The 98816-nt window shown below is 64.3% G+C and carries 98 protein-coding genes and 1 tRNA gene (1 of these 99 cut by a window edge); 33 read left to right on the forward strand and 66 right to left on the reverse strand.

Annotated features, from left to right (window positions below; genetic code table 11):
* A protein-coding gene (gene trmB / locus BGP02_RS15625) for a tRNA (guanine(46)-N(7))-methyltransferase TrmB (RefSeq protein WP_286798816.1) crosses the window boundary here: on the reverse strand, window positions 1–557 show its 5' portion. Its footprint begins 163 nt before the window's first position; 557 of the gene's 720 nt are visible here — the first part of the coding sequence; its start codon is at window positions 555–557; the stop codon falls past the left edge of the window.
* Between the two features lie 314 nt (window positions 558–871).
* Here trmB and BGP02_RS15630 point away from each other — a divergent pair, with 314 nt between their 5' ends.
* Window positions 872–1534, forward strand: a complete 663-nt coding sequence (locus tag BGP02_RS15630) for a BspC domain-containing protein (protein ID WP_017233043.1) — start codon at window positions 872–874, stop codon at window positions 1532–1534.
* A gap of 44 nt (window positions 1535–1578) precedes the next feature.
* Here the strand turns inward: BGP02_RS15630 and BGP02_RS15635 are convergent, their stop codons facing one another.
* A complete protein-coding gene (locus BGP02_RS15635) occupies window positions 1579–2727 on the reverse strand; it encodes a M14 family metallopeptidase (RefSeq protein WP_286798817.1) in 1149 nt (382 codons plus the stop codon).
* A gap of 65 nt (window positions 2728–2792) precedes the next feature.
* A complete protein-coding gene (gene yaaA / locus BGP02_RS15640) occupies window positions 2793–3572 on the reverse strand; it encodes a peroxide stress protein YaaA (RefSeq protein ID WP_261938765.1) in 780 nt (259 codons plus the stop codon).
* Between the two features lie 47 nt (window positions 3573–3619).
* On the opposite strand from yaaA, the gene BGP02_RS15645 reads away from it, so the two are divergent.
* Together BGP02_RS15645 and BGP02_RS15650 are read left to right on the forward strand one after the other, a co-directional pair.
* Window positions 3620–4132 (forward strand): putative toxin-antitoxin system toxin component, PIN family, encoded by a 513-nt coding sequence (locus BGP02_RS15645; protein WP_017233040.1) that lies wholly within the window; start codon window positions 3620–3622, stop codon window positions 4130–4132.
* A gap of 139 nt (window positions 4133–4271) precedes the next feature.
* On the forward strand, window positions 4272–5468 hold the full coding sequence (locus tag BGP02_RS15650; protein ID WP_017233039.1) for a pyridoxal phosphate-dependent aminotransferase: 1197 nt from the start codon (window positions 4272–4274) through the stop codon (window positions 5466–5468).
* 108 nt (window positions 5469–5576) lie between these two features.
* On the opposite strand, the gene BGP02_RS15655 is transcribed toward BGP02_RS15650, so the two are convergent.
* On the reverse strand, window positions 5577–6233 hold the full coding sequence (locus BGP02_RS15655) for a glutathione S-transferase family protein (RefSeq protein WP_130025602.1): 657 nt from the start codon (window positions 6231–6233) through the stop codon (window positions 5577–5579).
* 600 nt (window positions 6234–6833) lie between these two features.
* On the opposite strand from BGP02_RS15655, the gene BGP02_RS15660 reads away from it, so the two are divergent.
* The 7 genes from BGP02_RS15660 (at window position 6834) to BGP02_RS15690 (ending at window position 13870) form a co-directional block, all read left to right on the forward strand.
* A complete protein-coding gene (locus tag BGP02_RS15660) occupies window positions 6834–8390 on the forward strand; it encodes a 3-hydroxyacyl-CoA dehydrogenase (RefSeq protein WP_286798818.1) in 1557 nt (518 codons plus the stop codon).
* 16 nt (window positions 8391–8406) lie between these two features.
* A complete protein-coding gene (locus BGP02_RS15665) occupies window positions 8407–9186 on the forward strand; it encodes an oxepin-CoA hydrolase, alternative type (protein WP_017233036.1) in 780 nt (259 codons plus the stop codon).
* A gap of 103 nt (window positions 9187–9289) precedes the next feature.
* A complete protein-coding gene (locus BGP02_RS15670) occupies window positions 9290–10048 on the forward strand; it encodes a histidine phosphatase family protein (protein WP_150563043.1) in 759 nt (252 codons plus the stop codon).
* A 124-nt stretch (window positions 10049–10172) separates the two neighbouring features.
* On the forward strand, window positions 10173–11321 hold the full coding sequence (locus BGP02_RS15675; protein WP_017233034.1) for a phosphotransferase: 1149 nt from the start codon (window positions 10173–10175) through the stop codon (window positions 11319–11321).
* Window positions 11318–12592 (forward strand): acyl-CoA dehydrogenase family protein, encoded by a 1275-nt coding sequence (locus BGP02_RS15680; protein ID WP_017233033.1) that lies wholly within the window; start codon window positions 11318–11320, stop codon window positions 12590–12592. The genes BGP02_RS15675 and BGP02_RS15680 overlap by 4 nt, the downstream gene beginning before the upstream one ends.
* Window positions 12589–13281 (forward strand): glutathione S-transferase C-terminal domain-containing protein, encoded by a 693-nt coding sequence (locus tag BGP02_RS15685; protein WP_017233032.1) that lies wholly within the window; start codon window positions 12589–12591, stop codon window positions 13279–13281. The genes BGP02_RS15680 and BGP02_RS15685 overlap by 4 nt, the downstream gene beginning before the upstream one ends.
* Window positions 13282–13534: 253 nt before the next feature.
* Window positions 13535–13870 (forward strand): YegP family protein, encoded by a 336-nt coding sequence (locus BGP02_RS15690; protein WP_017233030.1) that lies wholly within the window; start codon window positions 13535–13537, stop codon window positions 13868–13870.
* Between the two features lie 52 nt (window positions 13871–13922).
* On the opposite strand, the gene BGP02_RS15695 is transcribed toward BGP02_RS15690, so the two are convergent.
* The 22 genes from BGP02_RS15695 to BGP02_RS15800 all read right to left on the reverse strand — a co-directional run bounded on the left by BGP02_RS15695 (window position 13923) and on the right by BGP02_RS15800 (window position 33561).
* Window positions 13923–14378: a MaoC family dehydratase gene (locus BGP02_RS15695; protein WP_017233029.1), complete on the reverse strand. Its 456-nt coding sequence runs from the start codon at window positions 14376–14378 to the stop codon at window positions 13923–13925.
* A 52-nt stretch (window positions 14379–14430) separates the two neighbouring features.
* Window positions 14431–14904 (reverse strand): DUF1178 family protein, encoded by a 474-nt coding sequence (locus BGP02_RS15700; RefSeq protein WP_261938768.1) that lies wholly within the window; start codon window positions 14902–14904, stop codon window positions 14431–14433.
* Between the two features lie 65 nt (window positions 14905–14969).
* Window positions 14970–15563 carry an NUDIX domain-containing protein gene (locus BGP02_RS15705; protein WP_017233027.1) on the reverse strand — a complete coding sequence of 198 codons (594 nt, stop codon included), beginning with the start codon at window positions 15561–15563 and terminating at the stop codon, window positions 14970–14972.
* 76 nt (window positions 15564–15639) lie between these two features.
* Entirely contained in the window at window positions 15640–15954 is a 315-nt protein-coding gene (locus BGP02_RS15710) for a DUF2818 family protein (protein WP_017233026.1), read from the reverse strand.
* A gap of 90 nt (window positions 15955–16044) precedes the next feature.
* Window positions 16045–17514: an NADH-quinone oxidoreductase subunit NuoN gene (nuoN, locus tag BGP02_RS15715; protein ID WP_017233025.1), complete on the reverse strand. Its 1470-nt coding sequence runs from the start codon at window positions 17512–17514 to the stop codon at window positions 16045–16047.
* Between the two features lie 20 nt (window positions 17515–17534).
* Window positions 17535–19016 (reverse strand): NADH-quinone oxidoreductase subunit M, encoded by a 1482-nt coding sequence (locus BGP02_RS15720; protein WP_017233024.1) that lies wholly within the window; start codon window positions 19014–19016, stop codon window positions 17535–17537.
* 18 nt (window positions 19017–19034) lie between these two features.
* Window positions 19035–21080, reverse strand: a complete 2046-nt coding sequence (gene nuoL, locus BGP02_RS15725) for an NADH-quinone oxidoreductase subunit L (protein ID WP_017233023.1) — start codon at window positions 21078–21080, stop codon at window positions 19035–19037.
* A gap of 17 nt (window positions 21081–21097) precedes the next feature.
* Window positions 21098–21409, reverse strand: coding sequence for an NADH-quinone oxidoreductase subunit NuoK (gene nuoK / locus BGP02_RS15730; protein ID WP_017233022.1), 312 nt, complete (start codon window positions 21407–21409; stop codon window positions 21098–21100).
* 9 nt (window positions 21410–21418) lie between these two features.
* A complete protein-coding gene (locus BGP02_RS15735; RefSeq protein ID WP_017233021.1) occupies window positions 21419–22054 on the reverse strand; it encodes an NADH-quinone oxidoreductase subunit J in 636 nt (211 codons plus the stop codon).
* Window positions 22055–22133: 79 nt separating this feature from the next.
* On the reverse strand, window positions 22134–22625 hold the full coding sequence (nuoI, locus tag BGP02_RS15740; RefSeq protein WP_017233020.1) for an NADH-quinone oxidoreductase subunit NuoI: 492 nt from the start codon (window positions 22623–22625) through the stop codon (window positions 22134–22136).
* A 23-nt stretch (window positions 22626–22648) separates the two neighbouring features.
* The gene (gene nuoH / locus BGP02_RS15745) at window positions 22649–23713 is read right to left on the reverse strand and encodes an NADH-quinone oxidoreductase subunit NuoH (protein ID WP_017233019.1); all 1065 of its coding nucleotides are present in this window, start codon (window positions 23711–23713) and stop codon (window positions 22649–22651) included.
* On the reverse strand, window positions 23714–26026 hold the full coding sequence (gene nuoG, locus BGP02_RS15750; RefSeq protein ID WP_286798819.1) for an NADH-quinone oxidoreductase subunit NuoG: 2313 nt from the start codon (window positions 26024–26026) through the stop codon (window positions 23714–23716). It abuts the gene before it with no gap.
* A gap of 29 nt (window positions 26027–26055) precedes the next feature.
* Window positions 26056–27348 carry an NADH-quinone oxidoreductase subunit NuoF gene (gene nuoF / locus BGP02_RS15755; protein ID WP_017233017.1) on the reverse strand — a complete coding sequence of 431 codons (1293 nt, stop codon included), beginning with the start codon at window positions 27346–27348 and terminating at the stop codon, window positions 26056–26058.
* Window positions 27345–27845 (reverse strand): NADH-quinone oxidoreductase subunit NuoE, encoded by a 501-nt coding sequence (gene nuoE / locus BGP02_RS15760; RefSeq protein ID WP_017233016.1) that lies wholly within the window; start codon window positions 27843–27845, stop codon window positions 27345–27347. Before nuoE ends, nuoF begins: the two co-directional genes overlap by 4 nt.
* A 171-nt stretch (window positions 27846–28016) precedes the next feature.
* Complete coding sequence (locus tag BGP02_RS15765) at window positions 28017–29270, reverse strand: NADH-quinone oxidoreductase subunit D (protein ID WP_017233015.1); 1254 nt, start codon at window positions 29268–29270, stop codon at window positions 28017–28019.
* 9 nt (window positions 29271–29279) lie between these two features.
* Complete coding sequence (locus BGP02_RS15770; protein WP_017233014.1) at window positions 29280–29879, reverse strand: NADH-quinone oxidoreductase subunit C; 600 nt, start codon at window positions 29877–29879, stop codon at window positions 29280–29282.
* A 12-nt stretch (window positions 29880–29891) separates the two neighbouring features.
* Entirely contained in the window at window positions 29892–30371 is a 480-nt protein-coding gene (locus BGP02_RS15775; RefSeq protein ID WP_010807413.1) for a NuoB/complex I 20 kDa subunit family protein, read from the reverse strand.
* A 47-nt stretch (window positions 30372–30418) separates the two neighbouring features.
* A complete protein-coding gene (locus tag BGP02_RS15780; protein ID WP_017233013.1) occupies window positions 30419–30778 on the reverse strand; it encodes an NADH-quinone oxidoreductase subunit A in 360 nt (119 codons plus the stop codon).
* A gap of 130 nt (window positions 30779–30908) precedes the next feature.
* A tRNA-Leu gene (locus BGP02_RS15785) sits at window positions 30909–30993 on the reverse strand.
* A 143-nt stretch (window positions 30994–31136) separates the two neighbouring features.
* Window positions 31137–31505, reverse strand: coding sequence for a preprotein translocase subunit SecG (gene secG / locus BGP02_RS15790; RefSeq protein WP_026131777.1), 369 nt, complete (start codon window positions 31503–31505; stop codon window positions 31137–31139).
* A gap of 93 nt (window positions 31506–31598) precedes the next feature.
* Window positions 31599–32408: a triose-phosphate isomerase gene (tpiA, locus tag BGP02_RS15795; RefSeq protein WP_017233011.1), complete on the reverse strand. Its 810-nt coding sequence runs from the start codon at window positions 32406–32408 to the stop codon at window positions 31599–31601.
* A 148-nt stretch (window positions 32409–32556) separates the two neighbouring features.
* Window positions 32557–33561, reverse strand: a complete 1005-nt coding sequence (locus BGP02_RS15800) for an NAD(P)H-quinone oxidoreductase (protein ID WP_017233010.1) — start codon at window positions 33559–33561, stop codon at window positions 32557–32559.
* A 128-nt stretch (window positions 33562–33689) separates the two neighbouring features.
* Between BGP02_RS15800 and BGP02_RS15805 the strand changes: the two genes are divergently transcribed.
* Complete coding sequence (locus tag BGP02_RS15805) at window positions 33690–33920, forward strand: hypothetical protein (protein ID WP_026131775.1); 231 nt, start codon at window positions 33690–33692, stop codon at window positions 33918–33920.
* Between the two features lie 63 nt (window positions 33921–33983).
* Here BGP02_RS15805 and BGP02_RS15810 read toward each other — a convergent pair whose 3' ends face one another.
* Together BGP02_RS15810 and BGP02_RS15815 are read right to left on the reverse strand one after the other, a co-directional pair.
* Entirely contained in the window at window positions 33984–34355 is a 372-nt protein-coding gene (locus tag BGP02_RS15810; protein WP_150563050.1) for a response regulator transcription factor, read from the reverse strand.
* Window positions 34356–34501: 146 nt separating this feature from the next.
* Window positions 34502–36472: a sensor domain-containing diguanylate cyclase gene (locus tag BGP02_RS15815; protein WP_261938772.1), complete on the reverse strand. Its 1971-nt coding sequence runs from the start codon at window positions 36470–36472 to the stop codon at window positions 34502–34504.
* Window positions 36473–36780: 308 nt separating this feature from the next.
* Here BGP02_RS15815 and mutS point away from each other — a divergent pair, with 308 nt between their 5' ends.
* Window positions 36781–39504, forward strand: coding sequence for a DNA mismatch repair protein MutS (gene mutS, locus BGP02_RS15820; RefSeq protein ID WP_286798820.1), 2724 nt, complete (start codon window positions 36781–36783; stop codon window positions 39502–39504).
* 11 nt (window positions 39505–39515) lie between these two features.
* On the forward strand, window positions 39516–40892 hold the full coding sequence (locus BGP02_RS15825) for a hypothetical protein (RefSeq protein WP_261938774.1): 1377 nt from the start codon (window positions 39516–39518) through the stop codon (window positions 40890–40892).
* Window positions 40893–41043: 151 nt separating this feature from the next.
* Here the strand turns inward: BGP02_RS15825 and BGP02_RS15830 are convergent, their stop codons facing one another.
* Window positions 41044–41577, reverse strand: coding sequence for an FKBP-type peptidyl-prolyl cis-trans isomerase (locus tag BGP02_RS15830; protein ID WP_017233004.1), 534 nt, complete (start codon window positions 41575–41577; stop codon window positions 41044–41046).
* A gap of 130 nt (window positions 41578–41707) precedes the next feature.
* Between BGP02_RS15830 and BGP02_RS15835 the strand changes: the two genes are divergently transcribed.
* Both BGP02_RS15835 and BGP02_RS15840 read left to right on the forward strand, forming a co-directional pair.
* Window positions 41708–42931 carry a ribosomal protein uL16 3-hydroxylase gene (locus BGP02_RS15835; RefSeq protein WP_353744112.1) on the forward strand — a complete coding sequence of 408 codons (1224 nt, stop codon included), beginning with the start codon at window positions 41708–41710 and terminating at the stop codon, window positions 42929–42931.
* Between the two features lie 175 nt (window positions 42932–43106).
* Window positions 43107–43343: a hypothetical protein gene (locus BGP02_RS15840; RefSeq protein WP_083902237.1), complete on the forward strand. Its 237-nt coding sequence runs from the start codon at window positions 43107–43109 to the stop codon at window positions 43341–43343.
* A 120-nt stretch (window positions 43344–43463) separates the two neighbouring features.
* Here BGP02_RS15840 and BGP02_RS15845 read toward each other — a convergent pair whose 3' ends face one another.
* The 10 genes from BGP02_RS15845 to BGP02_RS15890 form a co-directional block, all read right to left on the reverse strand.
* Window positions 43464–44255, reverse strand: coding sequence for an MBL fold metallo-hydrolase (locus BGP02_RS15845; RefSeq protein ID WP_017233001.1), 792 nt, complete (start codon window positions 44253–44255; stop codon window positions 43464–43466).
* 8 nt (window positions 44256–44263) lie between these two features.
* Entirely contained in the window at window positions 44264–45406 is a 1143-nt protein-coding gene (gene bamC / locus BGP02_RS15850) for an NlpB/DapX family lipoprotein (protein ID WP_026131774.1), read from the reverse strand.
* A gap of 51 nt (window positions 45407–45457) precedes the next feature.
* Complete coding sequence (gene dapA, locus BGP02_RS15855; RefSeq protein ID WP_051060107.1) at window positions 45458–46375, reverse strand: 4-hydroxy-tetrahydrodipicolinate synthase; 918 nt, start codon at window positions 46373–46375, stop codon at window positions 45458–45460.
* Window positions 46376–46390: 15 nt separating this feature from the next.
* Window positions 46391–47029: a class I SAM-dependent methyltransferase gene (locus BGP02_RS15860; protein WP_017232998.1), complete on the reverse strand. Its 639-nt coding sequence runs from the start codon at window positions 47027–47029 to the stop codon at window positions 46391–46393.
* Window positions 47026–48228 carry a tryptophan--tRNA ligase gene (locus tag BGP02_RS15865; protein ID WP_017232997.1) on the reverse strand — a complete coding sequence of 401 codons (1203 nt, stop codon included), beginning with the start codon at window positions 48226–48228 and terminating at the stop codon, window positions 47026–47028. The genes BGP02_RS15860 and BGP02_RS15865 overlap by 4 nt, the downstream gene beginning before the upstream one ends.
* A 25-nt stretch (window positions 48229–48253) precedes the next feature.
* Window positions 48254–48919 (reverse strand): site-2 protease family protein, encoded by a 666-nt coding sequence (locus BGP02_RS15870; RefSeq protein WP_017232996.1) that lies wholly within the window; start codon window positions 48917–48919, stop codon window positions 48254–48256.
* A 73-nt stretch (window positions 48920–48992) separates the two neighbouring features.
* Entirely contained in the window at window positions 48993–49619 is a 627-nt protein-coding gene (locus BGP02_RS15875) for an L-threonylcarbamoyladenylate synthase (protein WP_286798824.1), read from the reverse strand.
* A gap of 12 nt (window positions 49620–49631) precedes the next feature.
* Window positions 49632–50465 carry a 3',5'-nucleoside bisphosphate phosphatase gene (locus tag BGP02_RS15880; protein WP_026131773.1) on the reverse strand — a complete coding sequence of 278 codons (834 nt, stop codon included), beginning with the start codon at window positions 50463–50465 and terminating at the stop codon, window positions 49632–49634.
* Window positions 50466–50577: 112 nt separating this feature from the next.
* A complete protein-coding gene (locus BGP02_RS15885) occupies window positions 50578–51468 on the reverse strand; it encodes an alpha/beta fold hydrolase (RefSeq protein WP_017232993.1) in 891 nt (296 codons plus the stop codon).
* An 81-nt stretch (window positions 51469–51549) separates the two neighbouring features.
* Window positions 51550–52494 (reverse strand): ferritin-like domain-containing protein, encoded by a 945-nt coding sequence (locus tag BGP02_RS15890; protein WP_261938776.1) that lies wholly within the window; start codon window positions 52492–52494, stop codon window positions 51550–51552.
* Window positions 52495–52543: 49 nt separating this feature from the next.
* Here BGP02_RS15890 and BGP02_RS15895 point away from each other — a divergent pair, with 49 nt between their 5' ends.
* From BGP02_RS15895 to BGP02_RS15905, 3 genes are all read left to right on the forward strand, one after another.
* On the forward strand, window positions 52544–53068 hold the full coding sequence (locus BGP02_RS15895; protein WP_017233773.1) for a gamma carbonic anhydrase family protein: 525 nt from the start codon (window positions 52544–52546) through the stop codon (window positions 53066–53068).
* Window positions 53069–53236: 168 nt separating this feature from the next.
* On the forward strand, window positions 53237–54172 hold the full coding sequence (hslO, locus tag BGP02_RS15900; protein ID WP_017233774.1) for an Hsp33 family molecular chaperone HslO: 936 nt from the start codon (window positions 53237–53239) through the stop codon (window positions 54170–54172).
* A gap of 20 nt (window positions 54173–54192) precedes the next feature.
* Window positions 54193–54729: a hypothetical protein gene (locus BGP02_RS15905; RefSeq protein ID WP_286798826.1), complete on the forward strand. Its 537-nt coding sequence runs from the start codon at window positions 54193–54195 to the stop codon at window positions 54727–54729.
* 88 nt (window positions 54730–54817) lie between these two features.
* Here the strand turns inward: BGP02_RS15905 and ftsB are convergent, their stop codons facing one another.
* From ftsB to BGP02_RS15950, 9 genes are all read right to left on the reverse strand, one after another.
* Window positions 54818–55249: a cell division protein FtsB gene (gene ftsB / locus BGP02_RS15910; protein ID WP_039830300.1), complete on the reverse strand. Its 432-nt coding sequence runs from the start codon at window positions 55247–55249 to the stop codon at window positions 54818–54820.
* A gap of 72 nt (window positions 55250–55321) precedes the next feature.
* Window positions 55322–56605 (reverse strand): phosphopyruvate hydratase, encoded by a 1284-nt coding sequence (gene eno, locus BGP02_RS15915; RefSeq protein ID WP_017233777.1) that lies wholly within the window; start codon window positions 56603–56605, stop codon window positions 55322–55324.
* 390 nt (window positions 56606–56995) lie between these two features.
* The gene (gene kdsA / locus BGP02_RS15920) at window positions 56996–57850 is read right to left on the reverse strand and encodes a 3-deoxy-8-phosphooctulonate synthase (RefSeq protein WP_261938778.1); all 855 of its coding nucleotides are present in this window, start codon (window positions 57848–57850) and stop codon (window positions 56996–56998) included.
* Between the two features lie 37 nt (window positions 57851–57887).
* Complete coding sequence (gene pyrG / locus BGP02_RS15925) at window positions 57888–59546, reverse strand: CTP synthase (RefSeq protein ID WP_261938779.1); 1659 nt, start codon at window positions 59544–59546, stop codon at window positions 57888–57890.
* A gap of 186 nt (window positions 59547–59732) precedes the next feature.
* Window positions 59733–60563 (reverse strand): alpha/beta fold hydrolase, encoded by an 831-nt coding sequence (locus BGP02_RS15930; RefSeq protein WP_150563060.1) that lies wholly within the window; start codon window positions 60561–60563, stop codon window positions 59733–59735.
* Window positions 60564–60867: 304 nt separating this feature from the next.
* A complete protein-coding gene (locus BGP02_RS15935; RefSeq protein WP_286798827.1) occupies window positions 60868–63804 on the reverse strand; it encodes a DNA internalization-related competence protein ComEC/Rec2 in 2937 nt (978 codons plus the stop codon).
* Window positions 63805–63848: 44 nt separating this feature from the next.
* Entirely contained in the window at window positions 63849–64715 is an 867-nt protein-coding gene (locus BGP02_RS15940) for a TatD family hydrolase (protein WP_286798828.1), read from the reverse strand.
* A 209-nt stretch (window positions 64716–64924) separates the two neighbouring features.
* The gene (lolD, locus tag BGP02_RS15945; protein WP_017233785.1) at window positions 64925–65662 is read right to left on the reverse strand and encodes a lipoprotein-releasing ABC transporter ATP-binding protein LolD; all 738 of its coding nucleotides are present in this window, start codon (window positions 65660–65662) and stop codon (window positions 64925–64927) included.
* Window positions 65655–66908 (reverse strand): lipoprotein-releasing ABC transporter permease subunit, encoded by a 1254-nt coding sequence (locus BGP02_RS15950; protein WP_130025562.1) that lies wholly within the window; start codon window positions 66906–66908, stop codon window positions 65655–65657. Before BGP02_RS15950 ends, lolD begins: the two co-directional genes overlap by 8 nt.
* 216 nt (window positions 66909–67124) lie before the next feature.
* Here BGP02_RS15950 and BGP02_RS15955 point away from each other — a divergent pair, with 216 nt between their 5' ends.
* The 5 genes from BGP02_RS15955 (at window position 67125) to lysS (ending at window position 73195) form a co-directional block, all read left to right on the forward strand.
* Window positions 67125–68204 (forward strand): regulator, encoded by a 1080-nt coding sequence (locus BGP02_RS15955; RefSeq protein WP_286798829.1) that lies wholly within the window; start codon window positions 67125–67127, stop codon window positions 68202–68204.
* Entirely contained in the window at window positions 68201–69898 is a 1698-nt protein-coding gene (gene recJ / locus BGP02_RS15960; RefSeq protein ID WP_286798830.1) for a single-stranded-DNA-specific exonuclease RecJ, read from the forward strand. Before BGP02_RS15955 ends, recJ begins: the two co-directional genes overlap by 4 nt.
* 148 nt (window positions 69899–70046) lie before the next feature.
* Window positions 70047–71151, forward strand: a protein-coding gene (gene prfB, locus BGP02_RS15965) for a peptide chain release factor 2 (protein WP_174975058.1) whose coding sequence is annotated in 2 segments (ribosomal slippage) — window positions 70047–70118 and window positions 70120–71151 — 1104 coding nt in all. Because the reading frame shifts where the segments join, the coding sequence is not laid out codon by codon here.
* A 3-nt stretch (window positions 71152–71154) separates the two neighbouring features.
* Entirely contained in the window at window positions 71155–71634 is a 480-nt protein-coding gene (locus tag BGP02_RS15970; protein ID WP_017234973.1) for an Ivy family c-type lysozyme inhibitor, read from the forward strand.
* Between the two features lie 16 nt (window positions 71635–71650).
* Window positions 71651–73195, forward strand: coding sequence for a lysine--tRNA ligase (gene lysS, locus BGP02_RS15975; protein WP_286798831.1), 1545 nt, complete (start codon window positions 71651–71653; stop codon window positions 73193–73195).
* 23 nt (window positions 73196–73218) lie between these two features.
* Here the strand turns inward: lysS and BGP02_RS15980 are convergent, their stop codons facing one another.
* Window positions 73219–73821, reverse strand: coding sequence for a DUF1444 domain-containing protein (locus BGP02_RS15980; RefSeq protein WP_286798832.1), 603 nt, complete (start codon window positions 73819–73821; stop codon window positions 73219–73221).
* A 328-nt stretch (window positions 73822–74149) separates the two neighbouring features.
* Between BGP02_RS15980 and BGP02_RS15985 the strand changes: the two genes are divergently transcribed.
* Window positions 74150–74857: a glycine zipper 2TM domain-containing protein gene (locus BGP02_RS15985; RefSeq protein ID WP_261938786.1), complete on the forward strand. Its 708-nt coding sequence runs from the start codon at window positions 74150–74152 to the stop codon at window positions 74855–74857.
* A 121-nt stretch (window positions 74858–74978) separates the two neighbouring features.
* Here BGP02_RS15985 and iscX read toward each other — a convergent pair whose 3' ends face one another.
* From iscX to uvrB, 12 genes are all read right to left on the reverse strand, one after another.
* Window positions 74979–75170: a Fe-S cluster assembly protein IscX gene (iscX, locus tag BGP02_RS15990; protein ID WP_017234969.1), complete on the reverse strand. Its 192-nt coding sequence runs from the start codon at window positions 75168–75170 to the stop codon at window positions 74979–74981.
* Window positions 75171–75223: 53 nt separating this feature from the next.
* Complete coding sequence (fdx, locus tag BGP02_RS15995; RefSeq protein WP_017234968.1) at window positions 75224–75565, reverse strand: ISC system 2Fe-2S type ferredoxin; 342 nt, start codon at window positions 75563–75565, stop codon at window positions 75224–75226.
* Between the two features lie 23 nt (window positions 75566–75588).
* Window positions 75589–77466 carry a Fe-S protein assembly chaperone HscA gene (gene hscA / locus BGP02_RS16000; protein WP_261938787.1) on the reverse strand — a complete coding sequence of 626 codons (1878 nt, stop codon included), beginning with the start codon at window positions 77464–77466 and terminating at the stop codon, window positions 75589–75591.
* Between the two features lie 86 nt (window positions 77467–77552).
* Window positions 77553–78083, reverse strand: a complete 531-nt coding sequence (gene hscB, locus BGP02_RS16005) for a Fe-S protein assembly co-chaperone HscB (protein ID WP_017234966.1) — start codon at window positions 78081–78083, stop codon at window positions 77553–77555.
* Between the two features lie 198 nt (window positions 78084–78281).
* Window positions 78282–78527 (reverse strand): DUF3565 domain-containing protein, encoded by a 246-nt coding sequence (locus BGP02_RS16010; protein WP_150563069.1) that lies wholly within the window; start codon window positions 78525–78527, stop codon window positions 78282–78284.
* Complete coding sequence (gene iscA / locus BGP02_RS16015) at window positions 78493–78816, reverse strand: iron-sulfur cluster assembly protein IscA (protein ID WP_017234965.1); 324 nt, start codon at window positions 78814–78816, stop codon at window positions 78493–78495. Before iscA ends, BGP02_RS16010 begins: the two co-directional genes overlap by 35 nt.
* A 31-nt stretch (window positions 78817–78847) precedes the next feature.
* Entirely contained in the window at window positions 78848–79255 is a 408-nt protein-coding gene (gene iscU / locus BGP02_RS16020) for a Fe-S cluster assembly scaffold IscU (protein WP_017234964.1), read from the reverse strand.
* An 18-nt stretch (window positions 79256–79273) separates the two neighbouring features.
* A complete protein-coding gene (locus BGP02_RS16025; protein WP_017234963.1) occupies window positions 79274–80497 on the reverse strand; it encodes an IscS subfamily cysteine desulfurase in 1224 nt (407 codons plus the stop codon).
* 30 nt (window positions 80498–80527) lie between these two features.
* The gene (gene iscR, locus BGP02_RS16030; protein WP_017234962.1) at window positions 80528–81055 is read right to left on the reverse strand and encodes a Fe-S cluster assembly transcriptional regulator IscR; all 528 of its coding nucleotides are present in this window, start codon (window positions 81053–81055) and stop codon (window positions 80528–80530) included.
* A gap of 116 nt (window positions 81056–81171) precedes the next feature.
* Entirely contained in the window at window positions 81172–83280 is a 2109-nt protein-coding gene (locus BGP02_RS16035; RefSeq protein ID WP_286798833.1) for a site-specific recombinase, read from the reverse strand.
* 78 nt (window positions 83281–83358) lie between these two features.
* Entirely contained in the window at window positions 83359–83835 is a 477-nt protein-coding gene (locus BGP02_RS16040; RefSeq protein ID WP_261938789.1) for a low molecular weight protein-tyrosine-phosphatase, read from the reverse strand.
* Complete coding sequence (gene uvrB / locus BGP02_RS16045) at window positions 83832–85919, reverse strand: excinuclease ABC subunit UvrB (protein WP_261938790.1); 2088 nt, start codon at window positions 85917–85919, stop codon at window positions 83832–83834. Before uvrB ends, BGP02_RS16040 begins: the two co-directional genes overlap by 4 nt.
* A gap of 319 nt (window positions 85920–86238) precedes the next feature.
* On the opposite strand from uvrB, the gene BGP02_RS16050 reads away from it, so the two are divergent.
* Window positions 86239–87438, forward strand: coding sequence for an amino acid aminotransferase (locus tag BGP02_RS16050; RefSeq protein WP_261938791.1), 1200 nt, complete (start codon window positions 86239–86241; stop codon window positions 87436–87438).
* Between the two features lie 217 nt (window positions 87439–87655).
* Window positions 87656–88897 carry a polyhydroxyalkanoate depolymerase gene (locus BGP02_RS16055; protein WP_051060260.1) on the forward strand — a complete coding sequence of 414 codons (1242 nt, stop codon included), beginning with the start codon at window positions 87656–87658 and terminating at the stop codon, window positions 88895–88897.
* A gap of 107 nt (window positions 88898–89004) precedes the next feature.
* Here BGP02_RS16055 and BGP02_RS16060 read toward each other — a convergent pair whose 3' ends face one another.
* Window positions 89005–89643 (reverse strand): TetR/AcrR family transcriptional regulator, encoded by a 639-nt coding sequence (locus tag BGP02_RS16060; protein ID WP_017234934.1) that lies wholly within the window; start codon window positions 89641–89643, stop codon window positions 89005–89007.
* A 104-nt stretch (window positions 89644–89747) separates the two neighbouring features.
* On the opposite strand from BGP02_RS16060, the gene rsxB reads away from it, so the two are divergent.
* A complete protein-coding gene (gene rsxB / locus BGP02_RS16065) occupies window positions 89748–90641 on the forward strand; it encodes an electron transport complex subunit RsxB (RefSeq protein ID WP_286798834.1) in 894 nt (297 codons plus the stop codon).
* A gap of 65 nt (window positions 90642–90706) precedes the next feature.
* Entirely contained in the window at window positions 90707–91351 is a 645-nt protein-coding gene (gene nth, locus BGP02_RS16070; protein ID WP_017234932.1) for an endonuclease III, read from the forward strand.
* 130 nt (window positions 91352–91481) lie between these two features.
* Here nth and BGP02_RS16075 read toward each other — a convergent pair whose 3' ends face one another.
* Together BGP02_RS16075 and BGP02_RS16080 are read right to left on the reverse strand one after the other, a co-directional pair.
* Window positions 91482–92075 carry a malonic semialdehyde reductase gene (locus BGP02_RS16075; RefSeq protein ID WP_268567577.1) on the reverse strand — a complete coding sequence of 198 codons (594 nt, stop codon included), beginning with the start codon at window positions 92073–92075 and terminating at the stop codon, window positions 91482–91484.
* A gap of 91 nt (window positions 92076–92166) precedes the next feature.
* Complete coding sequence (locus tag BGP02_RS16080) at window positions 92167–93063, reverse strand: DMT family transporter (protein WP_286798843.1); 897 nt, start codon at window positions 93061–93063, stop codon at window positions 92167–92169.
* A gap of 203 nt (window positions 93064–93266) precedes the next feature.
* On the opposite strand from BGP02_RS16080, the gene BGP02_RS16085 reads away from it, so the two are divergent.
* A complete protein-coding gene (locus BGP02_RS16085) occupies window positions 93267–93698 on the forward strand; it encodes a DUF1841 family protein (protein WP_017234930.1) in 432 nt (143 codons plus the stop codon).
* Window positions 93699–93772: 74 nt separating this feature from the next.
* Here the strand turns inward: BGP02_RS16085 and BGP02_RS16090 are convergent, their stop codons facing one another.
* Together BGP02_RS16090 and BGP02_RS16095 are read right to left on the reverse strand one after the other, a co-directional pair.
* Window positions 93773–94186 carry a c-type cytochrome gene (locus BGP02_RS16090; protein WP_017234929.1) on the reverse strand — a complete coding sequence of 138 codons (414 nt, stop codon included), beginning with the start codon at window positions 94184–94186 and terminating at the stop codon, window positions 93773–93775.
* 25 nt (window positions 94187–94211) lie between these two features.
* Window positions 94212–94577: a c-type cytochrome gene (locus BGP02_RS16095; RefSeq protein ID WP_017234928.1), complete on the reverse strand. Its 366-nt coding sequence runs from the start codon at window positions 94575–94577 to the stop codon at window positions 94212–94214.
* Window positions 94578–94858: 281 nt separating this feature from the next.
* On the opposite strand from BGP02_RS16095, the gene BGP02_RS16100 reads away from it, so the two are divergent.
* The 4 genes from BGP02_RS16100 to BGP02_RS16115 all read left to right on the forward strand — a co-directional run bounded on the left by BGP02_RS16100 (window position 94859) and on the right by BGP02_RS16115 (window position 98599).
* Window positions 94859–95701, forward strand: a complete 843-nt coding sequence (locus BGP02_RS16100; RefSeq protein WP_130025543.1) for an AAA family ATPase — start codon at window positions 94859–94861, stop codon at window positions 95699–95701.
* Window positions 95702–95714: 13 nt separating this feature from the next.
* Window positions 95715–96890, forward strand: coding sequence for a vWA domain-containing protein (locus BGP02_RS16105; RefSeq protein WP_150563072.1), 1176 nt, complete (start codon window positions 95715–95717; stop codon window positions 96888–96890).
* 79 nt (window positions 96891–96969) lie between these two features.
* A complete protein-coding gene (locus BGP02_RS16110) occupies window positions 96970–98166 on the forward strand; it encodes a benzoate/H(+) symporter BenE family transporter (RefSeq protein ID WP_286798835.1) in 1197 nt (398 codons plus the stop codon).
* Window positions 98167–98260: 94 nt separating this feature from the next.
* Complete coding sequence (locus BGP02_RS16115; protein ID WP_286798844.1) at window positions 98261–98599, forward strand: DUF2322 family protein; 339 nt, start codon at window positions 98261–98263, stop codon at window positions 98597–98599.
* The last annotated feature ends 217 nt before the right edge of the window (window positions 98600–98816 follow it).

A 98816-nucleotide genomic window follows, 5' to 3' on the forward strand; every position in this document is an offset into this window, starting at 1 on the left:
CAGAGCCACTCGACGGCCAACGCCATTTCCTCGATGTAGAGATCCCAGTTGCTGCGGCACTCCAGCACGCCGCCGAGCGCCACCACCGTGGGGAACACCGCGTGCGCATGCCAGCGTCGGGCGAGTTGGCCGATCTTCGGCCACGGGTTCGGATAGAGAAGGTAATGACGTGCCGGGCGAATGCCGGCCTCGAACAGTTGCCGCCAGAAGTCGACCAGATCGGCCCGCACCCATACGAAGTTCTCGGGCCACGCACCGCCCCACCAATCCTTGCCGCGCACGATGCGGCTCTCCGATTGATCGATGCCAATGACGAAGTGATCGGGAAACTGCGTGGCCAGGCGCAACGTGCTTTCGCCGACACCGCATCCCGCATCGATGATCAGCGGTGCGGCGCCGGCGCTGCGCCACGCGACGATGGCGGCCTCGAATGCCCCCGCGCTGTAGGCGGCGAGCGGCTTGCGAAAGACCGCGTCGCGATGACGACTGACGAGCGCCGCCAGTCTGTCGTGCGGGCCGGTTTGAGCACTGGCCACGGTGCGTGAATTTGCGAACATGCTGAAATGAAGAAACGCGGGGCGAACGAAAGGCGTGCCTGCCGCATGCACGAGGTTTTCTGCGCGGCGACGCGTCGGTCAGGCCCGCATTGTAGCGCTCTGTAACTTTCGCGCTCAGTCCTGTTACGTCTGAGGACTTGCCCGGCGGGCGTCGGCGACTTTTTTTCGGTTAAGATGGGAGCCGCTTTGCCGTTGTCTATCATAATGCGGTCAAGCCTCTTCGCGAGCGGCGCGTGCCGAAGACGCCTACGATGGGTCGTCGCATGCCCGCATTGCTCTGCAATGCCTTAGCGCCCCCGAGAATACTTCAAGCAATGTCGAATCGATTTTTTCAACGCGCCGCCGGCGTCGTAATGCGCGCCGCGCGACAGGTCGTCGCAGCCGCACAGGCAGCACCCATCGCATCCGTCGTGTCCGTCGCTGTTCCGCTCTGCCTGTGCGCCGTGGCGGCCCCGGCACAGGCCTTCACCCTCGAACAACATCGCGCGCTGGTCGAGCAGTTCGTCAACACGCGTCACGCCGATCCGCTGGTGGCCGATTGCGCCGCGCACGCGAGTTTCGTCGTTGCCACGCTGCCCGGATACGAGAGCGTCGAGTATGCCGACAACGCGCTCGATTCGGAGCACGCCAAGGTCTTGCCGTGGTCAGGGCCATTTGACGAGCACAAGCAACGTGTGGACGTCACGCAGATGGTCGAACTCGACGGCATCGGCAAGCGCACCAGCGGCCAGACGGACAACATCCATATTCGCTGCGGCTACGCCGACGGTCGCATGATGGGCTTCAACTATACGTCGCCGCTCTCACAGGTCGAACAGCCGGTGAAGCGCGCCAAACGCGGCAGCACACACGGCAAGGTGAAGCACGCGGCCGCGAAATCGGGCAGGCATGGCGCCTCGTCCAAGGCGTCGCGCGGCAAGTCGTCGGCAAAGTCGAGCAACACCAAGAAGACCGCGACGAAAAAGAAATCGCACTGAGCGCCGGGTGACGGCCAGCGCTCGCGCTGACCGTCCGTCCCCTCTCACGCGTTATCGGCCTGCATCTGTGCCCAGATCGCGGCAAGCATCGACGCGCCCAACGCGGCGCTTCGCGCGCCGCTCCACCCGACGTGCGGATCGGGACGGTTCGCGTTGTCCTTGAACGGCATTTCGAGCGTGAGCGACAGGCAGCCGAAGCGATGGGCGACCCACTTCGACGCGAGCTTGAGCGAGTCCGGCCCGTGTTTGCCCGGCGGATAGCCGAACTTGTCCTGGAAATCGAGGCTCGCCGCCTTCAGGCGCTCGCCGAACGCCTTCTCGCGCGCGAGTGTCTCGTCGGTCGCCCACTCCACGCCGTCGTTGCCCGCCAGGAATACGTAGGGCAGCGCCTCGTCGCCGTGAATATCGAAGAACATGTCACAGCCGAGCGTCTCGATGGCTGCGCGCACGTGATACACCTCGGGGCTGCGCATCGGGTCCGGCGCCAGCCACTCGCGATTGAGATTCGCGCCCACCGCATTGGTACGCAGATGGCCGCGCGCCGAGCCGTCCGGATTCATGTTCGGCACGATATGCAGCACCGCTTCGTCGAGCACCGCCGTGGCGAGCGGATCGCCCGCCCAGTCGCCCGCCCCGAGCAGGCGGCGCAACAGTCCTTCCACGAACCACTCCGCCATCGTTTCGCCGGGATGCTGACGCGCGATCACCCAGAGATTGCGCTTGCCCGCGCGCGGTTCACCCACGGTGAGCAAGGTCATATCCCGCCCGTCGACGGTCTGCCCCAACGAGCGCGAACTCACCCTCTGCGAGTTCTGCGCCGTGCCGAGCAGTGCCAGGTGACGCTCCTCGGCATACGGCTCGAAATACGCGAGATACACGCTGTCGTGCGCCGGCGTGAACGACACCGTCATGACCTTCGCGTCGTACGAGGTCGGCACGCGAAACCAGTTCACGCGATCGTACGACGCCACCGCGCGGTAGTTCTCCCAGCCGCGCGGATACGACGTTTGCGCCGCGTTATCGAACACGATCCGGCACGGCGTACCGCCCACCCCCTGCACACGGAAATGGAACCACTGCGCAAATTCGGCGGCACCGTCCCGGGCAATGCGGACGTGAATGTCGTCGGCACGCTCGGCACTCACCACTTCGATGGCGCCGCTATCGAACTTGCTGCTGATCTGGACAGTCATGACTTGTCTCGCTGGCGGAAATCAAAAACCCCGGGCACTTGCCCAGGGTCGAAGGCTCACGAACGTCAGGCCACGCGACGGCGGAAGACCCAGAGCGCGTCGTTCGAGACCGTGTCGTCGAACGCGTAGCCTTCGCTGTCGAAGGCCTTGAGCTGCTGCACGTCGGTCACGCCGCGCTCGATGGCGTAACGCGCCATCAGACCGCGCGCGCGCTTGGCATAGAAGCTGATGATCTTGTACTTGCCGCTCTTCCAGTCCTCGAACACCGGCGTGATCACCGGCGCGGCCACCAGACGGCGCTTGATGACCTTGAAATACTCTTCGGACGCCAGGTTCACGAGCACGCGACGCGTCTCGGTGTGCTCCGCGAGCGACGCGTTGATCGTCTGCGTCACACGCTCGCCCCAGAACGCGTACAGATCACGCCCGCGCTTATTGGCAAAGCGAGTGCCCATCTCCAGACGATAGGGCTGCAGCAGATCGAGCGGGCGCAGCACGCCGTACAGGCCGGACAGAATGCGCAGATGTTTCTGGGCGAAGTCGAGCTGCGTGGCGCTCAGGGTGCGGGCCGCGAGGCCCTCGTAGACGTCGCCGTTGAAGGCAAGCACGGCCTGCTTCGCATTGCTCGTGTCGAAGCGGGCGTTCCAGTCGGCGTAGCGGGTAACGTTGAGCGCGGCAAGTTGATCGGAAATGCTCATGAGCGAGCCCACCTGTGCCGGACTCAGTTCGCGCAGACCGTCGATCAGTTCGGCCGCGTCGTCGACGAACTGTGGCACGGTGTGCGTGCTCACGTGCGGCGGCGTTTCGTAGTCGAGTGATTTGGCCGGCGAGAGAACAATTATCATATCGGGTGCAGCGTCCCTGCGAAAACGAGAAACCCACATTCTATCCAATGCTTCAGAACGCTGTTGCCACGCCCGCCGAACGGGCCTTCGCCGACCATCTCGATACGCTCGCCACACCACCGCGCGTGGTGCTCGACACCAATGTCTGGATCGACTTGCTCGTCTTCGACGACCCCATTGTGCGTCCGGTCCGCGATGCCCTCGTCGAGCGTCGCCTCACGGCGCTCATGGCGTCGCGCTGTCGTGACGAACTCGCCGTGGTGCTTACTTACCCGCAATTCGCGTCGCGCGAAATCGACAACGACGCCGCGCTCGCCTGGGTCGACGCCAACACGCATCGCATCGTCGTGCCGGAAGACGCCGCGCCGGGCGCCCCGCTGCCGTTGTGCCGCGACCGCGACGATCAGAAATTCCTCGAAGCCGCACGCGACGGTCATGCACACTGGCTCGTCAGCAAGGACAAAGCGGTGCTTAAGCTGCGCAGCCGGGTGGCACGCCAGTTCGGCTTTCGCATCGTGACGGCGAGCGCGTTCGCGTCGCTGCTCAACGCGAACGGGTAATGTCCGAAAGTCCGATCGGAATCGGCGAACGCATGGCCGCGGCATGTCCGAAAACGCAACCCAACCTCCGGCATCGCCCGCAGGCCGGGCGCAGCGGCGGTAGAATGGCGGCCTGATCACTGCATCGTCCACTGCCTACATGAACGCGCCCCACACCGCATCTGTCGCGCCCGCCGCTCAGGCGTTGGTCGCCCCGCCGCTTGCGTCACGTCTGCCGAACGTCGGCACCACCATTTTCACCGTGATGTCGGCGCTCGCCGCCGAGAAGCAGGCGGTGAACCTCGGGCAGGGCTTCCCCGATTTCGCGTGCGATCCGAAGATCGTCGATGCCGTCTCGCGCGCGATGCGCGACGGCCATAACCAGTACCCGCCGATGGCCGGCGTGCCGGCATTGCGCCAGGCGATCGCCGACAAGATCGGCCGGCTTTACGGGCAGCCTTACGACTGGAACACTGAAATCACGGTGACGGCCGGTGCCACGCAGGCCCTGCTCACGGCCATTCTCGCGTGCGTGCATCCGGGCGACGAGGTGATCGTGTTCGAGCCGACGTATGACAGTTACGTCCCCTCGATCGAGCTGGCCGGTGGCAAGCCTGTGTTCATCACGCTCGACGCGCCCGAGTTCCGCATTCCGTTCGACAAGCTGGCGGCGGCGATCACGCCGCGCACGCGTCTCATCCTGTTCAACACGCCGCACAATCCCAGCGGCACCGTGTGGCACGAGCAGGATCTCGCGAAGCTCGCCGAGATCGTGGCCGGCACCGACATCCTGCTGATCTCCGACGAGGTCTACGAACACATGGTGTACGACGGCAAGCGGCACGAGAGTGTGGCGCGCCATCCCGAACTCGCGCGCCGCAGCTTCATCGTGTCGAGCTTCGGCAAGACATATCACGTGACGGGCTGGAAGGTCGGATTCGTGGCGGCGCCGGCGTCACTCTCGGCCGAATTCCGCAAGGTGCATCAGTTCAACGTGTTCACGGTCAACACGCCAATGCAGGTCGGTCTGGCCGACTACATGCGCGATCCCGCCCCGTACCTCGAACTCGCAGGCTTCTACCAGAAGAAGCGCGACCTGTTCCGCGAGGGGCTTGCGGGCACGCGCTTCAAGTTGCTGCCGTGTGAAGGCACTTACTTCCAGTGCGTGGATTACAGCGCGATCAGCGACATGAGCGAAGCCGACTTCGCGCTGTGGCTGACCGGCGAGATCGGCGTGGCGGCCATTCCCGTCTCGGCGTTCTATCATGAGCCGCATGAATCCGGTGTGGTGCGCTTCTGCTTCGCCAAGCGGGACGACACTCTGCGCGAGGCGCTGGCACGACTCGCGAAGATCTGACGCGAACCGCTTCAGCAAGACGCAAAAAGGGCCGCGATCTTTTTCCAATCGCGGCCCTTTCGCTTTTGCCTCGGCGCGTGATGCGCGGCGGTGGCAGGCGCGTCGGAATTACCCCGCCTTCTTCGCCTGCTGGGCCTGCTGGTACGCCTTCTGCTCAGCGCGCATGCGCTGGAACGATTCGCGTTCGGCGAGCCCCTTGCCATACGCCTTCCAGTCGATGCCGGCCGCTTGCAGGAAATCCTCCCCATACACCGCTTGTGTGGCCATCCCCAGGATCGGCAGATGGATGCCCGCGGCGACGTCGGCCATCGAGAAGGTATCGCCGGCAAGGTAGGGCGCAAACTTCGCCAGCCGCTTGAACGCCACGATGTTCCGGCGCAGCAGCTTCTCGGTGCGTTGACGCGTGCCATCCGAGGCCGTCGCGCCAAAGAACGCCTGCCCGTAGATGTCGCGCACAACCAGCTCCAGGTGCAACTCCACCATCGTGAGCAGTTCGCGTTCCTTCGCCTGCCGCCACGGGTCTTTCGAGAAAAGCGCGGGCGACGGATGCGTCGCTTCGAGGAAATCGCAGATCACCTGTGACTCGGACAGGAACCCTTGTTCCGTCTCCAGATACGGCACCTTGCCGAGCGGCGAGCATTGCAGCAGCGACTCATCCTGGCAGGGAATCGACTCCGACTCCTCGAATGCCAAGCCCTTCTCGTACAGTACTACCTTGACCTTGTTGTAATAGTTGCTGATGGGAAAACCGTACAGCTTCAACATGATGTCTCCGATGCGTCACGGCTAGCGCCTCGGTTGTCGTCGAGGCAGCGGCGCGTGCGCAGTGTCATGATGCGTCCCTGGTGCGCTGCCGCCGATGGAGCGGTAGCGCGTCGTTGTCGGCCGATCGCGCGACGGTGGTGCGACGGTGGTGCGACGGTTGCGGCATCGTTGTCGATCCACACGCTCACTGCGTCATGCAGCGAGCGCCACGGGGTCAACCTTGGCGATGCGTGCAACCGACGCGACTGGCGGCCACCCGCAGTGTAACGGCATCGCACGATCGGTCGTGAGACGCGCACACGGGAAGATGTCCCGAAATCTGCCTCCCGGCCCAACGGCAGGTCCACGAACGGTCCGATGGACTACGCCCCCGGCCGACCGCCCAGCGGAACAAGCGCTGGCAGCCGCCGCAAGATCGGCGACAATAGCGCCAACGCGTGATGGGCACCGGTTTGCATTGCTCGGCGAGTCATCAGGAAATTCATTTCCAGACCGACCGGTCGGACGATAGAATGTTGCATCCCCTCCGTGCCAGCGCCGGGCGCGCCCACCGCGCGACTCCGATCGACGACCATCGACCCCCATTTCGAGACACTCCGAATGACTGCATCCTCCTCCCAGGCCTGCGCGAACGCCCCCGGCAAGACTATCGACGTGCTGGGCATCGTCGGCGCCGGTGCCATGGGCCGTGGCATCGCCCAGATCGCCGCGCAGGCTGGCCTGCGCGTGAAACTTTACGACACCAACGCCAGCGCCGTGCAAGCCGCACTGGGCACCCTGCGCGACACGCTGGACAAGCTCGCCGCGAAGGGCAAGATCGAAGCGTCGAGTGTCGAGGCGACGATGGGCCGTCTGCAGGCATGCGGCGTCCTTGAGGATCTGGCCGATTGCCAGCTCGTGGTCGAAGCCATTATCGAAAAACTCGACGTCAAGCGCGATCTGTTCCGCTCGCTGGAGGGCATCGTTGCGGCAGACGCGATTCTCGCGTCGAACACGTCGTCGCTATCAATCACGGCGATCGCCGCCGCGTGCGAGCGTCCAGAGCGCGTGGCCGGCTACCACTTCTTCAACCCGGTGCCGCTCATGAAGGTGGTGGAGGTGATCGACGGCCTGCGTACCGCCCCCGAGGTCGGCGATGCGCTGCTCGCGCTGGGTCAGCGCATGGGGCACACGGCCGTGCGCTGCAAGGACATGCCGGGCTTCATCGTCAACCACGCCGGGCGCGGGATGAACACCGAAGGCCTGCGCGTGGCGAGCGAAGGTGTGGCGAGTTTTGCTGACATCGACCGTATCCTGCGCGAGCAGGCCGGCTTTCGTCTTGGCACGTTCGAACTGCTCGATCTCACGGCACTCGACGTCTCGCACCCGGTGATGGAATCGATCTACCACCAGTTCTACGAAGAAGCCCGCTTCCGTCCGTCGCCGATCACGGCCGTACGCTTCGCGGGCGGCCTGCTGGGCCGCAAGGTCGGCGAAGGCTTCTATCGCTATGTCGACGGCAAACAGCAAGTGCCGCCTGAAGCCCCTGCGCCCGACACCCTGCCCGCCAGCGTCTGGGTGAGCCGCACCGATACGCGCGGCTTCGCGGCCGTGGTCGAACTGCTCGGCGCGACGGGCGTGCCCCTCGAAAGCGGCGACAAGCCGTCAGCAACGGCGCTGATCGTTGTCACGCCGCTCGGTCTCGACGCCACGACCTGCGCCGTCGAACAGGGACTCGACGCGGCGCGCACGGTGGCCGTCGACACGCTGCTGCCGCTCGCCGGCGCGAAGCGCCACACGCTGATGACCACGCCGATCACGACGCCCGAAGCACGCAACGCCGCACACGCCCTGTTTGCGCACGGCGGCACACCCGTGACGGTGATTCGCGACTCGGCGGGCTTTGTCGCCCAGCGCGTGATCGCCACCATCGTGAACATCGGCGCCGACATCGCGCAGCAACGCATCGCAGCACCCGGCGACATCGATCGCGCCGTGACGCTGGGCCTGGGCTACGCCAAAGGGCCGCTCGCACTCGGCGATGCCGTCGGCGCACGCCAACTGCTCACCGTGCTGCGCAATCTGCAATCGTTCTACGGCGATCAGCGCTATCGTCCGTCGCCGTGGCTCACGCGCCGCGCGCAACTGGGCGTGTCGCTGCTGACCGAAGAACAGTGATCTGGAGACTCGCCCCATGAGCGCCGAACTGCTTGCCGAACGCGTTGACCACACGCTGGTGCTGACGCTGTCGAACCCGGGGGCGCGCAATGCGCTGCACCCCGACATGTACGCCGCCGGGGTCGAAGCGCTGACCACGGCCGAGCGCGACCCGTCCGTGCGCGCCGTGGTGCTCACCGGCGCCGACAACTTCTTTTGCGCGGGCGGCAACCTGAACCGGCTGCTGGAGAATCGTCAGAAGGACCCATCGGTACAGGCGGCAAGCATCGACGCGCTCGCTGAATGGATCGAGGCGCTGCGTGCGTGTCCGAAGCCGGTCATCGCGGCCGTCGAGGGCGCCGCCGCCGGGGCGGGCTTCTCGCTCGCGCTCGCGTGCGACCTGCTCGTCGCGGCCGACAACGCCAAGTTCGTGATGGCCTACGTCAAGGTCGGCCTCACGCCCGATGGCGGCGGCTCATGGTTCCTCTCGCAAGCCCTGCCCCGCCCGCTCGCCACCGAGATCCTGCTCGAAGGCAAGCCGGTCGCGGCGGCGCGCCTGGCCGCGGCCGGTCTCGTCAACCGCGTGGTCGCGCCGGGACAAGCCCGGGCCGAGGCGCTGAACTGGGCGACCGATCTCGCGCAGCTCTCGCCGAACGCCGTCGGCCGGATCAAGTCGCTCATCGAAAGCGGTGCCAGCGAGACGCTCACCTCGCAGTTGGGCGCCGAGCGCGATAGTTTCGTCGCATCGCTTCACCATGCTGACGGTCTGGAAGGAATCAGTGCCTTCCTTGAGAAACGTCCGGCAAAATACGCCTGATGGCTTGACCGACCGCGCACGAACTTTGGACACGCACGGTCGGTCAATGCCTTGCCGCAGCGCCCCGTTAGACTGCCGGCGCCCCTCTCAGGAGAGTTACCGCATGCGCGACTCACTCGGCCAATCCGGCTCCGCCGCCGGTCCCTTGGTATTCACGCCACCACAGCGCCGCCGCATCTATCTGATGCGTCATGGCGACGTCACGTACTTCGACGACAGCGGCAAGCCTATCGACGCCGACGCGGTCGCACTCAACGAGCTGGGGCGCTCGCAAGCCAGCGCCGCCGGACGCGCCTTTGCCGCCGAGAACATCCGCTTCGATCGCGTGATCGTGAGCGGCCTGCCGCGCACCCGCGAGACGGCCGAGCGCGTGCTGGCCGAGACCGGACAACAGATCGACATCGAGACGTGGACGTGCTGGCGGGAAATTCGCGCCGGCAACATTGCCGACCTGCCGCCGGGCGAGATCGCGCAGGCGTTTCTCGGCGCGTTCGACGGCCTCGTGCCCGAGAGCACCCGCTTCATGAACGGCGAGTCGGTGCGCGAGTTGCTCGACCGCGTGGTGCCGCCGCTGGCGGAGCTGCGCGCCGATACGTCGTGGGATACGGTACTACTGGTGTTGCACGGCGGCGTGAATCGGGCGATTCTCTCGCATGCCATGCATCCGCTCGGACGCCTCTTCCTGGGCCAGCTCGCTCAGACCCCCGCCTGCATCAACGCGCTCGACGTGGGCGACAAGCCCGAAGACTGGGTCGTGCGCCTGATGAACTTTGCGCCGCCGCAACTGTTGCATCGCGATAACCGGCTGACCGTCATGGAAAAGATCTTCGCGTCGTTTGTGCGCACGCGAGCGCGAGGATAAGCGCGTCGGGCCATCGCACGACGTGAAGCGTCCGCACACGCAATAAGTAACAAGCAAAAAGCAACGCAGTCGAAGCGGTCGAAATCGTCACGAACAACGTAGCACCGGGAATGCAGGAGACAGCATGGCCGAGGAGCTCGCGCAAGACTATTCCACATTTGCCGGCGAACGCGCACTGGACGCGCGCGCGCCGTTCGATACCGCTGCGCTCGAAGGCTGGCTCGCCGCGCATGTCGACGGCTTTGCCGGGCCGCTGACGATCACGCAGTTCAACGGCGGTCAATCCAATCCGACTTATCGCCTGACGACCCCCAACGCCGCCTACGTGCTGCGCACCAAGCCCGCACCGGCCGCCAAACTGCTCCCGTCCGCCCACGCCATCGAGCGCGAATATCGTGTGATGGATGCCCTCGCCGGCACCGATGTCCCCGTCGCCCGCATGCGGGGACTGTGCGTGGACGAAAGCGTGATCGGGCTGGCGTTCTATGTCATGGACTTCGTGCCGGGGCGCGTGTTGTGGGACCCCTCGCTGCCCGGCATGACGCCGGCCGAGCGCGGCGCCATCTACGACGAGATGAACCGCGTCATCTCGGCCCTGCACCGGGTCGACTACGCGGCCATCGGCCTTACGTCCTACGGCAAGCCTGGCGGCTACATCGCGCGCCAGATCGCCCGGTGGAGCCAGCAATACCGCGCCTCACAGACGCAGACGATCGACGCGATGGACCGTCTCATCGAGTGGCTGCCCGCGCATTTGCCCTCTGGCGTGCCCGAGCGCACCAGCATCGTGCACGGCGACTTCCGCCTCGACAATCTGATCTTCCATCCGAGCGAGCCGCGCGTACTCGCCGTGCTCGACTGGGAACTGTCGACGCTCGGCGACCCGCTCGCCGACTTCAGTTATCACTGCATGGCATGGCACGTCACCCCCGGAGTGTTTCGCGGGATTGCCGGCCTCGATTGGGCCGCCCTCGGCATACCGGACGAAAACGCCTACGTCGCCCGCTACAGCGAGCGCACGGGGATTGCCCGGCCCGCGCAGTGGTATTTCTATCTCGCGTATAACATGTTCCGTATCGCCGCAATTCTGCAAGGCATCATGAAGCGCGTCGCCGACGGCACGGCCGTCAGCCAGCAGGCACTCGATGCCGGCCAGCGCGCGCGGCCGATGGCGGAACTCGCCTGGATGTACGCGCAGCGCAGCACAGCCCCCGCGCAGTGCGGGTCCCGGGATCTCGATCACGCAGGCAGTCAAGGAACGCAGACCTCATGAATTTCACCTACAGCCCGAAAGTCGAGGCATTGCGCGAGCGCCTCACCGCGTTCTTCGACGAGCACATTTTCCCGAACGAGCGTCACTATCTCGAAGCGATCGAGGTGGCGCGGCGCCAAGGCGACGCATGGCAGCCGTCGCCGGTCATCGAGCGCCTCAAGCCGCTCGCGCAGCAGGCCGGGCTGTGGAACCTGTTCCTGCCCGACTCGGGGCGCGGCGCGGGCCTGACCAACGTCGAATACGCACCGCTGTGCGAGATCATGGGACAAGTCCCGTGGGCGCCGGAAGTCTTCAATTGCAACGCCCCCGACACCGGCAACATGGAAACGCTCGAGCGCTACGCGACCGACGCGCAAAAGGCGCAATGGCTCGAACCGCTGCTGCGCGGCGAGATCCGTTCCGCCTTTCTGATGACGGAGCCGGACGTGGCGTCGTCCGACGCCACCAACGTCCAGTGCCGCATTCGCCGCGACGGCGACGACTACGTCATCAATGGCCGCAAGTGGTGGTCGACCGGCGCGGGCGACCCACGTTGTGCCGTCTACATCGTGATGGGCAAGACCGATCCGGACGCGCCGAAGCATGCCCAACAGTCGATGATTCTCGTGCCGGCCGACGCCAAGGGCGTAACGCGCGTGCGCCCGCTCACCGTCTTCGGCTACGACGACGCCCCACACGGCCATATGGAAATCGTGCTCGATGACGTTCGTGTGCCGGCCAGCAGTCTCCTGCTCGGCGAGGGACGCGGCTTCGAGATCGCGCAGGGGCGTCTCGGCCCGGGGCGTATCCACCACTGCATGCGGCTCATCGGGCTGGCCGAGCGTGCGCTTTCGCTGATGTGCCAGCGCACGCTCTCGCGGGTGGCGTTCGGCAAGCCGATCGCGGCGCAGGGCGTCACGCGCGAGCGCATCGCCGAAGCCCGGTGTTTGATCGAACAGGCGCGCCTGCTCACGCTCAAGGCCGCCTATATGATGGATACCGTCGGTAACAAGGCGGCGCGGGCCGAGATCGCCATGATCAAGGTCGTGGCGCCGACCATGGCGTGTCAGGTGCTCGACTGGGCGATGCAGGCGCATGGCGCGGCGGGGCTCTCGGGAGACTTCCCGCTGGCCTACGCGTATGCGAGCGCGCGCACGTTGCGCTTCGCGGACGGCCCCGACGAAGTCCATCGCAACGCCATCGCCAAGCTGGAACTGGCGCGCTACGCGAGCGCGCCGAGCGCCCCCGGCGCCCCGTCGTCAACTGACACCCCAACAAGGAGCCACAATTGATTCAGCTCTATTCCTGGGCCACGCCCAACGGCCACAAGGTCCACATCATGCTCGAAGAGTGCGGGTTGCCCTACCACGCACATGCCGTCGATATCGGGGCGGGCGACCAGTTCAAGGACGCCTTCCTCGCCATCTCGCCGAACAACAAGATTCCGGCCATCGTCGACGAGGACGGGCCGGACGGCAAGCCAATCTCGCTGTTCGAGTCGGGAGCGATCCTGCTGTATCTGGCGGGCAAGACCGGGCGCTTCCTGCCCGAGGATGTGCGCGGCAAGTACGAGACGCTCGAATGGCTGATGTTCCAGATGGGGGGCGTGGGACCGATGCTCGGTCAGGCGCACCATTTTCGGATCTACGCGCCCGAGAAAATCGATTACGCGATCAAGCGCTACACCAATGAGGCCCGGCGCCTGTACGGCGTGCTCGACAAGCAGCTCGGTCATCACCCCTACGTATCGGGCAACATGTACACCATTGCGGATATTGCGATCTGGCCGTGGCTGCGCTCGTGGAAGAATCAAGGTGTGGTGATGTCGGACTTCCCCAATGTGCAACGCTGGTTCGACGCCATCGAGGCCCGTCCGGCCGTGCAGCGCGGCATCAAGGTGCTGGCCGACGCGCGCAAGCCGCTTCAGGATGCCAAGGCCCGCGAGATACTGTTCGGCGCGACGCAATACGCGCGCCATTAGGCCACGGGCGAGCGGTGACGGTCCGGCGGGGCGTAGAGCGAAGTGGTTGACACTTCGCAACAGACTGCGGTTTCGCCGCGACGCTGGCGGTGCTAATCTAGGCGAATCACGCTCGATGCGTAGGCGCGTCGAACACGCCGAACACGTACCTGCAGACGTTTTTCAAACGTCTGCGACGCGGCTGGCCGCCGTCGTCCCCTTGCAGTTCGCAGTCCCTCGCCGCTGGCTTTTGGAAGATCCGGGAGATCCACATATGTCAGGCAAGTTCGAACTCAAGCGCAGTCCCAACGGTGAATTCCACTTTCACCTGATGGCCGACAGCGGGCACATTATCCTTTCGTCCGAGACATACAAGGCGCGGGCCTCTGCGCAGAACGGTATCGAGTCCGTTCGCAAGAATTCGGCCGAGGACCACCGTTTCGAGCGCAAGACGTCGACGTCCGGCCGCCCGTATTTCGTGCTCAAGGCGCGCAATGGCGAGATCATCGGCCAAAGCCAGATGTTTTCGAGCGCCGAGCAGATGGAAGACGGCATCACGCAGGTCAAACGCGATGCCCCGGCGGCCTCGGTGAGCGATCTGTCACATTGAGACCGCCGCGGCAGGCCGACGCGAGCGCGGGTGAGTCCGACGCTCGCGTGACTCAGTCACCGCGCTTCAAATAGAGCCCGGTTCCGCGGAACCGGCACACTTCTTCGCCGTGCTGATTCGTCGCCGTCCAGAGCTGGCGCACGATGCCCCGATCGGGACGGCTTTTCGACGCGCGCACTTCCAGCGTGCTGCTCGTGACCGTGATCGTGTCTCCCGGACGCACCGGTTTGAGCCACTCGATCTGCTCGACGCCCGGCGACCCCATGCTCGACGAGCGCGAGAGCAGTTGGTCGACGTTCATCCGCATCATGATGCTGCACGTGTGCCAGCCGCTGGCCACCAGCCCACCGAAATGCGACTCGCGCCCGGCCGCTTCATCGATGTGAAACGGCTGGGGATCGAATTGCCGCGCAAAATGCACGATCTCGTCCGCCGTGAACGTGTATTCGCCCAGATCGAAGGTGTCACCGACCGTGAAGTCTTCGAAGTAGTACTCGAGAGTTGCCATCGCTAGCTCCTGCATGCGGCGTGCTGGCGTCATCCGCCAGACGGTTACGGGCTTACTGCAACGTATCCTTGAAGCCGTCGGGAATCGGCAGCGGCATGACGTCGATGCCCTCTTCCGCCAGTGCTTCGCTCTCTTCGCGCGACACCGTGCCGCGAATATTGCGCTCCGGGGCTTCCGCATAGTGAATCTTGCGGGCTTCCTCGGCAAACTGGCTACCCACGTCTTCCGTGTTCGCCATGACGTGACGCACCGCCTTCATCCAGAGCGTCTGCAGCTCGCCTTTCGCTTTGGCGACGTCCCGCGAGGCCGAGTCGCCGGGCGGTCGCGCGGCCGGCGCGCCTTCGGCACGCAACGTCGCCCCCGACAGATTCAGGCGCGGCGCAGACGGCATGCGGGCAATCTTCGCGTCGCCGCAGACGGGGCATGTCACCAGCCCCCGCGCTTGCTGCGACAGGTAATCGTCCTCCGAGCCGAACCAGCCCTCGAAGGTGTGCTCGTGTGCACAACGCAAGTCAAAAACCTTCATGACGCAATGGATGTATCCCGACCCCGTGGGTCACGAGACCGGGGATCGAAAAAAATGACGATGGATCAGCGTTGTGGCGACCGCTCGTTCGGCTGCCACACGCCCGATAATATCTTTTCCAGCCAGAACGCGCCGATGATCGATTTGACGTCCGTGATACGCCCGTCCCGCACCCATTGCAGCAGTTCGGTCGCGGGCATCTTGAACACGTCGAGAAACTCGCCCTCGTCGAGGCGTTGTTCGCCAAGCGTGAGGTCGCGCGCAAGCCAGATGTCAATGAATTCCGTCGAGTACGAAATCACCGGGTGAATACGCGTGAGGTAATCCCAGCGCTCGGCGCGATACCCCGTCTCTTCCAGCAACTCACGCTGGCCGCACGCGAGACCGCCCTCCGCGTCGTCGAGCTTGCCGGCGGGCAGCTCCGTCATCACGCGCTCGAGCGGATACCGATACTGACGCTCCATGAGCACCTGGCCGTCGTCGAAGAGCGGGATCACCATGACGGCCCCCGGATGGGTGGTGTATTCGCGCGTTGCCGTCTTGCCGTCGGGTAGACGCACGCGGTCGCGCTTGATGGTCAGGAACGAACCGTCATAGACCGTATCGCTCTCAAGACGCGTCTCAATCAGATGTCGATCGTCGAATTGACGCTGGGTCATAAGCCCTCCACGGCTGAAAATTGGCGAACCCAAAACAAAACGCCGCCCAAGGGCGGCGTCTTGCGAAGCAAACATCTCAGGCCACAACGGCAGCCGGTCGATGGCGCCACAAATACCGGTACACGAAGCCCGGAAACGCGAACACGACGAAAAGACTGGCCGTGACCGCATAGAACTGCCAGCCCTGCGAAAACACGTTGCCGATGCCCGACTCGATCAGATAACCGAGCGCCCCCACCACGAAGTAAGCCACCGCCATCTCGACCAGCCGGCACCACAGCGGCTTGACCGCTCGCTTGAGCGCGATGACGCCAAACAGGCGCTGGTTCACGAACGGCAGATTCGCGCCCAACAGGGACAGCACAATCACCAGCATACCGCCTGCCGACATACCCATCGATCATCCCTCCGCCGGTTCGTCTGTCGTGCGCCGGGCCGGTCATTTCGACCCGCCCGGCCGCCTTCGTGTAGTCTAACGCGCTCAGCTGGCGAGCGTCAGCTTGATGGTGCGCAGGCACCAGTCCATCAGCGGGCCAGGCATCAAGCCCAGGTACAGCAGAACCAAACCGTTGAGCGACAGCACGAAACGCATCGTGCCGCTGCCCTGCAGCGCATTGTGGTCATCGGCCTTGTCGAAGTACATCAGCTTGACGACACGCAGGTAGTAGAACGCACCGATCAGCGAGGCCAACACCGCCACCACCGCCAACCACACCATGCCCGCGTTCACCACAGCTTGCAGCACGGCCAGCTTGGCGTAGAAACCTGCCAGCGGCGGAATGCCGGCCAGCGAGAACATCAGCATCAGCATCACGAACGCGAACCACGGGCTACGCTGGTTCAGGCCCTTCAGATCGGAGAGATTCTCTGCCTCGAAGCCTTGGCGCGAGAGCAGCAGCACGATACCGAACGTGCCCAGCGTCGTGAGCAGGTAGATCACGCTGTAGAACATCGACGAACCGTAGGCGTCGGCGATCCCGTCGATCTTGCCGCCCACCACGCCCGAGAGCATGCCCAGCAGCACGAAGCCCATGTGCGAGATGGTCGAGTAGGCCAGCAGGCGCTTGACGTTGGTCTGCACAATCGCCGTCAGGTTACCGATCACCAGCGAGAGCACCGCCATGATGATCAGCATCTGCTGCCAGTCGATCGCCAGCGGCAGCATGCCTTCGACGAGCAAGCGCAGCAGCAGCGCGAAGGCGCCCAGCTTCGGCGCGCCACCGATGAGCAGCGTGACCGGGGTCGGCGCGCCCTGGTAGACGTCGGGCACCCACATGTGGAACGGCGCAGCGCCGAGCTTGAACGCCAGACCGGCCACCACGAACACAACGCCGAACACCAGCACGACCTTGTTCACAGCACCCGAAGCGATGACTTCGAAGACCTTGGACAGTTCGAGCGAGCCGGTCGCGCCGTACATCATCGACATGCCGTACAGCAGGAAGCCCGAGGCGAGCGCCCCCAGCACGTAATACTTCATGGCCGACTCGGTCGCGTTCGTCGAATCGCGCCAGACGGCGGCAAGGGCGTACAGCGACAGCGACATCAGTTCCAGACCCAGGTACAAGGTCAGGAAGTTGTTGCCCGAGATCATCACCGACAGGCCCAGCAGCGAGAACAGGCTGAGAACGTAGAAGTCGCCGCGGGCGAGACCGCGGGCTTCCAGATACTTTTGACCGTAGACGAACGTGACGAACGTAGCGAGGCCGCCAAAGGCCTTGAGCAGGTTCGACATCGGATCGGCGACGAACACATTACCGAACAGGTAGTGCGACGCCGGATCACTGGCGTTGCATGCCCACAGCACGGACACGACTGCGGACGTGATGAGCGCCAGCACGTAGTTGAGCTTGCGCGTCTGGCCGAGGAACGCGTCGCACATCATGATCACGAGGATCATGAGCAGCAGGATGGCCTCCGGCAACGCAGGCAGCAGATTGATGTTTTGCATGATCTGGATATCCTCCCCGATTAAGGCAGCTTGGTCTGCGCCACGTGGGCGAGGAGGTTAACGACGGAGGTGTGCATCAGGTCGGTGAAGGGCTTCGGATAGATACCCATGAACAGCGTGAGCGCCGCCAGCACGGCCAGCATGAAGAATTCGCGCTTGTTGATGTCGACCAGCTCGCGCACGTGATCGTTGGCGATCGCGCCGAAAATCACGCGCTTGTACATCCACAGCGAATACGCCGCACCGGTGATCAGCGAGGTCGCAGCGAGCAGACCCACCCAGAAATTCAGCTTCACGGCGCCCAGGATCACCAGGAATTCGCCCACGAAGCCCGACGTCGCCGGCAGACCGCTGTTGGCCATCGTGAACAGCATGAACAGCGCTGCGAACTTCGGCATCGTGTTCACCACACCGCCGTAGTCGGCGATGTTGCGCGAGTGCATGCGGTCGTACAGCACACCGATACACAGGAACATGGCGCCCGAGACGAAGCCGTGCGAGATCATCTGGACCAGCGCACCCTGCATGCCGATTTCGCTGAACATGAAGAAGCCGAGAATCGCGAAGCCCATGTGAGCGATCGACGAATACGCCACCAGCTTCTTCATGTCGGTCTGCACCAGGGCCACGAGGCCGATGTAGACGACGGCGATCAGCGCGAGCGTGATCATGAAGCCCGACAGGTAGTGACTGGCGTCCGGGGCGATCGGCAGCGAGAAGCGCAGGAAACCGTAGGCCCCAAGCTTGAGCATGATCGCGGCCAGCACGACCGAGCCGCCGGTCGGCGCTTCCACGTGGGCGTCCGGCAACCAGGTATGCACCGGCCACATCGGCACCTTCACGGCGAAGGCCATGAAGAACGCCACGAACAGCAGTATCTGCACGTTCATCGGCAGCTTCGCGGCGTACCAGTCGGTCAGCGTGAACGAGTGCGTCACGTTGTAGAGGTAGATCAGCGCGACCAGCATGAGCAGCGAGCCGAGCAGCGTGTACAGGAAGAACTTGAACGCGGCATACACCCGGTTCGGGCCGCCCCACACACCGATGATCAGGTACATCGGGATCAGCGTGGCCTCGAAGAAGACGTAGAACAGCAGGCCGTCTTGCGCCGAGAACACCCCGATCATCAGACCCGAGAGGATCAGAAACGCGGCCATGTACTGGGCGACGCGCTCCGTGATCACTTCCCAACCCGCGATCACCACGATCACCGTGATAAGCGAAGTCAGCACGATCAGCCACAGCGAGATGCCGTCGATGCCGAGGAAGTAGTTGATGTGGAAGCGGTCGATCCAGCTCGATTTCTCGACAAACTGGAACGCCGCCGTATTGGCGTCGAAGTTCGAGATCAACGGCAGCGTGACCAGGAAGCTCATCAGCGACCCGATGAGCGACAGCGCACGTGCGCCGCCCGGGTTGCGGTCATTCCCCACCGCGAGGACAACGATCCCCGAGATGATGGGTAGCCAGATGGCCAGACTCAGAAGCGGTAGCGATTGCATTATTGTTGGCTCCCCCTATTACTTGCCGTTCAACGTCACAAACAGCGTCAGGAGCCCGAGCATGCCGAGGATCATGGCGAACGCGTAGTGGTAGATGTAACCGGATTGAACGAAGCGGATGACACCGGCGAACCAGCCCACCAGACGCGCGCTGCCGTTCACGACTGCGCCATCGATGAGACCTTGATCGCCAGCCTTCCACAGGCCGCGACCGATCTTGAGCGCGCCCTTGGCGAAGACCACTTCGTTGATCTTGTCCATGTAGTACTTGTTGTCGAGCAGGTTGTAGATGCCCGAGAACCGATTTTTCAGCGCTTCCGGAATATCCGGGCGCTTCAGGTAGAAGAACGCCGCGAGCACGATGCCCAGCGCCGACAGGGCGATCGGGAGCGTGCCGAACGAGTGCAACGCCATCGCCAGCCAGCCGTGGAAATCGTGGCTCAGCTCTTCCATCGCCGGATGGTTTTCGCCAACGTAGATCACGTCCTTGAACGCCACGCCCTGCTTGAAGAAGCTGCCGAACAGCATCGGGGCAATCGCGATGGCGCCGATGATGACCGACGGAATCGCCAGCAGAATCAACGGGATCGTGACCACCGCCGGCGACTCGTGCGGCTTCTGACCCGGGGCCAGACCGTGGTGGTGATCGGCGGTTTCCTCTTCTTCCTCGTGATGCTCGTCATGGTCGTGATGCACCTGACCGAAACGCTCCTTGCCGTGGAAGACCATGAAGTACATGCGGAACGAGTAGAACGCCGTGACGAAGACGCTGGCGACCACGGCGAAGTACGCGAAGCCCGAGCCCGGCAGATGCGAGGCGGCCACGGCTTCGATGATCGAGTCCTTCGAGTAGAACCCGGCGAAGAACGGTGTCCCGATCAGCGCGAGCGAGCCCAGCAGCGACGTGATCCATGTGATCGGCATGTACTTCCACAGGCCGCCCATGTTGCGCATGTCCTGATCGTGATGCATGCCCATGATGACCGAGCCCGCACCGAGGAACAGCAGCGCCTTGAAGAACGCGTGCGTCATCAGGTGGAAGATGGCGACCGGGTAGGCCGACACGCCGAGCGCGACCGTCATGTAACCGAGCTGCGAGAGCGTCGAGTAGGCCACGACACGCTTGATGTCGTTCTGGATCATGCCCAGGAAGCCCATGAACAACGCGGTGATCGCGCCGATGATCGTGATGAACGACAGCGCCGTGTCCGAGAGTTCGAACAGCGGCGACATGCGGCTCACCATGAAGATCCCCGCGGTCACCATCGTGGCCGCGTGAATCAGTGCCGAAATCGGGGTCGGGCCTTCCATCGAGTCCGGCAGCCACACGTGCAGCGGGAACTGCGCCGACTTACCCATCGCACCGATGAACAGGCAGATACAGGCCACGGTGATCAGGCGCCAGTCGGTGCCCGGAAACGACAGGGCCGCGACCTCGTTGGCCTTGGCGAACACTTCGCCGTAGTTCAGCGTGCCGGTGAAGGCCAGCAGCAGGCCGATACCGAGCAGGAAGCCGAAGTCGCCGACGCGGTTGACCAGGAACGCCTTCATGTTGGCGTAGATCGCGGTCGGACGCGTGTACCAGAAACCGATCAGCAGGTACGAAACCAGGCCCACCGCTTCCCAGCCGAAGAACAGTTGCAGGAAGTTGTTGCTCATCACGAGCATCAACATCGAGAACGTGAACAGCGAGATGTACGAGAAGAAGCGCTGGTAGCCAGGATCTTCCGCCATGTAGCCGATGGTGTAGATGTGCACCATGAGCGAGACGGAAGTGACCACGCACATCATCGTAACGGTGAGCGTGTCGACGAGGAAGCCGATCTCGAGCTTGAGCTCGCCGATGCGGGCCCATTCGTAGACGGTGGCGTTGAAGCTCGCCCCGTTCATGACGTCGATGAACGTCATGACCGACAGGACAAACGCGACCAGTACGCCGAGGATCGTGACCGTGTGGGCGCCCGCGCGTCCGACTTGCTTGCCGAACAGGCCGGCAATCAAGGAGCCGACGAGCGGCGCCAGCGGGATCGCGAGCAGCAGGTTGGGATTCAATGTGGATGCCATAACAGCGTTCGCTTTGTTTAACCCTTGAGGCGGTCGAGATCTTCGACGTTGACCGTTTCGAGCTTACGGAACAGCGTGACCAGAATGGCCAGCCCGATCGCGGCTTCCGCCGCGGCCACCGTAAGAATGAAGAACACGAATACCTGACCGGCAATGTCGCCCAGGTAATGCGAAAACGCGACGAAGTTCAGATTGACCGCGAGCAACATCAGCTCGATGGCCATGAGCAGCACAATCACATTTCTGCGGTTGAGGAAGATACCGGTAATGCTGATCGCGAAGAGAATCGCGCCCAACACCAGGTAATGCGCTAGCGACAACGAGATCATGCTGTCTCCTTATTCCGCCGCCGGCGCGTCGGTGCCGGTGGACTGCTGCCGGGCTTCGGCGGGCATCGACACCAGACGCACGCGGTCGCGCGCCTTCACGCGCACCTGCTGGCTCGGGTCGGTCTGTTTGTGGTCCTTACGGGTACGCATGGTCAGCGCAACTGCCGCCACGACCGCCACCAGCAGGATCAGACCTGCCACTTCGAAGGCAAAGATATAGTCGGTGTACAGCGCGATACCAAGCGCCTTGGTGTTCGCCACGTCCGGGGCCGAGACCGCCTTGACCGGCGAGCGCGTGGCGCCGTAGCCGCGCATGAGCACCAGTGCCGATTCGACGATCATGATCGCGCCGACAGCGCTCGCCAGCGGGATGAACTTGCCGAAACCGCGCCGCAGTTCGTCGAGATTGATGTCGATCATCATCACCACGAACAGGAACAGCACCATCACCGCGCCGACATACACGAGCACCAGCATGATGGCGAGGAACTCGGCCTCGAGCAGCATCCAGATCGCCGCGGCGTTGAAGAAGGCGAGCACCAGGAACAGTGCCGACTGTACGGGGTTGCGCGCGGTCACGACCTTCAGGCCGGAGATCACGAGGATCAGCGCAAACACGTAGAAAAGAAAGGTTGTGAATTCCATAATCACCGGGTGTTGCGAGAATTAGCCAACGTCAATTGCCGTACCGGGCGCACCGTCGCTGCGCTGCGCCCTGCCCTGCTTAACGGTACGGCGCATCGGCCGCCTTGGCCGCCGCGATCTCGTTTTCGTAACGATCGCCCACCGCGAGCAACATCTCCTTGGTGAAGTACAGATCGCCACGCTTCTCGCCGTGGTACTCGAGAATGTGCGTCTCGACGATCGAGTCCACCGGGCAGCTTTCTTCGCAGAAGCCGCAGAAAATGCACTTGGTCAGATCGATGTCGTAGCGCGTGGTACGGCGGGTGCCGTCGTCGCGCACATCCGACTCGATCGTGATGGCCATTGCCGGGCACACCGCTTCGCACAGCTTGCAGGCGATGCAGCGCTCTTCACCATTCGGATAACGGCGCAGCGCATGCAGACCGCGAAACCGCGGCGACATCGGCGTCTTCTCTTCCGGAAACTGCACCGTCACCTTGCGTGCGAACGTATAGCGCCCTGTGAGCGCCATGCCCTTGAGCAGTTCCAACAACAGGAAACTGCCGAAAAAGTCTTTGATTGCCCTTACCATGGGATTCCTCTACTCCGTTCGCCTCAGCCCCAGATGTTCCAGGGGGACATGATCCAGACACCCACCACGATCACCCAGATGATCGTCAGCGGCAGGAATACCTTCCAGCCCAGACGCATGATCTGGTCGTAGCGGTAGCGCGGGAACGTCGCACGCACCCAGATGAACACCGACAGCAGCAGGAACACCTTGAACGCCAGCCAGAACACACCCGGGATGAACGACAGGAAGCCGAACGGCGCACTCCAGCCCCCCAGGAACAGCACCGAGGCCAGCGCCGAGATGATGATCATGTTGATGTACTCGGCCAGGAAGAACAGGGCGAAGCCCATGCCCGAGTATTCGATCATGTGACCGGCCACGATTTCCGATTCGCCTTCCACCACGTCGAACGGGTGGCGGTTCGTTTCGGCAATGCCCGAGACGAAGTAGACGACGAACATCGGCAGCAGCGGCAGCCAGTTCCACGACAGCAGGTTCAGCCCCAGACCCGCGAACATGCCGTGCTCTTGCGAACGCACGATGTCCGACAGGTTGAGCGAGCCGGCCGTCATCAGCACCGTGACCAGCGCGAAGCCCATGGCGATTTCGTACGAAATCATCTGGGCCGACGCGCGCATGGCGCCGAGGAAAGCGTATTTCGAGTTCGATGCCCAGCCGGCGAGAATCACGCCGTACACGCCGATCGACGAAATCGCGATGGCGTAGAGCAGCCCGGCGTTCACGTCGGCCAGCACGGCGCCCGGCTGGAACGGAATCACCGCCCAGATCGCGAAGGCGGGCAGCACGGCCATCACCGGCGCGATGGCGTAAATGCCCTTGCTCACCTGCGACGGCGTAATGACTTCCTTGAGCAGGAGCTTCAACACGTCGGCTATCGGCTGGAGCAGACCGGCCGGGCCCACGCGGTTCGGGCCCAGACGCACGTGCATCCAGCCGATGAGCTTGCGCTCCCACAGAATCAGGTACGCCACGCACAGCAGCAGGATCACGGCCACGACGAGGATGCGGACCAGCGCCCACACCGTCGGCCAGGCCACGCCCAGCAGTTGCGTGCCGTATTGATTGATGACTTCGTTCAGGCTCATTTACGCCTTCTCCACCGAAATTTCACCGAACATCGCGCCAAGCGCGGCGGATGCCGGCGTGGCCGCCGGCACGCGCACCACATTGGCAGGCAACGTTTCCGAACGCGCAGCCGGCAGCGTGACCACCGCATCGCCCTGACGCACGCGCACGGCGTCGCCCGCGGCGAGGCCCAGGCGATCGAACAGCGCCGCCGGGAGCGTGGCACGCAGCGCGGCCTTGGCGTCGTTGGTCAGTTGCAGCGACGGGGCACGGCGTACCAGCGCGTCGGCCGAGTAGATCGGCACGTCGGCCAGACGCTCCAGGCCCTGCCCGGCTGCCGTCGGTGCAGCCAGCGCGGCCTTGGCGCGGTTGTCGAGCGAGGCGACCGAGAATCCGGCGAGCGCTTCGTCGCGCACCTGTTCCGCGGTGTCCTGCGCGAAGCCTTGCAGCTTGAGCAGATTGCCCAGCACGCGCAGCACCTTCCAGCCCGGACGCGTCTCGCCCAGCGCACGCACCACACCGTTGAAGTGTTGCGGCAGCCCTTCGGCGTTGACGAACGTACCGGCCGTCTCCGTGAACGGGGCGATCGGCAGCAGCACGTCGGCGTACTCGAGGCCGTGCTTGAACGGCGAGAGCGAGACCACCATCTTCGCGGCGTTCAATGCCGTGAGCGCTTGCTTCGCATCGGCCGAGTCGTACTCCGGCTCGGCGTTCAGCAGCAGATACGCCTGGCGCGGTTGCGCGAACAGCGCAGCGGCGCCCTTGGCGTTCGTGGCCTTCACCGCGTAGGCACCGACCGTGTTGGCGCCTTCGGTGAGGAAGCCCAGCGTGGCGCCGGTGATATCGGCGATCACTTGCGCGATGGCGTGCAGTTGTGCGAATTGCGGATGCTGCACCACGGCGTTGCCCAGCAGGATGGCACGACGCTCGCCGTTCACCAGCGAGGCGGCGATGGCGTTGGCCGTGTCGCTGACGTTCACGCCGGCGAGCTCAGTCGGGGCGGCAACGCCCTTGGCCGCCGCCGCGGCGAGCGCGATACCGGCCAGCTCGCTCACCCATGCGCTCGGTGCGGCGATGATCTTGTTGGCGAGCTTCACCAGCAGATCGTCGTCCGAGCCGTGCAGCACGTGCAATTGGCCACCGGCCTTCACCGCGGAGCGCAGACGCGAAGCGAACAGCGGATGATCCTTGCGCAGGAACGAGCCGACGACCAGCGCGCTTTGCAGCGTGTCGAGGTCCGCGATCGGCAGGCCGAGCCACGGAGCCCCCTGGGTGCCGCCCGACACGTCCGTCTGACGCAGACGGAAGTCGACGTTATCGCTGCCCAAGGCGCGCACGAACTTTTGCAGCAGGTGCAGTTCTTCGATCGTGGCGTGCGGCGAGGCCAGCCCGGCGACGGCATCGGCGCCGTGGTCGCGGATGATGTCCGTCAGACCATGCCCGACATATTCGAGCGCCGTCTGCCAGTCGACTTCGTGCCACTCGCCGCCTTGCTTGAGCATAGGCTTGGTGAGGCGCTCGTCGCTGTTCAGACCTTCGTACGAGAAACGATCCTTGTCCGAGATCCAGCATTCGTTGAGCGCTTCGTTTTCGAGCGGCACAACGCGCATGACCTGGTTGTTCTTCACTTGCACCACGAGGTTCGCACCCACGCCGTCGTGAGGGCTCACCGACTTGCGGCGCGACAGCTCCCACGTCCGGGCGCTGTAGCGGAACGGCTTCGAGGTCAGGGCACCGACTGGGCACAGGTCGATCATATTGCCCGAGAGTTCGGAGTCGACCGTCTTGCCGACGAACGACGTGATTTCCGAGTGCTCGCCGCGCCCCAGCATGCCGAACTCCATCACGCCGGCCACTTCCTGGCCGAAACGCACGCAACGGGTGCAGTGAATGCAGCGCGACATCTCTTCCATCGAGATAAGCGGGCCGACATTCTTGTGGAACACCACTCGCTTCTCTTCCTGATAGCGCGACGCCGACTTGCCGTAACCGACGGCCAGGTCCTGCAGTTGGCACTCGCCCCCCTGATCGCAGATCGGGCAATCGAGCGGGTGGTTGATCAGCAGGAACTCCATCACCGATTGCTGCGCCTTCACAGCCTTCTCGGAGTTGGTGCGCACGATCATGCCGTTGGCCACCGGTGTGGCACAGGCCGGCACCGCCTTCGGGGCCTTCTCGACCTCGACCAGGCACATGCGGCAGTTCGCGGCGATGGACAGCTTCTTGTGGTAACAGAAGTGGGGAATATAGGTGCCGTTCTTCTTGGCAGCCTGGATCACCATGCTGCCTTCGGGCACCTCGACCTTTTGGCCGTCAATTTCGATTTCAACCATAGCGGTTCAATGCCAAGCGTCAAAAGGGATTAGTGAGCGCCGACCAAGCAATGCTTGTGCTCGACGTGGTAGGCGAACTCGTCCCAGAAGTGTTTGAGCATGCCGCGCACTGGCATCGCTGCGGCGTCGCCCAGCGCGCAAATGGTGCGGCCCATGATGTTCTCGGCCACCGAGTTGAGCAGGTCCAGATCTTCCTGGCGGCCTTCGCCATGCTCGATTCGATTGACCACGCGCCACAGCCAGCCAGTGCCCTCACGGCACGGCGTGCACTGACCGCACGATTCTTCGTAGTAGAAGTACGACAGGCGCAACAGCGAGCGCACCATGCAGCGCGTCTCGTCCATGACGATCACGGCGCCCGAGCCCAGCATCGATCCAGCCTTGGCGATGCTGTCGTAGTCCATCGTCGTTTCCATCATCAGCCCGGCCGGCACGACCGGTGCCGACGAGCCGCCCGGAATCACGGCCTTGAGCTTCTTGCCACCGCGCATGCCACCGGCCAGTTCCAGCAATTCGCCGAACGGCGTGCCCAGCGGCACTTCGTAGTTACCCGGCAGCTCGACGTCGCCCGACACCGAGAAGATCTTGGTGCCGCCGTTGTTCGGCTTGCCCATTTCCAGGTACTGCTGCGGGCCAGTGGCCAGCAGGAAAGGAACCGCGGCGAACGTCTCGGTGTTGTTGATGGTCGTCGGCTTGCCGTACAGACCGAAGCTCGCCGGGAAAGGCGGCTTGAAACGCGGCTGGCCTTTCTTGCCTTCAAGCGATTCGAGCAGCGCGGTCTCTTCGCCGCAGATGTACGCGCCATAGCCATGGTGCGCATGCAGCTCGAACGAGAAGTCCGTGCCGAGAATGTTGTCGCCCAGATAACCGGCAGCGCGCGCTTCCTCGAGCGCCTCTTCGAAGCGTTCGTACACTTCGTAGATTTCGCCGTGGATGTAGTTGTAACCGACGGTGATGCCCATGGCGAAACCGCCGATGGCCATGCCTTCGATCAACGCATGCGGGTTGTAGCGCAGGATGTCGCGATCCTTGAACGTACCGGGTTCGCCTTCGTCCGAGTTACAGACAAGGTATTTCTGCCCCGGGAACGCGCGCGGCATGAAGCTCCACTTGAGCCCCGTCGGGAAGCCTGCGCCTCCGCGGCCACGCAGGCCCGATGCCTTGACGTCGGCAATGACCTGCTCCGGCGTGAGGCCTTCCTTCAGGATACGGGCAAGCTGCTGGTACCCCCCGCGCTTGACGTAATCTTCGAGGTGCCAGTTCTCGCCATTGAGGTCGGCGAGGATCAGCGGCTTGATGTGACGGTTGTGCAGCGACGTCATGCTTTCTCTCCCGCGGCGCCCGTGGCCTTGAGCTCGTCGAGGAGCGCGTCGACCTTGGCTTCGTTCATGAAGCCGCACATGCGATGGTTGTTCACCAGCAGGACGGGTGCGTCGCCGCAAGCGCCCATGCACTCGCCTTCCTTGACCGTGAAGAGACCGTCCGGCGTGATGTCGTTGTAGTCGACACCCAGCTTCTCTTTCAGGTACTTCGCCATCTCTTCGCCACGCGTAAGCTGGCAAGGCAGGTTCGTGCACACGGTCAACTTGAACTTGCCCACGGGGCGCGTGTTGAACATGGTGTAGAAGGTTGCGACCTCTTGCACCGCGACTGCGGGCATCTCGAGGTAGTCCGCCACGAATTGCATCACTTCGGGCGACAACCAGCCTTTCTCGACCTGCGCTACGGCAAGGGCGTGCATCACCGCCGACTGTTTCTGGTCGGCAGGGTATTTGGCAACGGCACGGTCGATTTTCTTCAGGGCTTCGGGAGAAAGCATTTCCGATCCGACGGTTCTTTAAAACGTTATCCCCGCTCGCGCCAGCGCTGGCAGACCGGTTTTTTCGGCCACCCGCGACTCACAGGCACGGCAACTGGAACGGCAATGGCATCGACCTGCGAAACCCTGCCGAATTAAAACTTAAGGGCGCCAGAGGCGCCCACTGCGCGTTTAGCGATCGATCTCGCCGAACACGATGTCCTGGGTCCCGATGATCGCCACAGCATCGGCAATCATGTGGCCCTTCGCCATCTCGTCGAGCGCGGAAAGATGGGCAAAGCCCGGCGCACGAATCTTCAGGCGGTACGGCTTGTTCGCGCCGTCCGACACCAGGTAGATGCCGAACTCGCCCTTCGGGTGCTCGACGGCGGCATACGTTTCGCCGGCGGGCACGTGGAAGCCTTCGGTGAAGAGCTTGAAATGGTGAATCAGCTCTTCCATGTTCGACTTCATTTCGACCCGCGAGGGCGGCGCCACCTTGTGATTGTCCGTAATCACCGGACCTTCATTGGCACGCAGCCACGTCACGCACTGGCGGATCAGGCGGACAGACTGGCGCATTTCTTCCACGCGCACCAGATAGCGGTCGTAGCAATCGCCTTCCTTGCCCACAGGAATGTCGAAATCGAGACGATCGTACACTTCGTACGGCTGCTTTTTGCGCAGATCCCAGGCAATGCCCGAGCCGCGCAGCATAGCGCCGGAGAAGCCGAGCTGCATGGCACGCTCGGGCGACACGACGCCGATCCCCACCAGGCGCTGCTTCCAGATACGGTTGTCGGTGAGCAGCGTTTCGTACTCGTCGACACACTTCGGGAAGCGGTTGGTGAAGTCTTCGATGAAGTCGAGCAGCGAGCCTTCGCGTGCTTCGTTCATCTTCTTGATGGCGCGCTCGTTGTGGAACTTCGATGCGCGATATTGCGGCATCGCGTCCGGCAGGTCGCGATACACGCCGCCCGGACGGTAGTAGGCCGCGTGCATACGGGCACCCGAGACGGCTTCGTACACGTCGAACAGGTCTTCGCGTTCACGGAAGGCATACAGGAATACCGCCATCGCGCCCACGTCGAGTGCGTGGGAACCAATCCACATCAGGTGATTCAGAATCCGCGTGATTTCGTCGAACATCACACGGATGTATTGCGCGCGAATCGGCACGTCGACGCCGAGCAGCTTCTCGATCGCCATCACGTAGGCGTGCTCGTTGCACATCATCGAGACGTAGTCCAGACGATCCATGTACGGCACGGATTGCAGGAACGTCTTCGACTCGGCGAGCTTTTCGGTCGCGCGGTGCAACAGGCCGATGTGCGGATCGGCGCGCTGGATCACTTCGCCATCCAGCTCGAGCACCAGGCGCAGCACGCCGTGCGCTGCCGGGTGCTGCGGACCGAAGTTCAGAGTGTAGTTCTTGATGTCTGCCACAAGGCCACCTTAATGTTTCAGACCGGCGTAATGTTCTTCGCGGATGATGCGCGGCGTAATTTCGCGCGGCTCGATCGTCACCGGCTGATAGATCACCCGCTTCTGCTCGGGGTCGTAACGCATTTCGACATAGCCCGAGGTCGGGAAGTCCTTGCGGAACGGGTGCCCGATAAAGCCGTAGTCCGTCAGAATGCGGCGCAGATCCGGGTGCCCTTCGAACACGATACCGACCAGATCGAAGGCCTCTCGCTCGAACCAGTTGGCCGAACTCCACAGATCGATCAACGACGCCACGACCGGCAGATCGTCGTCCGGGGCGAACACGCGTACGCGCAGACGCCAGTTGTGGGTCAGCGAGAGCAGATGCGAGACGGCGGCGTAGCGCGGGCCGTCGTAGGCACCGTCGCCGTAGGCCGAGTAGTCCAGGCCGGCAACGTCCATCAACTGCTCGAACTTGAGCTCGGGATGATCGCGCAGCGTGCGTGCGACCTCGAGATAGTCGCTCGCCTTGACGGTCAGCGTCAGCTCGTCGAGGGCTTCCACCAACTGCTCGGCGCGGGCGCCAAGCACGTTTTGCAGGGTGGTCTTGAGTTGTTCTAGTTTAGACATGGGCGGGAGCGGTTATTTACGCGCGATCGTCGCAGTCCGCTTGATCTTCGACTGCAACTGGATGATGCCGTAGACGAGCGCCTCGGCCGTCGGCGGACAGCCCGGCACGTAGACGTCGACCGGCACGATGCGATCGCAACCGCGCACCACCGAGTAGGAGTAATGATAGTAGCCGCCGCCATTGGCGCACGACCCCATCGAGATCACCCAACGCGGCTCGGCCATCTGGTCGTACACCTTGCGCAGCGCGGGTGCCATCTTGTTGCACAGCGTACCGGCCACGATCATCACGTCCGACTGACGCGGGCTCGGGCGGAACACCACGCCAAACCGGTCCAGATCGTAACGCGCCGCGCCGGCGTGCATCATTTCGACGGCACAGCAGGCCAGGCCGAACGTCATCGGCCACAGCGAACCCGTGCGCGTCCAGTTGATGAGTTTGTCAGCCGTGGTGGTGACGAACCCTTCGCGCAAAACCCCTTCGATGCTCATATGCTTACCCTGAATCCTTCTGCAATGCGGCCAATACGATGCCGGCCTTATTCCCAGTCGAGCGCACCGCGCTTCCAGAGGAACACGAAACCGATCAGCAGCTCAAGCAGGAAACCCATCATGGAGATAAAGCCCACCCAGCCGATATCGCGCAGGGCGACGCCCCACGGAAACAGAAATGCCGTTTCGAGATCGAACAGGATGAAAAGGATGGCGACGAGATAGTAGCGCACATCGAACTTCATGCGCGCGTCTTCGAATGCCTCGAAGCCACACTCGTACGGAGAGAGTTTTGCGCTGTCGGGTTTGTTGGGGCCGAGGAATTTACCGACCCCAATCAGTAGCGCCCCAAGACCGCCACCTACCAGAATGAACAGCAGGACGGGATAATAGGTTCCGAGGTTCAACTCTACCCTCTTTTTGGTTAGTCCAAAAACCGCTTTCGTCATTGGCGTGGGGGCCAAAAAGCGGATGAACAGTGAGCACAAAATAAAATGCCAGCCAAAGCATAAACGCAAGGCTGGCATCGGAGAACTGTGGTGCCGACGGCGAGACTCGAACTCGCACAGCTTTCGCCACTACCCCCTCAAGATAGCGTGTCTACCAATTTCACCACGTCGGCATTCAAATTCTGCAATCCGCTGTCACTTACGAATCGCTTCAAGACCGCTATATTAGCGCTCTTCAGCATTTTGTTCAACGCACAAATCGATTTTTTTTCGATTTTCTTTACAGCTTATTACACGTTGCAAACCGCGCTGCGACTTACTTCGGCACGTCCTGCGGATTGGCTGCGGAAGCACTCACCGGCGCACTTGCCGCGACCGCGCCCGACGCCGTCATCGGCGACGTTGCGGCCGGCAAATTACCAAGGACACCGATGTTTGCCGCCGGCTTGTACGAACCGAGATACGTGAGACCCAACGTGGTTACGAAGAACACGGCCGCCAGCACTGCCGTGGTCCGCGACAGGAAGTTTGCGGAACCCGACGCACCGAAGAGACTGCCCGACGAACCGCTACCGAATGCAGCGCCCATATCGGCACCCTTGCCATGCTGGAGCAACACCAGACCGATGATGCCCAGCGCGGAAAGCACCTGCACCACGATCAACAACGTTTTCAACAACCCCATCTCATCACCCGTATAGAAGAACCCGATTTGCCGTGCATTTTTGGTGCACCGCATCATAACCATTTCGTGCCGTTACGAAACCCGGCATCGGCGTCAGCGCGACAGACCCGCCTCGCAAATCGCCAGAAAATCGACCGCCTTCAACGCCGCCCCGCCGATCAACCCACCATCGACATCCGCCATCGAAAACAGCTCGGCCGCGTTATCCGGCTTCACACTGCCGCCGTACAACACCGCCACATCCATCACCGCCTCGCCCTTCGCACGCAGCAGCGAGCGCAAATGCGCATGCACTTCCTGCGCCTCGGCCGACGTTGCCGTCTTGCCCGTGCCAATCGCCCAGACCGGCTCATAGGCCACAACAATCTGGACCGCCTGCGCCGCCGTCAGCGCCGCGAGCACCGTATCGAGCTGACGCGTCACGACAGACATCGTTTCGCCGGCTTCACGCTCGGCGAGCGTCTCGCCGACGCACACGATCGGCGTCATGCCCGCGTCGAGCACACGCAAGGTCTTTGCCGCGACGCCCGCATCGGTCTCGCCGTGGTACGTACGACGCTCCGAATGCCCCACAATCACGAACTGTGCGCCGAACTCGGCAATCATCGGCGCGGAGACTTCGCCCGTGTAGGCACCACTCACCTGCGCCGACACCTCCTGCGCACCGAAGCCCAGCACCTGCCCCGAGAGGCGGGCCTGACATTGCGCGAGATAGGGGAACGGCACACACACGGCCGCCGTCACGCCCGGGGCGCTCAACACCGGTGACGCCAGCAGGTCGCCCAGCAGCGCCTCGTTGCCGGCCAGACTGCCATGCAGTTTCCAATTGCCCACGACGAGCTTGCCCGCCTTGCGGCCTAGGGTGCGAGCCGAAGCCGCAGTACCCGCAGTACCGATTGTCACGCGTGATCCCCCAATGCGTAAGGACGAAAAACCTCTCATTCTAGTGCGTCAGGGGCATGGGGGTCAATTTCGCCGACTTTCAAACGTGAGAATCCGCATGAAATGGGGCTTTCACGCGGATTCGCCTCGTGCGCCGACGCGAGATGACTTACCAGGTCAGCACGATCTTCCCGACATGCGTACTCGTTTCCATCAATGCGTGGGCTTTGTCTGCTTGGTCGGCCGGGAACGTCTGATAAATCACCGGCCGGATCTTGCCAGCCGCGAACAACGGCCAGACCTTCTCGTAGAGGTTCTGTGCAATCGCCGCCTTGAACGCCACCGAGCGCGGACGCAGCGTCGAGCCGGTCACCGTCAGGCGGCGGCGCAGCAGCGCCCCCATATCCAGCGTGGCCTTGCTGCCGCCGAGCAGCGCGATGACCGCGATGCGCCCATCGAATGCCAGCGCCTGCACTTCACGCGGCAGATAGTCGCCCCCCACCATGTCGAGCACGACGTCCACGCCGCGATCGCTGGTGAGCGCCTTCGTCACGGCGACGAAATCTTCGGTTTTGTAATTGATGCCCCGCTCCGCGCCGAGCGCTTCGCACGCGCGAGCCTTTTCATCGGAACCGGCGGTCGCGAACACGCGATGGCCCATGGCCACGCCGAGCTGGATCGCCGTCACGCCGATACCGCTCGTGCCGCCCTGCACCAACAACGTCTCCTTTTCGCCCGACTCGGTCTCGCCGAGGTGAGCGCGATCGAACACATTGCTCCACACGGTGAAGAACGTTTCGGGCAGCGACGCCGCCTCGACGTCCGAGAGCCCTTGCGGCACCGGCAGCACCTGCGAGAGCGGCGCGGCGCAGTACTCGGCATAGCCCCCGCCCTGCACCAGCGCACAGACGCGCGAGCCGACTTTCAATCCCCAGCGGTTATCCGGGCCGTCGAGCTTGCCATCGACGATCTCGCCCGCCACTTCGAGCCCCGGCAGGTCAGAAGCGCCCGGCGGCACGGGATACTGCCCGATGCGCTGGAGCACGTCGGGACGGTTCACGCCCGACGCGGTGACCTTGATGAGCACTTCGCCCGGCTTGAGTTCGGGGCGCGGCCGCTCAGTGAGCTTGAGCACTTCCGGTGCGCCGTATTGGGTGATCTCGATCGCCTTCATCGTGTCGTTCCTCGGTTGTCTGGACGACGCGCCGCATCAACGCCGGCCGTCCGTCTCGTTTCGTGGGATCGCGAGTCGTGCGGCCGCCCGCGAGTCAAACGCCGCGCGCGCCATGCCACAGACCTCGCATGAAAAATGGTGTCGAGCCGTACCTTATCACCGACGGCGCGATCGCGTCGGCCGTCGACGCAGGTCTCGGCGGCATTCGGAATCAAACAGGATTATTCGGGACAACTGAGGGACAACTGAGGGACTACGGCCAGACAGGGGAGCACGCGGATGCCGGGGCACTGGCACGCGCGCCGTTTGACGAGCGCGTCGCGTGCGATCTCGAGACCGCGCACGACGCGCCGGGTTAGCCCCAAAAGCGGGGCGCCGGCTGCCCGAAGGCCGCTCGGCGCCACCACCTCGCCCTGGCGCCGTCAGGCGACGCCTTCCGACCCTTCGTCGATCAGCCCGTGCCGTATGGCGTAGTCGGCCAGCTCCGCACGATCGTCAAGCGCGAGTTTGTGCAGAATTTGTGCAACGTGTGATGCAATCGTCCGCTCGCTCAAATGCAACGCATGCGCGACTTCATTGACGGCCAGGCCGTCGACCAGCATATGAAACACTTCATTTTCGCGAATCGACAAGCTCAGGTGCCTAGACTTGTCGTCGTGTGCATCGGCGTCGTGCCGCGCGCGCGGCCCCCGATGCGAAGCCTGCGGTGGCTCACGGCGCGCCCCGGGTTCGCGCCACCCTGCGTCGGAAGCCGCCCGCGATGCTGCCCGGCTTCGTCCGCCTTCGAGTTTCATGCCCGCCTCCTGTAAAGAAACGTCCCACGCCCGAACCGCCGGCCGCACGTCGAGGCGAACGGAGGGCGTCGCCTATTGTGCGTCAGACAATTCACGCTCGTATCTTCGGGGAAGCTGATCGCTGTCGCGCATTCGATTGGTTGTGCCTAATCCGCCACGCATGCACCGTCGCCGAGCACGAAGCGTCCGCGGCCACCATGCTTGGCGTCGTACAGCGCGCGGTCCGCCGCGTCGAACATCATGTCGGGCGTCTTGACTTCACCGCTCGCGACCATCGCAACGCCCACGCACGCCCCCACCGTAACGGCCCCGACGGACAGCGACATCGGCCGCGACGTTGCATCGAGAATCGACATGGCCGTGCGCTCCACATCGAGAATATCCTGCACGTCACGCATGATGACGGCGAATTCGTCGCCACCGAAGCGGGCAATGACGTCGCCCTCGCGCACGCTCGCGACCAGCTGTTTGGCCAGACGCCGCAGCAACTCGTCGCCGAGCGCATGCCCCCACGTATCGTTGACGAGCTTGAAGCGATCCAGATCGACGAACAGCAGCGCCTGCGCGCCGCCCCCCTCGCGCGCCACGCGCAACGCACCCGCCAGCGCCTGATCGAAGCCCTTGCGATTGAGCAGCCCCGTCAGGTGATCGGTGTGCGATTCGCGCCGCCAGCGCCGCTCGTTCGAGCGCTCGACGGTGATATCGCGGACAAACACATGAACGCCGGCAAGGACATCGTGCATGGCCCATTCCGGCTGATAGCTCACCTCGAAGCAGCGGAACGCCGCGTCGTCGCCAAAATCCCAGATGAACGTGGCGGCTTCGCCCGCGAATGCCCGGGCGAGATGCGGCGCGAACTCGCGATAGAGCGATGGGCCGAGCAGCTCGCTCGCCGTCGCCCCGAGAATGCGTTCACGCGGCCGCCGCAACCGCAGTTCACAGGCCCGATTCACGAACGCAAAGCGCTCGTTGCTGTCGAGAAACGCAACGAGATAGGGCACCCGATCCGCAATTTCCTGCATGTGGCGCACACTCGCCCGCGCCGCCTCGCGCGAGCCCTCGAGCGCCTCGGTACGATCGCGCAGTTGCTCCATCATGTCGCGAAACGCGTTCGCGAGCGCCCCGATCTCGTCGGCACGCTGGACAGGCAGCGACTGCACTGCGCGCATGTCGCCGGCGCTGCGCTGCACGAGGTCGCGCAGTGTATCGAGCGGACGCAGCATGTGCCGCGCCATCCACCACATCGCGAACGCGGCCAGCCCGATCGCCGCGATCGCGAGCAGGATCACGCGACGCCGCACGCGCGCTAGTGGATCGAACGCTTCAGCCCCGGGCAACACTGCGACAACCGACCAACCGGTCGTGGCCATGGTCGCGCGCGCCACCAACGGATGCATGCGCAAGAGAGGGTTCGGCCCCGGATCACGCACGCCGCAGAGCGTCTGCGCCGGGCCGACGGGCGAGAGAATTTTCGTCACGTCCGCCTGAATAACATAGCGCGCGGGATTTTCATTCGTCGTCACGCAGTAGCGGCCGGTCGCGCCGATCGCATTGCTCGCCAGATCGACCATGAAGTTTTGCCGCAGCAGATTGATCGCGCCGCCGATCACGGCAATCGTCTTGCCCTGCGCGTCCACGACGGGTACCGCGAGGATAATGCCCGGCGAACGGGTGATCCTGCCCGCGATCAGTCCGGACGCCGCCTGCGGCGCGCCCGCGAGCACCTGCCGGAAATAGTCGCGATCGGCAATGTTGATCGCCGTGGCGGGGAACGTCGAGTCGTAGCGCATACGGCCGTCGGGCGCGGCGACGAAAATCGTGTTGAAGGTCTCGGGCATCGACACCGACATGTTGGCGAAGGCGTCGAACTGGGCGAGCGTCATCGCGTCCGGATGGCCAAGGTGGCGCGCCATGCGATGCAGGGCGAGAAACTTCCCGCGCATCTTGTCATCGAGCTGTTCGGCCACGAGCTGGACCTGTGTGTCGAGCTGCGCCTGCATCGAGCTTCGCAACTCCCCATAGACGAAGAATTCGATGCCGACGGCGACGCCGACGATCAATATCATCGAGACCAGGGCCGTCGTGGCCGCGACCCGTCCCTTCAACGACTTCACCATACTGGCCCGTGCGAAAGTAGCTTGCGATGCTTTTTGTTCATTTTTGCGGGTGCTTACCCCCGAAACGGCACATTTTCTGGAAACTTGAGCAAAATTTGCCGCCTTCGTGTAACAAACTCATCGACACTCACTTGCGACATTGCCGGACGACGGCTAACGATGTTCGCCGAACCCGTCGTAAAATTGCGCATCCAACGCGCCACGAGGGGGCGACGCGGCGCGCGCCACGCTGAATCGGCGCGGTATCGCACGCCGGCAGGGTCTCCCCGCCCCCCTCGTGACCCGATCTGCCCGACCCGACCGAATTCATGACGAGCACCCAAGCCCAAGCCACCCCCGCCGCCGCTGCACCGATGACGCCGATGATGCAGCAGTACACGCGCATCAAGGCCGACCATCCGAACATGCTCGTCTTCTATCGCATGGGCGATTTCTACGAGCTGTTCCACGACGACGCAGCCAAAGCGGCACGACTGCTCGACCTGACGCTCACCTCGCGGGGCCAGTCGGGCGGACAACCGATTCGCATGGCCGGTGTGCCGCATCACGCCGTGGAGCAATACCTCGGCAAGCTCGTCAAGCTCGGCGAGTCGGTGGCCATCTGCGAGCAGATCGGCGATCCCGCCACCGCCAAGGGGCCGGTCGAGCGCAAGGTCGTGCGCATCGTCACGCCCGGCACGCTGACCGACGCCGCCTTGCTCAGCGACAAGGTCGACCAGTATCTGCTGGCCGTACACATGCCGCCGGCGCGACGCGCCAGCGAACGCGTCGCCGGCCTCGCCTGGCTCTCGCTCGCCAGTGGCGAGCTGCGCCTGATGGAAGTCGCCGCTGACAAGCTGCCGCGCGAGCTGGAGCGCATCCGCCCGGCCGAGACGCTGGTGCCCGACAGCGCCCTCGAAGCCTTCGAGGGCTTCTCCCTCGGCACCACGACGCGCGTGCCCGACTGGCACTTCGACACGGCCGCCGGCACGCAACGCCTGCGCGATCAACTGGGTGTCGCGAGCCTGACGGCCTTCGGCTGCGACGGCCTGAACCCGGCGCTCGGCGCAGCCGGCGCATTGCTGCAGTACGCAGCGGCCACGCAGGGCCAGTCCTTGCGCCATGTGCAAAGTCTGAACGTGGAGCGGGAAGCCGCCTATATTGGCCTCGACGCGGCCACGCGGCGCAACCTGGAACTCACCGAAACGCTGCGGGGCACCGAATCGCCCACGCTGCTCTCGCTGCTCGACACTTGCGGCACCACGATGGGCAGCCGGCTGATGCGCCACTGGCTGCATCATCCGATGCGCGATCAGCAGGTGCCGCAGTCGCGCCAACTGGCCATTGCGACGCTGCTCGAAGGCCCGGGCACGTGGCGCGCGCTGCACAGCGAATTGCGGCATGTGGCGGACGTCGAGCGAATCACGGCCCGCCTGGCGCTGCTCACCGCGCGGCCACGCGATTTATCGAGTCTGCGCGACGCGTTGCGCCGCCTGCCCGAACTGCACACCACGCTGCGTGCCGTCGAAGCGCGTTCGCCGCTGCTTGCGATGCTGCACGAAGACCTCGCGATTCCCGAGGCTGCGCTGGCCATGCTCACGGGCGCCATCGCCGAAGAACCGGCGGCCATGCTGCGCGACGGCGGCGTCATCGCGCGCGGTCACGATGCCGATCTCGACGAACTGCGCGATATCTCGGAGAACTGCGGCCAGTTCCTCATCGATCTGGAAACGCGCGAGCGTGCGCGCACCGGCATCAACAATTTGCGGGTCGAGTTCAACAAGGTGCATGGCTTCTACATCGAAGTCACGCGCGGCCAGACCGACAAGGTGCCCGACGACTATCGCCGCCGCCAGACGCTAAAAAATGCCGAGCGCTATATTACGCCGGAGCTCAAGACGTTCGAGGACAAGGCCTTGTCCGCGCAGGAGCGCTCGCTCGCGCGGGAGAAACTGCTGTACGACGCGCTGATGCAAGCCCTGCTACCGCATATCACCGAGTTCAAACGCATCGCGCAGGCGCTCGCCCAGTTGGACGTTCTCGCCGCGCTGGCCGAGCGTGCCGAAACGCTCGGCTGGGTCAAGCCCGAGCTGGTGGAGGATCGCGTGGTCGACATTCGCCAGGGTCGCCACCCGGTCGTCGAACGACAAGTGGAGCGCTTCATCGCCAACGACTGCTCGCTGGGCGACGCGCGCCGCCTGCTGCTCATCACCGGCCCGAACATGGGCGGCAAGTCGACCTTCATGCGTCAGACCGCCCTCATCGCCCTGCTCGCTTACGTCGGCGGCTACGTGCCCGCCGAGGCGGTGCGACTTGGCCCGCTCGACGCCATCTTTACGCGAATTGGCGCGTCGGACGACCTCGCGGGCGGGCGTTCGACGTTCATGGTCGAGATGACCGAGTCGGCTGCGATTCTGCACACGGCGACCGACCAGAGTCTGGTACTGATGGACGAGATCGGGCGCGGCACGTCAACGTTCGACGGTCTCGCGCTGGCCTGGGCGATTGCGCGGCATCTGCTTGGGCACAATCGCAGCTACACGCTGTTCGCTACCCACTACTTCGAACTGACCCAACTGCCCGATGAGTTTGCGCAATGCGCGAACGTGCATCTGTCCGCCGTGGAGCACGGCGAAGGGATTGTGTTTCTACACGCGGTGCAGGACGGTCCAGCCAGTCAGAGCTACGGATTGCAGGTCGCGCAACTTGCCGGGGTGCCGATGCCAGTCATTCGCGCGGCGCGCAAGCATCTCGCGTTACTCGAACAGCAGGCGCTCGATCCTGCCGCCCCACAACTCGATCTGTTTGCGCCACGAGCGCCGGTCGATGCCGGCGTCGATGACCCGTCGGAGGACGCCTTGGATAGCGCGTCGAACGGCCCGCTCGTGACGCAGGGCAGCCGTGGCTCGACGCACAGTGCCGCCGCCCTCGATCCCGCCGCCGAGGCGACGTTGGCACGTCTGTCGCAGATCGATCCCGACGAGTTGCGCCCGCGCGAAGCGCTCGACCTGCTGTATGAACTGCGCGGCCTGATGGACGGCCGCAAGCACTGACGTCGCCCCTCATGCCGAGCCTGCCTCGCCTGCGCGCCCCTCGTCACACTAGCCACGGCCTGCGCGCCGTGTGCCTCTTGGCGCTCGCGTTCGCGCTCGTCACGGGCACCGCACCGACGACGGCCGCATCGGCAAACGCCAGGATGGCCACGACGTCCAGGGGGAAGACAGCGGCAAAGCCCGGCGCCAAAGGCCCGCGCAAGCCGCCACCGTTCGAATTCGCGGTGCTGGGCAACACCCCCTTCGGCAACACGGAGGTGCCGGTGGTGCGCAACGTGCTCGCGAGCATTGGTGACAGTCAGGCCGTGTTCGTCGTCCATGCGGGCAATCTCAAAAGCGTGACAGAGTCGTGTCGCGACGAACTCGTCACGCAGCGCCTGAGACTTCTCGCCAGTTCGCCCAAGCCGCTCATCTACGTACCTGGGGCGAACGACTGGGCCGATTGCCAGCGCGCCACTGAGGGCGGCTACAACCCCGTGGAGCGGCTCGACTTCCTGCGCGATCAAGCGTTCAGCGACGATGCGTTGCTCGGCCCCGGCCCCGTGGGTCACGCGCCACTCGATCTCACGCGTCAAAGCGACATGGCACGCTTTCGCCAGTATCACGAAAATGTGCGATGGTTCTATAACGGCGTGGTATTCGTCGGCCTGAATCTGCCCGGCAACAACAACAATTACCGCTCGGCGGGGGGACGTAACGGCGAATTCGAGGATCGGGCCGTGGCGACGCGCGTCTGGCTGCAGCATGCGCTCGTCTACGCGAAGCAGAAGGATGCGGTCGGCATGGTCATCATTGCGCAGGCCGATCCCGCGTTCGAACCGGCGCGACGCGCAGGGCTGGGAAGTCTTTTCTCGGATCGCGTGGGACGCCACGGCGTCGACGGCTTCAAGGAATTCCGGACGCAGTTGCTACGGCTCACGAATCGCTTCAAAGGACCGGTGCTGCTCATCGACAGCGGCAAGACAATGCGCCACGTGCAACCGCTGCGCGATGCCCACGGCGCACCGGTGAAGTCGTTCACCCAACTGAGCACCTACGGCTCGCCAACCGCGAATCGATGGGTGCGCGTGCAGGTCGATCCGGGAGCGTCGCCGCTCTTCCGTTTCGAGGGGGTGACACTACCGTCCAATAGCACCGCGGCACCTAACACTCCGCGCGGCGGCGCAACACCGGCGCCCGGCGGAACCCCTGCCGGTGCGGCAGCGCCGACATCCGGCAGCTTGCCCCACGCACTGCCCTACGCAGCGCCCTATTCGGCACTCTACCCGTCGTCCGGCATGTCGAACGACCTGGGCCCGGCCGCGTCGGATCCCAATCAAGGGGTCATGCCCATCGGGCCGGCGCTCCATCCGAACACGGGGACGCGCACCCCCGGGCGCGGCAACTGAATGCTCGCCTGAAAACGCAAACGCCGAACCAGGCGCATTGCATGTCGCAATACGCCTGATTCGGCGTAAGCCCGCGTACGGCGTGTGCGTCTTGCGTCACTTGCCCGGCCATGCGCCATCCGGCGGCAGCGGGCAGCGCGACGCGTCAGCCTCAATGCAGCGTGGGCGCGTCGTCCTGATCTTCGTCTTCGTCGACAACTTCAAGCCCCGACGCGCCATGGGCGTGCTGGTGCTCGATTTCTTCTTCCGTCGCCTGACGCACGTCGGCCACCTTCAGCTCGAAACGCAGTGCCATGCCCGCGAGCGGGTGATTGCCATCGAGCACGACCTTGTCTTCGGCAACGTCGGTCACCGTGTAGATCAGCGTGTCGGCCTCCTCGTCGCCATCTTCCGGCGAGCCTTCGAACTGCATGCCGACTTCGAGCGGATCCGGGAAACGACCACGCGCTTCGATCTTGATCATCTCGGGATCGTAGTCGCCGAACGCGTCGGACGGTTCCAGTTGCAGCTGCGTTTCATAGCCCACGTCCTGCCCGTCGAGCGCTTCCTCGATCTTGGGGAACGTGCCATCATATCCGCCGTGCAGGTAAACCATCGGCTCGGCGCCGCTTTCTTCGATCAGGTTGCCCTGAGCGTCCGACAACTTGTAAGTTACCGAGACGACGGTATTCTTTTCGATCTTCATCAAACTCTCCGAAAAACAGCCCGCATTATACGCGCAGCTGCATGACATCGCCCCGCGCGCAAGCCGACGCCACCTTGAATCGTACAACGGCGTGCATGGCGCAGCCCTCTCTTGATGCATTGATCCACCCATGACGACATCCCGCACCCCCTCGCCTCTGCTCGGCGGCCTCGCGCCGGACGCATTCATGAAGCGCTACTGGCACAAGCGTCCGCTCCTCATCCGCCAGGCCATTCCCGGCTTCACGGCGCCGCTCTCGCGCGACGCGCTGTTCGCGCTGGCGGCGCGGGACGACGTTGAATCCCGATTGATCAGCCATGCCCGCAAACGTTGGCAACTCCAACATGGGCCGTTCGATGCCGATGATCTGCCCCCGTTGAGTCGCAAGCAATGGACGCTGCTCGTACAGGGGGCGAATCTCCACTCGCCGGCGGTCGACGCGCTCATGCAACAGTTTCGCTTCGTTCCCGACGCGCGTCTGGACGACGTAATGATCAGCTACGCCACCGACGGCGGCGGCGTCGGCCCGCACCTCGATTCCTACGACGTTTTTTTGCTGCAGGCGCATGGCAAGCGACGCTGGCGTATCGGACCGCAGCGCGACACCACGTGGCTCGATGGCGTGCCGTTGCGCATCCTGAAGCACTTCGAGGCCGAAGAGGAGTGGGTACTGGAACCGGGCGACATGCTGTATCTGCCGCCGGGCTATGCGCACGATGGCGTAGCGCAAGGCGAGTGCATGACCTACTCAATCGGCTTTCGCGCGCCGCTGGAGCAGGAAATGCTTCAGAACTTTCTGTACTACCTCGCGGAAAACGCGCCCGCACTACCGTTCGCCCGCCATTTTGCGGGCCGTTACGCCGACCCGGGACAATCGGCCGTCAAACATCCGGCTGCGCTACCCGATGCCATGATCGAGACGCTTGTGGCGCAGCTCGAAAAAGTACGCTGGGGACAAAAAGAGGTCGAGGATTTCCTTGGGTGTTGGCTGAGCGAGCCCAAGTCGCATGTGTTTTTCGATCCGCCGGAGACCCCGCTTTCGGCGACAAGATTCGTGCGCGAAGCGGCTGCGCGCGGCTTGACCCTCTCGCCCAAGACGCAATTGTTGTATCGACGCAACCGATATTACGTCAACGGCGAGCCGCTCGACGTCCCTCTCGATGCGCGCGCGACCTTGCGGCGCCTCGCTGACCGTCGTCAGTTAAATGCAGGCGAATGTGCGAATTTGGGGCAAAAAGACCAAGAAATCGTCGAAATTCTGTACGATTGGTATGCTTCCGGGTGGCTGCAGGTGGAAAGTGACCGGAAGACCCCGCTAAAGTTGCGCGCCGTAAGGAAAAAAGCGGAGAAATGACGCGAGATTGACGTGACGGGTTGGGGAAAACCCAATATAATTTCTCGCCAAGCAGCTTGCATGACCAAGGGTAATCCTCAATTGCCAATGTCGCGCAATCGGCTTTGCGCTGGCAAGAGCGTATTACCGTAATTAATATTCATTCGCTTGTCTTCTACCATAAAAGGACGTGATCATGAAGAAGTCTCTCCTCGTCGCTTCGTTGTTGGCTATCGCCCTGACCGCCTGCGGCAAGAAGGAAGAAGCCGCTGCACCGGCCGCTGACACGGCTTCGGCTGCTGCCGCTGCTGTTGCGGATTCGGCTGCTTCGGCCGCTTCGGCTGTCGGCGCTGCTGCTGACTCGGCTGCTTCGGCTGCCGGTGCTGCTGCTGATGCCGTTGCTTCGGCTGCTGACGCTGCTGCCAGCAAGTAAGCGCTCGCTGCCGCAAGGCAGTTGAGAAAAAAGCCGGTCGAAAGACCGGCTTTTTTGTTTGTCGCAACGCTTCGCGCTCAACTCAGGCACCCTGCGTGCATCAAGTCACGTCCTGTATCGCTAGCACGTCAGCCAATCGAAGCCCCCCGCCTGCGTCGCCACGAGGATCTCGGTGCCCGCCGAGCCGATGACTGACGACATCGCCGCCATCGCCAGCTCGGGCGTATTGTTCTGCTCGCTCAAATGCGCACCGATCACGCGCTGCAGCTTCCTCCGGTCGATCGCTCCCAGAATCTCCGCCGCCGCGTCGTTCGCCAAATGGCCATAGGTGCCGCCAATGCGCGCCTTGAGCGATGCCGGATACTTGCTGTTCGCCAGCATGTCTCGGTCGTGGTTGCATTCGAGCACCAGCGCATCGCAGCCACCCAGTGCCGCGACCAGATGCGCCGTCGCGCACCCCGCATCCGTGAGCACACCCAAACGGCGTGCGCCGTCGGAAAACACGAACTGCAGCGGCTCGCGCGCGTCGTGAGGCACCGTGTAAGGATGAAGCTCGATAGCGCCCACGGCGAGCCGCTCATCGGCGCGGCACCAGCGCACGAGGGCCGCGTCGCCCTCGCCCTTGAGCGTGGCGTGAACCTTGACGGCCTGCCCCGTTCCCCAGCTCATGATGAGGGGAATCCGGTACTTGCGAGTGAGGGAAAGTGCGCTGCCGATGTGGTCGGCATGCTCGTGGGTGATGACAATGGCGTCGAGCGACGCCACGTCGATCGCGCGTGCCGTCAGGCGCCGCTCGACCTCCCGCATCGAGAAACCGCAATCGAGGAGAATGCGTGTCGTGGAGGCGCCTTCCGACGCCTCCACCAGCAGGGCATTGCCTTCGCTGCCACTGCCAAGACTGGCGAACCGCACGCCCCGCCTTAACGGAGTTGGTTGCCGATCACACTGATGATCGTCTGTGCGATCTGCGAGTTATCGACGTTACCCTTATCGTCGAGCACCTGCACACGGGTCTGGCTATCGCCGCGCCCCTGCACGTTCACGCTAAGCTTTTTGGCCTTCTTGCTGTCCTGCACTTCCTTCGCATGGAACAAGCTGTAGAAGAAACCGTTGTCCTTCGCCAGCGATGCCGGATCCACGTAGCTCACGAAGTAAATGCCCTTCGCTCGGTCGCGATCGTCCACGGTGAAGTTACCGCGATCAAGCGCCACGCCGACACGGCGCCAGGCCCGATCGAACGGCTCGTTGATGTCGAGATACGCGGCGTCGGCCGTCTTCACGATCTGGCTCGACGGGCCGCCCGCCTTGGCACCTTCGACTTGCTCCTTGGCCTGATCGGCCTGCACGCCAAAGCGCTGCATCAACTTGGTCAGGAAGATCGCCTCGAGACCCGGATCGTTCGGCGCCGGCTCCCACTTGGTCGTGTCCTTCTGCGCGTTCGTGAACACTTCCACCATGCGGCGGTGCGTGATGTAGACGTCCGTACCGCCATTCGGATCACGTTCCACGCGCGTGCGGAAGCGATCGCGTTCGCCCGTCGAATACAGGCTGTCGAGCACCTTGCCGAGCAGATCGCGGATGATGTCCTGATTCAGCTTGGCGCGGTTTTCCGCCCAATCGGTTTCCATCACGCCCGTGTCCGGCGAATCGATCGTCAGCACAAAGCCGTTCTCTTGCCAGAATTCACGCAACGTCGGCCACAGGTCGCTCGGTGCCTTCTGAATCACCAGCCAGCGCTCGTTGCCGTCGCGCACGACCTTCATACCGGGCACCGCCGGCAGCACCGTGTCCGTCGGGTTGGCCGCGACGACCTTCTGCTGGTTCTCGTAGGTCGACAGCGTGGCGATGCCGGCCGGCGACACGTACTTCCGGTCGGTCGCCTGGACGTTCGTCAGATCCGGCGGGACGTCGAGCGAGGGGCCGGTCTTCGAGCTCTTGTAATCGACCTTGTCCGAGGACAAGGCGCTCGAGAGCGAACTGCATCCGGCGACGAGGGCCAACGAGGCAATAGCGGCCCATGCCAGCACGGGACGAGCTACGGAATTACTGACGATTCGTTTCATGAGTCGCAAAAAAAGGGGTGGGCAATCGAACCCGGGTGCCGGAACGACCGGTTAGACAACGGCGATGTTGGCCGACTTGAGGGCACCAAGCACCGTGTCGTGGTAAGGCTGCGCCAGCGGCGTGAGCGGCAGGCGGATGCCCGACGCGATCATGCCCATCTGTTGCAGCGCCCACTTCACGGGGATCGGATTGGCTTCGACGAACATGGCGCGGTGCAGTTCGAACAACTGGAATTGCAGTTCCCGCGCCTTGGCCACATTGCCGGCCAGCGCAGCCACGCACAACTCGTGCATCGCACGCGGTGCCACGTTGGCAGTGACCGAGATATTACCCTGACCGCCCATGAGCATGAGCGCAACAGCCGTCAGGTCGTCGCCGCTGTACACGGCGAAGCTCTTCGGGGCACGCCGGATCAGGTCGATGCCGCGATCCAGATTGCCCGTGGCATCTTTCACGCCAACGATGCCAGGCACTTGCGCCAGACGCAGCAGCGTCTCGTTGCTGGCATCCGCCACGGTGCGGCCGGGCACATTATAAAGAATGACCGGCAGCTCGACGGCTTCGGCAATGGCGCGGAAGTGCTGGTACTGGCCTTCCTGCGTGGGCTTGTTGTAGTACGGCACGACCTGCAGCGACGCGTCGGCGCCCACCTGCTTTGCATGTTTCGTAAGTTCGATGGCTTCCGCCGTCGAGTTGCCGCCCGTGCCGGCAATCACCGGCAGTTTGCGACCGCGCGACTCGCCGGCTTGTGCGGCTTGCTGCACGGCGATCTCGATGAGTTCGCAGTGCTCCTCGACGTTGACCGTCGGCGATTCGCCCGACGTGCCGACGATCACGATGCCGTCGGTGCCTTCGTCGGCGTGCCAGTTGATCAGGTTACGCAGTGCTTCACGGTCAAGGCTGCCGTCCTCTGCCATCGGGGTGACGATCGCGACGATACTGCCTTGCATCGGAGTTTGGGTAGTCATGGTTGATCGAACAATTCAGCGATAAGGGTGGATTGTAGCGGATTCCGCCGCCGGCTCGTACAGGGCGGCATTGCCGGGGTTTTCCCCGGGGGCGGCACGCGTGGCGCACACGCGCTGCACGCACGCCGCACGCGGCGCCGCCAACGTGACATCCTCGAACCCCGCCACACGCAAACCGGCCTCGCGCGCCACGTCGAACAATTCACCGGGAGCCAACAGAAACTGCGGATTGGACGGCTTTCCGTACCGTTCGTTTCCCTGCGCAAAGGTTTCGTAAATCAGCACGCCGCCCGGCGCGACACTGGCCGCGATACGCGAGAAGAGCGGTCGATGCAAATAGTTCGTTACGATGACGGCATCGAAGCGCTCGCCCTCGGCCAACGGCCACGGCGCGCCTTCCAGGTCGGCCGTCAGCGTCGTCACGTTCGCCAGCATTGACATCGTGGCAAGCGCCGCCTCGTCGCGATCCACGGCGATGACATGCATGCCGCGCGACGCGAGCCAACGCGCGTGGCGTCCTTGACCGCAGGCCAGATCGAGTGCGCGGCCGCCCGACGGCATCAGATGCGCCCAGCGCACCAGCCACGGCGACGGCGCGCCAGTACCGTGCGCACTACCGCCGTGCAACACGCCGGGAGCGAGCGCGTTCGTCATGAATATTGCAGCCCCATCGCTTCACGCACGTCGCGCATGATCTCCTGCGCGGACCGTCGCGCCTTCTCACATCCATCGGCCACGATGGCGCGCAGCAGCGACGGATCGTCGACGTACTTCTGGGCGCGTTCGAGCATCGGTTGCTGCTCGCGCAGAATGCCTTCGATGACCGGCTGCTTGCACTCGATACACCCGATCCCTGCGCTGCGGCAGCCCTTCTGCACCCAGTCGCGCGTGTCGCTGTCGCAATAGACCTGATGCAGTTGCCACACCGGACACTTCTCCGGGTCGCCCGGATCGGTTCGACGCACGCGCGCGGGATCGGTCGGCATTGTGCGCACCTTCTTGGTGATCGATTCCGCGTCTTCGCGCAAGCCAATGGTGTTGTTATACGACTTCGACATCTTCTGACCGTCGAGTCCCGGCATGCGCGACGCCGGCGTGAGCAACGCCTGCGGCTCGACCAGAATCAGCTTGCGTGCGCCTTCGAGATAGCCGAAGAGTCGCTCGCGGTCGCCCATGGACAGCGACTGCGACTCGGAGAGCATCGCGCGTGCCTGTTCCAGCGCTTCGTCGTCGCCCTGCTCCTGGTACGCCGTACGGAGCTCGAGATACAGCTTCGCGCGCTTGCCGCCGAGCTTGCGTGCGGCGGCCAGCGCCTTTTCCTCGAAGCCGGTTTCACGGCCGTAGAGATAGTTGAAGCGGCGCGCAATTTCGCGCGTCATTTCGACGTGCGGCACCTGGTCCTCCCCCACCGGCACGTGCAGCGCGCGGTAGAGCAGAATGTCGGCCGCCATCAGCACCGGATACCCGAGGAAGCCGTATGTCGAGAGATCCTTCTCCCTGAGCTTCTCGATCTGTTCCTTGTACGTCGGCACGCGCTCGAGCCAGCCCAGCGGCGTGCTCATGCCGATGAGCAGCGCCAGCTCGGCATGCTCGGGCACCTTGCTCTGGATGAAGAGCGTGGCCTGATTCGGATCGATCCCTGCGGCAAGCCAGTCGATCAGCACGTCCCATACGTTCTGTTCGATGACTTCCGGCGTCTCGTAGTGCGTGGTGAGCGCGTGCCAGTCGACCACACAGAAGTAGCACGGGTATTCCGACTGAAGCTGAATCCAGTTCTTGAGCACGCCATGATAATGGCCGAGGTGGAGACGACCGGTCGGTCGCATGCCGGAGAAAACGCGTTCGGGATACATGGTCTCGTTATATTCTGCAAAAACTTCAGGAAATCAGCGACAACAGCGGCGTGAGCATCCAGACGATGAAGTCACGCCCCCACTGAATCAGCGGCCACAGCCAGACACGGCCGAGCACACCGCTCACCACCAGGGCCATCACGATGAAGAACCCATAGGGCTCGACGCGGGAGAGGCGATAGGCTGCGCGCGCCGGCAGCAGCGACACGAGCACGCGGCCGCCATCGAGCGGCGGTACCGGAAACAGGTTGAACATGCACATCACGAGGTTCACCAGGAGACCGGCCTGCGCCATCATCATGAAGAACGGCTCGTGAACGCCGGCGATTTGCAGCCCTACACCGAACACAGCCCACAGTATTGCCTGGACGAAGTTGCACAACGGACCGGCCAGCGCCACCCAGATCGTATCGACGCGCGGATTGCGCAGGCTGCCGAACGCCACAGGCACTGGCTTGGCATAGCCGAACAGAAACGCCCCGCTCGTCATGAAGTAGAGGGCAAGCGGCACGAGCACCGTGCCGATCGGATCAATGTGCTTGAGGGGATTGAGCGTCACGCGCCCCATCAGATAGGCCGTGGGGTCGCCAAAATACTTTGCGACATAGCCGTGCGCGGCCTCATGCAGCGTAATCGCGAAGAGGACGGGGAGCGCGTAGACCGCAACGGTCTGGATCAGGTCTGCATTCATAGCCGCGTATTGTAGCAAGCCGACCTGCGCGCCAGTATTACCGCGTATTGCAAGTCGGGCGACACGCGCCCGTTCACGACAGGCCGAACGGCGCCAGCGAGCCGCGACCGCGACGCAGCACCTCGGGCGGCGTCACCGTCAGGTCGACCACCGTGGACGGTTCTTTAGGACAGGCCCCGCCGTCGATCACCAGATCCAGTTGCTTTTCCAGGCGCTCACGAATCTCGTCGGGGTCGTTCAGCGGCTCGCTTTCGCTCGGCAGAATCAGGGTGGTGGCGAGCAACGGCTGCCCCAGCGCCTCGAGCAGCGCCAGCGTGATGGCATGATCCGGCACCCGCAGACCGATCGTCTTTCGCGAAGGATGCGAGAGCCGGCGCGGCACCTCCTTCGTCGCTTCGAGAATGAACACGTAGGGCCCCGGCGTCGTCGCCTTGATCAACCGGTATTGCCGGTTATCCACCATGGCGAACTCGGCCAGCTCCGACAGATCGCGGACCAGGAGCGAGAGCAGTTGCTTGTCGTCGAGACCGCGAATACGACGCAGGCGTTCGACGGCCTGCCGGTCGTCGATATGACAGGCGATCGCGTAGCTGGAGTCGGTCGGCAACGCCACGATGCCGCCCTTATCGATGATCTGGGCGGCCTGCTTGATGAGTCGTGACTGAGGATTTTCCGGATGGATCTGGAAGAATTGCGACATAGCGTCGAAAAGTTACTGCCAGCGGCTCCAGACCGGGGTGAGATCGTCGGGCAGCGCAGGCAGCTTGCCGAGCAGCGCACGGCTCTCGGTCGGTCCATGGAAATCCGAGCCACGCGACGCCAGAAAATCGTAGCGGCGTGCGACGTCGGCATACTCGCGGTACTGATCCGGCGTATGGCTGCCGGTCACCACTTCGATGGCCTCTCCGCCCAGTTCGCGGAACTGATCGAACAGTACCCCGAACTCGAGCGGCGTGAATTTGTAGCGTCCCGGGTGTGCCACGACGGCAATGCCCCCCGCCCCGCGGATCCAGCTCACGGCATTCTCCAGCGTGGCCCAGCGGTGCGGCACATAACCCGGCCGCCCCTCCGCGAGATATTTCGAGAACACATCGGAAACCGACGTGCATTTGCCGATTGCTACGAGATATCGGGCGAAGTGCGTACGCGAAATCAGATCGGGATTCCCGACGAAACGCAGCGCTCCCTCGTACGCATGCGGAATGCCCGCGGCCGCCAATTGCTCGCTCATCTGCTGGGCTCGCAACGCCCGGCCACCGCGCGTGGCCGCCAGTCCATCGATCAGCGCGGGATTATCGGGATCGAGATTCAGCCCGACGATATGCACCGTGCGGTTCGCCCACGTAATGGAGATCTCCACACCGCTCACGTACCCCATGCCGAGCGCTTCGGCCGCCGCGCGCGCTTCGCGCTGGCCACCGATCTCGTCGTGGTCGGTCAGCGACCAGAGGTCGACACCGGCCTCAAACGCCACCTGCGCCACCTCGGACGGCGCCAGCGTGCCGTCGGACACTCGGGAATGACAATGAAGATCCGCATTAAGCATGATGAGCCGCCGGGGGGGTGACATATTGCGTCCGCCCGGCACCGCCGTATGACGTGGTTGTGACGCCCTCATTCTACCGCTCAAGTGCCCGCGGCGCGAGTGACCCGCGGCCTCACTCCCGGCAGAAGTCGTCAATCAACCGGGCCACGACGTCGGGTTGGTCGTGATGCAGCATATGACCGGCATCCCCCACGAAAGCCTCCGTCAAATTCGGAAAGACCTCGAAGCGCTCCCGGAACGCCGCCGTCCCCTGCGCCCCGACGAAATGTCGCAGCACGTCCGAGTCCGTGGCTTCCACATGCAGGACGGGCGCGCTCACGTTGCCCCATACCGCCATCGCTTCATCGAGCCGGTACGGGTACGGATTGGCGACCTTGTGCGCCGCATCGGCAAGCAAATGCCATTGTCCGTCGGCGTCCTGGCGTGCCCATCGTTGTGCCAGCCAGTCCGCCCGCGCCTGCGTGAGGCGCGGATTGGTCTTGCGCAGCCGCGCCACCACCGCGTCGAGCGTGGCATAAGGACGCAACGTCGGCGCATGCCGCAAATCGTCGAGCCAACGGCCGAGCTGACGGATCGCCGCGATCGGCTGCGACGGCGGCAGACCGAAGCCCTCCAGATTCACGAGACGCCGAACCCGCGAGGGCCGCACCCCGGCATACAGACACGCGACGTTGCCGCCCATGCTGTGGCCAATCAGGCGGACCGCTTCGCCGGGCTCCGTGTAGACGTCGAGCAGGGCGTCGAGATCGGCGAGGTAGTCTGGAAACCAGTAGCTGCCGCAGCGGCCTTGCGCCACCGGCCAGTCGGTGAGGCCGAAGCCGCGCCAGTCCGGGGCGAGCACATGCCAGCGCTGCGCCAGCGTTTGCGCGACGAAATCGAACGACGCCGACACGTCCATCCAGCCGTGCAGCGCGAACAGCTTCGGCGCGCCGGGCGTGCCCCACTGCCGGACATGGTGGCGCAGGCCGCGCACCGTCAGAAATTCGGATCGCGAATCGGTCATGGCGCAAGCAGAAAGTGAAGATCGAAACGATTGAGGAACGCCGAGTCTATCAGCGTCAAAAATGACGAATCGGCCGCGCCGTTACGCGAGCGCCTGCAGCGCAGCCAGTTCGTCGTCGTCGAAGCCCGCCGCCCGGCGGGCCTCCAGGTTGAACGGCCCGCGCAGACGCGGCGCACCGTATTGCGCCGCGAGCCGGGCATAGGTCTCGATGGGATCGCATCCGGCGCGCTCGCAGCCCCAGCGATACCAACGGTTCCCGATGGCGACATGCCCGATCTCGTCGCGCAGGATGATATCGAGAATGGCGGCCCCGGCGGCGTCGCCCGCGCTCGCCAGCTTGGCCTTGATCGGTGGGCTGGCGTCGAGCCCGCGCGCCTCCAGGGTGCGTGGCACCAGCGCGAGGCGAGCGAGCCAGTCGCCGGACGTCCTGCGCGCCATCTCCCATAAGCCGTCGTGCGCCGGGAAATAGCCGTAGCGGTAAGGCTCACCGAGCGTGTTCAAGTGCTGGGCAAGCAGAGAGAAGTGATATGCCTCCTCCGCCGCGACCTGAAGCCAGTCATCGTAATAATCGGTGGGCAGGCCGTCGAAGCGCCACAGGGCGTCGAGCGCAAGATTGATCGCGTTGAATTCGATGTGGGTGAGCGCGTGCAGCAAGGCGGCGCGGCCCTCGACGGACGTCGCGGCGCGGTGCTTCAACTCGCGCGGCGACACCAGCCGAGGCGCGGCGGGACGACCGGGAATGCCGGCCTCCCCCGCGCGCGTCGGCGTCGCCGGCCCGGCCACCTCGAAGCAACGCTCGGGGTGCCAGCGCGCGCGGCCGTCTCGCACTGCGTCGCGAAGTGCCGTCACGCCGTGCGCCTTCTCATACGGATCGCACAGGCGCAGGAGCGCAAGCGTGTGCTCGCGGGCACACAACGCACCGGCGAATCCGGGATGCGCGTTGCCGGACGGGCAAGCTTCGCTGGAATGGCCGGGGTCGGCGTTGCGCGCGGCACCGCCGCTGGGCGCGGGAGTGAAATCGGTCATGACGTTACAATAGCTAATTCATCGATTTTAACCGCGAACCGAAGCCGCCATGCCGATCTACAAACTTGGAGACAAGACCCCCCAGATCCACGAGAGTGCTTTCGTGGCCGACACCGCCAGCATCATCGGAGACGTGATCCTCGCCGAGAACAGCAGCGTGTGGCCGGGGGTCGCGATTCGCGGCGACAACGAGCCGATCAAGGTCGGCGTGGGGACCAACGTGCAGGAAGGTGCCGTTCTGCATGCCGATCCGGGGTACCCGCTCACGCTGGCCAGCGGCGTGAGTATCGGCCATCAGGCGATGCTGCACGGCTGCTCTGTGGGCGAAAACTCGCTCATCGGCATTCAGGCGGTGCTGCTCAATGGCGCGGTCATCGGCCGCGACTGTCTGGTCGGTGCGGGCGCGCTGGTCACCGAGCGCAAGACGTTCCCTGACCGCTCCCTGATTCTGGGTGTGCCCGCCAAGGTCGTGCGCGAACTGACCGACGAGGAAGTCGCGAACCTCAAGCGCAACGCCGAGGGCTATGCGGCACGCCGTCAGGTCTTCAAGGAACAGTTGGTGCGCATCGGCTGATCGCCCCGCCGGCGTGTTGAAAATGCGGTACGCGCCCCCAGATTACGCAGTATTGACGCGCCAACCACCGGCGTTCGTGCAGCATCCGGCGCGTATCTGCGCGGTCGTTACCGCGCAACGCGGCCCGCCACGACAACCGCCGTTGCCGCATTTTTCAGGAATTCAACCGTGTCCGATCAACTTCAGAAATTCATGTTCGACGCCGCCCCGGTGCGCGGCGAATACGTCAGCCTCGACGCGACGTGGCGCGCCGTGCTCGAGCGTCACGACTACCCGGCGCCGGTACGTCATCTGCTCGGTGAAATGATGGCCGCGGCCGCGCTGCTCACGGCCAACGTCAAATTCGACGGCGCCCTGATCCTGCAACTGCACGGCGATGGACCGGTCGCCATGATCGTCGTCGAATGCAACGCCGACCTGACGATGCGCGCCACGGCAAAGTACAGCGGCGAGATCCCCGACGACGCGACCCTCAAAGCGCTCGTGAACGTCGACGGCCGCGCACGCTTCGCCATTACGCTCGACCCGCGCGTGAAGCAACCGGGCCAACAGCCTTACCAGGGCGTGGTGCCGCTGTCGGATGAACACGGCCCCCTGCCCGATCTGGCGTCGGTGCTCGAACACTACATGCATCATTCGGAGCAGCTCGACACACGCCTGTGGCTCGCGTCGGACGACCGCCACGCGGTGGGCATGCTGCTGCAGAAGCTGCCCGGCCATGGCGGCACGGCCGGCACCGGTGCCGAGCGTGCGCCCGAGCAGGACGAGGACATGTGGAATCGCGTCTGCCAGCTCGGCAATACGCTCAAGCGAGACGAAATGCTGAGCGTCGATCGGGAAACGCTGCTGCAGCGCTTGTTTTGGGAAGAAACGGTGCGCGTGTTCGAGCCGGCGGTCACGGCGTTTCGCTGCACGTGCTCGCACGAGCGGGTCACCAACATGCTGCGCACGCTCGGCGAAGCAGAGGTCATGAGCGTATTCGACGAGCGTCCCGATCTTGAAGTGGCGTGTGAGTTCTGCCGCCAGACCTATCGTTTCGACAAGGTGGATGCGGCGCAGCTCTTTACGGAGCAACTGCACGCCGCGCCGTCCGCGCAACATTGAGCGACGCGGAGATCGCGGGCATGCGCCGGACCGACCTCACCAGACACCGCATGCAGGATGTGGCGTGCGGTCGTTCGGCTCGCCACCCCGCTAGCTCGCTCGGCGCATCGCTCATGCCGCGACTCGCGTTCAACGCCAGCGCTACACGCCCCACGCGTGAACGCCCCCCTCGGCTTGTCATCGGCGCCCTCGGTGTCCTCGGCGCGCTGCTCCTGATGCTCGCCGCAGGCTGTGCGCAACTGCCACCGCCCGACGCGCCTGCGGCACGTCTGCCGCAGACGCAAGACATCCCGGCAATGACCGATGCCCAGAAGCAGGACCTGACACGCTTGAACAAGCGCATCTACGACGAGCAGGAAGCGACCATCGAACACGAACGCGCACAGCGCGCCATCGAGGCTGCGCTGCGCAGCAACGCCAACAACGCGTATTTCTACGGTGGTTGGGGTGGCCCTGCGTGGTATGGGCCGGGATGGTACGGACCTGGATGGTACGGACCGGGCGGATATGGCGGATATGGCCCACGCGCATCGGTGGGTGTTGGCATCGGCTTCTAGTGGGCGGCACCGCGAGATGACATAAAAAATGGCGTTCCCATGGGAACGCCATTTTGTCGTACTGTCTGCGCGCCGTACCGGCGACGCATCAGTGATGCTGAGCCTTGTGCGCCGCCTGCGCCCCGCGCTTTGCTGGGGACGAAGTCGGCGGTGCCGGCGGCGCCGCCGCGACCGACTTGTGTGCCGGCTCGGTCGACGAGACCAGTGGAGCACCCGCGGCGGAAGCGGCCTGCGGACCGCCCGAGCCGTCCGGCGCCACGAACTGAACGAACACTTCGCCGTCCTTGACCATACCCAGCTCGAAACGCGCGCGCTCCTCGATCGCCGACGTGCCGTCCTGCAGATCCTGCACTTCGCCGGCAAGACGATCGTTACGTTCTTTCAACTGCTCGTTCTTCTGCTGTTCGGCGCTCAACTCGTCGCGCAGTTCGTGCACGTAAAGCCAACCACCGTGGCCGAACCAGAGCGGATACTGGATCACCGCCAGCAGCAGCACCAGCAGCAAGGTCACCATTCGCATGCTTTCGCCTGGCAAGAATGCCGAGAAGCGCGCCTCGACAGCCGTCGGGGCGCAACCTCCCGGGAAACGGAATTAGCGCAGATTGTAGAACGCTTCCTTGCCCGGATACGAGGCGATATCGCCGAGATCCTCTTCGATGCGCAGAAGCTGGTTGTACTTGGCGATACGATCGCTGCGCGAGAGCGAGCCCGTCTTGATCTGGCCCGCGTTCGTGCCAACGGCGATGTCGGCAATCGTCGAGTCTTCGGTTTCGCCCGAACGGTGCGACACGACGGCCGTGTAGCCGGCGCGCTTGGCCATTTCGATGGCGGCGAACGTTTCGGTGAGCGTACCGATCTGATTGATCTTGATGAGGATCGAGTTGGCGACGCCCTGCTCGATGCCTTGCTTCAGGATCTTGGTGTTGGTCACGAACAGATCGTCACCGACCAGTTGCACCTTGTGGCCGAGCTTTTCGGTCAGGACCTTCCAGCCGGCCCAGTCGTCTTCCGACATGCCGTCTTCGATCGACACGATCGGGAACTTGTCGCACAGGTTGGCGAGGTAGTCGGCGAACGCTTCCGAGGTCAGCGACAGGCCTTCGCCAGCCAGCTCGTACTTGCCATTCTTGAAGAATTCGGTCGAGGCACAGTCCAGCGCCAGGAGCACGTCGTCGCCCATGCGGTAGCCGGCGTTCTCAACCGCCTGCTGAATGGTCGTCAGGCACTCTTCGTTCGACGCGAAGTTCGGTGCGAAGCCGCCTTCGTCGCCCACGGCCGTGCTCATCCCCTTCTCGGCGATGAGTTTCTTCAGCGCGTGGAAGATTTCGGCGCCGCAACGCAGGGCTTCGCGGAAGCTCGACTGGCCCACGGGCATCACCATGAATTCCTGGATGTCCAGGCTGTTGTTGGCGTGCGCGCCGCCGTTGACGATGTTCATCATCGGCACCGGCATTTGCATGGCGCCCGAACCGCCGAAGTAGCGGTACAGCGGCAGGCCGGCTTCTTCCGCCGCGGCCTTGGCCACGGCCATCGACACGGCCAGCATGGCGTTTGCACCGAGGCGCGACTTGTTGTCCGTGCCGTCGAGTTCGATCAGCGTCTTGTCCAGGAAGGCTTGTTCCGCCGCATCCAGACCCATGATCGCTTCCGAAATCTCGGTATTGATGTGCTCGACTGCCTTCTGCACCCCCTTGCCGAGATAGCGACCCTTGTCGCCATCACGCAATTCGATCGCTTCGCGCGAACCGGTCGATGCGCCCGACGGCACTGCCGCACGGCCCATCACGCCCGACTCCAGCAGCACGTCGCACTCGACCGTCGGGTTGCCGCGCGAGTCCAGCACTTCGCGCCCGATGATATCTACGATTGCACTCATGTATTCCTCGGTATCTGTATGACAAAAACGCTAAAGGGAACCTGCTTCGCGCCGCGGCCCGTCACCTGCCCTGTTCACGTCGGGCGCTCGCGCCGAACCCTGACGTGGACGCCGGTGCGGCGCTCAAGCGCGCAACGACGGGGTACTGCATGGACGGGGAAACAACGGCACCTCGAAATAAGGTACGGCGGCCTGCGGGATGACATCGATGTCGACGGTGCGCTCGGCGTACCGCACGCGGGCATCTCCTTGTGGGCTTGCCCTCGCGGCGACTTCCGACGACCGCTGCGCGACAAGCTTAACGACTCGACGCCACGCTGCCAAGGCATCCGAGCGCTATACCCGTCCTGTGGGCGTGCTGATAGTGGCCCCAGGACGGCGTGTCTCATTTCAATTGAAATTATTTTCCAGGAACTCGCCCTGCTTCACCGCCGCATCGATCGTCTTGAGCGTGGTGAGCAGTTCGCGCATGCGCCCGAGCGGCACGGCGTTGGGGCCGTCCGAAAGCGCACAGGCCGGATCCGGGTGCGTCTCCATGAACAGGCCCGACACGCCCACGGCCACGGCGGCACGCGAGAGGACCGGCACGAACTCGCGCTGACCGCCCGAGCTGGTGCCCTGGCCGCCGGGCAACTGCACCGAGTGCGTCGCGTCGAAAACAACCGGCGCCCGGGTCTCGCGCATGATCGCCAACGAGCGCATGTCCGAGACCAGATTGTTATAGCCAAACGAAACGCCACGCTCGCAAGCCATGAACACGTCATCGGGCAGGCCGGCCTCGCGCGCGGCGTCGCGGGCCTTGTCGATGACGTTGATCATGTCGTGCGGGGCAAGAAACTGCCCCTTCTTGATGTTCACCGGCTTGCCCGACTGGGCGCAAGCACGAATGAAATCGGTCTGGCGGCACAGGAACGCCGGCGTTTGCAGCACATCGACGATAGGCGCGGCCACGGCCACATCCTCCTCGGTATGCACGTCGGTGAGCACCGGCACGCCGAGTTGGCGGCGCACTTCCTCGAGGATCTTCAGGCCCGCCTCGCGCCCAGGGCCGCGAAACGACTTGCCGGAGCTGCGATTCGCCTTGTCGAACGACGACTTGTAAATGAACGGAATGCCCAGCGCGCTCGTTATTTCCTTGAGCTGTCCCGCGACGTCGATCGTCATTTGCTCCGATTCGACGACGCAGGTACCCGCGATCAGGAAAAACGGCTGGTCCAGGCCAACCTCGAAACCGCACAGTTTCATGAGAACTCCTTATGTCTCGCTCGCGGCGGGCGGGGCCTCAGGCGGCCTTCTTGCGCGACTGCTGACCCGCCAGCGCCGCCTCGACATACGCCTTGAACAGCGGATGGCCATCGCGCGGCGTCGAGGTGAACTCGGGGTGGAACTGAACGCCCACAAACCACGGGTGCACCTGCTGCGGCAACTCCATCATCTCCGGCAGGTTCTCGCTCGGCGTGCGCGCCGAGATCACCAGACCGGCGGCTTCGAGCTGCGGAACATAATGATTGTTGACTTCGTAACGGTGGCGGTGACGCTCATTGACCGAATCGCCATAGATGCGCGACGCGAGCGTTTCCGTCTTGACGGGCACGCGCTGCGAGCCCAGGCGCATGGTGCCGCCCAGATCCGAATTTTCGGTACGCTGCTCGATCTTGCCATCGCGGTCCTGCCACTCGGTGATGAGGGCGACGACCGGATGCGGCGTCGACGGCTCGAATTCCGTGCTGTTGGCGTCGGACAGCTTGGCCACGTCACGCGCGAATTCGATCACGGCGAGCTGCATACCCAGGCAGATGCCGAGATACGGCACGCGGTTCTCACGTGCATAACGAATCGCCTTGATCTTGCCTTCGGTACCGCGTCGGCCGAAACCGCCCGGCACGAGAATGGCGTCCAGATGTTTGAGCGCGTCCGTGCCGTCCTTCTCGATTTGTTCCGAATCGATGTACTCGATGTTCACACGCGTTTCCGTGTGGATCGAGGCGTGACGCAGCGCTTCGATAAGCGACTTGTACGACTCGGTCAAATCGACGTACTTGCCGACCATACCGACAGTGACCTCGTGCTTCGGGTTCTCGACGGCTTGCACCAGATGCGTCCACATGGACAGGTCGGCCGGCTTGGCTTCGATCTTCAGTTCGTCGCAGATGATCTTGTCCATGCCCTGGTCATGGAGCATCTGCGGGATCTTGTAGATCGTGTCGACGTCCCAGACCGAAATCACGGCGTCCTGCGGAATGTTCGCGAACAGCGAAATCTTGGCGCACTCGTCTTCCGGAATCTGACGGTCGGCACGGCACAGCAGCACGTCCGGCGAAATGCCGATCTCGCGCAGCTTCTGCACACTGTGTTGCGTCGGCTTGGTCTTCAGTTCGCCAGCCGTCGCAATGTACGGCACGAGCGTCAGGTGCACGAAGGCCACGCTGTTGCGGCCCAGGCGCAGGTTCATCTGACGCGCGGCTTCGAGGAACGGCAGCGATTCGATATCGCCGACCGTGCCGCCGATTTCTACGATGGCGACGTCGGGATGGCCGTCCCACGTCGAACGCGCACCGCGCTCGACGAAAGCCTGAATTTCGTTGGTGATGTGCGGAATGACCTGAACGGTCTTGCCGAGATACTCGCCACGGCGCTCCTTACGGATCACCGATTCGTAGATCTGGCCCGTCGTGAAGTTGTTCGCACGACGCATCTTGGCGCTGATGAAGCGCTCATAATGGCCCAGATCGAGGTCGGTTTCCGCACCGTCCTCGGTGACAAACACCTCGCCGTGCTGAAACGGGCTCATCGTGCCCGGGTCGACGTTGATGTAGGGATCAAGCTTGAGGAGGGTGACTTTGAGGCCACGCGATTCGAGAATCGCGGCCAGAGATGCGGCAGCAATTCCCTTACCAAGAGAGGAAACCACGCCGCCCGTGACAAAAACAAATTTGGTCATCGCAGTAATTGCTCGCGGGAAAGCCGGATTATACCCGAAAGCGGCCCCGCCCTCGACGTGCGGCGCGGCAAATTTTGACCTTGACAGGCGCCCTGCGCGCCGCTCCGCACGACCGGCGTATCCCTCGCGCCCGGCAAGCAGGCGCCCGGATCGGACACCCCGCGACGCAAGCCCCGTCCGTGTGTCTCAGGCGGCCAGCGAACGCCGGCGCTCACCGCGCAGTTCCGCGAGCATGTCGCGCACGGCGACGGCCGTCTCCAACGGACGCTCCATCGGAAATAGGTGGGTGCCCTGCACGTAACGCAGATGGGTGCCGACGATACGACGCGTCGCCCCGATCCCGGCTTGCCGTAGCTCGCGTGACTCCGTGCCCGCGAGAAAGCCGACCGGCACCGGCACGCCACGCATCGCACGCACGGCGAGCAGCGGCGGCAGCGTCAGATAGATCCGATATTCGATGTCGCGCGCAAACGCCAGGCGCCGTGCCTCGCCCTCGCCGGTCGGCATCGTGCCGCAGTCGATGTAGTCACGCAGCACGTCCGAATCCCAGCCGGCGAACACCGGCTTGCTCGCGAAATGCTGCCAGGCCGTTTCCCAGTCGGGCCAGTGATCGCGACGCCGCTTGGTCACGCCCGCAGGCGACATTCGCTCGTACAGTCCGGTGAGCATGCCCAAGCGGAGCATCTGCGTGCGCCAGCCGGGCGTAACGATGGGCGAATCGATCATGACCACCCCGCGCACGCACTGCGGTGCCTTGAGCGCGGCCATCAAGCTCAGGAAGCCGCCGAGCGAATGTCCGACGAGCCAGACCGGCTCACCGCGGTATTCGCGCATGAGGGTGTCGACCAGTTCGTTGCGCAGATAGCGCCAGCCCGGCGTGACGGGATAGTGCGGGTCGTGACCGATGCGGTCGATGGCGCGAACGTCGTATTCGTCGGCCAGCGCGCCCAGTAGCTTGCGATAGACGCCAGCGGGAAAGCCGTTGCCGTGCGAAAAATGAAGGATGTCTCTTGTCATGGCATTCGTTGTCGTGGCGGGCCGGCCTTGGGCGAAATGTGCTGAAATGGGCCGCCCGGCGGCCACTGAACACCAGGGACGGCAGCCTGCGGCAATCGGTGCCGATCGACGGGAATCACTGTGTGGGTCAGGCCCAGCCGGTGCATGCACGAGCGGAGCGCAATCCGGCGCATCGGGCCATTCTAGCGAACCGCTCGTGAAGTACCGGTAGAGGTTTCCGTCGAATCGCGACGCCCGGACACACCCCGTGAGCACGTGGTGAAACGGCAGAATGCCCTTGTCGGCCGGTCACATGACATCGATGTCATGACGTATCCGGCACTTCCGCGTGCCAGTACCGCCGATATTGCTCGCGGTAAGACTGCGCCTCGATCCCGTCCTTCGTGAACGAAAACCGGACGCCCCCGTGCGTCACGCTCTGCCAAATCCGCACGCCGGCGGCCTGATAACGGGCCACGACCTCGGGCCTAGGATGTCCGAAGCGATTGCGGTAGCCCGCCTGAAACACCACATGGGCTGGCGATACGGCCTCGATGAACACGGCCGTCGACGACGTCAGGCTGCCGTGATGCGGTGCCAATAGGACGTCCGAACGCAAACCGGCACCGAAGCGTGCCAGCATGGCCCGCTCCTGCGGCGCTTCGGCATCCGCCGCGAGCAGCGCACTGTGCTGGGCGTTCGATACGCGCAGCACACAACTGACGCTGTTCGGTCCCACGCGCCCCGCCCAGCCCTCGCGCAACGCCCCTTTATCAGGGTGCAGGAAGCGAAACGTGACGCCGTCCCACATCCATTGCTGCCCAGCCAGGCAAGTGCGATGAGCCGCTGCGGCGCTTCGCACGCCATGCGTCGCCGGCAGCGACGACAGTACTTGCGCCGACGGATACGCCCGCAGCACGCTCAGTGCGCCGCCGAAATGATCGTCATGCGCGTGGCTGATCACGAGCCGATCCAGCCGCCGGATGCCGTGCGCGCGCAGATAGGGAACGATCACGCGGCGCCCGGCATCGCTGTGTCGCCCCAGCGGCGGCCCGGCGTCGAACAACAGCGTACGCGACGCGGTCTCGACGAGCACCGCGTTGCCCTGCCCGATATCGAGCAGGGTGACCCGAAACTCTCCGGTGCCCGGCCGCGGCGACGACGCGAGCAACGCCGGCCCCAGCAACGCGAAACCGGCAATACGCACACCAACGCGCCACACCCTCAGCCGACGCATCGCGGCCGGCCAAGGCATCAGACAGAGCAGCACGCCGCCGACAGCGGCCGCCTGCGCCCAGGCCGGCGCAACGGCCGCTCGCCACACCGCCCAGGGCCACGCTGCCAGCATGCCAAGCCAATCGGCCAGCCAGACGACCACCGCGTGCGCTACCGCCAACGCCCAATGGGCCATCGTCGCGGGCAGCATCAGGCTCGCCAACGCCAGCGGTGTCACGATCAACGTCATCACCGGTATGGCAATCGCATTGGCCAGCGGCCCAAGCAGTGGCACCGACCCGAACCATGCCAACGTCAATGGCACCAGTCCTATCGTGACCGCATATTGTGCCCGCGCCGCAGGCCCCAGACGGGCCAGGGCCGCCGCTGGCCAGCGGCGGATCGCGCCCTCCTGAGGGTCAGCGTCCTGACGGTCAGCGCCACGACGTTTGCCTGCCTGACGCCTCCCATCCCAACCCCGACAGTCGCCCGCCCGACGCTCATCGCCCTGACGGTCGCCGCCGTGACGCCGAACGTCCTGAGATTCACCTGGTCGACGCACATCCGCCAACGCGTGCCCCCTCGTGCTCGCTGTTGACGGCGACCACGCCCCCTCCGGGATGCCGCGTCGACGTGCCGCCCGCAGTGTCTGCGTTCGCCCAGCGCCCAGGACCAGTGCCGCGACCGCGCCAAACGAGAGCCACAGGCCAGGCGTCACGACGGCCCACGGATCGAGCGCGACGACGGTGGCCAACGCCCACGCCAGCACGTACGACGGCGCCGCCATACGGCCATTGAGCAAGGCGAACACCAGAATCGCCACCATGCCGACGGCGCGCCGCACCGGAACGCCCCACCCCGCCACCGCCCCGTACGCCACCGCCGCGAGCAGGCCGGAGACGGCCGCCGCCTTGGGCGCAGGCCACCATAGCGGCAAACTGAAGCGCCGTGTGCAAGCGCGCCGCCAGAGCGTGCCAACCAGTGTCGCGAGCACACCCGCCACGAGCGACACATGCAATCCGGAAATCGCCAGCAAGTGACTTACACCGGTATCCGCAAAAACCTGCCAGTCGTCGGCCGCGATATCCCCCCGCTCCCCCAGCGCCAGCGCGATCAAGACACCGCCGTATCGCGCCGACGGCCCGAGTCCGGCACGAAGTTTGTCGCGCAGCTGTTCCCGCCAGGCTACGAATCGATACCCGGGCACAGTCTCGGCTTGCAGACGAAGCGAGCCCTTTGTCCTTGTTGCTTCGCCTCTGCCGCTCAACGCCCGCACGTATCCCGTCGCGCGAATGCCGCGCACCAGCGCCGTCAACTCGGCATCGGCCCCATGCCAATTCGCAAAACCTCTCGGCGCTTTGAGCCGCACCGGCAATCGCCACCGCTCACCCGCGTGCGGACTTCCCGCCACCGCCCCACCCGGGCCCCATTTGCCGCCGAACCGCGAGCGCCCCGGCCACACCAACTCAATGGCCTTCGGCACGCGCACCTCCCGGCACAGCGCTGCGCGGGTATCGGCGTCGCTTCGATCGCCGCGCATATCCGACATTGAGCGCACCGTCGCGGACACCGGCATCTCACATCGTTCGTCCAAGACGTACGCGCGCTCCGCATCGAACGCGAACCGCTGCCCATCATCCGTCGGCGCAGGCAGTCCGGCCACGACACCGACGACCATCAAGTCGCGCCCCTCCAGTTCGACGGGCAGCCGATCGTTCAATCGCGCCTCCGCCCGAAGCGCTGCCCACGAATAACCGAAAACACCCGCGCAAAGCGCCAGTACGGCCACCACGCTCCGGTGACGCCAGCGCTCGCCGGCGTGCGCGCCGCTTCGTGCGAAGCGTGCGCCACCGTCCCGCGTCGTCAGGCTGGCGCGCGCAGCACCGCGATCGCGCCCCACGACGCCCCGGATCGCCCACACCGCCCACAGGGCAAACACGCCCGCGGCAACGCCGAGCGCGGCACCGAACGCTCGCCCCTGAGGCAACACGGACGCCTGCTGCAGCCACCAGACGCCGGCGACCCACGCAAGCAGCACAAGTCTCATGACGTCACCACGTCATGTATTCGCGACCGCGCAACGCCGCAGCGTCAGCGCGCCAAGCCGTCGGAGATATCGGAGATGTCGGCGATCAGAGAAACGCCGGTAACCGGCCCGTCGCCCGGCGCCATAGCCATGGCGCCAGCCAGACGCGGCAGCACGCGCCAAGCATTGCGGCAAGTCGCCTGCGCCAGGGCTGCAGTCGTCACCCCGCGCAGGTCCGCCAGCACTTGCGCAATGCGCGGCAACTCGACCGGGCTATTACGCTGCTTGTAGCGCCATTGCGGCGCAATATCGGGCGCGTCGGTCTCCAGCACGAGCGCATCGAGCGGCAGATCCGACGCGAGACGCCGGATCTGCAGGGCGCGCTCGAAGGTCATCTGCCCGCCAAACCCCAGGCAGAAGCCACGCTCGACGAACGTGTCTGCTTGCTGCCGGCTGCCGTTGAACGCGTGCGCGATGCCGCCGCGCGGGGTGAAGATGCGCAGTTGCTTGAGCAAGGCATCCTGCGAGCGACGCACGTGAAGGATGACGGGCAAATCGAAGTCGCGCGCGATCTTCAACTGCTCGACATAAAAGAATTGCTGACGCTCGGGGTCCAGCGTCGTCACGAAGAAATCGAGACCGATCTCGCCGATACCGACGAAGCGCGGATCGCCCATCGCCCGCGCGACGGCACGGCGCAACGTGGCGATGTCCGCGTCGCGCGCGCGTGGCGTGTAGAGCGGATGAATCCCCAGCGCGTAAGCGCCCCCGGGGATTGCGCGAGCCGCGGCCCGCGCCGCGTCGAACGTTGCGCATTCGACGGCGGGCACCACGAGCCCCACCACGCCGGCAGCAGCGGCGTCGGCGATCACGGTCGCACGGTCGGCGTCGAACTCGGCCGCATCGAGATGGCAATGGGTATCGATCCACATGGTCAAAGGTCCTTGAACGTCAATTCTACGGGTCGTTGACAAGGCTCGCACACCGTTCTCGCGATGACCATCGGACGACGCCGCGTTACGGTCTAGGACGTTGCCGAAATCGACGGCGGCCGCCGCCTCGCGAAATGCGAAACGCCGGGGAGAACCCCGGCGTTTCGCGCACGTCAGCCGCCGCTCGCGCTAATGCGCTTGCACCACGGTCATGCCGGTTCCAGCACCCCATCGCGCAGTCGCAGGGCACGATCGCAGCGCTTCGCCAGATCGATGTCGTGCGTCACGATCACGAAGCTGGTCTTCAGGGTCTCCGACAACTCGAGCATCAGTTCGAACACGGTCTCGGCGGTATGCCCGTCGAGGTTGCCGGTCGGCTCGTCAGCCAGCACGCAAGCCGGCTGCGTGACCAGCGCGCGCGCCATTGCCACGCGCTGACGCTCCCCCCCCGACAACTCCGACGGACGGTGCTTCACACGCGAGCCGAGCCCGACACGCTCGAGCATGGCCTGCGCCACCGCTTGCGCCTGCTCGGTCGGCAAGCGGCGAATGCGCAGCGGCATCGCCACGTTATCGAGCGCCGAAAACTCGGCCAACAGGTGGTGGAACTGATAGACGAAGCCGAGCGATTGATTGCGCTGCGACGTCTTTTCGCGCTCGCGCAACGACGAAAACGGCTTGCCGAGCAGCGACACCTCGCCGCGCGACGGATCGTCGAGCCCGCCCAACACGTGCAGCAATGTGCTCTTGCCCGATCCCGACGCGCCCACGATGGCCACCTTCTCGCCGGGGGCCACGTCGAGACTCGCGCCGTTGAGCACCGTCACATTGAGCTGGCCTTGACGGAACGTCTTGTGCAGATCGCGCGCGCGCAGCACCGGTCCGTCATAGGCAAGGTTCGGCACACCGGCCAACGATGCATTCGCTTGATTCTTGGCGTTACTCATAGCGCAGGGCCTCCGCCGGTTTGACGCGCGAGGCGCGCCAGCTCGGGTAGATCGTCGCCAGCGCCGAGAGGATGAACGAAATCACCCCGATGCGGATCACGTCCGACGACTGCAGATCCGAGGGCAATTCGGAGATGAAATAGATGTCTTGCGGCAGGAAGTGGATACCCAGCAAGTGCTCGATGAATGGCACGATGGTGCCGATATTCACCGAGATCAGGCAGCCCAGCGCCACGCCGAGCAGCGCTCCGGCAAAACCGATCGTCACGCCCTGCACAATGAAGATCTTCATGATCGAGCCGGGCTGTGCGCCCAGCGTGCGCAGAATGGCGATGTCCGCATATTTGTCGGTCACCGTCATCACCAGCGAGGACACCAGATTGAAGGCCGCCACGGCGATGATGAGCGTCAGGATGATGAACATCATGCGCTTTTCGGTCTGCACCGCGATGAACCAGTTCTTGTTCTGCTGCGTCCAGTCGCGCACCCACATATTGCCGGACAGGGTTTTAGCCAGCTCGCGCGCCACGAGCGGCGCCCGCTCCATGTCATGGATCTTCAGCCGCACGCCGGTCGGGCCGTCGAGTCGGAAGAGCGTCTCGGCATCGTGTAGATCGATGAGCGCCAGCGAGCTGTCGTATTCGTAGTGCCCCGCCGTGAAAACGGCCACCACCGTGAACTGTTTCACGCGCGGCAACACGCCCGCGGGCGTGATCGTCCCTTGCGGGGCGACGAGCGTGATCTTGTCGCCGATGCTCACGCCCAGCGCCCGCGCCAGTTCGCGACCGAGCACGATACCGAAGCTGCCCGGCGTGAGGTTGGCGAGCGAGCCCTCGGTAATCTGCTTGCCGAGATCGGACACCTTGGCTTCCTCGCTCGGAACAATGCCGCGCAACACCACGCCGCGCACGTTGTCCTCGCGCGTGAGCATGGCCTGCTCGCCCACGTAGGGCGCCGCCGCAATCACATTCTTGTTCTGCAACGCTTCAGCCGCCGTGCGGTGCCAGTCGGGCAGATTGCCGTCGACCGCGAAGACTTCGATGTGCGCAAGCACGGAGAGCATGCGGTCCCGCACTTCCTTCTGAAAACCGTTCATCACCGACAGCACCACGATGAGTGCCGCCACGCCGAGCGCAATGCCGGCCATGGAGATGAATGAAATGAAGGAAATGAAACCGTTGCCGGATGATCGCTTGCCGGTGCGCGTATAGCGCCAGCCGATCTGCCATTCGTATGGGAATTTCAAACGGATTCCTGATTCTTGATAAGGATCGATCGGAGCGTTCCAGCGCCAGTCCGCACCGGTGCCCAGCCCCCATGTATCTGACCGCCACGTGGCCCCATGTCGTCGCGGCCCGGCGGCCACCCGACCTGAACCCGGCTCGACACATGGCTCGTTCAGCCCCTGACGTGAGGGTCAGCCAACTGCCAGCGCGAAGTTTGCCATACAATTCGCCTCGATATGGATACACCTGCCCTGCACTTTCTCTTGCCGTTCGCGTTGCCCGCGTCGGCCCATTTGCCCGCACTGCTGGCCAACTTGGAGTTGCCTGCGCTCGAAAAGTTGCTCGCGCGCGGCGTCCAGGCAGCGCAGGACGTGCCGGCCGACCCGTTCGTCCCCACGCTGCCCCATGAACGCTGGCTGACCGAAGCCTTCGGCCTGCCCGGCGGGCCGTCGCGCGCGCCGCTCGCGCCTTTCATGCTGTTCGAGGACAGCGGCATGCTCGACACCCGGTTCTGGTACTGCGCGCAGCCGGCGCACATCCACATCGCCACCGACCACCTGGTACTGACCGATCCCGCCGAACTCGCGTTGAGCCACGAGGATTCAGCCGCCCTGTTCGCCACCGCACACGCCCTGTTCGCGGAGGTCGGCGGCGACCTCGTCGCCCCGCGCCCGGACCGGTGGTACCTGAGCGCGCCGGCGCTGGGCGACCTGCTCACCGCGTCGCCCGCGCGCGCGGCCGGCCGCAACGTCGACATCTGGCTGCCGCAAGGCAAGGCCGAACTGACGTGGCGCAAATGGCAGAACGAAGTCCAGATGGCCTGGTACGACCATCCGGCCAATCAGGCACGCGAAGCCCGCGGCCTGCCGCCGGTCAATGCCATCTGGCTGTATGGCGGCGGTCAGCGCATTGCCGCGCCGCGCCTGAACCGGCCCTGCGTGACGATCCTGGCAGACGCCCCCGCCACCCGTGGCCTGGCGAACCATCTGCAAATCGCCTTGCACGGCACCGACACCGGCCTTGCTGCCGCGAACGGCAGAACCGTCGTGCAACTCGACACGCTCACGCCGTATTTCCTGACGGAAGACTGGGCGCGCTGGCGCGATGCCCTCGTCGACATCGACCGCCACTGGCTCGCGCCGGCGCTCGCGCGTGTCGCCCAGGGCCAGGCCCGCGAAGTCTCGCTCACGTTGTGCGGCGACAGTCACAGCGTGACGATGCGCTCGCGCGGCGGCGACTTGCGCAAGTTCTGGCGCCGTCAGGCGCTCGCCACCCGCATGGTGCCGCTCGCGCGGCTTGGCGAGGAAGTCGCATGACCGACATCGTCACCCGCCATGTCGACGACGCGACGGCCAACGCCCTCGCGCGCGACGGCGTCCACCCGGTGCTCGCCCGCCTGTTCGCGTCGCGCGGCGTGGCCGAGACCGCCGAGACCGAAACGGCGCTGGCCCGGTTGATCCCCCCGACCCAGCTCAAGGGCGCGCAAGAGGCCGCCGCCTTCCTTGCCGACGCCATCGCCGCCGGCGAGCGCATGCTCGTGGTGGCCGACTACGATTGCGACGGTGCGACCGCCTGCGCCGTGGCCGTGCGCGGCTTGCGCATGTTCGGGGCGAAGGTCGAGTACCTGGTGCCGAACCGCTTCGAATACGGCTATGGCCTGACGCCCGAAATCGTGGCACTGGCCGCGCAAGGCAAGGCGGGACCGCCCGACGTGTTGATCACCGTCGACAACGGCATCGCCAGCCTCGACGGCGTGGCCGCCGCGCAGGCGCTCGGCATCGAAGTCGTGGTGACCGATCACCATCTGCCGGGCAACGAATTGCCCAACGCGCGTTGTATCGTCAATCCCAACCAGCCGGGCTGCGCATTCCCGAGCAAGAACCTCGCCGGTGTCGGCGTGATGTTCTACGTTCTGCTCGCGCTGCGCGCCGAGCTGCGCACGCGCGGGGCGTTCGAGGCGCGCGAACAACCCCGGCTCGATACGTTGCTCGACCTGGTCGCGCTGGGCACCGTCGCTGACGTGGTCAAGCTCGACGCCAACAACCGCATCCTCGTGGCGCAAGGGCTGTCGCGCATGCGCGCCGGGCGCATGCATCCGGGCATCAATGCGCTTTTTCGCGCGGCCGCCCGCAATGCGCGTCAGGCGGGCAGTTTCGATCTGGGCTTCGGCCTCGGGCCGCGTCTGAACGCCGCCGGGCGCCTCGCCGACATGTCGCTCGGCATCGAGTGTCTGCTGACGGACGACGACGCCCGCGCCTGGACGCTCGCGCAGGAACTCGACGCGATGAATCGCGAGCGCCGTGAGATCGAGGCAGGGATGCAGCAGGAAGCCCTGGCCGATCTGGCGCGCTTCGACCCTCGTGCCGCCACGACGCTGTGCGCGTTCAACGAGACCTGGCACCAGGGCGTGATCGGGATCGTGGCCGCGCGGCTCAAAGAAAAGTTCTACCGTCCGACCATCGTGTTCGCCCCCGGCGACGACGGCCAGATCAAGGGGTCCGGCCGCTCGATTCCGGGTTTTCACTTGCGCGACGCGCTCGATCTCGTCACCAAGCGCGAACCGGGTCTCATCGGCAAGTTCGGTGGTCACGCGATGGCCGCGGGCCTCACGATCGCCGCCGACGCCCTGCCGCGCTTCCAGTCGGCATTCGAAGCCGTGGGGCAGGCGTGGCTCGACGAGACGGCGCTCTCGCGCGTGATCGAGACCGACGGCGACATCGGCGACGAGTGCTTCGTGCCGCCCTTTGTCGCCCTGCTCGACGCACAGGTGTGGGGACAGGGTTTCCCGCCGCCCGTGTTCTCGGGCGAGTTCGATGTGCTCTCGCAGGCCATCCTCAAGGACAAGCACCTGAAGTTGCAACTCGGTCGCGGGCGCATGCGCTTCAACGCCATCTGGTTCAATCACGCCGATACCTTGCCGAGCCGGGCGCGATTTGCCTATCGCTTGGCCGCCGACACCTTCAACGGCGTCTCGCGCGTACAGATGATCGTCGAGCACGCTCAGGGCTGAGCGTCGGCGGCGCCAGGACCGCCTGTCTTGCGCGCGGACGGCGGTGGCCAGCCGTCCGGAACGCGTCATCCGCCCGGGAAAAGTGGGGAAACGGGGGCTTCGCTGCGCTATAATCCTCGTTTCCCCGAATTCGCCCCTGTCAAAGCTCATGGAAGCCGAACGCCTAAACGCACTTGAATCCCTGCTCGCCGACCTGCGCACCCGCGTCGGCGAGCTCAGGGGGTATCTTTGACTTCGATGTCAAGCAAGCTCGCCTGATTGAAGTCAACAAAGAACTCGAAGACCCCAACATCTGGAACGATTCCAAGCGTGCTCAGGCACTGGGCAAGGAAAAGAAGGCGCTCGACAGCATCGTCAGCAACCTGACCGAACTCGACGCCAGCCTTTCCGATACGCAGGAACTGTTCGAAATGTCGCGCGACGAGGGCGATGAAGACTCGTTGCTGGCGCTTGAGCATGACACGCAGGGTCTCGCCGCTCGTGTGGGCGAGATGGAGTTCCGCCGGATGTTCAACACCCCGGCCGACCCGAACAACTGCTTCATCGATATCCAGGCCGGCGCCGGCGGCACCGAGGCCAACGACTGGGCCGGCATGCTGCTGCGCCAATATCTGCGCTACTGCGAACGCAAGGGCTTCAAGGCCGAAGTGCTCGAAGTGTCGGACGGCGATGTCGCGGGCATCAAGAGCGCCTCGCTGAAGGTCACCGGCGACTACGCTTACGGCTATCTGCGTACGGAAACCGGCGTGCATCGTTTGGTGCGCAAGTCGCCGTTCGACTCGTCGGGCGGTCGCCATACGTCGTTCGCCAGCCTGTTCGTGTACCCGGAAGTGGATGATTCGATCGACATCGAAATCAATCCGGCCGACGTGCGTACCGACACGTATCGCGCCTCCGGTGCAGGCGGCCAGCACATCAACAAGACCGATTCCGCCGTTCGCCTGACACACATCCCGACCGGCATTGTCGTCGCCTGCCAGAACGACCGTTCGCAGCACCGCAACCGCGCCGAAGCGTGGGACATGCTCCGCTCGCGCCTGTTCGAACATGAAATGCGCAAGCGTCGTGCCGAGCAGGACAAGCTGGAGTCGAGCAAGACCGATGTGGGCTGGGGCCATCAGATTCGCTCGTACGTGCTCGACCAGTCACGCGTCAAGGACCTGCGCACCGGCGTGGAAACCGGTAATACCGGCAAGGTACTCGACGGCGACCTGGACGACTTCATCTCCGCGAGTCTCAAGCAGGGAGTGTAAGGAATGGCGTTTGTCCGCACGCTAGCCGTGTGGGGGGTGAGCGCGCTGTGTCTGCAGTGCGCCGCCGTTGCTGCCCCGGCCAGTACACCGGGCGCACCGGGAGCCAATCCCGAGACGGGACCGTACCTGCATGAATTGCTCAAGCGCCCGGACTTCTCGGGGGCCTATGCGCGCATCACCACGCCACGCAACGTTCCCGCGTGGGTGCGTCAGGGTGGCACATCGACGCCGTCGCAACGCGTGAGCGTCGCCGGCAAGCCCTGGTTGCTGGTGCAGAGCTGCAAGCCGCACGATTGCCCGAGCGAGTATGTCCACATTTTGTATGAGCCGCGCTCACAGGCGATCGCGGCGCTGTTCGTGCGGGACCCGAGTGCGGCGGCCAATGCCGGACCGCATCAGGACCGCACCGAATTGATCTGGCTGGGCACGCCCGACGGCTTGCTCAAGAATGCCCTGCTGCACACGCTGCGTTTTACCGAATAACTTCATCGCTCGCACCATGACCGATCACAATACTCCGGCCCACACGGGCACCCCGGCGGGCGACCTGCCGCACGACGACAACAAGCTCATCGCGGAGCGTCGCGAGAAACTGCAGGCGCTGCGTGCCAACGGCGTGGCGTTCCCGAACGACTTCCGTCCCGAACAGCACGCCGGCGACCTGCAGGCGCGCTATCAGGACGTGGGCAACGAGGTGCTCGAAGCCGAGCCCGTCCCCGTGTCGGTGGCCGGTCGCATGATGCTCAAGCGCGTGATGGGCAAGGCCGCCTTCGCCACCGTGCAGGACGGCAGCGGTCAGATCCAGTTCTTCATCGGCCGCGACGACGTCGGCGCCGATGCCATGACCGCCTTCAAGGGCTGGGACATCGGCGATATCGTCGCCGCGACCGGCACGCTGTTCCGCACGCGCACCGGCGAACTGTCGGTCAAGGTGAAGGCACTGCGTCTGCTCGCCAAGGCGCTGCGCCCGCTGCCGGACAAGTTCCACGGCCTGTCCGACCAGGAGACGAAGTACCGTCAGCGCTACGTCGACCTGATCACCTCGCCCGAGACGCGCAGCACGTTCCGCGCCCGCGCGAAGGCCATCGCGTCGATGCGCAAGTACATGACGGACGCCGACTTCATGGAAGTCGAAACGCCGATGCTGCACCCGATTCCGGGCGGCGCCGCGGCCAAGCCGTTCATCACGCACCACAACGCGCTCGACATGCAGATGTATCTGCGTATCGCGCCGGAGCTGTATCTGAAGCGCCTGATCGTTGGCGGCTTCGAGCGTGTGTTCGAGATCAACCGTAACTTCCGCAATGAAGGCGTATCGCCGCGCCACAACCCGGAATTCACGATGATGGAGTTCTACGCGGCCTACACGGACTACCGTTGGCTGATGGACTTCACCGAAGCGCTGATCCGCAACGCCGCACTCGACGCGCGCGGCACCGCGACCATCGAGTACCAGGGCCGCGAACTCGATTTGTCCAAGCCGTTCCACCGCCTGACGATCGTCGAAGCGATTCGCAAGTACGCGCCCGAGTTCACCGAAGCGCAACTGGCCGACATCGAATTCGTGCGTGGCGCGCTGGGCAAGTATGGCGTGAAGGTCGATGCGCCGCAGTTCAAGAACGCGGGCCTCGGTGCGCTGCAACTGGCCCTGTTCGAAGAGACGGCCGAGAGCCAGTTGTGGGAGCCGACTTTCATCGTCGACTATCCGGTGGAAGTCTCGCCGCTCGCGCGCGAGTCCGATACCGTGCCAGGCATCACCGAGCGCTTCGAACTGTTCATCACGGGCCGCGAGATCGCCAACGGCTTCTCCGAGTTGAACGACCCGGAAGATCAGGCCGCACGCTTTCGTGCGCAGGTCGAACAGAAGGACGCGGGCGACGAAGAGGCCATGTATTACGACGCCGATTACATTCGCGCGCTCGAGTACGGCATGCCCCCGACGGGCGGCTGCGGCATCGGCATCGACCGTCTGATCATGCTGCTCACCGACAGTCCGAACATTCGCGACGTGCTGCTCTTCCCGCACCTGCGCCGCGAAGACTGAGTCGCTTGGAACGGTTGGAGCGCTTAGAAGGCCGGAACGCCGCGATAGGCGGACGGCCACTCCCCATCGAGCCGCAACCAGGTGCGCGCGATGGGGAGAATCGCACCGCTCGCCGCCCCTTCCACCAATTGCCGTAACGCCAGCGACGACAGCGTTTTGGCATCGGTCGGAAACGCGAGAAGCAATGTGCGATTGACGGGGACGGCCGCAAAGTCCGTCACCTCGAAATGATCGACCATCGACTGGTAGAGATTGCCCAGCACCAGGCCGCCAGCCGGTGCCATCCAATTGCCGCGACAGCCGGCAATCGGCGTGCCGTCGTCAAGTCGCGCAATGCCGAACTCGAAATGCCCCGCCTTCCATGCGCGCGCGAGATTCGACGCGGCTTGCGCAAATGCCGCCTCGAACGTCAGACCGGCCGCGCGCAAATCCTCGCCCTGCAGCCGGCGTAGTCCAGCCGTGCCATCGAGCACGAGCGTCACGAAAACGTCGTCCGAAAACGGTTCGCTGACCTCCCCTTGCGGATCGTGGACGTCGACCCACGCGCGTTGTACCACGTACGGATAGAGGTGCGCGTGGCTTGCGGCGTCGAGCGGGGTATCCAGCAGCGGCAGCGTATCGATCATGGCGTTGGGACGAATCGGCAAGAAGGACGTTGACGGACAATGCGTGCCATTATGCGCGCGGCGCGACTTGTTTCAATTGTGATGACAACCGCGCACGATGACGACGAAGCGCCCCGTCAACCGAGAAAAAACTTCATATTTTTCAATGAATTAGCAGTCAGTCGAAGGGCACTTGCCTGGGACTGCCGCGATGCACATCTTACATCGCGTTACAAAATGAAACGGATGCCGCGCCTGCCATGACGGAGACTTTTCTCATGCGAAGCCTCCCGTGCCTGTCAGCACGAAGAATGGGGTTCGCCACAACCGCACGATGGAGAAAAACCACATGAATAACGAACTTCAACCGCGCCGCATGCATCCGCTGGTCGCTGCCGCAGCCGGCAGTATCGTGGTCGTCAGCCTGCTCGGCGTTGCCGCCATCACGGGCGTGCTCCCTGTCGCCAAAAGCACCGACGGCCCCGCAACGACCGTCGATCATTCGCAGTACGCGCTGACGTCGGCCCAACAGCCGTCTTCGAACGCGATGCGCAGCTCGCCGTTGACGGAGCAGCCGACGCAGCAGCAGGCCCAGCAGACGCAATACGCGCCGCAGCAAGCTCAGTACGCGCCGCAGCGGGCACCGGCACAACGGGCCCCGGCGCCGCAGCCGTCATATGCCCAATCCTCGGCCGCCCCCGCACAGCGTCAGGCGGCGACATGCTCGACGTGCGGCACGGTGCAGTCGGTGGAACCAATCAGCACGCAAGGTCAGGCCTCGGGCCTGGGCGCCGTCGGCGGTGCCGTTGCTGGCGGCCTGCTCGGCAACCAGTTTGGCGCGGGTAACGGCCGCACGGCGATGACCGTGGTCGGCGCGCTGGGCGGCGGTCTGGCCGGCAACGAAGTCGAGAAGCGCGTTCGCTCCGAAACCGTGTATCGCGTGTACGTGCGCATGGATACCGGCAAGACGCGCTACTGGACCTATCAGTCCGCCCCTGGCGTGCAGCCGGGGGATCGCGTGCGGCTCGAAAACAACGGGCTGGTGCGCGCGGGCTAAGGGCGTGGGATCCGCGTGACCCCGTTCGTGCCGCAACGGAGCTCGCGTTAACGCAAAAGCCGCTCGTCATGAGCGGCTTTTGTCTCTGCGGCAGCGTCGCGCGCCCTGCGCGATCGTCGGGTCAGACCTCGTCGATCCACGCCATCTGAATCGCTTCGAGCACCTTCTCACCGGCACGGTCAGGCGCGTCGTCAAAGCCGTCGAGCGCCATCACCCACTGATGCAGGTCGGTAAAGCGCACGTATTGCGGGTCGATGTCGGGATGCGCCTCGGTAAGCGCAATCGCGATGTCCTGAATGTCGGTCCATTTCATGGGCAGGGTCCTCTTCTTCTGACGTGTCGCCACGCAACGCCAAACGGCGTCGATCAGTGGCTTTCCTTGGCGTGATTGATCGTGTACTTCGGAATCTCGACGACCAGATCGGTGTCGGCGGGCATCTTCGTCTGGCACGACAGGCGCGATGTCGGCTCCAGGCCCCAGGCTTTGTCGAGCAGATCCTCTTCCTCGTCTTCGGCCGGCTCCAACGCCTCGAAACCCTCGCGCACGATCACGTGGCACGTGGTGCACGCGCACGACAACTCGCACGCGTGTTCGATTTCAATGCCGTTGTCCAACAACGCTCTGCACACGGTGGTGCCGGTCGGAACGTCCAGCACCGCGCCCTCGGGGCACAGCTCGACGTGAGGCAATACAACAATTTGAGGCATGGCTTTGGCTTTCCGTGTGTGTCTTACAGTTTGTCGATGTCCGCCACGCGCCGGCCAGCCAGCGCCGCGCGGATGCTCTTGTCCATGCGGCGCGCGGCAAACGCGTCGGTCGCATGCGAGAGCGTTTCGGTCGCCGTCTTGATGGCAATCTGATCGTCGCCGGACGCCTTCTGGCGCAACTCGGCCAGCAAGCCGTCGATCTGTGCGCGCTCGTCGGCGTCGAGCAGTTCCGGGTCCGCCTGCAAGGCGCTGTCGATCGCGACCAGCAGACGCTCGGCTTCCACTTGCTGCTCGCGCAGCGCACGGGCGCGCATATCCGCTTCGGCCGAACCGAAGCTGTCTTGCAGCATGCGCGAGATATCGTCGTCCGCCAGACCGTACGACGGCTTGACCTCGATAGAGGCCGCCACGCCCGAGTGCAACTCCTGGGCGGAGACGGAGAGCAGCCCATCGGCGTCGACCTGATACGTCACGCGAATACGTGCCGCGCCGGCCGTCATCGGCGGAATGCCGCGCAATTCGAACCGGGCCAGCGAGCGGCAATCGGACGCCAGCTCACGCTCGCCTTGCAGCACGTGAACGGCCATCGCCGTCTGGCCGTCCTTGAACGTGGTGAATTCCTGCGCGCGCGCCACGGGAATCGTGGCGTTACGCGGAATGATCTTCTCGACGAGGCCCCCCATCGTCTCGACACCGAGCGACAGCGGAATCACGTCGAGCAGCAGCCAGTCGTCACCTTCCGCCTGATTGCCGGCCAGCAGATTGGCCTGCACGGCAGCGCCGAGCGCCACCACCTGATCCGGATCGAGATCGATCAGCGGTTCGCGTCCGAAGAAGGTCGCAACCGCGGCACGCACTTGCGGCATGCGCGTGGCGCCGCCGACGAGCACGACGCCCTTGACGTCGTCCGGGCCCATGCCGGCGTCGCGCAGCGCCTTGCGCATCGGGCCGATCGTGCGTTGCACGAGCGGCGCGCCCAGCGCCGTGAATTGGTCGCGCGTGAGCGTCAACGCGAGGTTGCGCTCGCCAGACAGCGTCAGGGCGATCGTCGTTTGCGCGGCGTCGGTCAACGCTTCCTTGGCGGTGCGCGCGTGATCGAGCAAGCCGCGCACATCCTCAGGCGTGAGCGAAGCCGCGTCGAGACCGGCCTCCGCCACCGCCCAGCGGTAGATCGCCTGATCGAAGTCGTCGCCGCCAAGCGCGGAATCGCCGCCCGCCGCGAGCACTTCGAACACGCCCTTCGTCAGTCGCAGAATCGAGATGTCGAACGTGCCGCCACCCAGGTCGTAGACCGCGTAAAGGCCTTCGGCCGCATTGTCGAGACCGTAGGCGATCGCGGCCGCCGTGGGCTCATTGAGCAGACGCAACACATTCAGGCCGGCCAGACGCGCGGCATCCTTGGTGGCCTGACGCTGCGCGTCGTCGAAGTACGCGGGCACGGTGATCACGGCGCCCACCAGATCGTCGCCGAGCGTGTCTTCGGCGCGCTGACGCAACGTGGCGAGAATTTCGGCAGACACTTCCACCGGGCTCTTGACGCCGCCGGCCGTCGTCATCTGCACCATGCCCGGCGCGTCGACGAAATCGTACGGCGCGTTGTCGGCATGGGCAACATCGGCCAGACCCCGGCCCATGAATCGCTTGACCGAGACGATGGTGTTGCGCGGATCGCTGGCGGCAGCCGCACGGGCGTCGTAGCCGATCTGGGTACGGGGACCGCCCAGATAGCGCACGACGGACGGCAGCAGCACGCGGCCCTGTTCGTCCGGGAGCACTTCGGCCACCCCGCTACGTACAGAGGCCACGAGCGAATGCGTCGTGCCCAGGTCGATGCCCACGGCGAGTCGCCGCTGATGCGGCGCGGGGGACATGCCGGGTTCGGAAATTTGCAGAAGGGCCATGACTTTGCAATGCGGGCGGCGCGCTCGCGCGGCCGCCCTGTTCTCAAGCAGTTCTCAATGACATGTGACGGCGCCGCACCGGGCCGTCACGCGTTTTCCAGCATTTCGATGCGCTGCGCGATGTCTTCGTCGGCGCGCGCAATGAACATCAGTTGCCGCACGGCTTCGGCGGCCGGTTGCCAGGCCTGGCTCTCGAGCCAGTCGCCCAACTTGGCGAGCCGCACGCGACGATCCTCGCGCAACGATTTGGCAAGGGTTTCCAGAGCGCCGATATTGCGCGCGTCCACGGCGTCGTCGATGGCTTCGCGCCACTCCATCTGCTGCATCAGGAAATCGGGGGCCATCGCGGTGTTGTTCTCCGCGCCCACATCGATGCCCTGCAGCGTGAGCAGATACGTCGCGCGTTGCAGCGGGTCGCGCAGCGTGCGGTAGGCGGCGTTCGCCTGCGCGGCCCATTGCATGGCCACGCGGCGTTCGGCATCGCTCGCACTCGCGAATCGATCTGGATGCACGCGCGATTGCACGGCTCGGTAGGCCGCGTCGAGCGCGTCTGCGTCGAGCGCAAAGCGCTGCGGCAGATCGAACAGCGTGAAGTAGTTGTCAGTCAATGCACTCATCGCGCACTCATCATCCATCCAGGGCGCCCATGCGAGGGGACGTCGCGCCATGCGCGCCATGCCACCCACCGTCGGCCCGTAAAAAAAGCGGCTCGCGCCGCCTCGTTGCCTACGCTGCCGCTTCGGCGCCGAACCGTCCGACGGTCCGGCGACCTATTTCGCTGCCATGGCGACCGCCGCCAGGCGAGGCGCACCGCCTCACGCGTCGGGCGGCTCGCCGCGCTCACATTTGCGGCAGCGCAACCGGCTACCGAGCATCGCGTCGCGGCCTGCCGCGCTTTGCGTCCATGTCCGGATCTGCCACGGGGGAAGATGCCGGACATGTTGCCCATGCCCGCACGCCAGACGCGCGACCCATTGGCCTTCGTCGTCCTGCCGGAACCCGACGATCTCGCGCAACGGCGCAGTGTCAGATCCGGAACGACTCGCCGCAGCCGCACTCATCCTTGACGTTCGGATTGTTGAAGCGAAACCCTTCGTTCAAGCCTTCGCGCGCGAAGTCCAGCTCGGTGCCATCGATATACGGCAGACTCTTCGGATCGACGATCACCTTCACGCCGTGGCTCTCGAAGACCGTGTCCTCGCCCGCCACGTCGTCGGCGTATTCCAGCTTGTAGGCCAGGCCCGAGCAGCCGGTCGTCTTCACGCCCAGCCGCAGGCCCACGCCCTTGCCGCGCCGCGTCAGATAACGCGAAACGTGCTGCGCGGCCTTCTCGGTCAATGTAATGGCCATGGTTGCCTGATTCCTTTATCCGTCGTGCCGCTTACGCAGCCTTGGCCGGCTCGGCCGTCTGGCCGTGCTTCTGCTTGTAGTCGGCCACGGCCGCCTTGATGGCGTCTTCGGCCAGAATCGAGCAGTGAATCTTCACCGGCGGCAGCGCCAGCTCCTGCGCGATCTGGGTGTTCTTGATATCGAGCGCCTGATCGAGCGTCTTGCCCTTGACCCACTCGGTGACCAGCGACGACGACGCAATCGCCGAGCCGCAGCCGTAGGTCTTGAACTTGGCGTCTTCGATCACGCCGGCTTCGTTCACGCGAATCTGCAGCTTCATCACGTCGCCGCACGCCGGTGCGCCGACCATGCCCGTGCCGACGGCGTCATCGCCCTTTTCGAACGAACCGACGTTGCGCGGGTTTTCGTAGTGATCCAGAACTTCCTTGCTGTAAGACATGGCTAACTCCTTGAATGCTCAGTGTGCGGCCCACTGGATCGAATTCAGATCGACCCCGTCCTTGTACATTTCCCACAGCGGCGACAGATCGCGCAGCTTGCCGATCTTGGCCTTGAGCAGATCGACCACATAGTCGACTTCCTGCTCGGTCGTAAAGCGACCCACCGTGAAGCGAATCGAGCTGTGCGCCAGTTCGTCGTTGCGACCCAGCGCACGCAACACGTACGACGGCTCCAGCGAGGCCGACGTGCACGCCGAACCCGACGACACCGCAACGTCCTTGATCGCCATGATCAGCGACTCGCCTTCGACAAAATTGAAGCTGATGTTCAGGTTGTGCGGCACACGCTTTTCCATGTCGCCGTTCACATACACTTCTTCCATTTCCGTCAGACCGCGCAGCAGACGATCGCGCAGCATGCGCACGCGCTCGTTCTCCGTCGCCATCTCTTCACGCGCCAGACGGAACGCCTCGCCCATGCCCACGATCTGGTGCGTGGCGAGCGTGCCCGAACGCATGCCGCGTTCGTGACCGCCGCCGTGAATCTGTGCCTCGATGCGCACACGCGGCTTGCGACGCACGTACAGCGCGCCGATGCCCTTCGGGCCATACGTCTTGTGCGCCGAGAACGACATCAGGTCGACCTTCAGCTTGGCCAGGTCGATGGGCATCTTGCCCGTGGCCTGTGCGGCGTCGACGTGGAAGATGATGCCCTTCTCGCGGCAGATCTCTCCGAGCGTCTCGATGTCCTGGATGACGCCGATTTCGTTGTTCACCGCCATGATCGACACGAGAATCGTGTCCGGACGCAGCGCGGCCTTGAAGACGTCGAGATCGAGCAGACCGTCGTCCTTGACATCCAGATACGTGACTTCGAAGCCTTCGCGCTCCAGCTCGCGCGTTGTGTCGAGCACGGCCTTGTGTTCGGTCTTCACCGTGACGAGGTGCTTGCCCTTGCCTTGGTAGAAGTGCGCCGCGCCCTTGATGGCGAGGTTGTTCGACTCGGTGGCGCCCGACGTCCAGACGATCTCGCGCGGATCGGCGTTCACCAGCTTGGCGACTTCCTCGCGTGCCTCTTCCACGGCCTGCTCGGCGGCCCAGCCGAACGAGTGGCTGCGCGATGCCGGGTTGCCGAACTGCTCGCGCAGGTACGGCAACATCTTGTCCACGACGCGCGGGTCAATCGGCGTCGTGGCGCTGTAATCCATGTAAATGGGGAGGTTGAGGGTGTCGTTTTTCATGGGTGCTCCAGGATCGTGCCGTGGCGCCAGTTAAGAACGGGCCATATCGAAGACCGAATTGGGAATGCGCGTGGCAATGGTCTGGCTGGGTGTGCCGGACTCGCGCGTGTCGTGCAGCACGGCCTGTTGGGCCTGCTTGCTGCGCTGCTGCTCGACGAGGTCGCGCAGCGAAACCGAATCGAGATACTCGACCATCTTCTGGTTGAGCGTTGCCCACAGCTCGTGCGTCATGCAGTGGCCGCGATGGCCGTCCTGGCCCTTCTCGCAATTGCCCTTGCTGCCGCACTGCGTGGCGTCGAGCGGTTCGTCGACCGCGATGATGATGTCCGCGACCGTCACCTCTTCCGCGCGACGCGCCAGACTGTATCCGCCGCCCGGCCCACGCACGCTCTCCACGATCTCGTGGCGGCGCAGCTTGCCGAACAACTGTTCCAGGTAAGAGAGGGAAATCCGTTGACGCTGACTAATGCCCGCAAGCGTCACGGGACCCGCGTCCTGGCGCATGGCCAGGTCGATCATCGCCGTGACGGCGAAACGGCCTTTCGTGGTAAGTCTCATGAGGATGCAGGGGATTAATCTCGACTATTTTCGTCAAGTATAAATTCCCTACGAAATCAGTCAAGTACTTCTGGCCCATTTTTTGCAAAAGTTCCGTCGCCCATTTGGGAAATTTGCTAATTTTCGGGACGCGCGTTCGCCTGGGGGGCGCGCAGGGGGAACAGCAGCACCAGCGGATTGCATAGCACGGCGCGCCAGAGGGCACGGTAAATGTGCCGGCGGTCGCCCATTGGCAGGGGACGCGATCTGAGCGCCATGTGGAATGCTAACGCGAAACTCACACCGACGTTGAGCAGCGCCATCGACCCGACACCGGCAACGGCCAGCCAGAGCGCCGGATCGCGCAGCACCGGCATGCCCAGCACGCCGATCGACGTCGCGATCGCGCCGGTCGACAACGTGACGTGGCGCACCTCGAACGGCAGCGCGAACGCCGTCAGCACCGCCGGCACGAGACCCAGCATGAAGCCGAGCGTCAGATTCCCGAGCACCGGGGCAATGTGACGGCGGCACGCGTCTGCCAGCCGCGCCGCCCCGTTCCGTCCGAAGACGAAGCGCAGTCGTCGGTTGTAGGCCAGCACATCCCCGATGCCGTGCAGCGCAAACCAATTGTCGGCCCAGCCTGAAATCAGACTGGAGAACCACAACAGCACCGCCGTCATGGCCGCGAACAGCGGCGTGATACCCAATATCGAGAACGAACTCAGCGTCGCATGGGCTTTTTCGGGCGGAATCGTGTTCATGCCAAGCGCCGCCGACACCGTCCATTGCACCAGCAGGCAGAACGGGAACACCACCGCCAGGTTGCCGAAGATAGCGGCCGCTTGCGTACGCACGAGAGCGATGACCTCGCCCACGAAGGCGTCCATACCGGCGGGCGTGTCGACATCGTCGAGCTTGCGGGCGATGGCCGGCGCGGTCATGGCCGGCTGCTTGGTCGCGAGCGTGAAATGGCAGAAGTGCATGAACAGGAAGCAGAGCGCGTAGTTGGCCCCGGCGAGGAAGCCTTCGACGACCGTCGGCAGGTGCGCGCTCGCAATCAGGAACTTGACGTAGACAGTCACCACCGTCACCAGACCGCCGCCGCACGCCATCTTCAGCATGGTGAAGTACTCGCTGCGATTGCGGGCGATGTAATGCTCGCCCGTCTCGGCGCTGCGCTCGACGACCTTGCGCGCCAACAGCCCGAACGACGTGCGCGCCAATTCGCCCACGCTCTGGCTCGCCCGGTTCGCGCGCACCAGATCGGCGAGGAGTTGCACCCGCGCGACGGCGCGATCGCCGCTCTCGCCGTGCGTGAGCCAGGCTTCGAGCAGACGCTCGAGCCGACGGATCCGCGCCTTGGTGCGTTCGACCTGAAACACGATGTCCACGCTCACGCCGTTTTCGTCCAGATGGGCATAGACCTGACGCGCCGCGCGCGCGCAGTCGTCGATCAGCGCGCGGAACACGTTGATCTGCTGCACGAAGTGCTGCGACGGCGGCGCGCCATGGGCGAACGCCTGCCCAGCCGATTCGAGCGCCTGCATGGCGCGTCCGATCTGGTAGAACGGCGATTCGGTGGCGCGCGGATACGCCAGGCGCGAGCGCACCGCCTGCGACAGACCGGTCGACCCAATCTGGTCGACGAGGTGGTGCATCGCGACGAGCAAGTCCTCGCCGAAAGGGTTCCAGTCGGTGTTGTCATCATCGTCCTCGCCTTCATGCAAGAGCGCGATGAGGTCGGCCAGCAATGCCGGCGGCATGGCGGCGATCCAGTCGGCGGCGTCGCCATCGGGAAACATCAGCGAGCACAGTGCCGAGAGATCGCGCCGCGTCGGCGGTGGTGGAATCAGCGCCTTCTCAACGCGCTCGACCAGCGCCCCCCAAAACCCCGGGCGCACCGGCATGCCGGTATCGCACAGCAGCGAAATGGCGTCGCTCTCGGCAACGACGCTGCGCAGCGTGCGCGCCACAGGGAGTCGCCATGCGGGGTTTCGCTCGAGCATCTGCAGCAGATAGCGCAGCCGCGTGTGCGGGCGATAGCGCGCCGCCTCCCCTTCCCCGCGCGCCTCGTTGACGAGGGCGCCGCGCTTTTGCACCCAGTGCGCCAATTCGATCAGCCATTGGTTGCGGACCGCCAGCGGCGCAGACGGATCGGCGTGCGCAAGCAGTTCGTCGAGCTGATGACCGGCGTGACGCGAGGCACGCCATTTACGCCAGTACGAAGTGAGCGAAGTGAGCATCGATGGGAGACGAGGTGAAGGGGGAGGAGAAAAGCACAGTACTACAGGACAGACCGCGCAACGCAACGTCGCCGACGCTCAGAGGTGCGTTTCCAGATGGGCGAGCAGGCCGTCGAGCCCGTCTTCGATGTAGTCGAGCACCGTCTCGAAGCCCTTTGCACCGCCGTAATACGGATCAGGCACTTCGGTGGCGTCGTGCCGCGTGGCAAAGTCCATCAGACGCACGATCTTGTGACGATACTCAGCCGGACAGCGTGCCACGAGTTCGGCGACGTTGGCGTTGTCCATCGCCACGATCCATTCGAAGCGCACGAAGTCATCGGCATCGACGCGGCGCGCACGCAGTGCGCTCAGGTCATAGCCTCGCCGCTCGGCAGCGGCCTGCGTGCGTTCGTCGGGCGCGTGACCGAGGTGATAACTGTGCGTGCCCGCCGAATCGACGGCGATCACGTCGGTGAGCCCAGCGGTGGCCAGCCGGTGACGAAAGATGCCGTCGGCGCTGGGGGAGCGGCAAATGTTGCCCATGCAGACGAAGAGAACGGAGGTCGTTTTCATGCCTTCGGCCCCAACTCCGCCTCGCTCGCCCCATCGGTGCCGAAGACCAGTGCCTTGACGTGCAACAACTGGTCGCGCGCCTTGGCGGCCTTCTCGAACTCCAGGTTGCGCGCATGCTCCTGCATCTGCTTTTCGAGCTTCTTGATCTCGCGCGCCAACTGCTTTTCCGACATGTCCTGGTAGTGCGCCTGCTCCTTGGCTTCGGCCAGTTCCGCCTTGGCGTCCTGCGGGTCGTAGACACCGTCGATGATGTCCTTGATGCGCTTCTTCACCCCCTGCGGCACGATGCCGTGTGCCTCGTTGTGCGCCATCTGCTTGGCACGGCGACGCTCCGTCTCCCCGATCGCGCGCGTCATCGAATCGGTCATCTTGTCGCCATAGAGGATGGCCGTTCCATTAACGTTACGCGCCGCCCGCCCGATCGTCTGAATCAATGACCGCTCGGAACGCAGGAACCCCTCCTTGTCCGCATCGAGAATCGCCACCAGCGACACCTCCGGAATATCCAGCCCCTCGCGCAGCAAGTTGATCCCGACCAGCACGTCGAACGCGCCCAGACGCAAATCGCGAATGATCTCCACGCGCTCGACCGTATCGATGTCGCTGTGCAGATAGCGAACCTTCACCCCGTTATCCGACAGATAATCGGTGAGCTGCTCTGACATGCGCTTGGTGAGCGTGGTCACGAGCACGCGCTCGCCCACGGCCACGCGCTTGTTGATCTCACTCAGCACATCGTCGACCTGTGTCTGCGCCGGACGCACGATGATGATCGGGTCGATCAAGCCGGTCGGACGCACCACCTGCTCCACCACCTGCCCGGTGCGCTTTGCCTCGTAATCGGCCGGGGTCGCCGACACGAAGATGGCCTGACGCATCTTGCGCTCATATTCGGCAAACTTGAGCGGACGGTTGTCGAGCGCCGACGGCAGCCGGAAGCCGTAGTTGACGAGGTTCTCCTTGCGCGCCCGGTCGCCGTTGTACATGCCGTTGAACTGCCCGATGAGGACGTGCGATTCGTCGAGGAACATCAACGCATCGGGCGGCAGGTAGTCGACGAGGGTCGGCGGCGGCTCGCCCGGCGCCGCACCGGACAGATGCCTCGAATAGTTCTCGATGCCCTTGCAAAAGCCCAGCTCCTGCAACATCTCCAGATCGAAACGGGTGCGCTGCTCAAGGCGCTGCGCCTCGACCAGCTTGCCTTCCTTGTAGAAGAAGTCGAGGCGCTCGCGCAGTTCGTCCTTGATCGTCTCGATGGCGCGCAGCACCGTATCGCGCGGCGTCACGTAGTGAGAGGACGGGTACACCGTGAAGCGCGGCACTTTCTGCCGCACGCGTCCCGTGAGCGGATCGAACAGTTGCAGCGTATCGACTTCGTCGTCGAACAGGTCGACGCGCAACGCCAGTTCGGCGTGCTCCGCCGGGAAGATGTCGATGGTGTCGCCGCGCACTCGGAACGTGCCGCGACCGAAGTCGGTCTCGTTGCGGGTGTACTGCATGGCGATCAGGCGCGCGATGATCTCGCGCTGCCCCAGCTTGTCGCCCTGCCGAATCGTCAGAATCATCCGATGGTATTCGCTCGGATTGCCGATACCGTAAATCGCCGAGACCGTCGCCACGATGACCACGTCGCGCCGCTCCAGCAGGCTCTTCGTTGCCGAGAGACGCATCTGCTCGATGTGTTCGTTGACGGACGAATCCTTCTCAATGAAGAGATCGCGCTGCGGAACGTAGGCTTCCGGCTGGTAATAGTCGTAGTACGAGACGAAGTACTCCACCGCATTTCGCGGGAAGAACTCGCGGAATTCCGAGTAGAGCTGCGCGGCGAGGGTCTTGTTCGGTGCGAACACAATGGCCGGCCGCCCAAGCCGCGCCAAGACGTTCGCCATGGTGAACGTCTTGCCGGAGCCGGTGACGCCGAGCAAGGTCTGGAAGGCGAGCCCGTCCTCCACGCCCTCGGTCAACTGAGCGATAGCCGCCGGCTGATCGCCGGCCGCGGCAAATGGGCAGTAGAGCTGATAAGGCGAATCCGGAAACGTCAGGAACTTGCTTTCGTCGAGATCGTTGTCTGCCGCAGGAGTCATGGCGAGGGCGCAAGCGTGAGGGACGTAATCCGGCATTTTAGCGCGTCGGACGATTCCCTGAGGCCCATGGGTGACAACCGATCTGTCTGCGGCGCGAGGCCGGGCCGACGATGTCGCCCCCTGACCCATGGCACGTCAATGTCGTCAATTTCTGGCAATACGTGGCAGTTTTCGTGTCAAAGGGAGGCGATTTCGCGCGCGCACGCCTGTGTTTCCCACAAGCGTGGGGAATCTTCGTTAAAATGTCGCGTTGAGCTGATCGCGCGTCTGATACCGCCGACCCGCCGCGTTTTCCTACTACCTGCCTCGAGCCGTCGAAATGACCCTGTTCTCCGCTGTCGAACTCGCCCCGCGCGACCCCATCCTTGGCCTGAACGAAGCCTACAACGCCGATCACCGCACCGAGAAGGTGAACCTGGGCGTGGGCGTGTATTTCAATGCGGAAGGCAAGCTCCCCCTGCTCAAGGCCGTGAAGGCCGCCGAAGAACAACGCGTGGCCGCCGGTCTGCCGCGCGGCTACCTGCCGATCGAAGGCATTGCCGCCTACGACAAGGCCGTGCAGGAAATGCTGTTCGGCAAGGAATCGCCCGTGCTGGCCGAAGGCCGCGTGGTTACCGCGCAAGCCCTGGGCGGCACCGGCGCCCTCAAGATCGGCGCTGACTTCCTCAAGCAACTGAACCCGAATGCCACCGTCGCCATCAGCGATCCGAGCTGGGAAAACCACCGCGCGCTGTTCAGCCAAGCCGGCTTCAACGTCGTCTCGTACCCGTACTACGACGCCGACTCGCATGGCGTGAACCTGGCGGGCATGCTCGACATGCTCGGCAAGGAACCCGAAGGCACCATCGTCGTACTGCACGCCTGCTGTCACAACCCGACCGGCGTCGACCTGTCGATGGACCAGTGGGCGCAAGTCGTCGAGATCGTGAAGGCTCGCAAACTGGTGCCGTTCCTCGACATCGCCTATCAAGGTTTCGGTGACGGCATCGATGCCGACGCCGCCGTGGTGCGCCTGTTCGCCTCCACCGGCCTGGACTTCTTCGTTTCCAGCTCGTTCTCGAAGTCGTTCTCGCTGTATGGCGAACGCGTGGGTGCCCTGTCGATCGTGACGGGCAGCAAGGACGAATCGGCCCGTGTGCTCTCGCAACTCAAGCGCGTGATCCGCACCAACTACTCGAACCCGCCGACGCATGGCGGCTCGGTCGTCGCCGCCGTGCTGGGCAGCCCCGAGCTGCGCGCGCTGTGGGAAGAGGAACTGGCCGAAATGCGTGAGCGCATCCGCGCGATGCGTCTCGCCCTGGTCGAGAAGCTGCGTGCGCATGGCGTGGAACGCGATTTCTCGTTCGTGATCAAACAACGCGGCATGTTCTCGTACTCGGGCCTCACCGCCGACCAGGTCGAACGCCTGCGTGAAGAGTTCGGCATCTATGCCGTGAGCACGGGCCGTATCTGCGTGGCCGCGCTCAACGACAAGAACATCGACCGCGTCGCCTCGGCCATCGCCCAAGTGCTGCGCTAAGCCCATCGGGCATCGTCGAAGTCGAAGCCCGCCACCCGGCGGGCTTTTTTTGCACTCCAATTTGTTGCAGCGCAGCAACGATAATTGAAAACAATTGTCAAATAATCAAAAACTATCGCAATGATGCAGAAATGCCATATATCAGGGTTATGCTGCGTTGCACAGCCGCGATAAACGGTTGCATAATTCGCTCACCATCCGCCTCTGGGCACACAACATGCTGTATCAGATTCACGAATACAACCGTGCGTGGTTGAACCCCCTGACCACCTGGGCCAAGGCAGCGGCGACCACGTTCGTCAATCCGGGCAGCCCGTTGGCCATGATGCCGGGCGCGCCCCGCATCGCCGCGGGATACGAGTTGCTCTACCGGCTCGGCAAGGATTACGAAAAGCCCGAATTCAATATCAAGGCCGTCGAAGTCGGCGGTCACAATATTCCGGTCGTGGAAGTCACCGCGATGGAAAAGCCGTTCTGCCGCCTGCTGCGCTTCAAGCGGTACGCCGACGACGCCAGTGCCGTCGGGCAGCTCAAGGACGACCCGGTCGTGCTCGTGGTCGCGCCGCTCTCCGGCCACCACGCCACGCTGCTGCGCGACACCGTCAAAACGCTGCTCAAGGACCATAAGGTCTACATCACCGACTGGATCGATGCGCGCATGGTGCCGCTCGAAGCCGGCGCGTTCCATCTTGACGACTACGTCGCGTACATCCAGGCGTTCATTCGCCACATCGGCGCGGAGAACCTGCACGTCATTTCGGTGTGCCAACCCACCGTGCCGGTGCTCGGCGCCATCTCGCTCATGGCATCGAACGGCGAAACGACGCCCAAGACCATGACGATGATGGGCGGCCCGATCGACGCGAGCAAGAGTCCGACGTCGGTCAACTCGCTGGCGACGAACAAGTCGTACGAGTGGTTCGAGAATCACGTGATCCATCCGGTGCCCGCCAATTATCCGGGCTCGGGCCGGCTGGTCTATCCGGGCTTCCTTCAGCACGCCGGGTTCGTGGCGATGAACCCTGACCGTCACCTGACGTCGCACTGGGATTTCTATCTGGACCTGGTACGCGGCGACAACGACGACGCCGACTCGCATCGTCGCTTCTACGACGAGTACAACGCGGTGCTCGACATGGCTGCCGAGTACTATCTCGACACGATCAAGACCGTTTTCCAGGACTTCAGCCTCGCGCGCGGTACGTGGGACGTGGCTGGCCAGCGGGTTCGTCCGCAAGACATCAAGACCACGGCGCTCTTCACCATCGAAGGCGAGCTGGACGACATTTCGGGCAGCGGACAGACCCAGGCTGCGCATGAGCTGTGCATCGGCATCCCCGCCAAACGGCGGGCGCATTTTACCGCCCCGGCTTGCGGCCATTACGGCATTTTCTCGGGCAGTCGTTGGCGCAACGTGATTTATCCGCAGATTCGCGACTTCATCGCCAAGCACGCCTGAACCGTCACCGGTTCGCCGAGCGGCCATGACAAAACCGCCGCGGGGCTTCGGCCCTCGCGGCGGTTTTGTTTTGACGAGCCTACGGCAAGCGCCACATGCTCAATCGGTCATCGCGTACGCAATGAATCCAGCAGCATTTGCGTATTGAAGGACGAATACGACGTGCGCGCGTCGCCGGCCATGAAATCACGCCCCATCACGATGGACAGCGTGTGGCGGTTCGACATCACGTAGTAGCCCATCGCCGAGATCGTCACGTACAGATCGACCGGATCGACGCCCGGCCGGATTTCGCCGCTGGCTTCGCCGCGCTTGAGCGTCTGCGCGAGCAGCTCGACAATCGGTGAGACCTGTTGGCGAATCTCGGTCGACTGACGCATCGACTTCGCGTCGTGCAGATTCTCGTTGTTGATGAGCCGAATCAGTTCCGGATGGTCGGCGTAATAGTCCCACACGAAGTGGGCCAGTTCGGCCACGGCATCGAGCGGCGCCAGCACATCCAGCCTGAGCGCGTGTTCGGCGCGGTTGAACTCGCCATAGACTTCCTCGAGCACCGCCAGATAGAGCTGGTCCTTGTTGCCGAAGTAGTAATACAACATGCGCTCGTTGATGTCGGCTCGGCGTGCAATGCTGTCCACGCGCGCACCGCTAGAACCCCGCTCCGCAAACTCCTCGATCGCCGCAGCAAGAATGCGCTGACGCGTGCGTTCGGGGTCGCGTTTGATCTTGGTTTGAGGTGTAGTCATGATCGGCCGGTCGTTCTCATCGGGCGGAATTATGGCACATCGGTTTCAGTGTTTCCGGAAAATGCAGGATAATTCGACTTTCCGCCGAATCCCCCTCAAACGACGTGTCCGAAGTTAGCGCGCTCGCGCAGCGCATCGATGCCCTTTTGCCCCAGACGCAGTGCACCAAGTGCGGTTACGCCGGGTGCCGCCCGTATGCCGATGCCATCGCCAGCGGTCAGGCCAGCTACAACCAGTGCCCGCCCGGCGGCGCCGAGGGCGTGGCGCGTCTGGCCAAGCTGCTGGATCGCCCCATCATCGCGCTGAATCCGGACAACGGCGCAGAGCGTCCCCGGCCGCGCGCGGTCATCGACGAATCGCTGTGTATCGGTTGCACGCTCTGCCTGCAGGCCTGCCCGGTCGACGCCATCGTCGGCGCCGCCAAACTGATGCACACCGTGATCGAGGACCGTTGCACCGGCTGCGACCTCTGCGTGCCGCCCTGCCCCGTCGACTGCATCGACATGGTGCCGGTCACCGGCGAGCGCACCGGCTGGGACGCCTGGTCGCAAACGCAAGCCGACGACGCGCGCTCGCATTTCGAGGTGAATCAGGCCCGTCTCGCGAAGGATCGGGCGGCGCGGGAAGCGCGGCTGGCCGCGCGCGCGGCGCGGGTTGCTCCCGCAGCGCCCGGCACGCCTTTGGCGCCCGCCTCCGGGCAAGAGGTGTCGCCGGTAGCGCAAACGGGCGACGTGGCGCCGGCGCCGTCCCCCGTAGCCGATGAAGCCGCTGCGGCGGCGGCTCGCAAGCAGGCCATCATTCAAGCGGCTTTGGCGCGCGCGAGAGAGAAAAAGGCCGCGCTGGCGGCCGAAGGCCTCGCGCCGAAGAACACCACGCACGTTTCGGCCGCCGTGCAGGCACAGATCGACGAAGCGGAAGCCCGTCGCAAACGCCTGGGCCTCAGCCCAGACGACGATGCGGCCCCCTCGGGGGCCGACAGCACCCCGCAAAAGGTCTAGGCGGGCAGCCGCACACACCGTCACCTGATAACAAGACAGACGCTCCAACCCACGCGCCACCCGCCATGAACGACGCCAAACGACGCGCCCTGTTCGAAACGTTGCAGCAATTGAATCCGCACCCGACGACGGAGCTGGAGTACACGTCGCCATTCGAGTTGTTGATCGCCGTGCTGCTTTCGGCCCAGGCGACCGACGTCTCCGTCAACAAGGCCACACGCAAGCTCTACGCGGTGGCGAACACCCCGGCGAAGATGCTTGCGCTGGGCGAGGCCGGGGTTGCCGATTACATCAAGACAATCGGGCTGTACCGCACCAAGGCCAAGAACGTCATCGCCACCTGCCAGTTGCTGCTCGACGCGCACGGCGGCGAAGTGCCCCGCTCGCGCGAAGCCCTCGAAACGCTGCCGGGCGTCGGTCGCAAGACGGCCAATGTGGTGCTCAATACCGCGTTTGGCGAAGACACCATTGCCGTCGATACGCACATCTTCCGCGTGGCGAACCGCACGGGTCTCGCACCTGGCAAGGATCCGCTGGCCGTGGAGCTGGCGCTGGAGCGCGTCATCCCGCGCGAGTTCAAGCACGATGCCCACCACTGGCTCATTTTGCACGGCCGCTATGTGTGCAAGGCGCGCAAGCCGGAATGCTGGCATTGCGCCATCGAGCCGTTGTGCGACTTCCGTCCCAAGACGCCCGCGCCGAAGGGCTGACCGGCTCTTCCCCGGCAACGCCGTCGCAATCGACGCAGACGACACAAACGACAACGGGCGGTCCCGACATCGGGACCGCCCGTTTGTTCTGTACGCGCCGAAAATGCGCGCGGCGCGCGACAAATCCTGCTTAGATGATGCGCGCCGCCTCGTCGAACGACAAGCGCGGATTGCGCGGGAACAGCTTGCCGTGATCGCCGTAGCCCAGATTGCAGATGAAATTCACACGCCACTCGGTACCGCCGAAGAAGGTGTCGTTGACCTTCTGTGCGTCGAAACCGGCCATCGGGCCGCAGTCGAGGCCCAGCGCGCGGGCGGCGAGGATGAAGTAGCCGCCTTGCAGCGAACTGTTCATGTGCGCGGCACCGGCAGCCTTGGCGGAGTCGCCCGAGAACATCGGCACCATCTTGTCGGCCCCGTTCGGGAACAGCTTGGGCAGGTGCTCGTAGAACTTCAGGTCGTACGCGATGATGGCCGTCACGGGCGCCGTGCGGGTCTTGTCCACGTTGCCCGGCGCCATGCATTCAAGCAGCTTGTTCTTCGCTTCCGGGCTCTTCACGAAGACCACGCGCGCGGGCGTGGTGTTGGCCGACGTCGGGCCCCATTTGACGAGGTCGTACAGCTCACGCAGCGTTTCATCGCTGACCGTTCTGTCGAGCCACACATTGTGCGTGCGGGCATCGGTGAATAGTTGGGCGATGGCTTCTTTGGCGATGATGCTCATGACAATGGACCTCGGTAGATGAGTGGCGAATGACCGGCGATTGTACCGTTGCCGCGCGACACGCGCTGACGTGGCAAAAATGCCCGCGACATCAGGGGGATGCGGCGGCGCCACGCGCCGACAGCCAGACCACGCCCGCCAGAATCAGCACGCCGCCGCCCAGTTGTGCCGCCGTGAGCGTTTCGCCCAGCAGCATGGCCGCGAGCAGCACCGTGACGACCGGCTCCAGCGTCGAGAGCATGGAGGCGCGTCCCGCCCCCAGTCGTTGCAAACCAGCGAAGAAGGTCAGAATGGCGACGACCGTCGAACACACGGCAATGGCCGCGAGCGCCGCCCAGCCCCCGGCGCCTGCGGGCCATTTCAGCGGCAGCCCTTGCGTGGTTCGCACCGCCGCCATCGCCCCGAAGGAAACGGTGGCCGCCAGGCAGACGAGCGTTGCCGTGGCGCGGGCATCGACACCGCGTGTCAACCGCGCGCCGATCACGATGTAGCCCGAATAGATCAACGCCGCCGCCACGGCCAGCGCCATGCCCAGCGGCTGCCCCTGCCCACCCCCGACGGTGAGCGCCGTGCCCAGCGAGCAGAGCGCGAGCGCGCCGAGCGTCACGGGCGTGAGGCGTTCATGGAGGAAAATGGCCGCCAAAATCGTCACAAAGACCGGGTAGAGATAGAGCAGCAGCGCAACGAGCGACGCCTGCGCATATTGCAGTGCGCCGAAATAGCAAAGCGACTGGCCGACGTAGCCGATGCCGCCCATCAGCGCAATGCCGAGCGCCTGACGGCGCGACGGGAAGCGCACCCGCTGCAACCGACACCAGGCCAGCAGCAGGACCGCGGCGACGAAAAAGCGAAACAGCAGCATCGCGAAGATGTCCGCGCCGGACGCCGCCGCGGCCCGCGCGAAGATGGCCATGGCGCCGAACGCGGACGCCGACACGGCGATCAGCGCGACGCCGGTCCAGGCCGAGGGACGGGGGGCCTGCGGCATGACGGCGGCGTTGCCGGTGGGCGCGTGCGCGCGAGGGCTTTGCGACATGACTGGATAAATTGAGCGACAATACGGCGAGATTTTCAGGCGTTGGCGGCGCGTTTCCCCTGCGCCTGGCACGATGCACGGCAGCGATCGATCCGCCATTGTAGTCAAGGGGCGGCGCGCCGCAAGCGGCGACATCAGAACCCCACGGAGTCCCCATGTTCAATCCGAGCCGCGATGAAGTCCGGCAATTCTTCTGCACCACCTGGCAAAAGCAGCGCAGCGGCAGCATTCTCACGCCGCTCGAGACCATGGCCGCCGACTGGATCCAAGCCCATCCCGAGTATCACGACGCGCTGTCCGACACCGAAGACGCCAACGAGCGCGACTACTCACCCGAGGCCGGGCAGACCAACCCGTTCCTGCATCTGTCGATGCACCTGGCGATCAGCGAGCAGGTCTCGATCGACCAGCCGCCGGGCATTCGTGCCGCCTACGAGAAACTGAGCCAACGGCTCGATTCGCCCCATGAGGCGCAGCACCGCATCATGGAGTGCCTGGGACAAACGCTCTGGGAAGCCCAACGCAGCGGCCAGCCGCCCGACTCGGACGCCTACCTGCAGCGTATCGAGCAGCAAGCGTCGCGCTGAGCGCTGACGACGACGGTCCCCCTGAGGGTCACCGTCGTGCCTGATGCCGATGCCGGATATCGCGGCCGGACCGCTTACTTCTTCGTGACGAGATCGCCGGGCAGCGATTCGACATAGGCCGAAATATCACGCAACTCCTGCGAGGTGAACGGACGCGGCTTGCCGTCCTTACCGACCGTGGCGGGATTGGACATGACCTGCGTCTTCATGATCGCATTGCTGCGACCGTAAATCAGGCTGGTTTCGTTCTGATACGCCCGCAGCGCGTTATAAACGTAGTCTGCGTACTGACCAGCCAGCTTCGGGTACTCGGGGCTGATCGGCGCGTTCAGATTGGCGCCGTGGCAGCTCACGCACATGCCTTTCTCGACGAGCGCGCGTCCATTGGCGACGTTGCCGGCGGCAAACGCCGAGCCGACCCCACCCGCGAGCACGGCGCCGAGCGCCAGGGATGCCGCCGCTGCGGCCTTTACCATCGAATGCTTCATCGTGTTCTCCTCAGCCACGCACGTTTTACTTCTGGGGATTGACCGGCGTCGACGCCGTCTGCGCCGCGTAGTAGGCGGCAATGTCGACGATGTCCTGCTCGGTCAACGTGGCTGCGATGCCATGCATCGTCTGGAACTTGCGGTCGCCCTTGGCGTACTCCTTCAGGGCGTTTTCAAGGTACTTCGCATTCTGTCCGCCGAGCCGGGGCACGTGATAGACCTCGGGAAACGCGGTGCGATAGTCGGGAATGCCGTGACAGCCAATACACATGGCGACCTTGTCCTTCGCCGCGTCGAGATTGGGCTTGAGATCGGCCGCATGCGCCGCGCCGAGCGACATGAACGACGTGCTGCCGAGCGCCAGCGCCATCATCGTGAGGAACTTTTTCATGGTCTTCTTGGGAACGTTTTTGGTTGGAATACCGGCCCGCAACACGCAGGGCGACGGCCCGACTCCAAGGCCACCGTCCTGTGAAAAAAGCAATCGATTGTAACCCACAGCCTTCGGTCCGCAAACTCGGGGCTGACCCGCACAGTTCTCCGAAGTTTTCCCGCAAGCCTTTGATGTCACAGCCAATTTCCACTGCCCGAGCGAGCCGTATGCGCAATGTCTTATACTGAACTTTTTCCCTGCCCGGCCGGTAGGCCGGCTGTTTGCGGACGGCTCAGACAATGCGCTTCGAAGGCTCTTCCCAGTACGTCGCGACCGACGACCTCAAGCTCGCCGTGAACGCGGCGGCCACGCTGCAACGACCGCTGCTCATCAAGGGCGAACCCGGCACCGGCAAGACAATGCTCGCGGAGGAAGTCGCCGCCGCGCTCGACATGCCGCTGCTGCAATGGCACGTGAAGTCCACCACCAAGGCCCAGCAAGGCCTTTACGAATACGACGCCGTCTCGCGACTGCGCGATTCGCAGCTGGGCGACGAGCGGGTGCGCGATATCGCCAACTACATCGTCAAGGGCGTGCTCTGGCAGGCCTTCGAGGCCGACCAGCCCGTCGTGCTGCTGATCGACGAAATCGACAAGGCCGACATCGAATTCCCCAACGATCTGCTGCGCGAACTCGACCGCATGGAGTTCTATGTGTACGAGACGCGCCAGCTCGTGAAGGCACGCCACCGCCCGCTGGTCATCATCACGTCGAACAACGAAAAGGAGCTGCCCGACGCTTTCCTGCGCCGCTGCTTCTTCCACTACATCAAGTTCCCCGAGCCGTCGACGATGCAGTCGATCATCGACGTGCATTTCCCGAACATTCGCCGCGAGCTGGTGAACGCCGCGATGGCGACCTTCTTCGAGGTACGCGATATTCCCGGACTCAAGAAGAAGCCGTCGACCTCGGAGCTGATCGACTGGCTCAAGCTGCTGATGGCCGAGGAGATCGGCCCGGAAGCACTGCGCAGCGCCGACAACAAGCTCGCAATTCCGCCGCTGGCCGGCGCCCTGCTCAAGAACGAACAGGACATGCACCTGTTCGAGCGCCTCGTTTTCATGAATCGCGCCAATCGGTAAGCGCGCCGCCGTTATGCTGATCGACTTCTTCTATACCTTGCGCGCGGCGAAGCTGCCGGTCTCGGTCAAGGAATACCTGACGCTGCTCGAAGCGCTGCAGCGTCAGGTCATCGCGCCCTCGCTCGACGAGTTCTACTATCTGGCGCGTCTATCGCTCATCAAGGACGAGAAGCACTACGACAAGTTCGATCAGGCCTTCGGTGCGTACTTCAAAGGCGTGCAACACATCGTCGACGCCTCGGGCGAGGTGCCGCTCGAATGGCTCAAGAAGCGCATGCAACGCGAATTGTCGCCCGAAGACAAGGCGCGCATTCAGGCGTTGGGCGGGATCGACAAGCTCATGGAGCGCCTGAAGCAACTGTTCGACGAGCAGAAAGGCCGCCACGAAGGCGGCAACAAGTGGATCGGCACCGGCGGCACCTCGCCGTTCGGCAATGGCGGCTTCAACCCCGAAGGCATCCGCATCGGCGGCGAGAGCAACGGCAATCGCACGGCGGTGAAGGTGTGGGACCAGCGCACTTACCGCGACTACGACGACGCCGTCGAACTCGGCACGCGCAACATCAAGGTGGCGTTGCGGCGTCTGCGCAAGTTCGCGCGCGAGGGGGCCGCGGAGGAGCTGGACCTCGACGACACCATTCGCTCGACGGCGGCCAACGCCGGCTGGCTCGACCTGAAGCTCGTGCCGGAGCGTCATAACAACGTGAAGGTGTTGATGCTGCTCGACGTGGGCGGTTCGATGGACGACCACATCGCGCGTACCGAAGAGCTGTTCTCCGCGGCGAAGTCCGAATTCAAGCATCTTGAGTTCTACTACTTCCACAACTGCGTCTACGACTATTTGTGGCGGCAGAACCGACGCCGCCACAACGAACGCTTCGACACATGGGACGTGCTGCGCAAATACCCGCCCGACTACAAACTGATCTTCGTGGGCGACGCGACGATGAGTCCGTACGAAGTGCTGCAGGCGGGCGGCTCGGTCGAGTACAACAACGCGGAAGCCGGGGCGGTGTGGCTACGCCGCTTCATCGACCGCTACCCGCGTCACGCCTGGCTCAATCCGGAGCCCGAGGCGATATGGCAATATCGCCAGTCGATCTCGGTCATTCGTCAGCTATTCGCGGGCCGCATGTATCCGATCACGCTCGCCGGACTGGAGTCGGCCATGCGCGCGCTGAGCAAGTAAGGCTCGCCGCCCGGCGTCGCAGGGCGCGGCAAGGCAACGCACCAACAACGTAACAAGAACCCAGAGACCGCTTCCCATCATGACGTCCAGCACGACTCCCCTGCCACCGCTCCGGCCGTTGGCGGACACGTCGCCGTCGGCCATCGTCGCCGGCTTCGTTGCCATGATGACGGGCTACACCAGCTCGCTCGTCCTGATGTTCCAGGCCGGACAGGCCGCCCATCTCACCCCCGCGCAGATTTCGTCGTGGATCTGGGCGCTCTCCATCGGCATGGGCGTGACGACCATCGGGCTATCGCTGCGCTATCGCACGCCGGTGGTCGTGGCGTGGTCCACGCCGGGCGCCGCGCTACTGATTACTTCGCTACCGGGCGTGCCCTATGGCGAGGCCATCGGCGCGTTCATCGTCTGCAATGCCCTCATCGCCCTGTGTGGGCTGACCGGGGGCTTCGAGACGATCATGCGTCGGGTGCCGCCCGCGCTGGCGTCTGCGCTACTCGCGGGGATCCTGTTTCGCATCGGGCTGGAGATCTTCGTCGCGGCGCAGCACCAGACGGCGCTCGTGCTTGCGATGTTCTTCACGTATCTCGTCGTCAAGCGCTTTGCGTCGCGTTACGCCATTCTGCTGGCGCTGATCGTAGGCACTTCGGTCGCGGGCGGCGCAGGCTTGCTCGATTTCAGCCACTTCCACATCGCGCTTGCGAAGCCCGTGTGGACTACGCCCTCGTTCTCGCTGTCGGCCACGATCAGCATCGCGATCCCGTTGTTCGTGGTGGCGATGGCCTCGCAAAATGTGCCCGGGCTCGCCGTGCTGCGTGCCGACGGTTACACCGTGCCGGCCTCTCCCCTCATTTCGACGACGGGGATCGCCTCGGTGCTGCTCGCGCCGTTCGGCTCGCACGGTATCCATCTGGCGGCCATCACGGCAGCCATCTGCACCGGACGCGAAGCCCACGAGGACCCGGCCAAGCGTTACACGGCCGCCGTATGGTCCGGCGCGTTCTATCTGATCGCGGGCACGTTCGGGGCGACCATCGCCGCCTTGTTCGCGGCGTTTCCGAAGGCCCTCGTGGTCTCGATTGCCGCGCTCGCCCTGTTCGGCTCGATCATGAACGGCCTGGCCAACGCCATGCACGACATGCGCCAGCGCGAAGCGGCGCTCATCACGTTCATGGTGACGGCGTCGGGCCTGACGCTGTTGTCCATCGGCTCGGCGTTCTGGGGCCTGATCGCAGGCGTGCTGACGCTGACGATCCTGCAATGGCGACGTGCGTGAGCGTTGTGTGAAGCCGCGCGGGCCGGAGTGATACCATTCGGCCCGCAACATTTTTCGAACGCAACGTAACCGCAGGAGCCGCACCCCCATGGCAATGATCGAACCGACCCCTGTCTTCAAGGACAACCTCGCACAGATGGCCGCCGTCGGCAGCATCGAGCGCATCGCGCGCATTGCGCTACGCGACGGCACGGGCGCAGTCGTGGCGACCATCGAGAACGCACCGGGCAAGCAAGGCTCGCTCGCCGTGTACCACTATCTGAAGCAGGCCTTTGGCACGCTTGACGCCAAAGCGGCCGAGCACGGGCTGGCGGTCTTCGGCGAACACACGGCGGATGCGCGCAATCGTCCGGGCGCGCACCCGAACGTCGACCGCCTGCTGGCGATCGTGGCCGGCGGCGAGGCGCTGAGCATCGAGGAAGTCGCAGCCTGAGAAGGCCACGTCCGTCGCGCGCAATGAAAAGCCAGCTGCGAAGACTTATACCTTAACCATACATAGTTCGTGATTGAGTAACGCAGCGCCCTTGGTTTGTAGGGCTTCCTGGGCAGACCAGCTTTCGATGTATGGATACATCCCAATACATCCTTTCTCTAGGCGCCGACGGCAACGTCGGCGCCTTTTTTCATTGCGCCATAAGATGTGTTCAGCG

Source organism: Pandoraea sp. 64-18 (assembly GCF_001899225.1).
GTDB classification, from domain to species: domain Bacteria; phylum Pseudomonadota; class Gammaproteobacteria; order Burkholderiales; family Burkholderiaceae; genus Pandoraea; species Pandoraea cepalis.

Excerpts from the sequence above, each read along its gene's own strand:
- BGP02_RS15695 (WP_017233029.1), bottom strand. The coding sequence starts at position 14,378 with ATGGCAACTCTCGAGTACTACTTCGAAGACTTCACGGTCGGTGACACC.
- BGP02_RS16060 (WP_017234934.1), bottom strand. The coding sequence starts at position 89,643 with ATGACTACACCTCAAACCAAGATCAAACGCGACCCCGAACGCACGCGT.
- iscR (WP_017234962.1), bottom strand. The coding sequence starts at position 81,055 with ATGAGACTTACCACGAAAGGCCGTTTCGCCGTCACGGCGATGATCGAC.
- BGP02_RS16010 (WP_150563069.1), bottom strand. The coding sequence starts at position 78,527 with ATGAGTGCGGCTGCGGCGAGTCGTTCCGGATCTGACACTGCGCCGTTG.
- BGP02_RS15860 (WP_017232998.1), bottom strand. The coding sequence starts at position 47,029 with ATGACGAACGCGCTCGCTCCCGGCGTGTTGCACGGCGGTAGTGCGCAC.
- BGP02_RS15680 (WP_017233033.1), top strand. The coding sequence starts at position 11,318 with ATGAATTTCACCTACAGCCCGAAAGTCGAGGCATTGCGCGAGCGCCTC.
- BGP02_RS16080 (WP_286798843.1), bottom strand. The coding sequence starts at position 93,063 with ATGCCGCAGGCCCCCCGTCCCTCGGCCTGGACCGGCGTCGCGCTGATC.
- kdsA (WP_261938778.1), bottom strand. The coding sequence starts at position 57,850 with ATGAAACTGTGCGGTTTCGAGGTTGGCCTGGACCAGCCGTTTTTCCTG.
- BGP02_RS15700 (WP_261938768.1), bottom strand. The coding sequence starts at position 14,904 with ATGAAGGTTTTTGACTTGCGTTGTGCACACGAGCACACCTTCGAGGGC.
- BGP02_RS15940 (WP_286798828.1), bottom strand. The coding sequence starts at position 64,715 with ATGTGGATCGATACCCATTGCCATCTCGATGCGGCCGAGTTCGACGCC.
- nuoH (WP_017233019.1), bottom strand. The coding sequence starts at position 23,713 with ATGAGCCTGAACGAAGTCATCAATCAATACGGCACGCAACTGCTGGGC.
- fdx (WP_017234968.1), bottom strand. The coding sequence starts at position 75,565 with ATGCCTCAAATTGTTGTATTGCCTCACGTCGAGCTGTGCCCCGAGGGC.
- BGP02_RS15810 (WP_150563050.1), bottom strand. The coding sequence starts at position 34,355 with ATGAAACTCGAAGGCGGACGAAGCCGGGCAGCATCGCGGGCGGCTTCC.
- BGP02_RS15970 (WP_017234973.1), top strand. The coding sequence starts at position 71,155 with ATGGCGTTTGTCCGCACGCTAGCCGTGTGGGGGGTGAGCGCGCTGTGT.
- BGP02_RS15815 (WP_261938772.1), bottom strand. The coding sequence starts at position 36,472 with ATGGTGAAGTCGTTGAAGGGACGGGTCGCGGCCACGACGGCCCTGGTC.
- yaaA (WP_261938765.1), bottom strand. The coding sequence starts at position 3,572 with ATGATAATTGTTCTCTCGCCGGCCAAATCACTCGACTACGAAACGCCG.
- BGP02_RS16040 (WP_261938789.1), bottom strand. The coding sequence starts at position 83,835 with ATGAAAACGACCTCCGTTCTCTTCGTCTGCATGGGCAACATTTGCCGC.
- BGP02_RS15985 (WP_261938786.1), top strand. The coding sequence starts at position 74,150 with ATGAATAACGAACTTCAACCGCGCCGCATGCATCCGCTGGTCGCTGCC.
- BGP02_RS15705 (WP_017233027.1), bottom strand. The coding sequence starts at position 15,563 with ATGACCCAGCGTCAATTCGACGATCGACATCTGATTGAGACGCGTCTT.
- BGP02_RS16085 (WP_017234930.1), top strand. The coding sequence starts at position 93,267 with ATGTTCAATCCGAGCCGCGATGAAGTCCGGCAATTCTTCTGCACCACC.
- BGP02_RS15830 (WP_017233004.1), bottom strand. The coding sequence starts at position 41,577 with ATGAAGATCGAAAAGAATACCGTCGTCTCGGTAACTTACAAGTTGTCG.
- nuoF (WP_017233017.1), bottom strand. The coding sequence starts at position 27,348 with ATGACGTCGCTGCACAACCGTCACATCAAGCCGCTGATCCTCGCCGAC.
- nuoK (WP_017233022.1), bottom strand. The coding sequence starts at position 21,409 with ATGATCTCGTTGTCGCTAGCGCATTACCTGGTGTTGGGCGCGATTCTC.
- BGP02_RS16110 (WP_286798835.1), top strand. The coding sequence starts at position 96,970 with ATGACGTCCAGCACGACTCCCCTGCCACCGCTCCGGCCGTTGGCGGAC.
- iscA (WP_017234965.1), bottom strand. The coding sequence starts at position 78,816 with ATGGCCATTACATTGACCGAGAAGGCCGCGCAGCACGTTTCGCGTTAT.
- BGP02_RS15675 (WP_017233034.1), top strand. The coding sequence starts at position 10,173 with ATGGCCGAGGAGCTCGCGCAAGACTATTCCACATTTGCCGGCGAACGC.
- BGP02_RS15660 (WP_286798818.1), top strand. The coding sequence starts at position 6,834 with ATGACTGCATCCTCCTCCCAGGCCTGCGCGAACGCCCCCGGCAAGACT.
- dapA (WP_051060107.1), bottom strand. The coding sequence starts at position 46,375 with ATGACTACCCAAACTCCGATGCAAGGCAGTATCGTCGCGATCGTCACC.
- nuoE (WP_017233016.1), bottom strand. The coding sequence starts at position 27,845 with ATGCTTTCTCCCGAAGCCCTGAAGAAAATCGACCGTGCCGTTGCCAAA.
- BGP02_RS15770 (WP_017233014.1), bottom strand. The coding sequence starts at position 29,879 with ATGTCTAAACTAGAACAACTCAAGACCACCCTGCAAAACGTGCTTGGC.
- BGP02_RS16050 (WP_261938791.1), top strand. The coding sequence starts at position 86,239 with ATGACCCTGTTCTCCGCTGTCGAACTCGCCCCGCGCGACCCCATCCTT.
- BGP02_RS15885 (WP_017232993.1), bottom strand. The coding sequence starts at position 51,468 with ATGACCGATTCGCGATCCGAATTTCTGACGGTGCGCGGCCTGCGCCAC.
- BGP02_RS15690 (WP_017233030.1), top strand. The coding sequence starts at position 13,535 with ATGTCAGGCAAGTTCGAACTCAAGCGCAGTCCCAACGGTGAATTCCAC.
- BGP02_RS15630 (WP_017233043.1), top strand. The coding sequence starts at position 872 with ATGTCGAATCGATTTTTTCAACGCGCCGCCGGCGTCGTAATGCGCGCC.
- BGP02_RS15870 (WP_017232996.1), bottom strand. The coding sequence starts at position 48,919 with ATGAATGCAGACCTGATCCAGACCGTTGCGGTCTACGCGCTCCCCGTC.
- hscB (WP_017234966.1), bottom strand. The coding sequence starts at position 78,083 with ATGAGTGCATTGACTGACAACTACTTCACGCTGTTCGATCTGCCGCAG.
- BGP02_RS15935 (WP_286798827.1), bottom strand. The coding sequence starts at position 63,804 with ATGAGACTTGTGCTGCTTGCGTGGGTCGCCGGCGTCTGGTGGCTGCAG.
- nuoL (WP_017233023.1), bottom strand. The coding sequence starts at position 21,080 with ATGGCATCCACATTGAATCCCAACCTGCTGCTCGCGATCCCGCTGGCG.
- iscX (WP_017234969.1), bottom strand. The coding sequence starts at position 75,170 with ATGAAATGGACCGACATTCAGGACATCGCGATTGCGCTTACCGAGGCG.
- BGP02_RS16035 (WP_286798833.1), bottom strand. The coding sequence starts at position 83,280 with ATGCTCACTTCGCTCACTTCGTACTGGCGTAAATGGCGTGCCTCGCGT.
- BGP02_RS16105 (WP_150563072.1), top strand. The coding sequence starts at position 95,715 with ATGCTGATCGACTTCTTCTATACCTTGCGCGCGGCGAAGCTGCCGGTC.
- nuoG (WP_286798819.1), bottom strand. The coding sequence starts at position 26,026 with ATGGTTGAAATCGAAATTGACGGCCAAAAGGTCGAGGTGCCCGAAGGC.
- BGP02_RS15840 (WP_083902237.1), top strand. The coding sequence starts at position 43,107 with ATGAAGAAGTCTCTCCTCGTCGCTTCGTTGTTGGCTATCGCCCTGACC.
- nuoI (WP_017233020.1), bottom strand. The coding sequence starts at position 22,625 with ATGGTAAGGGCAATCAAAGACTTTTTCGGCAGTTTCCTGTTGTTGGAA.
- mutS (WP_286798820.1), top strand. The coding sequence starts at position 36,781 with ATGACGAGCACCCAAGCCCAAGCCACCCCCGCCGCCGCTGCACCGATG.
- ftsB (WP_039830300.1), bottom strand. The coding sequence starts at position 55,249 with ATGCGAATGGTGACCTTGCTGCTGGTGCTGCTGCTGGCGGTGATCCAG.
- BGP02_RS16095 (WP_017234928.1), bottom strand. The coding sequence starts at position 94,577 with ATGAAAAAGTTCCTCACGATGATGGCGCTGGCGCTCGGCAGCACGTCG.
- BGP02_RS15635 (WP_286798817.1), bottom strand. The coding sequence starts at position 2,727 with ATGACTGTCCAGATCAGCAGCAAGTTCGATAGCGGCGCCATCGAAGTG.
- BGP02_RS15895 (WP_017233773.1), top strand. The coding sequence starts at position 52,544 with ATGCCGATCTACAAACTTGGAGACAAGACCCCCCAGATCCACGAGAGT.
- iscU (WP_017234964.1), bottom strand. The coding sequence starts at position 79,255 with ATGTCTTACAGCAAGGAAGTTCTGGATCACTACGAAAACCCGCGCAAC.
- BGP02_RS16055 (WP_051060260.1), top strand. The coding sequence starts at position 87,656 with ATGCTGTATCAGATTCACGAATACAACCGTGCGTGGTTGAACCCCCTG.
- BGP02_RS15930 (WP_150563060.1), bottom strand. The coding sequence starts at position 60,563 with ATGACAAGAGACATCCTTCATTTTTCGCACGGCAACGGCTTTCCCGCT.
- BGP02_RS15665 (WP_017233036.1), top strand. The coding sequence starts at position 8,407 with ATGAGCGCCGAACTGCTTGCCGAACGCGTTGACCACACGCTGGTGCTG.
- pyrG (WP_261938779.1), bottom strand. The coding sequence starts at position 59,546 with ATGACCAAATTTGTTTTTGTCACGGGCGGCGTGGTTTCCTCTCTTGGT.
- BGP02_RS15865 (WP_017232997.1), bottom strand. The coding sequence starts at position 48,228 with ATGTATCCCGAACGCGTTTTCTCCGGCATGCGACCGACCGGTCGTCTC.
- BGP02_RS16025 (WP_017234963.1), bottom strand. The coding sequence starts at position 80,497 with ATGAAAAACGACACCCTCAACCTCCCCATTTACATGGATTACAGCGCC.
- nuoN (WP_017233025.1), bottom strand. The coding sequence starts at position 17,514 with ATGCAAAACATCAATCTGCTGCCTGCGTTGCCGGAGGCCATCCTGCTG.
- hscA (WP_261938787.1), bottom strand. The coding sequence starts at position 77,466 with ATGGCCCTTCTGCAAATTTCCGAACCCGGCATGTCCCCCGCGCCGCAT.
- BGP02_RS16100 (WP_130025543.1), top strand. The coding sequence starts at position 94,859 with ATGCGCTTCGAAGGCTCTTCCCAGTACGTCGCGACCGACGACCTCAAG.
- nth (WP_017234932.1), top strand. The coding sequence starts at position 90,707 with ATGAACGACGCCAAACGACGCGCCCTGTTCGAAACGTTGCAGCAATTG.
- lysS (WP_286798831.1), top strand. The coding sequence starts at position 71,651 with ATGACCGATCACAATACTCCGGCCCACACGGGCACCCCGGCGGGCGAC.
- bamC (WP_026131774.1), bottom strand. The coding sequence starts at position 45,406 with ATGAAACGAATCGTCAGTAATTCCGTAGCTCGTCCCGTGCTGGCATGG.
- BGP02_RS16090 (WP_017234929.1), bottom strand. The coding sequence starts at position 94,186 with ATGAAGCATTCGATGGTAAAGGCCGCAGCGGCGGCATCCCTGGCGCTC.
- BGP02_RS15825 (WP_261938774.1), top strand. The coding sequence starts at position 39,516 with ATGCCGAGCCTGCCTCGCCTGCGCGCCCCTCGTCACACTAGCCACGGC.
- uvrB (WP_261938790.1), bottom strand. The coding sequence starts at position 85,919 with ATGACTCCTGCGGCAGACAACGATCTCGACGAAAGCAAGTTCCTGACG.
- BGP02_RS15735 (WP_017233021.1), bottom strand. The coding sequence starts at position 22,054 with ATGGAATTCACAACCTTTCTTTTCTACGTGTTTGCGCTGATCCTCGTG.
- BGP02_RS15890 (WP_261938776.1), bottom strand. The coding sequence starts at position 52,494 with ATGACCGATTTCACTCCCGCGCCCAGCGGCGGTGCCGCGCGCAACGCC.
- BGP02_RS15645 (WP_017233040.1), top strand. The coding sequence starts at position 3,620 with ATGCTTCAGAACGCTGTTGCCACGCCCGCCGAACGGGCCTTCGCCGAC.
- BGP02_RS15805 (WP_026131775.1), top strand. The coding sequence starts at position 33,690 with ATGAAAAATGGTGTCGAGCCGTACCTTATCACCGACGGCGCGATCGCG.
- BGP02_RS15980 (WP_286798832.1), bottom strand. The coding sequence starts at position 73,821 with ATGATCGATACGCTGCCGCTGCTGGATACCCCGCTCGACGCCGCAAGC.
- lolD (WP_017233785.1), bottom strand. The coding sequence starts at position 65,662 with ATGAGTAACGCCAAGAATCAAGCGAATGCATCGTTGGCCGGTGTGCCG.
- BGP02_RS15905 (WP_286798826.1), top strand. The coding sequence starts at position 54,193 with ATGCGCCGGACCGACCTCACCAGACACCGCATGCAGGATGTGGCGTGC.
- BGP02_RS15710 (WP_017233026.1), bottom strand. The coding sequence starts at position 15,954 with ATGTCGGCAGGCGGTATGCTGGTGATTGTGCTGTCCCTGTTGGGCGCG.
- BGP02_RS15720 (WP_017233024.1), bottom strand. The coding sequence starts at position 19,016 with ATGCAATCGCTACCGCTTCTGAGTCTGGCCATCTGGCTACCCATCATC.
- secG (WP_026131777.1), bottom strand. The coding sequence starts at position 31,505 with ATGGGGTTGTTGAAAACGTTGTTGATCGTGGTGCAGGTGCTTTCCGCG.
- BGP02_RS15800 (WP_017233010.1), bottom strand. The coding sequence starts at position 33,561 with ATGAAGGCGATCGAGATCACCCAATACGGCGCACCGGAAGTGCTCAAG.
- recJ (WP_286798830.1), top strand. The coding sequence starts at position 68,201 with ATGACCGACATCGTCACCCGCCATGTCGACGACGCGACGGCCAACGCC.
- BGP02_RS16075 (WP_268567577.1), bottom strand. The coding sequence starts at position 92,075 with ATGAGCATCATCGCCAAAGAAGCCATCGCCCAACTATTCACCGATGCC.
- BGP02_RS15955 (WP_286798829.1), top strand. The coding sequence starts at position 67,125 with ATGGATACACCTGCCCTGCACTTTCTCTTGCCGTTCGCGTTGCCCGCG.
- eno (WP_017233777.1), bottom strand. The coding sequence starts at position 56,605 with ATGAGTGCAATCGTAGATATCATCGGGCGCGAAGTGCTGGACTCGCGC.
- BGP02_RS15835 (WP_353744112.1), top strand. The coding sequence starts at position 41,708 with ATGACGACATCCCGCACCCCCTCGCCTCTGCTCGGCGGCCTCGCGCCG.
- BGP02_RS15775 (WP_010807413.1), bottom strand. The coding sequence starts at position 30,371 with ATGAGCATCGAAGGGGTTTTGCGCGAAGGGTTCGTCACCACCACGGCT.
- BGP02_RS16115 (WP_286798844.1), top strand. The coding sequence starts at position 98,261 with ATGATCGAACCGACCCCTGTCTTCAAGGACAACCTCGCACAGATGGCC.
- BGP02_RS15655 (WP_130025602.1), bottom strand. The coding sequence starts at position 6,233 with ATGTTGAAGCTGTACGGTTTTCCCATCAGCAACTATTACAACAAGGTC.
- BGP02_RS15880 (WP_026131773.1), bottom strand. The coding sequence starts at position 50,465 with ATGCTTAATGCGGATCTTCATTGTCATTCCCGAGTGTCCGACGGCACG.
- BGP02_RS15875 (WP_286798824.1), bottom strand. The coding sequence starts at position 49,619 with ATGTCGCAATTCTTCCAGATCCATCCGGAAAATCCTCAGTCACGACTC.
- BGP02_RS15670 (WP_150563043.1), top strand. The coding sequence starts at position 9,290 with ATGCGCGACTCACTCGGCCAATCCGGCTCCGCCGCCGGTCCCTTGGTA.
- BGP02_RS15650 (WP_017233039.1), top strand. The coding sequence starts at position 4,272 with ATGAACGCGCCCCACACCGCATCTGTCGCGCCCGCCGCTCAGGCGTTG.